Raw genomic sequence first — 101797 nt, forward strand, 5'->3', positions numbered from 1 at the left:
TAGTCCATTTTCTAAATACTGATTCGGGAGGGAGTTGTATTAAAATGTGCGGAAAATGGGTTTATGTATACTTTATGGTTTACAATCCGCAAGTACAATCAGTACTTGAGGCTTCTACCGAAACTTTTATACATAATAAAAGATGATGAAAGAGTAACGTGTATATCCATTAATGATGGTGGTGGATAAGCTTTGAACTGGTGGAAAATCTATGGCTTAAAAAAGGCTATTGTAGCACAGATACAAACATGCCACTGCATTACTTGGAGCTTCGTTTCTGAAAAAGGAGGATAAATATGTGCAGGAATATATTAAGAAATGTACGTTCTTCTAAAGAAGAAAGAGCAGCAGGAAGAAAGCAGGAACAAATGACTGACAGGATACCTATTCAGTGCATAATCCCCCCGCATATGCTGAAGGAGCTTGCACAGAAAGGTAGCCCAAAACAGCGAGATCTGGCCTTAAAAACATTAATGGTATCCGAGAGAATACGTGGACGGCGCGAGGCATTTGCAGAAGTCTATGTTGCACCGGCAGTGGGTGTTAAGTGTATCAAGGTCTACGATGCAAAACACGGACAGGGACTTCCAGGAGATGAAGTGCAGGAACCCGGGAACAGTAATGACCAGGCAGTAAAAGAGGCTTATGATGGTGCGAATGCTACCTACGACATGTACCTTGATGTGTTTGAGCGCAACTCTATTGATGATAGGGGTATGTGCATACTCTCCTCGGTTCATTTTGGTGAGAATTACGACAACGCTTTCTGGGATGGACGGCAGATGGTCTATGGCGATGGTGATGGAGAACTCTTTAATCGATTCACCATATCAATGGATATTATAGGACATGAATTGACGCACGGCGTTACAGAGTACGAAGCAGGACTTGTTTATTATAATCAACCAGGTGCGCTGAATGAGCATATGTCTGATGTCTTTGGTTCTCTTGTGAAGCAGCGCATACTCAACCAGACTGCAGATGAGGCAGACTGGCTGATCGGTGAAGGGATTTTCACATCAAAAGTGAACGGCAAAGCCCTCAGATCGATGAAAGAGCCAGGAACTGCCTATAATGATCCTGTGCTGGGCAAGGATCCGCAGCCAGGGCATATGAAAGATTACGTGCGCTTGTCTCCCTGGGAAGATAATGGAGGAGTGCATATAAACTCAGGCATCCCGAACCGTGCATTCTGCATTACAGCAATGGAAATCGGTGGGTATGCATGGGAGAAGGCTGGTAGAATCTGGTATATCGCATTAAGAGACAGGCTCAGATATAACTCCAGTTTCCAGGATGCTGCGAATAAGACATACCAGATAGCCGGAGCAATGTTCGGTGAAGGAAGCAAGGAGCATGAAGCTGTGAAAAAAGGATGGGCAGATGTAGGAATCACAATTAAGAAGAAATAACAATATGATTATGATGCATGGAGTACATAGATAATCAATATGTTGATTCAGTTTGTTCGTACAGGTGGCTTTGCAGGGCTGCGTACGGCGGTCACACTGGATACGGATACGCTTCCTCCTGAAGAGGCGCGTAAGCTGCTTGAGATGGTAGATGCATCTGGTTTTTTCAACCTGCCAGAGAAGTTCCCGGTGCCAACACGAGGTGCTGATTACTTTGTGTACAGACTGACAGTTGAAAAAGAAGGAAGAAAGCATACTGTTGAGGTGAGCGATCCAGTCGCTCCTGCAGCACTGCGACCACTGCTTCAGTCTCTGGTTGCGTATGCAAGGAAGTAAGAGACCATATATATAGAAGATCGGGCGCTTTTAAACCAGCCCTCAATATCCCATCACGACTTCAGACCAGCTTCCTCATCATCGCGCCTGATATCTCAAGCGCCCTTCTTGCAATCTCAACAGCATCCTTCTCCAGAAGCCTGATCATAGGCTCCTTCCCGATATCGCCTGTATCATAGATCACATCAGGAACCCTGCCAGCTTTTGTAATGGCTTCAGCCACACCCCACTCCATAGTTGAGACACCCTCTGGCTCAAACTCTCTTGAGAACGATTCCGCTCTTAGCCCGAGCTCCTTGCAGGCAGAAAGCGCCTCCTCTGAATAACGTATATTCATCGCAGCCTTCATCGAGCTATCAGCCTTCATCGCGGTCAGCACTATCCTTGCCACATGGCTGCTTGCTCCTAACAGGACGCATCCCACTGCACGGGGTGAGCCTTTCAGCCTGATAATCCTGCCTGAAACAGCAGCCACGTCCGAAATCGAAGATGCATTCGGTATTCCCATAGCTATATTGCATCCCACCTCCGGGATGAGCTCTGAGAATCCCTTATTATTCTCAATTAGCTCAACTGCTTCCTCCACACTCTTGATGGCGCGGTATCTCTCGGCCTCTGCCAGCGTGTGTCCGAGCTGGTTCACGGGCGCAGCTCCTCCACCTATCTGTACGCTTGTAAGTATCGCCTGTTCCACAAACCTCTTGGCGCTTCTGGCAGCCTCTATAAGAGGCGCTCCTTTTGCAAGCTCTGCCGTGAGCGCGGCTGAGTGCGTGCATCCTGAGCCGTGTGTGCCTCCTTTTACCAGTTCTCCCAGGATGTACGTGAACTCCCCGTTCGCATAGAGCACATCTGTTCCTTCAAGATGCCCTCCTGTCACTATAACTGCGCCTGCCCCAAGGTCGTGGATCTTCTCAGCAGCTCTCTTGACATCGTTTATATCCTTTATCTTAAAACCAGATAATCGCTCAGCCTCTGGTATATTTGGTGTCACCACCGCTGCAAGGGGCAGGAGTTCATCAATCAAAACCCCGACCGCCTCATCCATAAGAAGTGCTCCGCCAGCCTCTGCTGCCATAACAGGGTCTATAACAAGAGGAAGCCTGTACTCACGTATCAGCCCTGCTGTTGCCCTGACAATATCAGGTGATGAGAGCATACCTGTCTTGGCATAATCTATCCTGATATCGCTGATCACTGCATTGAACTGCTCCTCAATGAATCCGGCTGGAATATCAAAGGAATTCAGGACACCCTTTGTATTCTGCGCTGTAACCGATGTTACTACGCATGTGCCGTGAACCCCGAGCGCTGCAAATGTCTTTATGTCCGCGGCTATACCAGCTCCCCCGCCCGAGTCCACACCTGCTATGGTCAGTACTGTCGGCATCATATAAAGAATGGTCTGCATACGTTATAATAGTTACAGTTAAAGTGAAGAAAGTCTTCCTGTAGCATCATGAACCCGTTATCTTAGTCGTCAAAAAACAAGATAAGCCCATGAAATAATTTAAAATTACAGAAGTCTTCTATGATAGCTCATATCAAAGCATGGAACAGTGAATATAAAAGCTGGAGGGGAGGGCATTATTCCCTTGGACTGCTGGATCCCTCCTGTAAAAAAGGGCGTTTACTGGACGCTGGATGTGGGGGTGGAAGATACACGCTTCCCCTGCGGATGCGCGGGTTTGATGTAGTTGCCCTTGATGTATCACTCAATGCTCTCAGGATGGCAGGTAAAAGAAGTGCAGATCGTGGACTTGATACTGAGTTTTTAGCAGCCAATATCTATGAGATGCCTTTTCAGGATGCGTCCTTTGATATCATATGGTGCTACGGCGTGCTCCAGCATCTCATGTTAAAAGAAAGGGAACTTGCAATCAGGGAATGCCGCAGGATACTTAAGAAAGAAGGACTGCTGTTCATTGAGGTTCTTGGAGAGGATGATATGAGGTATGGCGGGATCGAGGTTGAGCATAATACCTTCTCCAGAAAAAGCGGTGTCATTTACCACTATTTCAATAAGAACGAATTGAATGAACTATTGAAAGGTTTTTCATTCAATACTGCTGAATCCCGCGCAGAGAAGCGGTTTAATGGGGAATACTATATACGGCATATGATCTCTGCTGTTGCAAAAAAACTCTAATCTAAGAAGACGGCAGCAGCAAATACTGTCGTCCATAATCCCTCTTCATTGCCCTCTGTAGACTGGCTGATATTGGTTGTTGTGATTATGAGTCCGCTTGCCTGGTATATCTGCTTTCTTTCATCCCATGCCTTATTAATATCGAATTCAATACCCAGGGTTGTTGCAAGCATGGTAGCTGCAAGATCTTCTGCGTAATCGCCAGCTTTTTTAGCTACTTCACCAAAAGAATGGTGCTCTGATAAATACCCGTAGATACCGGGATCTTTAGGTACAGCAACCCCGATTGCAGCAGAGACCAGGCGGTTTGGCTCGTTGGTTGAATTTCTTGCAAATACACAGAAGGTTATCTGCCCGGGGCTCAGGAGCTTCAGTCCCTCCTCTTTTGGTATCATTTTACAACTGGGCGGCAGGATACTTGATACAGAGACGAGATTGGACTTCTCTATACCTGCATCTCTTAGCGCAAGCTCAAAGGATGCAAGTCTATCTCTGTGGATACCCACCCCTTTTGTTAAGAATACTCTTCTGGGAACAAACATGAACTGCGGCTGACCCCCTATATGAAACTATAATGTCGTGTACACATTTATTTGTTTTTATGCACTTGTCTGTTCACTATCAATAAGAATAGTGAAAGAATAGCGAAAGATATATTTACATAACGTATATTATTTTGATCATGAGAAATCTGGTCTTTGTAATCTTCACAGTACTTGTACTTATATTCTTAGTCCTTCCTTTTACAGAAGGGAAAAACCAGAAGAACTCACTTGATATCACTTCACTCACGATTAATTTTGATAAGACCGGGGCAATATTCACTGTTAATTACGATCTTAGCAAGCTACCAAGATTGTATATCCTCTTTCTTGGTAGCAGGGGTCTTGAGCCAAAAGTAAAAGCCGTATTCTCAAACTTCGATTATGAGATAATTAAAATGGATCAGGATAAAGCAGTCCTGAGGGTAGAGAACATTACAAGATATGATAAGGGTTATTATTTGCATGATTCACGTATTAAATTTGGAGAGGGTATAAGCGTAATAGATATCTATACGCCTGACTCACCATATCCAAAGAGATACTCAAACCCGTATTTGTTTAACTGGGATAATGTCCCGGGTAACGAAAGCTTTAGACTTAACATATTCTTGAAAGATGATCTCGGTATCGATTGGGCGGTTAATGCACAGATCCTCAAATCAGATGATAACAGAACCATCAGTGTTTTTACTGAGGAGAGATACATCGAGATTGCGCTTGATAAAAATAATGGAAAAGCACTCCTTAGAACTAGTGATAGCGAAACCTACGAGCTGCAGGTTAAAAAGGATAAAGACGGACTTGGTATATACTCACCATATATATACTCTACACCCAATATATACTACCGGTCTTGATGTTTCTTTTTATGGAAAATAGATGGCAGATGAACGATATACGTGCCATCTTCTTTAAGTGCCATGACGATCTCTTCTCTTTCAAGAAGTGATCCAAGATTCAGCTCATACGAGCCCGGAGATAGTATCCTCACAGACTCCACCCTATCGCTCTCTGACTTTGTTTCCTCTTTTATCTTTTTTAATTCTGACTGTTCTGGAGTGTTATTCCCGAGCAGTTCATCAACTTCTTTAATAAACTTAGAAGCAGCGGGTGGAATTGGTTGTGTTGATTGTGTTGATTGTGTTGATTGTGTTGCTATCCCTGCTTTTTCTACTGAATCTGGTGCGGTTCCCCTGTCCCTGACATAGAGGAACTTATTCCAGCCACATTTCGGGCAGCCATTTAATATTATAGCTGCTCCATCCCTGAATATGCTCTCGCATCTGGTACATCTATGTGGCATAATCTATGGTGTTGAGACAAGTGCGCTTATCAGATCCCTGTCCTTTTTTATCGTCTTTAGCTGTGTGGCCGGACCTATAACCGTAAGCCTGGTCTTGAGTGAGTTTTTCCCGAGCAATTTATTAAGAAAATTATCACTCTGTTTTACAGGATAACTCTCAATCTCGATCCCCGAGAAATCATCCTGTGCTATCTCTGTCATGGTAAGCTCTATCAGTTTTGTCTGCTCGCTCGGGGTGAGACCTCTCTCAAGCACAAGGATTCTCCCATTTCTGACACTGTCCAGGATTAATCTCACCTTTTCCATAGAAGTCATACCATCAAGTTTATCTTCAGATATTAAGTCCAATTGAATTCCATTCATTTTGATCACCCGAAGTGTTCTGCAATTTCTTTATATAGCAGATCTATATTCTGTCCCTCAAGAGCGGATATAGGTACAATAGGATGCTGGGGGAAAGCGCTGTGTATCCTCGATGGAGATGAGTTTGGAAGATCGACCTTATTGGCAGCTATCAAAAGCGGAAGCTTTCGCGCCTCCATGTTGCCTATGACCGTCACATTCACCTGTGTATACGGGTCTTCTGTAGCGTCCATTACGAGCAATACCCCATCAAGTTCATCCAGCCATTTTACAGCCTCAATCACCCCTTCGGTCGCCTCTTTAGCACGTCTCTTCGATTCCTCCTCTGAGAGGCCAAAAGCCATAAAATCATGAAAATCGATTTTAGTAGCAAGCCCGGGTGTATCTATTATGTCCAGCACCACCGATGAACCGTTCGACAGGATTGTCACGTCCTCACGCCGCCTTGCCCTGCGGGTCTCATGAGGAATATTTGATACTGAGCCCATGGCATCACCGGTCCAGTCCCTCAGGATTCGATTAGCCAGTGTGGTCTTACCTGCATTGGGAGGACCATATATTCCTATTCTTGCTGTTTTTTTCTTGAATAATATCTTTTTTAACCAGGTAAAATTTATCCCCAGCCGTTTTATTATGCCCATAGTTATGCCTCAATATTTTTAATATTGTTTCTATCTTTTTAAGTTTTCTATTTTGATAGGCTCATTAAACTTTGATGAACCTAAAGATCTCAATTCTTTTTTGACAGGCTCATCAAACTCAGATAGTTTTAGCTGTCTTTTAGCACAACGCTCACCCGGAATTTCAACCGGGTAAACCCCGGTCAAACATCCGACGCACAGATCATCATAGGGGATACCGATCGATCTCACCAGTCCTTCAATGCTCAGGTAACCCAGTGAATCGGCATTGATCACTGCCTCTACCCCTTTTACAGCTTTATGCGCTGCAACAAGTTCCTCCCTTGTGGCCATATCGATACCCAGATAACATGGTGAAATAATAGGCGGGCTTGCAACCCTCATGTGTACTTCCTTTGTTCCTGATTTGCGCATCAGGTCTATTATACGCCTTGACGTGGTTCCGCGCACAATGCTGTCATCCACCAGTACGATACTCTTGCCTTCTATATTGGGTTTTATGGTATTGAGTTTCAGCCGGACTGCAGTCTCTCTCATATCCTGCCCCGGCATGATGAAGGTCCTGCCGATGTACCGGTTTTTCATCAGCCCCTCCATATAGTCTATACCTGATTTCTTTGAGAATCCGATTGCATATGTGATTCCTGAATCCGGTACAGGAGAAACGATATCTGCTTTTACAGGGTGCTCTTCAGAAAGCGTCTGGCCTATGCGCATCCTCACATTGTAGACAAGCTCACCATCTATGATCGAGTCCGGGCGTGCAAAATATATATATTCAAAAACACAGTGGGCATAGTTCTTTGATTTAACTAACTGGCGACTCTCATACGTTCCATTGCTGAAAATAAGCACCTCACCAGGAGCTATATCACGAATAAGCTCTCCATTTAATATATCGATAGCTACGCTTTCAGATGCCACAACAAAACCATTCTCTATCCTGCCAAGGCACATGGGCTTGATGCCCAGGGGATCACGAATGACGATAAGCTTATCATCAACCAGAACAACGAGCGAATAGGAACCGATAAGCCTCCTTATCAATTCCTGGATAGCATCCTCCAGATCGTAGTGCATCAGCTCCTTTACCAGGAGATGCGCTATGACCTCAGTATCTGATTCAGACAGGAATATCCTTCCCTCTCTCTCAAGCTCACATCTTAGTTCTTTTGAATTGACAAGGTTGCCGTTATGTGCAATTGCTATTGTCCCGCTCTTAGAACTGACATGAAGCGGCTGGCAGTTTTCTATTTTAGATCCGCCTGTAGTCGAATAACGGACATGCCCTATACCTGTATGACCTTTTAATCTCTGGATATCCCGCCTGTTAAAAACATCAGGCACCATGCCCATGTCTTTTAAAGTCCAGAGTTGCATACCGTCATGAACGGTTATGCCAGCAGATTCCTGTCCCCGGTGCTGAAGAGCGTAAAGAGCATAATAAAGAGTGAGCGCAGCCTGCGATTCTTCTTTAAAAGAGACTCCAACCACACCACATTCTTCATGCAACAGGGTCACCTTAAGCCTTAAACCTAATTTAATATCCTGACTTCTCTTGCCACTTATAAGATCTCATGCGTGCGGTCCTGCCGAATCCACACGATGCGCACATCTTTGTATGGTTATTTAATGAAACACTGCCACACCTTCTGCATTTAACATGCGTCTTATGCTGGCGTTTGCCCATTGAGGGCGTACCTTTTGACATCTATTATCACCTCTTATTATGGGGAGATAAACACGATATTATCTCCGCGGACTACTACTGTTCCAAGTTTTTTTGTCTCATTCTCTTTTATTTCCTCTGCATTTGCCAGTACGAGATTCATATGCATATCGTATCCCTGTAGCTCGCCTCTGAATTCTCTGGCACCTTTTAACCGTATTAATACCGATTTATTTAACGCATTGTTTAAAATGTCAAGGGGTCTATTTCCCATAAAACGCTCCTTAATAAAGTTTATTAAATCATTGACACAATAATGCACCAAAGTTGTCAGTTGAATATTTAAAACTATTGGTGGACAATGAGAGTAAAATCACGGAATATATTGAGAAAAACCGATGAAAAAGCCCTTATCAATGATATTATAGAAGCTTTCGGGGACGCAAGCACTTTTGCAAACAAGAAACTTGAGTATGTTATGACCGATAAATGGGATCTCATCCTCGTGAATGGCGAGCCTCTGTTGTTTAAATTTAATGGTAAGATATTTCCCACTGTCAGGGGCGCGCTCAAATTGAATCCTGTGCAGAGAAGGGTGATGGTAGATCCAGGGGCTGTAAGGTTCATTATAAACGGTGCAGATGTTATGGGCCGAGGAATAGTAGAGGCTGATCCATCTATAAAGGAAGGTGACCTTGTTATAGTTGTTGAGCAGACACATGGAAAAGCACTGTCCATCGGAAAGGCGCTTGTGCCTGGAAAAGATATGGCGGGAAGGACAGGTAAAGCAGTTAAGTCCATCCACTATGTCGGAGATGAACTCTGGAAATTTGAACAGAAATAGATAAATATAAATACACATTAAGAAGAACATGTGATGAATTTATGGCAGTAAAATTTCTAGATAAGCTCATTGGAAGCGGGAAGAAGGTAAAATCTGAGATCGAGGAGTATCAGGAACTTGATCTTTCTGAATTCGAAGAAGGTTTTAAGGATGAACCTACCAGTATGTTTATACGCGTAGCTGAGCTCACAGGGCTTGAGATACTGCCTGAATTAAAGAAGCAGATCTATGAAGGAAATGTTGTTTTTATTGATGTATCACCGGCAAAACATGACAAACTCCTCTTTGACAGGGCGATTAAAGACCTGAAACAGGTAGTTAACGATGTCCATGGTGATATTGCACTGATAAAAGAAGATCAGGTTATTGTAACACCGCGCAGTATCCGCATAGATAGACAGAAACTAAAGTGAACGCAGAGTACCCTTTGTTAATTACCAGAAATGCCTGCCCACTATGCAGCAGAGAACTTGTGACAAACTGGGTTCCTCACAATATTCCTTTTTTTGGTGATGTGATGCATATTACATCGATATGTGAATGCGGATTTCGATACTCGGATACGTTGATCCTGACCCAGCGCGAGCCTGTACATTATGAGTTAAATGTAAAAAGCCAGGATGACCTTAATGCGCGGGTTGTGAGATCCACGTCAGGAACGATACGGATACCTGAACTCGGTATAGATATAGAACCAGGGTCAGCCTCTGAATCGTTTATATCGAATATAGAAGGTGTGCTTGATAGGGTAAAGGATATACTTGAGATGGTGACACGGTGGGGGGAAAAAGAAAAAACTGAGTGCGCAGAGCAACTTCTATCTTTAATTGAGAAAACAGGGGCTGGAGAGTATGAGATTACTGTTATAATCGAAGACCCGATGGGCAACAGTGCTATTATCGCAAAAAATGCAATCAGAAGGAAGCTCACAGATGAAGAAGCAGAACATCTGAGAACCGGAACTGTAATATTTGAAAAGGAGGCTTTGCCATAGAGGAAGGATCATACGATTTAAAGCCAATCACGGCGACATACGCAATTCTGGGAAGCGGAGGTATAGGCCTTGCCCTGGCAAATGAGCTTGGAACAAGGAATAAGAACATCATCCTCATAGATAATGATTCAGCAAAAATCGAAACATTAAAAGAGCAAAACCTGAATGCTATACTGGGGGATATAGAAGATGCTGACATACTCGGTAAATTTGATTTCAGGCAGCTTAGATCTGTATTCATAATGAGTTCAGATATTGAGGCAAATAAGCATGCGCTAGCCTTTATAAGAAAAACAGCACCTGATGTTCAAATCGTTGCCAGGGCCAACGACTATCAGCAAAAAGAAGAGATGGAAACTACTGGCGCTGATCTTGTTGTCCTTCCTTCAAAACTTCCCCACAGGGCTATAGCTCTGGCCATAGTCCAGTACATCGAGAAGATCACTTCAGTTAAATTAGCCCAGGATTTAAAAAAATTAATAAGTAATGTGGGAGAAGGAAAATTTGCAATTATTGTTCACAATAACCCGGACCCTGATGCAATATCGAGTGCAATGGGCTTAAAAGAGATAGCCAGCAGTGTGGGAGTCAGGGCCGAGATACTCTATAATGGAAAGATAGGGCACCATGAGAATAAGGCTTTTATAAATCTGCTTGATATAGAATTAGATCAATCCAGAGATTTTAATGCTAAGGATTATAAAAAAATAGCCCTTATAGAATGTTCAATGCCAGGGGTGAATAACCTGCTCCCTCCTGATACGCAGGTCAGCATAGTAATAGACCACCACCAGGCAGATATAGGTGAAGTAAAGGCAGAGTATGTTGATATAAGACCCAATATAGGTGCAGCAGCCACTATAATGACAAAATATCTGCAGGATCTTGAGATACCTATCAAGACAGAGCTTGCCACCGCCCTTTTATACGGTATAAAGGTCGATACCAATGATTTCCAGAGGAACACAGACCCTGCAGATCTAACCGCAGCCGCGTACCTCTACCCCCTTGCAAACCATGATATATTAAGCAGGATCAAGACCCCTTCCAGATCAACCGAGGAGATTAATGTTCTCGGTGAGGCCATTAAGAACCGGGATATCAGAGGCAGTTATCTTATATCAAACGTTGGAACTATTCACGACAGGGATACACTTGCCCAGGCTGCTGATTATCTACTCAATCTTGAGGGAATAACCACGACCATTATATTCGGACTTGGTGAAGACCAAATCTATATATCAGGCAGAAGCCGGGATGTGCGAGTCAACATAGGCAAGGTAATGCAGGATGCTTTTGGGTCAGATAAAGCAGGAGGCCATGCTATGCTTGCAGGCGCACAGATCCCGCTTGGGGTGTTCGGAGGTACAAAGGATAAACAGACACTGATGAAACTCACTGAGGAGGTCGTGGTTAAACGACTACTCTCTGCCATAGGGATACAGAAAGAGTCAAGCTGATATAAACACCGAACTCAAAACGAACTGGTACGAACTCATCAGCCCGAGTTCGTATCGAGTTCGTACCAGTTCGTTGTTAATACTGCTAAAATATCCAATTATATTAACCAACGTAAATTGAAACGGTCTCGATTTTTAAAAACTATTATGTATTACAATTACAATTAATATTCCATAATATGCTAGAGGACGAGTACCAACTGGATTATTTTAAAGAGAACGGCTTTGTGCGAAAACAGTGTCCCGGATGCGGCAAGAACTTCTGGACGCGGGATCACGAGCGTGAGCTCTGCGGGGACCCGCCGTGTGTATCATACTCATTTATTGGCAACCCTGTGTTCAAGAAAGAATACGATATACCCTCCATGCGTGAGACGTATCTATCTTTTTTTGAAAGGCACGGGCACACGCGGGTGAAGCGTTACCCTGTTATCGCACGCTGGCGTGATGATATCTACCTAACAATAGCATCGATTGCGGATTTCCAGCCCTTTGTTACATCAGGGCTTGTCCCGCCTCCTGCAAATCCCCTGACCGTTTCCCAGCCGTGTATCCGTCTTGATGACCTCGATGCAGTGGGGCGAAGCGGACGCCATCTTACAAACTTTGAGATGATGGCCCATCATGTCTTCAATTCAAGAGGAAATGAGATCTACTGGAAGGACAGAACAGTGGAGTTATGCGATACCCTCTTATCAGAACTCGGTCTTGACCTGAACGCAGTGACGTATAAAGAATCGCCGTGGGCAGGAGGGGGGAATGCAGGTCCGAGCGTAGAAGTACTTGTCGGCGGGCTTGAGCTTGCCACGCTTGTCTTCATGAACCTGAAACAGACAAAAGGCGGCCCGATAGATATCAAAGGTGAGAGTTATGAGAAGATGGATACCTATATTGTGGATACAGGCTACGGGCTTGAGAGGTTTGTCTGGGCCTCCAAAGGCTCACCTACCATATACGATGCTGTATTTCCAAATATCGTTGCCGGACTTATGGAGCTTGCAGGGCTGGAGCACTCAATAGAGAATCCAGAGTATGCGCGCATATTCTCACAGAATGCAAGATTTGCAGGTGTAATGGATATCAGCGGGCAGGCAAATCTCCTCCAGTTGAGAAGGAAAGTTGCAGAAAGCATCGGCACTACTGTTGAAAAGCTTCAGGAGATTATGGAGCCTGTAGAAACGGTCTATGCTATTACAGATCACTCAAGATGCCTTGCATTCATGCTGGGTGACGGCATCATCCCATCCAATGTAAAGGCAGGTTACCTTGCGCGGCTTGTGCTTCGAAGGACGCTTCGCATGATGAGGGATCTTGGAATAAAAGTGCCGCTCTCCGATATTGTAGAGATGCAGATAAGGAACCTCCCGGAGTATCCTGAGTTCAGGGAGAGGATTGATACGATCAGGGAGATCCTCATGCTTGAGGAAGAGAAGTTCGCTGATACGATACAGCGCGGCTCAAGACTGGTCAGGAAGACAGCCCTTCACTTCAAAGAAAAAAAGCAGAGTATGCCACTTGGAGAATTGATCCTGCTGTACGACACGCACGGTATCCCGCCTGAGATAACACGCGAAGTGGCAAAAGAAGAAGGAGTTGATGTTGAATTACCTGATACCTTCTATTCGCTTGTGGCGAAGAAACACTGCAAGGCAGAGGAAGAGGAGAAACAGGCTCTGCCGCTGGATATTCCGCCCACGAGGAAACTGTACTATGAACATCCTGCTCAATCAGAGTTTGAGGCTACTGTTATTGAGGTCATCGGGAATAAGATAATCCTTGACCAGACATTATTCTATCCTGAGGGAGGAGGGCAGCCTGCTGACCACGGCACGTTATCTCTTGATGATATCGCTGTGAACGTGGTGGATGCCCAGATCACCAATGGCATCATCCTCCATGAGACCGACTCAAGTTTCGGGTTTAAGAAAGGGGATACCGTAAAAGGAAAAATTGATATGGAGCGAAGGCTTGCACATATGCGCCACCACACAGCCACGCATATCGTTAATGAGGCTGCTAAATCCGTCCTCGGAAGACATGTATGGCAGACAGGTGCACAGAAATCCACAGACAGGGCAAGGCTTGACCTTACCCATTATAAACGTATCTCTGATTCTGAGTTCAGAGAAATAGAACTGCTTGCAAATAGAGTAGTAATGCAGGATCTGCCTGTGATCATTAAATGGATGGACAGGGTTGAGGCGGAGAAGCGATACGGTTTTGTGCTGTACCAGGGCGGCGTCCCTCCAGGAAAGGAGATACGCATCCTGAAGGTCGGGAACGATGTGGAGGCATGCGGCGGGTTGCATGTCCCAAATACAGGAATAATCGGCCCTATCAAGCTCATCAAGACTGAGAGGATACAGGATGGCGTAGAACGCATCGAGTTCTCAGCAGGAGAGGCCGCTGTAAAACATATACAGGAGAGGGATGAGTTGCTGAACAGATCAGCAGAAACACTTCGGGTCACGCCTGAGCAGTTGCCAGATACAGTCAACCGCTTCTTCGAGGAATGGAAGGACCTGAAGAAAGAGAGCGAGCGCCTCAAGGCTGAATTGGCAGAAGTGCGGGTAAAGGCCATAATGAGCGAGGCAGTGGGAATAAACGGCTTAAGAGTGATCTCAAAGAAGATCCCGCAGGCAGATGTGGATGAGCTGATAAAGGCAGCCACAGAGTTCAGTAAGGATGATGATATGGTGGCAATCCTGGCAAGCGATCTTGGCGGTGTTAAGCTTGTTGTCTCAGCAGGCGGGCACGCCCAGAAGTTAGGTATCAATTCAGGTGCAATAGTGCGCGAGATATCAAAACTTGTCGGCGGTGGAGGGGGAGGCAGGCCAGGTATAGCGCAGGGAGGAGGGACTGATGCAGGGAAGATTGATGAGGCGCTGAGGAGGGGAGTGGAACTGGTGAGGGAGAGGGTGGAATAAGTATCCTATGAGAATAATGGTTGCCGAATACGCAGTAGGCGAAGGCATTCACGAGTTCACGCCAGAGGGCAGGGCTATGCTCCGTACTCTTGTCAGGAGTTTTGCTTCATGCGGTCATGAGGTGTTCTATCCAACAGCAGGTACGCAGCTTGATGAAGGAGCCGGCATAAGGGCAGAGGATTTTGAGGAATCAATCACAAGAATATCAAAACAATGTGATGCAGGACTCATAATTGCCCCGGATGAGATTCTGGGCGATCTTACTGAATTAGTGGAGGAGAACACGGTAAACCTCGGATGTCCTGCTGACTCGGTACGTCTGTGTGCTGATAAGCTTAAATGTACCAGCATACTCTCACAGGAGAAAATCCCTGTGCCTGAAACAATCGAAAGCGGGGAATATAAGGGGGACTACGTGATAAAACCCAGGTCTGGATGCGCATCTGATGGAATTCATAGAAGCGTTTCTGGCAGATTAAAAGAAGGCTTCATAGCTACGCAGTTTATTGAAGGTGAACACTTAAGCGTAAGTATAATAACAGGACGAACACAGCTTCCCCTCACGGTTAACAGACAATTGATTGATATCAACAACACAATTTCATATAAAGGCGGGACAGTGCCGTACTACTGCGCCAGGAATAGTGAGATTGTTGAGATAGCAAAAAAGGCGTTAGAACTCCTTGGATGCAGGGGATATGCAGGTGTGGATATAGTGCTTGGCGATAGGCCATACGTGGTTGATGTTAACCCGAGACCGACCACATCTATAATCGGGATAAGCAGGGTGATCGGGACTGAAATAGCTGACTTGATCTTAAAATCAAGATTCGGGGAGCTTCCTCACAAAGTTGATGTAAATGGCAGTTTCACTTTTAAAAAAGACGAATTATTCAGGCTTTAATGATGCTCTCAAATAAAATGCTCCGACTACTGTGTTAAGCACATAGGATACGAGCCTGTAGAGCCATGTTGCAACCACTGCAACCTCAATTGGTACTCCGCTGAATATAAAAAGATATGCCATAGTCCCATCCACTACACCCAGTCCGCCTGGAAGGAAAAGAGGAAGCCACCCGCTTATCATTGAGATCGTATAGGTGATGACCATTATACTGATATGGATATCTGTCTCTCCTAAGGAGAGAAACACTGCATATATTGCCAGGATATCAAAAACCCAGCCAAGAAAAGAGAATAATGTGGCTTTAATAATACCGCTTCTATTATTGTGTATGTTCCTCAGACCCCCGTGAAAAGAATTAATCGACTCCTCGACAGCATCGGCATAGGCTCTGTGATCAAAACCTTTTTTCACAAATCCGATGAAGGGAGCAAAGAATCGGATCAATGAATGAACAAATGAAGAGAGCTTGTCTTTCCTGATATAGAAATAGATGACCAGACCGAAAGTGCTAAAAGCAAGTCCAATAGAGAACATCAAAGCTATTACCTGCCACGTTCCAAAACTTACTCCTGGTCTGGAGAACAGTAGTCCTACACCCAGACCGCCAATAACCAGAAAAGGGAACATATTCAGCATCCTCTGAGAGACAACCCCGGCAAAGCATTCTGCCTTGCTGGTGCATGTATCTCTTCCGAGTAGCATCGCCTTTACAGGTTCACCGCCTGTCCCGAATGTCGGAGTGATGTTGTTGATGAAGGTCCCTGCCATATAGAATTTAAATAATTTGTAAATACTGATATCCGCAGAGATCAGGAATTTCCAGGTTATTGTGAAAGCTATGATGTTTAGAAAATTGAACAAAATCACCAGAAGAAAAAGTGGCTTGCTGACATTACTTATTCGAGAAATAAACGTCTCAAGCCCTACTTCGTTCGTGAAAGCTGCCAGGATTACCCCGCCTATAATTACCACAAACCAGATGTTCTTTGTTCTGAATCGTTCCATGAGATCTTCTCGATACTTGTACTAACAGTAAATAAAATTGCTGGTGCATTAAAGTCAAATAATTTAAATATATAAAAGTAATAGCGTCTTGTGCCAATTTAATTCTAAAGGCAGAGGGTACATATATGGATGAAGATGCGATGTTTAAGGCGTTATTAAAGAATAAACCTCAACAGCAAAAAAAACAGGCTCTTGTAAAAGAGGATATTAAAGAAACTGTTCCTGCTACTAATCCTGTAGATATTCACAAAAACGGTGAGAAAATGCAGGATATACATGCAGTACAGGCCGCAGGTACTTACGAGAATAAGGAATTGATAATGCAGGCTGAACTTATAGAAGGATCAATAAAAAACCTGATTATAAGTGTTGACAGGGTGCATAATCTGTTAAGAACATTAATCGCTCCAGTGCTGGTATTGATTCTTATTGTCGGGATAGCAGTTCTAATTCTACTGGGCAGCCAGATTATGTTTTAGTTAAGTAGTAAAGTGGGCAGATTGTGGTAGGATAGGAAGGAGATGAAATCTGTTAAAAAAGATTTTTTATCTGCCCACTACTTGTTCGTATATAAACGAACAAACTATTTATAGGTTACGGACGTATATATCAAACAATTATTATATTCTGGTTAAAAACCACAGGGTCTGCTATGAATGATGTTCATAGATGAAAATGAAAAAAGCGTAGATAACGGACTTTTTCAGAAAAGTATAGAAAGGTTAATGAAATTAAAAGAAGTAAGGTATATTACTGGACTTTCGCTGGAGGAGATTAAAAACGCTTAGTAAAATTTATTAAGAATATGAGGAAATAGGAATGGATAGAATAGAGGGATTGTATTAAAACTGAGCAATAAAGAAGGAGAATAAAAATATGAAAAATGTTGAAATGTCGGTAGATGGAAATATCTTAACAATCAGGGTGGATTTAACTAAAGAATTCGGCCCTTCATCATCAGGGAAAACGATTATTATCGCCTCGTCTGAAGGTAATCAATCCGTTCCTGGGAAGGAAGCGGTCAAGGTCGGGCTGAATGTGTATAAGAAGAAATGACCTGTATTTGAAGTAATAATGAACAATGTACAGAGCAATTTAAAAGGGAACGTTCTTTTAAAATGGGACTGAATGAAGCAGACACAAGAGCGAAATTAATTGATCCAGCATTGCATAAAATTGGCTGGACTGATGACCTGATTAGAAGAGAGACTACCGCAGGCACTATTGAAATAATTAATGGAAAAACAAAGCGAAAGAAAGGTAGAACGGACTATCTTTTGTGCCTTCCTGTAAAAGAAAGGGATAATCCGCTATCTATAGGTGTATTGGAAGCTAAGAAAGAAGGAGAGCATGCAACTCTCGGATTAGGACAGGCTAAAGAATATGCAAAGAGTCTTAACGTTCCGTTTGTGTTCTCAACGAATGGTTATCTTTTTGTTGCATATGACTCTTTTAGCGAGAAAGTCACGGAAGAGCTTCCTATAGAAAGCTTCCCTGAACCAGAATTATTAAAAAAGTTATATGAAGAGAGTAGAGGTTTTTCACTTGCAGATGATAATGCTAAACCACTATTTGTTCCGTACAGGGGAGGGCAATCTGAAAGAAGATATTACCAGGATGCAGCGATAAGGGCTGTGCTTGAGAAAATTGCAGGAAAGAAAGAAGGCTGGAACAGAGTTTTGCTCTCTCTGGCGACGGGTTCGGGAAAGACACGAATAGCTGTCCAGCTTTTGCATAAACTGGCTGAGGCGGGACATTTGAGACGGGCCTTATTTGTTTGCGATCGAAACGAACTCAGGAAGCAGGGGTTCGGGCAAATGTTCTCTGTTTTCGGCGATAATGCGGCGTTTGTTGAGAATAAGGACCCTAAAAAGAATGCCAGGATTATTGTGTCAACATACCAGGCGCTGGGTATTGATGAAGATGGAGACCAATCGTTCTTTTTGCAAAATTATCCTGAGAATTATTTCAGTCATATCATTATTGATGAATGCCACAGGAGCGCATGGGATAAGTGGAGTGTCGTCCTCACAAATAATCCCAATGCGGTTCAGATTGGATTGACTGCGACGCCAAGGAAGATAACTGGCGAGAAATCTCCTGAAAAAGATAAGGATGAGAAAATCAGCAGGAACAATATCATGTATTTCGGAGAGCCTGTGTATGAATATCCGTATGCTAAGGGATGGGAGGACGGTTATCTGGCGGCATGAAACAAGAGTTAATCGTCAAACAAAAGAACAAATTGCCTGAAGGATGGCACGTTTATAAAATGGAAAACGTTTGCGATTTAAAAACCGGAGGGACGCCCTCTAAAAGCCATCCAGAGTATTTTGGAGGGAATATCAAATGGATTGTATCAGGCGATGTTAACAAGGAATTCATTTATGATGTTGATGGACGCATTACTGAATTAGGTCTCAAAAATTCGAATGCAAGAATACTAACTAAAGATTCAGTATTGATTGCATTGAATGGTCAAGGCAAAACAAGAGGTACAGTTGCAGTTTTAAAAACGGAAGCTGCCTGTAATCAATCAATTGTTGCATTTATACCAAAAAAAAGAGACCAATTGGATTATACATTTTTATTTTATTATTTAAAGAGTGGATATCAAAAATTAAGAAATCTCACTGGGGATAATGAACGAAGTGGTTTAAGCATGAGGATTTTAAGACCACTTCCAGTTGTAGTTCCCCCAATAGATACGCAAAAGAAAATAGTTGATAAAATCGAGAAGCAAATGGCTCAAATCGAGATGATTAAAAAAGAAGCGGAAAGGCAAAAAGTAGTCATAGAAAGCATCTTTCAAAGTTTTTTAAAAAACATTTTTGAAAAAAAAGAGATTTCTGCTAAGTGGAAAAGATTTAAACTCGGTGATAATAACATCTCAGAAATCATAATGGGGCAATCTCCCTCCAGTTCGTCATATAATAAACTACAAAAAGGATTACCGTTTTATCAAGGGAAGAAAGATTTTGGTTTAATCTCTCCTGCGCCCACAGTCTGGTGTTCTAAACCTAAAAAGATAGCTAAAAAAGGAGATATTTTGATTTCGATTCGAGCTCCAGTCGGCCCTACAAACATTGCTGATGCTGATTGTTGTATTGGTAGAGGTTTAGCATCAATTAGACCTAAAACTAATAGAGAGTTTATATTATTTCAATTAAAATATAATGTTCAAAAATTACAAGAGAAATCAAATGGTAGTACTTTTGAAGCGATAAATAAAAATGAATTATTTGATTTTGAGGTTATTCTGCCCGATAGATTAGAACAAGAAAAGGTAATAGCCATTTTAAATCAAAAAGAAAAAGAAATTGAAAATATGAAATATCAAATAAATAATCAACTCAACGCCATCAATCAGCTCCCCAACTCAATCCTCAATGAAGTCTTCGGGCAATATCAAATCATTAGCTGATGATATTATGAAAGAAATGACAGCGCAACTTGAAAAAGAAATAAAAATCCTATTGACCTCAATTGAACACGGATACAATACAGTAAATCTGCGTTCATCTGCGTTCATCTGCGGTTCGTTTTTAATATATATCCAAGAATCTAATTACTGCCTCCGTTTAATGAAAAAAAGGCCTCATCTGAATATTACTTTCGCCCTGCTATCCCAACCATTTTTTAACACGATAATATAGAGATATCAATATGGATTCAAATGACGCGCTTGTTGTTTTCGAGGGAGCCAAAATAAGACGAACATGGCATGATGAACAGTGGTATTTTTCAGTGGTTGATGTTGTACAGGTTTTAACAGATAGTCCAAAACCAAGGCAGTATTGGGGCAAAATTAAAGACAGGGAATTTCAACAACTTGAGTTGTCCCCAATTTGGGTACAACTGAAATTGCCTTCAGCCGATGGTAAGAGTTACAAAACGGACTGTGCCAACACAGAATCCATGTTCAGAATAATCCAGTCAATCCCATCCCCAAAAGCCGAACCCTTCAAAAGATGGCTTGCAAAAGTCGGCTATGAACGGGTGCAGGAGATAGAAGACCCGGAACTTGCGCAAAAAAGGATGAAAGAGATCTATAAATTGAAAGGTTACTCTGATGAGTGGATAGAGAAAAGAGCAAGGGGAATTGCGATAAGAAACGAACTGACTGACGAGTGGGATAAAAGAGGTGCAAAGTCCAAACAGGATTATTCTATTCTGACCTCCGATATATCCAGAGCTACTTTCGGATTGACGCCCACCGAATACAAGCGATTGAAAGGATTGAAAAATGAAAATTTAAGAGATCATATGGATGATATTGAATTGATACTGACCATGCTTGGCGAAGCTACAACTACAAGATTTACCCGCGCTAGGGATTCCCGGAAATTCCCGGACTTTCGAAAAGATGCAAAAGACGGGGGAGATGTGGCTGGAGCGACACGAAAAGATATTGAAGGGAAACTTGGGAAAAGTGTAGTTTCAGGAGATAATTATCTTAAAGCGCCGGAGAGAACTAAAAGAATAGAAAATAAAAAAAAGCCAATTGAAAAAAGATAACATGAAAATCGAAACATATAGAGGAATTGTCCGTATCCAGCGTAAATCTGGCAGGTCTGCAAAATTCCATGATGCAAAAAATATGCCATTAGTGAGATTTGAATCTCATAAAAATCCCTTTTTAATGTTAGAACAGTATTGCAATAGTCCCGAATGCAATTGCCGCGAAGTGGGTCTTGAATTTTCGGAAATAGACGAAAGCGGCGCTCCGCTGGCGAACCGGATACAGTTCTATTTCCATTTAAATCTTGAAACATGGAAGGAAAATAGAAAAGTAAAAAGGTCGGAAATTTGCCAGCGCCTTGTTGATGAATTCATCAATAATCTCACCGATGAAATAAAAAACAAATTCAAGGGAGATTATGAACATATAAAGAAAAAAGCATCAAGAGCGGCAAAATTTGACATGCCTTTACATGAAATAAAAAAGGGAATACTGATACCTTATTCTGAAGTTTTCGGCGATTACGGCAGTGTGCTGTCAGGAGGCAGTGGATATAGCTTTGACTTTGAATATCAAAAAGAAAAATATTATGTAGATGACATGTATTGTCTTGACCCTGCATGTAAATGCAATACCGCTCACCTTGTATTTCTAAAATATGATAAAGAAACCGATGTTACCTCAGATTTATTCACTGCAAAATTTGATTTCGAAAAAGGGCTCGAAGTTGAAGAAAATCCCTCCATTAAAAAAGTAGATGCAATTAAAATATTCAATAAATGGATGGAAAGTGACAATGAAGTACCTGATATATTGAAAAGCAGATACAGAGAACTCAAAGACATCAGCAAAGGTCTGGTTGAAAAACATGGTGGACACAAAAAACTACCTGAAGATTCACTTCTACTCGTCAGTAACGAAAAAATTGGTCGCAACTCGCCATGTCCCTGTGGTAGCGGGAAAAAATTCAAAAAATGTTGCGGTATGCCATGAATGAGAGATAGGTTAAATCATGCCAAAAAACAATAACGGTAGAACAGTAACAGACCAGTCCAGCATGAACGCCTACATAAAATCGGTCTGCGACATCATGCGCCGCGACCGGACAAAAGGCGCCCTGGAGTACATCCCAGAACTTACCTGGATGATGTTCCTTCGAATACTTGACGAAAAAGAGCAAGAAGAGGAACTAAAGTGCCAGGCGGTCGGAAAGTCATTCACTCCCTCGCTCAAAGAACCATACAGATGGCGAGATTGGGGCAATCCTCATGGTAAAAAGAGAGTGGAACTTCAAAACGGCAAAATGGGAGACTTCCTGGATTTTGTAATAATGTTCTCTGACAGGATTGAAATTTCAAGTCCTGGTTCCTTCATTGGTGGAGTTACTCCACACAATATTTTAACTCATCCACCAGTAAGACGCAACCCGCTCTTAGCGGAAATACTCCAGTATATTGGTGCGGTAAATCGTGGAGGGCTGGGAGTTGACAGGATGTATCGAAGACTGCTTTCTTATGGGAAATTGCCCCCTGAGTATCCAGAATTAGCAGGTGCGGTTCAGGTTATTATCAGAAATGGCGCTTTTGATGAAGCAATCGCGAAATTTGTAGGAAGAAAAGCCAGAGAAGGTCATGGTTGGAGGCTTGAAGAATTAATAGTGTTGCATCATTTAAGAAGGAATGACAAAATCTCAACAAGCGAAGCCTCTGAAATACTACAGCGGACCCAAAGAGAGACCTCTGAATTATTAAGTTCAATGGAAGGTATCTTCATTGAACGTATAGGTACGGGAAGAGGAACATATTATCAGCTTACTAATGAGATACTCTCTTCTATTGGAGAAAAAGAGAAATACACACGGATTAAAGGGCTTTCAGAGGAACAAAAGCTTCAGCTACTAAAAAATTACCTTGAAAATAATGGAAAAATTACAAATGAAGAAGCAAGGAATATCTGTGGTGTTAATAGAAATCAATCCTTAAGGTTAATTCGAAAACTCGTCCATAAAGGATTCCTTAGGAAGATAGGAAAAGGTCGTGGTGCATATTATGAGAAATGCTAACTTCGCATTTAAATGCGCGCGCGCAATTTAATGAGCATAATTCCAATTAATAGATATCACTGGTGTATCATGGCAATGAGTCTTCGCGCCCACCTGAGCTTTTTCTTCTTTATGTCTCCCACGTTCTCGTCCTCGAAATAAAAACCAGCAAGTCTTATACTTCTTGCGCCGGATGCACGGGCAAGGAAAACGCACCTGTCGCCGTCGCTGAAGCCTCCGAAATTGTGAACATTGGATAGCGGCGCAGACTGGGTTGTACCAATAACATTACTGAGCGTTTTCACTATGCCAAGCTTATCCATGTTATGTCCGTGGGCATGCACGACCATTATCGCGCCTCTCCTGTTTGCCTCGATCTCATCAGGTATATAGCCATCAAGGTCTGTGACGATTACATCGGGGATGATGCCTCTCCTTAGTAGTACGCTTGTTGCGCCGTCGGCAGCGATAATCACATACCTGTTTGTATCGATCTTATCAAGGTCATCAGAGAGCACGGGCGCGTTTCCGCAGACAAGGACATCTTTTCCATGAAGCTTCTCTTTCAGGATCGATGGATCAGCGGCTTTTCCAGAGAGCAGGTTTGATAATAATCGTGCGGCTTCCTCGTCTTTTGTGCGACTCCAGCCGAAATCGCGAAGTATTTCCTCGTATATGGGTTCCCATTGTTTAAAATTCATCAATGTATCATATATCTTCAGGCACGCTCTTAAATACAGCAGTAGATCGTCACCATTGCCGGGTCTTTGGGATTGTAGCCGGGTCTTGTACTCTCAAAGTGCTCATCAGTGAGTGTCAGGTCCGATATTTCAGATACCCGAAAGAGCTTCCATCCAGAAGGACTGCCGGATTCACTGTAGCCGCCGGTCTGGTATGCCCTCAGTAACTCACTGCCAGCAGTACTGGCTCCATAGCAAAACGGTTCTATCATGCGAAAACCGCCTCTGTAATATAAGCGGATGACCTGCTTTGAGCGTATTGCAGAGCAAATAATTGGGTTCATGTCCTCCACCTCCAGTTGATAACAATATTTATTAGTCGCTGAGACAGATTAATATTTGGGGAGGTGAACAACAATGACCAAGGAGTTTGACTGCAGGTCAGCGGGTGTAGACTGTCCCTTCATGATCAGAGATGAGAATGAAGATGAAATGGCCTCACTGGTCCAGCAGCATGCCAGAACCACACATCAAAAGAGTATGTCAAAGGAAGATATACTTAGAAATACAAGGGAGATGTAGGCCAGTATAGCCTACTCCAATTTTTTAGGACTTAGTTCTCTCTCTAAAAGATGATGGGATAATCGTAATTAGGAGGTGATCGAAGTGAGCGTGGAGGAAAACCTGCAACTGATGAAAACACTGGATGATGCATGGAATACCCAGGACTGGGATACGTTCAGCAAACGTCATGCTGAGAATGTCGCCGTGTACTGGCCAGGTCAGACGGAGCCCACGAGAGGACGAGCCGCGCATCAAAAGGAAGCTGTGGAATTTTTCAAGACATTTCCTGACAACCATGTCGAGAACAATCCGTATAAGATTTATTTCGGTCAGGGCGACTACACCTGCTCAGTGGCTGAATTTACAGGCACCATGAAGGGGCCAATGAAGGGTCCTGATGGCAAAACAATTCCGCCCACGAACAAAAATTTTCGACTTGAGTTTTGCACAGTCGCCCACTGGAAGAATGGGGAGATTGTCGAAGAGAGGCTCTTCTACGACCTGGTGGGAATGATGAGGCAGCTTGGCCTGATGTGAGGAAAGCCGTAGGAGTTATTGAAATTCAAGGATCTCTATTATTTGCGTGACTGTTAGATCTATCAGATTAACTATAAATAAAGCCCGTAAAAAAATTTATAAAGAATAATGCTTCATACGAATAATTTTTAAAATCAGAAACCAATGGGTATGAAATTATAAAGAACCAGGCTAAAGAATTGAAAGGGTTTTGATGATAGAGCACCTGAGGGATATCCCGCGAATTGGAGAAAAAACCGCACAGCGCTTCATTGAGCACTTCGGCTCAGAAAAGAAGGCAATCGAATCTATAATCAATGGAGATATTGCCGGTATAAGTGAAATAGAAGGAATGACAGAGAAATCGGCAATATCCCTTGTACTTGAGGCATCGACATTAAATGAAGGCGTGGGTGTAAGGGATTTTCTAAAGACCGATGTGGCATACGGGATATACGAGCACATCAGAGCCCTGATATCAGATTTTGCGCATACTGATTATGCAAAGAGCAAGATTCACCTGTATTTTCCTTATCCATCATGTAAAAAAGACAGGATAATCAAATCACAAAAAGAGATTGGCAGCATTATCGAGCTAACAGACAAGCTGGATGATAACGAACTTTCTGGTTTTTTATCAAGGATAAAACCAGTAAAAGTAAATTTTACGATTCCTGTGATCAGGGACAGGGTTATTATCGCTGCTACCCAGGAAGAGTTTGAAGCAGCTAAAAATTTTCCGGTCTCTGTTCAGCTTGTTGCAAACCAGAGGGAGGTCGTGGATATAGCCCGTGGTTATTCTCATGCCATTATCAGTACAGGTTTTGCCGGGATCGACCTTCCAGAAGATATTGATGCTGATTTCATGGACATAAGAAGAGCACAGGCATGGGAGGTGGTTCCTGAGAAGGAGTTAGGCTTCTTTGCCAGGAACCTTGAATCCATCAGCTCTGCTATCTCAGTTCTTCGAATTATCAGGAGATATAACACGGATTTCTGCATTAAAATAACACATGAAGAGGTTGAGCGCCTGGCACTGGGACTGGCAAAGGTATCAGGGGATTCGGACATAAAAAGCGGAGTGGACAGTGATATAGACAGGCTCAGATCGATCTATGATCACTCAAGCAATGTGATTGCAGATGTTGAAAAACAGGCGAATGTTGAATTTGGCTCTCTCATTGAGAAAAGCTCGATCACTGTAAAGGGTTTTGATCTATTGACGGCAATGGATGGGAGCATCAACCGCCTTCTGGAAAAGGAAATAAAAGAAAAATATAACACGGTTACAGGCAATGCAATCAGAGCAATATCTTCCAGGCTTGAATTGAACCCAAAGGAAGCGCAGTATATTAACAATTTCTTTGGCGATGATGTATCGTATCCTGTCAGGGTAAATTCCAGGGGTGTGGATGATTTTAAAAACCACCTGCTGCGGAGCATCACCTCCCGTAAACTTGTTATTTTAAGAGATAATGCGCGCGAACTTTCTAAATTAAAGGAAAGCGCGTCGGTCATGGTTCGTGAGGTTCTTGATTTTGATGTAGGCTACACTATCGGATGTTTTGCGCGTGCATTCAATCTCAATATGCCCATCATACAGAGTAAAAACGGCATCGGATTTACAGGAGGCACTAACCTTTTTCTTAACAATCCTGTCCCGATAGACTACGCGGTTGGGGCTTCACGCTTTAATGCAGGGGCGGAGAGCAAAGGTGCCCGCATTATCCTGTTAAGCGGTGTGAATTCAGGTGGAAAGACATCAGCAATCGATCTGCTGGCCCAGATCATCATACTCGCCCATATGGGCTTTCCTGTACCTGCAAAGCAGTGTGAGTTAGGTCTGGTCGAGGAATTTTTCTATTTTGGCAAATCCAGGGGCACAATGGATGCCGGTGCTTTTGAGAGCACGATTAAGGATTTCTCTGCTGTGGCAGGTAAGAAGAGCAAGATCGTACTTGCCGATGAACTTGAATCAATCACAGAGCCTGGAGCGTCTGCAAGGATCATCTCCGGCATCCTTGAGGAGCTTGATGAAAACAATGGACTGGGTGTGTTCGTGAGCCACCTATCAGAAGCGATACTCAAGAGTACGGCCTGCAGGGTACGCGTCGACGGGATTGAGGCAAAGGGACTGGATGAGCACCTGAACCTGATCGTTGACCGTAATCCCCGCTATAATTACCTGGCACGCAGCACACCTGAGCTGATTGTTGAGCGGCTGGCGCGGAAGGACAGGGAGAATGAGTTCTATAAGAGGCTTCTGGGGAAGTTCAGGTAGTACAAACTCAAATAGTCTTCTGCATAACATCTGATAATGGTATATAAACCACAGAGTCGGCTATGAACGCTGTTCATAAATGAACATGAAAAAGCTGTGAATTGGAACCATAAGTTGAAAGAGGAGGATGCTCGATGATTTGATAATTCTATTTTCTCCGGGATTCAGCATTGCGATTCAGGCGCAGGATTTTTATTAAAAAAGATAATGAGGATGTATAGAAACCTTTGTTGCTTTAGAAAAATTATAACATAATAGCATCATCGAAATTTTTAAAATGATGATCTCCTGTCAATACCTTTATCTTTCTGCTCCTAGCGGATGCAAGTATTATTGCATCTGCAAGACCAAAATCAGTGGTCTTAACTTTACTTTCAGCATGTATTTTCGCAGCATCAACTGCAATATTTTCATCAAGCAAGACCACAGCACATCTTTTCAATATGAAATCCTTTCTTTCTTCCGCTTTTCCATCGGTTCTAAGAGATTTGGAATATATTTCTGCGATTACAATCGGAGATGTATATAATTGTAAGTCATCGTCGACGAATCTCCTGACTTTTTCACCCTTAAGAGTTCCCATAAAATATTCCATCCATGCGAACGAATCCAGAAACATTATAATCTATCCTCATGGTCTCTGAGGTCGGATAAATCAGTCTCAGACATTGTCCCAAAAAGGCTTTTTTTCTCTTTGAAAAGCATTTTTATTAAAATTTCATTTATTCTTTCTGATATATTTTTTGCTCCAGCTTCTTTTTTAAGGGTCTGGTAAACGTCTTCTCTTAATTTTATTGTAGTTCGGACGTATTCTGTCATCATTAACACCTAGATATATGATATCATCTACATCAACATAATACTTGTGGTGGGCATCTATAATGCGCGCCTAATTTTCAAGTTTGAAGAAGTTTTTCCGAGTCTATCATCTTTCTCAAGCATGATGTTAACCGCATGGGAGTCACTACCCCGGATTGCTTCGCAAAATCCGGGGCATCCTGGCTCGGGTGCATAAGGCCTCTTATCGTTTTTTGTTTTTTAGGCTTTTATTGGCAAAAATGGGCACAAAAATAGTGAGGGTAAAAATTTTCAGTATTTACAATCCCTAATAACGTGTTGGATATAATATTCCATATTCCTGGTTTTGATTATGAATTCATATAACGGTTGCGTGTATGTGACGTTTTCACCGTAGCGTACTCGCTGAGGTGAAAATGAGGCGTAGCCCAAGCCGGTATTCCGGCGCAGCATATACACGCTGTTATGTTCAGTGTCCGGCTTTTCTTCCAAGTCAAAATACATCTGTGTATTTTGACTTTCTTCACTTATTCTAAAAATGTGAATGGGATATAGATTCAAGGCAATTTCGACAATCCGAGTTCCACAAGAAATTTATTATGGGCATCTTTTGCCTTCGTTATTTTTTCCTCAATTCCAACCAGATCTTTGTTGACTTGATTAATATCAATTAATTTCTCTGCCTCCGCTGTACTCACATACCGCGAAATGTTCAGATTGTATTCGTTTTTTTCTATTTCTTGCATTGAGACATATCGTGAGTACCGCTTTTCTTCTTTTCGATACTGATATGTATCTATGATTTTATCAATGTGCTCATCTGAAAGAAAATTCTGCCGTTTGCCTTTTTCAAAGTATTCGCTGGCGTTGATAAATAAAACATCATCAAACTTTTTACATTTTTTCAGGACAAGAATGCAAACCGGAATACCTGTAGAAAAGAAAAGATTTGCCGGTAAACCTATAACTGTATCGATATTGCCATCTTTCAATAATTTTGTTCGTATTCGTTCTTCGACTCCGCCACGGAAAAGAACGCCATGGGGCAGGATAATTGCCATGGTGCCTTCATCGCTTAAAAAATGAAAGCCGTGCAACAAAAAGGCAAAGTCGGCAGCAGACTTAGGCGCGAGACCGTAGCTTTTAAAACGGAAATCTTCTCCCAAAGCATCATTTGGTTCCCAGCGATAACTAAAGGGAGGATTGGCAACAACGGCATCACACTCAAGTTTTTTAGCCGGATTCATTTCATTGAGAATATCCCAGTCATTGAGCAGTGAATCCCCATGGTGTATTTGAAACTCGGAATCTTTCAATCCATGGAGCAGCATGTTCATTCGTGCAAGGTTGTAAGTAGTAATATTTTTTTCCTGACCGTAAATCTGCCCGATACTGTTGGGTCCAAGCTGTTTCCTTACATTTAAAAGTAGTGAACCTGAACCACAGGCGAAATCGAGAAGGTTTTTCAGCTTTTTCTTTTTACCAGAACTTGGATTTTGACTATCCAGGGTGACAATTTTCGACAAAATGGTTGAAATCTGCTGTGGTGTGTAAAACTCTCCGGCTTTTTTACCTGAACCAGCAGCAAACTGTCCAATCAGATATTCATAGGCATAGCCTAAAATATCACTCTCGGTAGAAAACTTAGAAAGCCCTTCGGCAATTTTGCTTACAATCGTACAAAGTTTTGTGTTACGGGCAGAGTAATTTTTCCCGAGTTTTTCAGAGTCCAGATTGATTTCCGAAAATAGACCCTGAAAAGTACTTTCAAAAGAGTCATTTTCAACATGTTTAAATCCGGCTTGCAAGGTTTTTAAGAGGTCATCGCTTTGGGTTCTTGCCAGCTCGTATATACTACTCCAGAGATATTCAGGTTTGATAATATAATGAACTTTACGTCTCATCTGTTTTTCAAATACCATCGTATCTTCTTTGTTTGCTTCATACCAGACAGAAAGGGGTGTCCTTCTGTCGTCTTCGTTCAGCTTCGGGTAATCCTTTCCAAGCTCTTTTTCAGCTGCAACTTCATAGTTGTCTGAAAGGTAGCGTAGAAAAAGAAAAGAGAGCATATAATCCCGGAAGTCATCGGCGTTCATAGCACCGCGTAGTTGGTCGGCGATATTCCAGAGAGTAACGCCCAGTTGTTTTTGCATTGCATCATTCATTGTTTAAGTCCTCTTTTGGGGAAATAATTCAGGATTAAATCGGTAATTTGCCATGAAATCATTCAGTATTTTTTTGAAATACTCCTTGTTGTCATCAAGCATCTCTTTTGGTTCAAACAAAGAGTAATTTCCATGGCTTAAAAGATTTACCAGCCTTGTATGTATGGTTCCGTCCAGATCATCGCTATCTTGCTTAATACATGAGGAAAAATTGTTAAAACCGTGAAATGTAGCGGTTTTTTCAAGGACATTTCTCAGAATATTAAAATGATAAGTATATAACTTCCCTGATTCGGCTACTTCGCTTAGTTCTTTTAAAAGAGCCACGTGGTGAAAGAATGGGGTATCACCAGTATTGCGGATTGAATACTCACTGCTTTTATTTGTGCTCAGAAAATATTTTTCTGCATTTTTTAGTTCATTGTACATGACATTAAAGAAAAGCGCATGGTGCGTTGAGATGACCGTTTTTATATCACTTTGTTTCTTGAGTAGTTGGGCAAGGTGGCTGGCGACAGCAATAGCGTTATTGTCGTCCAGAGATGAGATAGGGTCATCAATGTAGATGTATTTGACCCAAGTATAAGCCTCCTGCTTATCAATTGCAAGCTGGGCAACAGCGAGGAAAAAACACCAGACAAAGATATTCTCTTCTCCACGAGATATTTTTATATGCTCTATTTTTTTCGTTACATCATCTTTTCTTATATCTCGGGAAAAGCTGACACTCCAGGCGTCATAGTCAATAGAAAAATCGAAATCGGCATATCTGCTTAAAAATGGACGAATGCGGCTTTCCATTTCCAGTTCTCGCAGTCCCTTGAAAAAGCTGGAATCTCTATTCAGTTGCAAAACTCTTTGTGTATCATTTTCTAAATCATTATCCCAGGTAAACAGGTCTTCGGTAAAGGCATTGTAGTACAGTGTATCTGAGGTAGTTTCTTCGGCACTCAAAGAATTTCCGCCTTCATCTGTCAAATTTGCCGTTCTTTTGCCTAAATCCTTGAATGCACTTGAAAGCCGGGTTTTACCGGTTCCATTATAGGCAAAAACAAGAATGTACTTCTTGTTTGCAAGCGTATCTCTTAAATGCGTTGCCAGTGATTTTAAACTTTCAAAGCTGGTCAAATCCGTACTCATACGCTCACCTCATCGGTAGACGGAAAAAGCCCCTGCATCAGCCCTTTTTTATGAGTTTTGTAGGCTTCCAGCTTTTGGATTTCGGCGGTGATGAGCTCATCGAGAGAAGAGAGACAATCAGCGATTTTTTGTTGTTCTTCTGGTTTAGGTACCACCATTGGTAAATTTTTTAAATCATCAATGCCGATCCGTTTTCTAGTAGAACCTGTTGCTGTCTTTTCTACTAACGCTCGAAATTGAATGGAGTTAATTAGCGTATATATGAAATATTTGCTATAGGCTTTTTCGTCAACGACTAACCGTATTCCATCTGAACACATTACGTATCGCGCATGTTTATACGGTATCAAGCAAGCCCTACCTACGGGATCACCCATTTTGGATAATATAATTTCACCGGGGTAAATGTTATTGGCCAGGAGTTCATCCGCCTTCTCTTCTGATGTGAATATCTTATAATCATCAAAAAATTCAGCATCACCGATATTTTGTAGTTGAATTATTCTAATACCATCTGCGACGTAGTCGGAAGATTTTAGGTTTGATCCAAATGGCCCACCAATAAAACTCCATTTAGTTTTTTTATCGGCCACATCAATGAGCTTCTTCACCTCCCACTCTCCCGCATCCCGAAACTCTGGAAAGCGCAGCCCGGGCACGGTTTCCCCTTCGGCGGGGAAGAGCTGCTGCATCAGCCATTTCTTATGGTCTTTGTAAGCTTCCAGCTTTTGGGTTTCGGCGGTGATGAGTTCATCGAGGGAAGAGAGGCAATCGGCGATTTTTTGTTGTTCGTGGAGGCTAGGTAGTGGTATAGGAATAATATCCAGCTTGGCTCTATTGAGCTTTGGTTGAGCCATACCTGTCAGGTAATCTTCCAAATTTATTGCATTTAAATAATTTTCAACAATAACCTGCGTGAAAGCATATTCAAATTTTAGTACATGGACGTGATTGTTTACCCAGGCTTTACCAGCAATAGAAAAAGCAATAGGATAGGTTCGCACAACTAGGTTTGCACCATCTTCGGATATACAAAGCAATTCCTCGTCAAAAATAAAGTCTTTTACATAATCTATTACTCCAGAAGCACCATAGTAAGGTATATCACCTTTAATTCTGTCTTTCTCGGTTATAGGCACTCTTTTGGAATCCAAGTTTTTGCCTGCTTCACCCAATGGTTTCACCTCCCACTCCCCCGTATCCCTAAACTCAGAAAACCTCAGCTTGGGCACCAATGATTTTTCATTCTTCTTATTCATACGCACCCAACCCCGCAATCTCACGGCTGCCGGCAAGTTTTTTCAAGAGTGGAGTCAAATCTTCCATAAGTTCCAGTTCCTTCTTTGTCCGCTCTTTCCAACTCAAATCCAGAGGTGCCATCAAATCACTGAGCTTCTCCCCATCAAAGATCATGCGGTCCATGACTTCATCCACAAAAGCCTGTAATGATTCAGGCTCCAGTCCGTGCTTCCCGGCTGCCTCTGCCATTTCTTTAGCGGCTTTTTCTGCCTTGAATTGCCGGTAGCCCTCTTTTATCTCTTTTTCGTTCAACCCTTCGCCGGCTTTCAGTGTGTTGATATAAGCGATAATATCTTCCCGATCCTCCATTAAATTGGTGTTGGAGGCGAGCAGGTTGATCAGCTGTTCCCTGCTCATCTTCTGTTTTTTTGGCCCGCTTTGTGTGTACTTCGATATAAGTTTTATGATGTAGTCATAGTCAATGAGAGCAGAAGAAAACAGGACAAACTCAAAATCCAGCTGGTCAATATCCGGGTTTGCGCCGATACTTTCCTTGCCCTGCCGGGACTTTAAACGTTGGGCTGTTTCGATATATGCGCCACGGAAAGCGCGCAGGATATCTTCGGGTATCCTTTCTTCAATTTTAGTGCTGTCTTCTTCACTCAGGTCGGTATACTGGTCAAGCTGGGTTTTAAGCCGCTGCACTTCTTTAAACTTATTGATAAACTCGCCCCGTGCCTGATCGCCTTTCAGGTTGTTCACCTCTTCAGGTGTACAGAGCAGCCCCTGAGATTCCATGAATTTTTCCAGTTCGCTTACTGCCGTATCAAACTTTTTAACAACCACGGGCGCCGGTTCAACCAGCCATATTTCTTTTGCCCTTTTGCTATCCTGACCGGAAAAGAGAGCAATGGCATCGTCAACTTCTCTGGTCTGCTGTCTAAAATCGAGTATGTTGCCGTAAGGTTTTGTGTCATTCAAAATCCGGTTTGTTCTGGAAAAAGCCTGTATCAAACTATGATGCTTCAAGTTTTTATCCACATACAGGGTGTTCAGATATTTTGAGTCAAAACCAGTTAGCAGCATATCTACAACGATGACCACATCGATTTTATTTTCATGCGGATAGTCGGCATTGGAATACTTTTGATCTTTGATTCTATTCTGGACATCCTGATAATACAAATCAAACTGGTTTATGTGGTGGTTTGTGCCGTACTGCTGGTTATAGTCAGCAATAATTGCTTTCAGAGCTTCCTTCTTTTTATCGGGTTCCTGTTCATTGTCTAACTTTTCCTGAGGAAGGTCTTCCTGAATCTGCTGGACATCTTTATTTCCTTCAGCCGGGGGAGAGAATACGCAGGTCACATTTAATGGTTTGTATTCTTCATCATTATTCCGACGCTCTGCCTGTATAGCTTTAAAGAGTTCATAATACTCGATAGCGTCATTTATTGAAGCAGTTGCCAGAATAGCGTTGAATCGCCGTGAGTTTGTAGCATCATTGTGCTTATCCAGTATCGCATCTACAACAGCTTTTTTACTGGTGGCATCGGCAGTTTTTACTGGTTTTTTACCATCCAGCTTGAAATAATCAATATGAAAACGCAGAACATTGCGGTCATCAATCGCGTGGGTAATGGTGTAGGCGTGCAGTTGTTTTTCAAAAATATCTTTTGTTGTCTTGTAAGAAGACAGAGTACCGTCAATTTGCTTATAGATCGCATTTTCTTCAAAAATGGGTGTTCCGGTAAATCCAAAAAGCTGCGCTTTTGGAAAAAACTCTTTGATATATTTATGGTTATCACCAAACTGTGAGCGGTGACATTCATCAAAAATGATGACAATCCTTTTATCACGAAGAGGCTCTAATCGTTCTTTATAGGTCAGTTTGCCTTTTTGCTTGCTGTTTTTGTTTCTTTTACTGTTTTCATCAAGGGCAAGCCCCAATTTCTGGATGGTGCTCACAATAACTTTATCGCTATAATCTTCTGATAACAGCCGTTGAACCAGAGTTTCCGTATTGGTATTTTCTTCAACGCATCCCTCCTGAAACTTGTTGAACTCCTCCCGGGTTTGCTTGTCCAGGTCTTTTCGGTCAACAACAAATAAACACTTTTCAATGTCGGGATTGTCTTTTAAAAGTGTCGAAGTTTTAAAAGAAGTAAGGGTTTTTCCGCTGCCCGTGGTGTGCCAGATATAACCATTACCGCGGTTTTGATGGATACAGTCCATAATTGCTTTAACCGCATAGATTTGATATGGACGCATGATCATTAATTTTTGCTCGCTAACCACAAGTACCATATACTTGCTGATCATTTGCCCCAGAGTGCATTTTGCGAGAAATTTTTCGGCGAACTCATGTAAATGGGTGATTTTCTTGTTTGCTTCATCGGCTAACTGATAAATAGGAAGAAATCTTTCATCCGCATTAAAGCTGAAATGGTCTTTATGATTGTTAGAGAAGTAGTAGGTATTGCTTTCGTTGCTGACAATAAAAAGCTGCATAAAACAAAGCAGTGAGTTAGTAAAGCCGTTGCCCGGATCGTTTTTATATTCAACAATCTGCTCCATCGCCCGCTTTGGTGTTACTTGCAGGGTTTTAAGTTCAATTTGAACAACCGGCACGCCATTAATGAGTATGATGACATCGTAACGATGATGACTATTATCAGTATTTATTCGTAGTTGGTTAATGACTTCAAATTCGTTTTTGCACCAGTCCTTGATATTGACCAGGGTGTATTGCAGTGGCGTATCATCATCCCGGCGAAAGGTATTTATTTCCCGTAAGGTTTTTGCTGCCGTGAATACATCGGCAGTAATAATTTCATCCCTAAGCCGTGCAAATTCTGAATCATTCAGATTTACTTTATTGAGTCTTTGAAAGTGCTCTCTGAAATTCGCTTCAAGCGAGGCTTTCTCCCGAATATCATCCCGGTAAGTGTATTTGAGGTCTTTAAGCTTATTGATTAAAGATTCTTCTATTTGCTTTTCAAATGTCATTCACATTCACCGTTCAATCCTTCATTCATGTCTTCTTATTCCTCGGGCACGGATGGCCGAGATTTATATTTATAGCCGGGCATTGAACATAATAATGTATATCCGAACTTACTTCGCATATACATCCCTCTGGTCAACTCCATAATCGTCAATCATTTTCATCTCCTACTTTTAACTGTTAGCTATCCAGCGGACTTTTTATCTTCACAATATCCCTGTTACTTACATACGTATATATTTCTGTTGTCTTTGAACTCTTGTGCCCCAACACCTCCTGGATATACAGCAGGTCAATACCGCATTCAAGTGGATGTGTAGCGAAGCTATGCCTGAGAGCCTGTTTTAAAATTCGATACACATATCGATTTTACAAAACCAGTTTAAGTGATTTTAAGCCTAATAATCTAACAGTAGCGACATATTTGATATCCATGTCACAAAAAATATTCAAACAAGCTCTGAGAGAAAGCACAGTGACGTCTTAACAGTTTAACATCTTCTTTCCCTGAAGGTGCTTTTCGCTTCCTCTTCATTTTATAGTCCACTGCAATTATCTTTTTATCTTTATTCTTCTCTATAACCTTCATTATCCCTGTACTCTTCTTTGCCTGGATTACAAAATGCACGCCCAATCGCTTGAGCATTCTAACAATTGGAACTTCATAGAATCCACGATCAAGGTAAATCCTTCTAATCTTCACTTTTTGCATAGCGTATTTGATAAGCTCCTCCACTACATTGCAAATCTCTGAGTAATCACTGATTGGAAGTGCTTTCAGTGTAAACCTGATCCCTCTCTCAACAATGTTTATTGTTGCAAATTTGTATGCGTAGGAGGTGCCGTTTTTTGCTTGTGTGCCAAGAACCATCTCATCATCTGTATTGCCGTAGTACATCCAGTCATGTGTATCAATTGAGACGTCCACCTTATTCACAAACCATCTTTGTTTCTCTACCATTCGATACATCTCTTCAGAAATTTTACTATCTTGCCTGAGAATTTCATCAATTTCAAGCTTTTCTAAGTGATATCTGATTGTTCTCGGAGCAGGTACATCCTTTTTTCTCGATTTTAGGATTTGCGTACTGTTCTCTATAAAATCATCAGTTATGGCTGCATGAGCAATGCAGTCTAAAAGATTATCTTGTCTGCCTGTAGTGACATTATGTCTCTGCTTGAATTCAAACATCGGATAGAACTTCTTCTTGAGGGTTTGATATAACCTCGTCTCAGTGAACGATAACATATAGAAATGACAAGTATAGTGTGATGATAAATTTTACCTTGCCAACTACTGTTAAGGACGAGGCCTGTATATAGCGTTTTTTGCATGGTGCACATCCTGTGTCTCAATATATCTCTCGACCACCTCCCAACCCTGCCCGACACTACCATGGAAACAGCTCGGCGCCCAGAGATGGTCTCCGCACCATTCTTTGAGATGCGGGAACTCCTCTCTCAAGATTCTGCTCGATCTTCCTTTTAATTTCTTCGCGATGAAGCTTAAAGAATACTTTCATACGAAGTATTCACATCTTTAAACATACCTTAAAACCATTAAAGCTACAAGCCAGTTCACAGAGGACACAGAGTAAAAACCGCAACTCTCTGTGCTCTCCGTGTCCTCTGTTGTTGATTTTGACTGATATACCATAGTCAAAAGACCATTCCTTTACTCTACTGACAGGGCCTGCGGTCAATGGTCATCCATGTAGTCCGGATGCTGCCTCAGGACTGGCATCCTGTTCACGATCCAGCGGTAGACGAGTATCTCAATCGTAACAACAGCCACAACTACCACAGCCTCTTTCCAGAAGAAAAGCTCCCTGTGCGGGAGCTGCCAGTTGAATGCTATGAGCGATATATTGAAGCGGTTCATAATGATGCCCACCATGGTCAGCGCCGCAGTGTACTGGATAAGGCGCACGTTCTTCTTCTGCACTCCGTGATAGAAGAGGAAAGGCACAGTGGCCAGGAGCGTGATCTCAACCAGGAACCAGTAGCCAAAAGGCGTATTCAGGTACATCCATGCGCCCTCGTGCGTTACGCTGATCAGCCGCAGTCCCAGGTATGTGAAAAGCACAAGCGAGGCTGCCTTCCCGAGTCCCAGGGTGATGTCGTTTATGCTTGAGAGGTAGTTTGAATCAGCCCTGTTCTTTAAGAAGACCTGCGTGAGCCTGCTTACCACGATCACCAGAGCAATTGCACCTCCGATGGACGAGATAAAGGCAAGCCACGGCAGATACGACGTGTACCAGAGTGGATGAAGCTTCCCGGGCGCAAGAAGGAACATCGCACTCAGGGCGGACTGGTGAAGCGTGGAGAGCATAACACCGAATATGGTAAGCCCGAGGGTCATGCTCACAGCCAGTTTTCGAAGGTTTTTCAGGCCAAGCCACTCAAGCGTGGACGGGGAAAATTCAAAGAACTGGACAGAGAGGTATAAAGCTACGTGCCATGCCACAAGGAACATGACAGAGGCTGTGCCGAATGAGACGAACATGGGGTAGTATATCCTCCACGGGCGCCCAAGATCGATCATAAGAAAGACCACTGCGAACAGATAGCCCAGGAAACCCAGCAGGATGGCATTCTTGACTACAGGCTGGTATCTTTTAAGCCCGAAGATGTACACAGCAGTCCCGATCACGAAACCAGATGCTGAGAAGGGCACACCACTGAAGAGCCCCCAGCTCAGGAAAAGTCCCCATGGCTGCTCGTTCGAGGCCTCGGTCACGGCTTCAAGACCGAAGATGAAGCGCAGTAATATAAAGTAAAGTCCGCCGAGGACTATAAGCCCTGCGACCATATTTAAAGGCGTGATAAGCGTCTTTACATATTCCTTCATGGTAAGCCCAAGGAAGAGCTTATCACTGAGCCAGGTACTGACTATCTCAGCACCTGTCAGTTCCCGATCTGTATGCATCTTTTTTTCCATGTATCCGCTCATTGTTTATCATCCTCCTTATCTGATATCTCATCATGTGCCGTATGCTGCTTGCGCTTTGATGCAAGGTAGAAGCCTCCCAACAGGGCAGGCCAGGAAACAAGGGTGAGGTTGACCATCGACAGGAAATCCTTGGTCAGTTTCGGATACGAGGTTATCCCGACATCCATCTGGAAATCAAGCTCTGAGAAAGGAACACCTGAGATATACAGCCAGCCTGTACCCCCTGCCTCCTGCTCACCATAGATATGGTCGATATATTTATCAGGCTCACCCCAGATACGAAGCTTTGCCTGTTTGATCAGATCGCTCCTCCTGCCGAACGTGATAGCCTCGACAGGACATGCCTCCGTGCATGCAGGTATGACCCCCTCTGAGATCCTGTGATAGCACATAAAGCATTTCTGAACATTGGGACTGAAGGCACTGGAATACTCATAGGCAGGAACATAGAAAGGACATGCTATAATGCAGTACCTGCAGCCGATGCACACCTTCTCGTTCCAGGTAACAGGTCCTTCCTTGCTCTTCTTAAGTGCAGCCACCGGACAGGCAGAGACGCATGCAGGCTCATCACAGTGCATGCACTGTACTTTTCTGTAGACTGTTTTCCCGTTTACCTCGTAGCGGTTGACCGCAGTATAGGACTGTACATCAGCAACGTATGGTTTTCTTTTTTCCTCAAAAACTGATGTATCCTCAAAGGATGTTTTTGGAGCGGGCAGGTTATTTGCCTTATTGCAGGCAGCTTCACAGCGCCGGCAGCCGATGCATCTTGTCATATCTGAGAGCATACCAAAGCGATCTGGATTGCCCTCAAAATCAAGAGAGGCAAGTGCCCTTCCCCCAAGAACGCTCCAGGCAATGACCGATCCTCCGATCTTAAGAAAATTTCTTCTGGTTACCATGGTCATCCTCCTCCTGGCTTATGGCAGCCCTGGCATGTATTGCTATCCCGCCCCGCATGATCTGCAGGTACCTTTGCCGCTCCTGCAATCTCTTTTGTATGGCATTTGAGGCAGTTATCGTGGTAAACTATTTTTGTCTCCTGCCCGCCCGGGATGCCGTCCTTGTGACAATTACTGCAGTTCTCCCATGTCAGTTGATGTGGACGTGCTGAGGCCTGTATATTGGTTGAGGCGTCTTTTGTGTGGCAGAAGGTGCAGCTCTCCGGGCCGTCAAAAACATCACTGTGGCAGGACATGCACTGCTGATGATATGCAGCCTTGAGACCCGGCTTGCTCGAATTCTGCGGATCAAAGGGACGCTCATGGCAGTCGCTGCAGGCACGGATTTCATCTTTGCTGTTGTGATGGCATTCCTGGCAACTGAGCTTGCCGCTCATCTCCTGGTGGAATTTTGTTGCCGATCCGTAGTTGATCTCAAGATACTCAGAGTTATTTACATTCAGCCATCCATCCTGGCCGTATGTGGCAGCAGGGCTGCCATTACTGTAATTACTGTAATTACTGTAATTGTTATAATTGCTGTAATGTTCGGGTAATACCGACCCCGGAACAGCAGAGGTATCTGTAGCTTCTGGGTTAAAGTATGTGGCGAGCACGATAGCAGCACCACCGAAGATCAGCGACATCGGAATGACCACAGAGACAACTCTCCTCATTGCCTCCTTCTCTTTGGTGTGCACCAGCAGCCATAGAGCAATGAATCCGAAACAGAATGCAACAATTATAAGGTATTCTACCCCTTTAATGAAAGTAATATTCTCTAATAATGTTCTCATCTTATCCTCCCATATATTTTATCTAGTTAATTCAATTTTTATACTCCTCTCATTCTGGTCTTCTACTCTTATGGTACCCGTATAACCACCTCACAAAAATTATCCCCGTGTGATAATAATTTCTTGACCTCTAATTCAGCTTTGTTCCCGAATGCATAACCCATCGCCCCTTTAAATGTCTCCCGGATCGTATGGCAAACATAGGTATCAAACGTGCTCCCTTCTGCAACGATATTGCATTTCCTGACTGTATATATCAGATTTCTTCCATCCAGTCTCCATTCACTTTCCCTGTGAAGTCTTGAATCGATTATCTCCAGTGCTTTCTGAAAGTCCTGCAGCTCCCAGTTCTTGATATTGTTTTCTCTCTCATACTCCTGCATCAGGGACTTGCCGATCCTTCTTCCCAGCAGTGTCAGGGATAAGGGTATATCCGGGATGTTCTTAAGCCCTTTAAGAAAAGCCATGAACATTATTAGATCCTGATCCACCCGGCTGTTGCTTATCTTCAGATTGCTCACTATTTCGTTGATCTTTATACCCACATCAGGCCTGTGCGTCAGCACGATCATATTCGCTGTTGATTTTGCGTCATATAAATGGCCATTAGCCTCAAGAAGCGTGACAAGGCTCTTTTTTAATTTTTCTACTACATCCTTATTTCTATAGTTATGGAATAATATCATGCTCTCCCTGTCGATCTCCACCCTGTCAGCGACCCTTGAGGTCTCATAGACCTCTTTTATCAGAGAGAGCATCTCCTTCAGCGGTATATCCTGGATTGGTTTTTTTGCAAGCGTCTCTATCGTTATTTCTCCAAGGGGTATCTTATTGGCGAGCAGATCCTCAAAGTAGTTCCTGTGAACCGTGACCATGCTGTAATTACTTAACAGGTGTCCGTTGATCACAGCTCTCCAGAAATCAGGACGGCTCTTTATGGCTTTTATTACATCATCCATACCTCCAAAAAAGGTAATCAGGCTTCTGTGCGCCTCATTTCTAGTTGACCTGGATAGTTCAACCTTCATACAATCGCTGAAATTATTAACAGACCGTATCTCAAGCGATGCATGCTCTGGTGAATTCTTGACCAGATACTGGGACAGTATGCAGGCAACGAATTTTATTTTTTGAGCGTTTCCTTTGATCTCTACCAGTACATCAGAGGGAAGCGTATCATTATCAGACTTTAGTGCAAATTCAATATCCCACTCAAGTTCGCTGAACCTGCGCCTCAGATATTCCTCAAGCCTTCTCATTGAACCTATCAGCGCAGGATCGATCAGTTCATCCAGTACACTGTCAGGAACAAGTATTCCATCGACCTCGGTCAGTACCCATTTGAATAAGGAACTGTCTATTGCCGATGAGTTCATGCGAGAACTGCAGCTTCCTGCCCTGTCGATTATCTCCCTGATTGCAGCGCTAAAATTACCTTTATGTTTCTCAACATACGGTTCCATCTTATCGATGCAGTCATTATCAAGGGAAATATGTCTTGTAACGATCATATGTCCTGACTCCCTACCTCCTCCTTTCCTCGTTCCTGAGTTCTTTATACAGGATCTCCTTCTCTTTCCTGAGCAGAGCTTCACGGCGTGCAAGCGCCATCATAGCTTCGCCCGGCTTTATAGAGACCATGATCCTGTTCCTTCTGTTCTTTATATATTCCCGCAGTCCACAGGCCAGGTACACAATGGCTGCCGCTGGAATAAGTAACAGCCACACTGTCAAAAAAGCCAGAAAGGTACTGGCTGGCAGATAGTAGGCTGTTCCCATCACAGCTCCACCCGCAACTATAGCATATTTAAGCCAAGATCTCATCTTTGATCACCAATTAGCCCTATCTAATGCCAACGCTAAAAGAATATTTGACAGTGATTTGGCATGAAAAGACAATGGATGGCATATTATAGCAAAAAAAGGTATATTATGCCAGTGAATGGCATATAATCATAAGGCTCTCACACTTCAGGGAGCCTCACTGAGCGAGGTGAAAGACTATCCAGTATAATAATCTACGCGCCTGCGTGGTATTCGCCTATGGACTTGATGGTGATATTGCCTTTCTTCATTGCCACAATCGCATCAGCAGCAGCAAGTGCAGCCTGTATTGTTGTAATATACGGTATACTGAAATCAACAGCAGCCCGCCTTATCTGAAACCCATCCTTTACAGTCTGCTTACTTCTGGGAGTATTTATGATCAGATCCACCTCCTTCCTGTGGATCAGGTCAACGATATTGGGATTGCCTTCACTTACCTTGTTAACGACATCCATCTTTATCCCGTTCTTTTCCAGGAAACCGGCAGTACCGCGCGTACCTATCAGGCGCAGTCCTGCATCCTGCATTTTCTTTGCCACCCCGACAATAAGCGGTTTATCATCATCGCGTATCGACATGAACACAGTCCCGGAGAGCGGCAGGATATTATCTGCTGCCCACTCGGCTTTAAAAAAAGCTCTCCCGAAATCGTAATCTATTCCCATAACCTCGCCGGTGCTTTTCATCTCAGGCCCGAGGACTGGATCTGCGCCTGGCAGTTTATCGAACGGCAGCAGTACCTCCTTAACAGAGACATGGCTTGTGACGGGATCACCCGCATAACCAAGCTCCTTCAATGTGTGCCCGGCCATAACCTTTGCTGCGATCTTTGCAAGCGGAAGCCCTACAGCTTTGCTTACAAACGGTATTGTACGGCTTGATCTGGGGTTGGCCTCAAGCACGTAAACCACTCCGTTCTTTGTGGCCATCTGAATATTGATTATACCAACCACATGAAGGGAAATGGCTATCTTCTGTACATAATCGCGCACCGTGGCAAGTATTTCTGGTTTTAAAGACTGCGGGGGTATTACGCAAGCTGAATCACCTGAATGAATGCCTGCCTCTTCAATATGTTCCATTATGGCACCGATCAGGACATCCGATCCGTCGCATATGGCATCGACATCGATCTCAACCGCATTATCAAGGAAATCATCGATAAGCACAGGATGCTCATTCGATACCCTGACAGCCTCCCTCAAGTACCGCTCAAGGTCGCGCTCGTCATAGACGATTTCCATAGCCCGTCCTCCAAGCACGTATGAAGGGCGGACAAGCACAGGGTACCCTATTCTTTTTGCCTCACTGAACGCTTCACTGTAATTGGTCGCACATCCTGCCTCTGGCTGTGGAATACCCAGTTTTTTCATCATGCTGTTAAAGCGTCCCCTGTCCTCGGCAATATCCATGTCATCAGGAGTTGTCCCCAGGATAACGGTATTCAGATCCACCCGTCGATCAAGTTCTTTTCTAAGCGGAATAGCGAGGTTAACAGAGGTCTGTCCCCCGAACTGCACCATCACCCCGAAATGACGTTCCCTGTCGATCACGTTCATGACATCCTCAAGTGTCAGAGGCTCAAAGAAGAGCTTATCAGAGGTATCGTAATCGGTCGATACGGTCTCTGGGTTATTGTTTATTATATGCGTTTCTATACCTTCCTCCCGCAGAGCTGTGACCGCATGAACTGTGCAATAATCAAACTCTATGCCCTGCCCGATGCGGATCGGTCCTGAACCTATGATAAGTACTTTCTTCTTATCGCTGGGAGCGGCCTCGCAGTGATCCTCGTATGTTGAGTAATAATAAGGCGTGGCAGCCGCAAACTCAGCAGCGCAGGTATCTACCATCTTATAGGTAGGAATTATCCCGTGCTGTCTTCGCATATCGTTAATCTCTTCACGTGTTCTTCCACACAGGAACGCTATCCTCTCATCGCTTAATCCCATGTGTTTTGCCTCAAGCAGGTTATCCACACAGAGGTCTTCTTTTATTGAGTCCTCGGTATCTATGATGTTCTGTATCTTCTGGCAAAAGAAAGGATCAATATCCGTGATCCTGGAGATTTCATCAATGGACATGCCTTTTCGCAGTGCATGGTATATCACAAATAAGCGCTCATGTGTGGGATGGCGCATGATCTGCATGATCTCATCATCGCTCCACTCCTTGTACCCGAAATACATATCTGCTTCAAGTGAGCGGACAGCTTTCTGCAGTGCCTCCTCGATAGTGCGCCCGATAGCCATCACTTCGCCTGTACTCTTCATTGCAGTGGTAAGATGCTTATCAGCAGTTACGAATTTATCAAAAGGCCAGCGTGGGATCTTTACAACCGTGTAATCGATCGTGGGTTCAAAAGAGGCAGGGGTTTTCTTGGTGATATCATTCGTGATCTCATCAAGCGTCATACCGATCGCGATCTTTGCACTGACGCGCGCTATAGGATAACCTGTGGCCTTTGAGGCAAGGGCGGATGAGCGCGATACCCTTGGGTTCACCTCGACGATCCTGACCTCATCACCCCGCACCGCGAACTGGATGTTGCATCCCCCCTCTATCCCGAGTGCCCTTATTATCTTTATAGAAGCGCTTCGCAGTCTCTGGTGATCTGCATCTGACAGCGTCTGTGAAGGTGTTACAACAATGGACTCACCTGTGTGTATGCCCATTGGATCGATGTTCTCCATATTGCATATAACGATGCAGGTATCGTTCCTGTCACGCATGACCTCGTACTCGAATTCCTTCCATCCGATTATGCTCTCCTCTATCAGTACCTGATGGATCCTTGAGCGCTCAAGCCCGCGCTGTGTGATCTCAAGGAGTTCTTCCCGTGTACGGGCAATCCCCCCGCCTGCACCGCCCAGGGTATATGCAGGACGGATGATGAGCGGAAGTCCAAGCTCTTCAATCAGTGCCTCGGCCTCCTCAAGCGTATTCACAGCCTTTGAGCGCGGGACTTTCTCACCGATGCTCAGCATCTTTTTCTTGAATAAGTCCCTGTCCTCTGAGTCTTTGATCGCCGCAAGCGGTGTGCCCAGAAGCTCTACCCCGAACTTTTCCAGTATCCCCATCTCTGCCAGTTCTGCTGTTATATTAAGGCCTGTCTGGCCTCCGAGGCCTGCAATGACGCCGTCAGGCCGCTCCCGCTCTATGATCTTAGCCACAATCTCAGGCTCAAGAGGCTCTATATAGATAGCATCAGCCATGTCGGTGTCTGTCATTATGGTTGCAGGATTGCTGTTGACTAATACCACCTTTATACCCTCTTCCCGCAGGGAACGGCATGCCTGACTGCCTGAAAAATCAAACTCTGCTGCCTGCCCTATCATGATCGGGCCTGAGCCTATCAGCAGGATTTTCTTGATGTCTGGTCTTTTTGGCATATTTCAAGCCTAAATGTCATGACCTGTTATTAATTCTATCCATCAGAAGCAAAGCATCGGAACTCCAGAAGGTGACGGCTGAAGTTTCCAAGTTTTTATATCTCCATAAAACACCAACAATGTTCCTATCCTGTATATCCACACATTCCAACCCGTGGAGAATTAACCACCGGCAAGAGCATATCTTCGCCGCACTCATGTTTACGACAACACTTATCACAAAGCCATCCCTGGCCCTCATAGATACATTGTGTGCAAACTTGGGTGGCGATTTTCCCACATACATTACAAAGTATCTGTGGAGGTTCATTTCTTGCAAGAATTCGAATAGGTTTGCGATCGAGTGCCCCCTCAACCTCAGACACCACTTTCAATATGAGCTCCGTAGTAGTGCCAAAATCGTACTCGTGATAGAATTTCAGTTTCGGAGCGAGCACTTTGCCCAAAGTGATATTCATCTCCTTCTCCCCACCCGGCTTAAAACCTATACCTACCCACATTGAATCTATACCAGCGCCAGCTGTGTATCTTGTTTTCTGGATTGTAAACGCGCTCATGTGTCCGCAGCATTCTAGCCATGTATCTCTAAGAAAAGAGTCGAGGTCTTCAAGTGTTGCATCCGCGTTAGCCTCGAGATGCATCCAGTACTCAGGGTGATGAGCTCCTTCTACTACGATATGGAATGTATTTTTTTTCCGTGCGCTGTTGCTGCCCGATGATTTCTTTGTCCTCATGCACGACTCCAAGTGTTTCCTCATCGCAGCCTTATTATAGGTGCCGCCGCAAAGACTGCATTTTCCATTCAATAGCTCTTCATTTATCTTATGTTTTCCCATTTCAATCCATCCTTGATTGAATAAACTTGATTGTCTCCATTATTTCATTTATTTCCTTTACCGCTTTAATTTCAACTATAACCTTATTTTCAACTATTACATCAGCTATATAATCTCCTACTATATTGGTTATGATATTTTACTTGAATTGGAAATTGTTTGTATTCTTTCATCTTTGAGCGTATATCCGAACTCGATTCATATACACTTCCTTTTGCTTGAATGCCAATTCCTGCCACATCAGAAAGTATCGTGTATCTGTCCTTTTTCCCCTTTGCGCCACGGATAAGGATTAATTTTCTTTCACTTATTCCCAAAAGGTTATTAACCCCAAGGATAATGCGTGATTCTGTTGATAGACAATAAAATAAAACCTCCAAGACTAGTTGCGTGGGAGCTTACAAACGCATGCAATCTTGCATGTATCCACTGCAGGGCATCTGCAATTAAAGATCCGGCCCCTGATGAATTATCCACAGCACAGGCAATGCATTTTGTGGATGAACTGTTAGAGTACAGACCGATTATAATCCTCACAGGAGGCGAGCCCCTTCTCAGACCTGATGTGTACGATATCGCAAGATACGCCTCAGGGCAGGGTATAAGGGTTGTACTTGCAACCAACGGGACGCTTCTGACACCTGATATTGTCCGAAGGTTAAAAGATGCAGGCATACAGAGAACCAGCATAAGTATCGACGGCGCAACTGTTAAGACCCATGATACCTTCAGGGGAGAGCCAGGTGCGTTTGATGCTGCGCTGCGCGGGATCGATATTCTCAAGAAAGAGGGGATGAGCTTCCAGATCAATACCACGATTACAAAAAGAAACCTTGATGAAATCCCCGGGATATATGACCTTGCCCTTGATTTAGGAGCCTCTGCGCTTCATATATTCCTGCTTGTCCCGACAGGCAGGGGAGAGGATATCGAACACGAAGAGATACCTCCTGATGAGTATGAACGCGTGCTTAACTGGTTCTATGATAAGAGCAAGGATCCAGGGATTCAATTAAAAGCAACATGCGCACCGCATTACTTCAGGATCATGCGCCAGCGTGCAAAGGCCGAGGGGATCAGGATAACAAAAGAGACGCACGGACTTGAGGCCATGACAAAAGGATGCCTTGGAGGCTCAGGATTCTGTTTTGTTTCAAGCAGGGGAGATGTTTATCCCTGCGGGTACCTGCCTGCACTTGCGGGCAATATAAGGCAGCATCCGTTCAAGATGATATGGGAAGAATCGGCGGTGTTCAATGACCTGCGTGATCCTGCAAAGCTCAAAGGCAAGTGCGGTATCTGTGAGTACCGCATGGTATGCGGGGGATGCAGGGCGCGCGCCTATGCGGCGACAGGGGACTATCTGGATGAAGAGCCATACTGTGTCTATGTGCCGGTGAGAACATGATATTTCTGGATGATATTGATAAGAAGATATTAAATGCGATCCAGCTTGATTTTCCGCTCATGCACAGGCCGTTTGAGCATCTGGGTGAGGTGCTTGGCATAGAGGAAGATGAGATGATCAGGCGCATCAAAAGACTGTGCAAGGATGGGGCTATCAGGCGCATCGGTCCTATAATCAGCACCAAGAAAACAGGAGGCACAAGTACGCTTGTGGCGATGAAGGTGACGGATGAGCGGGTGGATGAGGTTGCAGATATCATAAATCAATATGATGAGGTATCACATAACTATCTTCGCCCTGCGAATTATAATATCTGGTTCACGCTATCTGCTGAGAGTGAAGAGCGGCTGCATGATATACTGAGGGAAATCACGGAGAAAACAGGGTTTGAAGTTATCAATCTTCCCACGAAAAGACTGTTTAAGATCGGTGTGAAGTTCAATATTAAATAGAAAAAAAATTAAAAAATTTCAAATTTATTTGAACTCAAGGTCTAATAGTGGAATGGCAATAGCCATTCCATTTGACCGTTTTATTTAACATCCTGTGGTTACGATGCTGTTCGTTCCTATTATATCCTGCCCATCATATGTCTTTCCGGTTATGGTCACCTGTGTATCGCCGCATTGGATTCCAGTATCTTCAGTCCTGAAGTTAAGCACGAGTTTATCAGCTTTATTGTCGCTTTTAACTACCTCGGCTCCGTCAGGTCCAAATCTTATACTTGAAATGTCTATACTGCTGACATCAAAGCCTGCAGGAGTGTTGTTAAAGATGGTTACTTTAGTTGTCCCTTTTCTCTTTGGGTTGATGCGATCCGGCTTAATTTCAATGCTCACTGGAATAGCAGATTGAATCAACGTGAAGCTTGATTCTCCCTGAGATATAATTCCCTGATCTGTGCTGGCCTTCGCAGTCACAGTATATGTTCCAGGTGTAGCACCAGTTGTATCCATTGTTACTTTGTACTTTAGCTCAGTATGAGTACCTGGGCCTCCGTACCCATAACCATAGCCGTATCCATAGCCGTATCCATAACCACCGGTCCAATTACGTCGATCTATTAATGATATATTGTAGTTACCTTTTACTATATAGTCTCCGACTGAATTGAAATCACTTACATTGAATACAAGTGTTCCACCTGGTGATCCTGGGATCACAGGAAGATCTTCAACAGAGATGCTAGCAATGGAAATTGTCTCATCGTCACCGATTGTAATATTGACGTAAAAAGATCCGGTCTCTCCAACAGGACGGTTATTTAAGTCGTCTGTATTTATTGCTACCTGAACCGCTTGAGCAGATCCTGAAATAATCAACATCGCTACAATGGAAAGCGTAGTCAATATACTAACAGACTTATTTCGTGTTCTTTGACTTTTCAATTTTAATCCTCCTAAAGAAGACGTTAACGGATTTATTTTGTGTTCTTCTACTTTTCAATTTTCTAACAGATTTATTTTGTGTTCTTCAACTTTTCAATTCTCATCCTCCTAAAGAAGATAATTTAATCATAATGATCATAATTATTTAAACCTGGCGACAATTTGTGTAAGTTTCGGATAGTTTCTGACAGTTTTTACAGTTTATAATGATAATAATTATGATAACTGTCGACAGGAATATATCCTCATTATACTATTTTTGTCTGGAAAGGTGCACAAATGATGGTAAGTATCTACCCCAACAGATCGCTCAGCCATCAGTTCCACTACAGGGTGGAGCACCGAACTATGGATGATATAAGGAGGTTTTATGAATTATAGCCGCAACCGAACACAATTCCTGCATAAGCCATTAACCCTACCACAAAAAAGCGAGACACTGGTTATGGTAAAGGGCGAGGCTAAGGTTAACGAGATAGATTTGAGAAAAAAACCAGTCAAACTGGCAATTACTATCCCCGCCTATAATGAGGAGAGCAGCATTGCCCAGGTAATACGCGAGATACCCAGAGAGATCGAAGGTATAGATGAGGTTGAAGTAATAGTCATCAACGATGGATCAAAAGACAGGACATCTGATGTAGCTAAAGAGGCAGGTGCGGATAAGATCATCCAGTTCCCTTCGAACAAAGGGCTTGCAATAGCCTTTAAGGAGGGAATGAATGCTGCCATAGACAGTGGCGCTGATATTATTGTGAATATAGATGCAGACGGACAGTACAACACCCTCGAAATACCAAAGCTGATCAAACCCATACAGGATGGAAAGGCTGAGTTCGTGCTTGGCTCAAGATTCGCAGGTACTATCGAGCACATGGTTCCGCAGAAGTGGTACGGAAATAAACTTGCGACTTTTGTCGTGGGCCTGGTATCAGGAATAAAGGTCTCTGATGCCCAGACCGGGTTCAGGGCTATCTCAAGAGAGGCAGCTCTCAAGCTTGTGATCCATTCAGGTTATACCTATACCCAGGAGACGATCGTTCAGGCAGCCCACAAAAGGATAGGTATAGTTGAGGTTCCTGTTGAGTTCAGGAAGAGAGATGGTGATGGGAACTCCAGGCTTATATCAAGCGTGATAACATATGCAAAGCGCTCAGTAATAACCCTTGTAAGGACTTATACCTCCTACAATCCTCTCAAGACATTCACTTATCTGGGCGGCGGAGTTTTTCTTCTTGGGGGTATCCTTGCCCTCAGAGTTTTGATTCATTTCATCAGTACCGGGATGGTCACTCCTTATCTTCCGACTGCATTACTTTCGTCGGTGCTTGCTATAATCGGATTTCAAATAATTGTGATAGGGTTGATCGCGGATATAGAGCACCAGAACAGGCATGTTATGGAGGAGGCTCTGTACAGGATGAGGAATATGGGATGAAGGTAACGATAATCGGCACACTTCCGCCGATAAAAGGTATTTCTCCTTACTGTACTGAACTTTTAATGGCTTTATCAAAACGTGTTGAAGTTGAGTTCATAGGATTCAAATCCATCTATCCAGATTTTTTGTATCCCGGGGGAACTACTTTTCGGGATGAAAAATATGAAATGCCAGAGATAGGGAATACAAGCATAAGGAACATATTGGCATGGTATAATCCGCTCTCATGGCTATGGGCCGGACTTACAGTTAGAGGAGATATCGTGCATGCGCAATGGTGGGCACATCCTTTGGCTCCAGTCTTTTTTGTGACATTGTTCATAGCCAAACTGGGCGGAAAAAAAATTATTATTACAGTACATAATGTGCAGCCTCACGAGAAAAACAGAATTAATACTTTTCTAAATAATATAGTACTTAGACTTGGAGATTCGTTTATAGCTCACGGTGGAAAAAATAGAGAGAGTTTATCACAAATCTACAATATCAATCAAGATGAAATTGCAGTTATACATCATGGAATTTTAACGCCTGTAACGGTAAGAGGTATAACAAAGGAGGATGCTAGAAAGTTTCTAAATATATCTTCAATTAAAAAAGTACTACTTTTTTTTGGGAATTTAAGAGATTACAAAGGGCTTGATATCTTACTAAAAGCAGTGATGCAAATTGTTAAAGAAAGTGAGAATGTGATTTTATTAATTGCTGGGCAATCATGGGAGGACTGGTCAAAGTATCAAAAAATAATTGATGAAAATAAATTAGAGCAGTATATTATCAAAAAACTCGATTTTATTCCTCCTTCTGAAGTGGAATATTATTTTTCAGCATCGGATCTGGTAATTTTACCTTATAAATATTTTGATTCACAAAGTGGTGTAGGTGCACTCGCATTGCCATTTAAGAAACCGATGGTAGTTACCAATGTTGGAGGTTTATCTGATTTTGTTAAGGATAAGAGGGCAATAGCAGAGCCAAATGATCCACAAGATTTAGCTGAAGTGGTTATTGAAGTATTTAGAGATGAAACTTTGCTTTTAAAGCTGGCAAAGGATTCAGAAGAGCTTTTAGAGGAGCTAAATTGGGATAAGATTGGCGAAGAGACGATTAAGATGTATGATAAATTCTGTTTGAGAAGATAGATTTATGGATATAAAAGGTATGGAAGGAAGGGACAAAATAGTTCTTGCAATAGCGATATTTTTTTTCATAGTCTACTTGTTATCTCACCCCAGATATTTGGATGATTATCCTGTTTTTATATCACCTGGTGAAAATTCTGATTATTTTTTCTCAAAATTATATCAGAACACAGGCGATTTGAGAATAGAAGTTCCGTTATATAACCTTCTTCCACAGAATATAACAGTTGCATTTACCCCCAGAGACTCCGCTCAATTTCAGGGTTATATAGTACCCAAACGTTTCTTAGGTGTTGTATTGACATTTGGAGTAATGTCCGTAATTCATGAGAATAGTATTCTCCTATTCATGCCCATATTCGGAGTATTTACAGCCATTGTATTATATTTAATTGCAAGAGATATCTTTTCTAAACAGGTTGCATTAATTGTCTATATTTTAACGTTACTTTTTCCCCCTTTTTGGATACTTAGCACTTCACCTATAAAGGGGGATCTACCTTTTTTATTTAGTCTTCTTTTGGGCATATTCTATATAGCAAAGTTCTTATTGGATAACCAGAAGAAGAATCTTTTTTTAAGTTGCCTATTCTTTTTTATAAGTATTTATTTTAGATTAACTGCTACTCTACTATTTATTCCAATATTTCTTTTTCTTTTATATCGATTGCATAAAGATGTCTCTTATAAAAATGTTTCCCGAAATTTTTATATTAAATTTTTAATAATAGGTTCTCTAATCATCATGCCTATTCTATTACTTAATAATGAATTATACGGAGACTTTTTAAAAGCAGGGTATTTTATTTCTCAAGATATTACTGAATCAACAATTATCCCTGAACGTAATATATCAATTTTAAAATTATATAATATATATGCTACTAATTACCTATCTGCTTTTCCTATTCTACTCCTAGCTTTAGGAATTGCAGGATTGACTAATTATGACACTAAGAGGAAACGATTTATAACTTTTTATACAATATATGCCTTTATAGTACTATTCTTATACTCTGGTAGTACCACGTTATGGGGAACTCAGGGTTTCTATATAAATAGTTCATTTTTACGATATATGCTTCCAGCGTTTCTATTATTAAACATATCCTTAGCTTTTTTAATTTCGAAATTAAATCGCAACATGAGGCTAATTATTATTATGGTTTTGATTGTATCGTACATAAATATAGTATTTCTATCTCCAGCGGGAATAATTGATACGTATGGCAATTTACAGAACAATAAGGAATATAGGGATTTTATTTTAAATAATATTCAGCCAAGATCTTTTGTTGTTACTCAATATCATGATAAGATATTGTATCCTCATACATACATTATAAGTAGCCCATATCTCTCAGAGAATATTTTACCAGCTGATTTAGGCCTCCTCGGGCTCGCTTCATACATTCCTGAACAAGACATATATAATTTCAAACTGCTTAAAGTTGCAGAAACTGGAGCCAACGTGTATATAGCTGGCAATGAACCGTATCTAAAAAAAATCTCGTTAGAATCATTAAAGGAATATCTGGAAATAAATAATTATACATTAGAGACTATAAAAAAAGATTCATTTGTATTGTATAAAATCACTAAACTAAACTGATTAATTTGCATGTTATGAAATAGATGGAGTTGAATTAGGAAATGAGTAGATGTTTGATATTTGGAGTTGATGGCGCCTCATTAGATTTGATACAGTTATGGGTCAAGGAGGGCAAACTACCATCATTTGAAGAAGTAATAAACAACGGAATAATTGGAAATCTAGAAACAACAATCCCGCCTCTAACTCCCTGCGCATGGTCTTCTTTTATGACAGGGAAAAATCCAGGAGAGCATGGTATTTACGATTTTTTTCATTTAGATGCGAACCATGATATGAAATTAAATACTTCTAAAACCAGGAGATCCCAGGATCTATGGGAATATTTAAGTCAAAATGGTTTTAAAAATTTCGTTTTTAATGTTCCATTCACTTATCCTGCTAAAAAGATAAATGGGATCATGGTTACTGATTTTACAACACCATCGATAGAAGTAAATTTTACATATCCTCTCAGCTTAAAGGATGAAATTTTAAGAGAATACCCAGATTTCAGGTTTTCAGAGAATTGTAAATACTCAGAGCGCAAGGAAGATATACGAAAATTTGCCAGGGAGATTATGGATTTGGCTGATATGCAGTTCAAAATTTCTACGGACCTGATAAAAAAAGATAACTTCGATTTCTCTATGATCGTCTTTATGACTACAGATCATGCACAGCACTGGTACTGGAAATATATGGATAAAAACCATCCGGAATATACAGAGGACAATGAGTTCGAGGAGATGATTTTAAGGGCTTATCAGAAAATTGATCACTTTTTAGGTAAATTTATGAAAATGTTCCCGGAGCATAATATAATTATTATGTCAGATCATGGTGGAGGACCTTATTATAAAGATGTTTCATTAAATAAATGGTTGATGGATGAAGGCTACCTTTTCCTAAAGACGAGACGGTCCCTTATCAAGATGACAACAGATAAAATAGGAATCAATAAAATAATCTCATTTGGATTAAATATTGGTCTTTGGGGGCTTATTAATAAAATTCCTGAACTCAAAGATTATGTACGAAATGGACTTATTCCGACATTTCAGGACGTCGATTGGTCGAAAACTCTTGCCTACTCTTATGGATATTATGGTCCAATATACCTTAATAGCAATCGAATTAACAGCAAGGAGGATAAAAAAAAATTGAAAGATGAAATTGTTAAAAAATTGATGGATTTGAGAGATCCCTATACAGATCAACCAATTATGAAAAATATTTGGGGAAAAGATGAATTATACAAAGGCGATAACATAGAAACATTACCTGATATTATTATAGATATGGGAGGCCCTTATGGCTCTTCAAGTAACTTTTTGTTCAGTTCCAATAGCATTTTCTCTGAGCCTAAAACATTCAAAAGCGGAGATCATACAGTTTATGGAGTATTCATGGCTTATGGCCCGGATATTAAAGAAGGGGTAGAGATAAATGGAGCAAAGATATATGATATCGCTCCTACCATCCTCCACATGTTTGGTATTCCAGTACCCGCAGATATGGATGGCAGGGTTTTAAATGAGATTTTTAAAAACGAGAGCCAGGCTGGAAAAGGAACACTAGAGTCTGAAGCGAGTGATAGCAAGAGAAAAATTATCAAGGCTAAGATAAAAATATTAAAAGATAAGAGAAAAATATAAATTAATATTATCAGGTGATTCTAATGGCATCTATGGGACAGGGAGCTGTCTATTTAATGATCTCAAATATTATTTTTCTGGGCAGTGGCTATGCTATCCATGTTGGTCTAGGTCGGTTGCTCGGACCTGAAGATTATGGTATATTTGGGGTAACTATAGCCATAATTACTTTTGTTGGTCTACTATTGAGAAGCGGGATTACTCAGGCAGCTTCTAAGTTTATTGCTGAAGATACAGAGAAGAGCAAAATAATAGCTCAGAAAACTGCAAAACTACAGTTTGTTTTTGGGATAACTGTTTTTTTAATATATTTTTTTTCATCAGAATTGATCGCGGATATGTTCGGAGATAAGGAATTGATACCTTACATAAAACTATCTTCCTTTGCAATTTTAACCTATGCTGTTTTTGCCCTGTATTTAAATATTGTAAATGGTTTAAAACATTATGGCGACCAGGCCAGAATGCTGTCAATCTATTCGCTGGCAAAATTGGGGGGCGTATTTTTACTTGTAGCTCTGGGTTTTGGCATATACGGTGCCGTTATAGGCTTCATCCTTGCACCTGTTGCCGGGGCTATTGCGGGTATTAAATATTTAAAAATCGATTTTATCAAGAATATTGGAGATTTTGATATTAAAAAACTGATCTATTTCGCAGCGCCACTAACAGTATTCGCAGTTAGTTATAATTTGATCGGGTCTATAGATCTATTTCTAGTAAAAAGTATTTTATCAGAGAATATTTACACAGGCTACTATACTGCATCCGGGACTATTGCAAGGGTACCTGCATTCTTATTCCTGGGGCTTAGCATGGCTCTTTTTCCTGCGGTTTCTAAAGCAGTTATTAAAAAAGACCAGACACTCACAACCAGCTACATTCAGGATTCCCTCAGGTATATGCTAATGCTAATAATACCCGTCTCATTTCTTATAAATGCGACCGCAGATGATTTAGTTTCTTTCCTGTACTCAGCAAAATATGCCCCGGCGGCAGAGCCTTTAAAAATTCTGATTTTTGGGTGGGCTTTATTGGCGCTGTTCCAGCTTCTTGCAACTATACTGAGTGCAGGAGGCTATCCCAGGCTTCCTGCTTATATCGTTTGTCTATCTTTACTTATTTCCTTCCTGTTCAATTCGATTTTAATTCCAGTGTACGGATTACCTGGAGCAGCACTGGCAACGACAGTAACTGGATTGTTCGCGGTCTCACTTGCGGCGTTATATGTCCATAAGATCTACAGGGCATCAGTTGGTTTATCTTCGATACTGAAAATTTTCGGCGCATCAGTGGTGGTAAACTTCTTAGCAGGTAATATAAAGATTCATCACTATTTTCTTCCAATCGAATATATAATACTCTTTGGGATTTATATTTTATTTCTATTTTTTTTACGAGAGATCAATAACAAGGATTTTCAAACATTTAAAAACTTAATAAAAAAAGAGGTAACTGTATAGATTCGAGTACAATATGAAAAATATAAAAAGGTTTAGAAAATAATATGAGGGATTTTAAATGAAATATAAATGGATTATATTTATTCCGGCTGTTATTTTTATTTATTTGTTATATGCAAGCCTGCTGCCTTTCGGCGGTGCGGCGATCTATAACATAGATGTTGGGGCTGATGATCTTCAGGGAATGGCAAAGCTCCAGGGTCCAGTGGAGAGAATCTCTGAACCTGAAGAAATAGATGGCATCACATTTCGAAATCTGCAGGCGGGACGGGTGTATTTTAATTTAAAGAGCCCCAATCTGAAGGACAGGGGAGAAGTTACAGTAAAGGTAATCTTCAGGGATAATTTTCCAGAAGGACAGAAACTCATGGTAGGAGCAAAAAACAATGATAGCCCAAGTTATGCATGGAAAGAACTCTATGTGCCATTTTATGAGGTTCTGAAGGAGTACCCATCTATAAAAATCGATAATAAACAGGTAATTACGATAAATGCCCCTGCCGAGCTATCAGGTCTGGATGATATGCCGGAAGGATCAGTCATCTCAGCGAATACAGATATCAACCTGAACCCCTATGTGGAGACCATAGAGAATACAGGCAGTAAGAACCTGAGCATCAATGTTACCCTGAGGGGAAGTCATACATTCTATACTTATGTAGATGATGGTGCATTGAATCTTAACCTCTCAAAGCAGGACCTGAACTGGAATAACGGTACGGATGAGCTTAAAATAGAGGTATATTCCGATAAAGATAAGCTCATTGGAGATGGAGCTATTCCTGATGACGGAGAACAAAACAAGACTAATATTCTGGGCCCAGTACAAAAAGCAGCCTTTTCCTTTTCAGATCTGGATAAAGGGGTCTACAGGATTGAGCTGATAAGTGGGATAGATCTGCTCATCAGGGAAATAGAGATAGACAAGGGCAGGTTAGTGGTAGAAGGGAGGCTATTTGTTGTCGGGAGCAATCCTGCTTATTTTAAGAGTGAAAGCGCCGTGCCTGTAGAGGTCTATTTTAAAAATCCGAGAAACAGCACTGTGAGCTTTCAAACCTATCATGCCCCAGGATTGCAGAACATAACAATGAAAAACGGCACCGCAAAAACCGTAGATATCAATAGGACCAGTGAGTTATTTAGCTTATCCCTGGAACAAGATGAGACGATGAGCGCGTTTATCTCTGAAAAGGGTAATGTCATAATCGACTCGATCAATTATTTCTCCTTCACTGAGGATTCATACTTCACCCCGAAGAAGTTTAGGGTTGTAAGTCTGAAGCCTGATCCAGGATGGGTCAAAGATAATGTTGACTATGTCATCCTTGAGTACGATTTTCCTGAAGGCAATGATTGGAAAACGGGCAGAGCGGGATGGAACATGAATGACTTATACATCAAGGATAATACACTGAGCTTCAGCTTCAATGTTCCACATCTGGGAAGGGAAGAATTTCGTAATTACACTATACCTGTTGATAGGATAGAGATTGAGGTAAAAACACCCCCGATATGGGAGAGGATCAGATGAACATCGAAAGACTGGAAAAGAATAAAATGGTGATGCAATTCCTGGAATTGAACCATGAAATTTTCTCCATCTTGCTTGCGACCTTTCTCCTTCTACTTCTGGCTGAGATCATCTGGACCGGGAGCATCTCGGCTTATATGAATACTAACTATCTTCTAATAATCGTAACAGTATCGGGTGCAATTTCGGTCATCACCAGAAAGGAGGAAGAAAAAGCAGAAAAGATTGAGTTGACAAAAAAAGACTACCTGTATATCGGGACACTTGGTATAGCAGGTACATTGATAATCTGGTACAAGATTAAAGATATCGGGAATTTAGCTTACTTGATCTCCATCGTGTCTGGTGTACTTATTATAATGCTCTCATTGTTGCTTTTTGAGGAGGATGAAAAAGATGGTTGATATTGTTGAGATAATAAGGATAATCTTCGGCTCTGTATTTGTGATGTTCCTGCCGGGTTTTGCATGGAGTTTTGTGTTCTTTGCAAAAGAAGAGATCGACTGGATAGAGCGGATCGCTCTATCTTTCGGCTTAAGCATTGCACTTGTGCCTCTGGCAGTATTCTGGCTCAACTACCTTCTGGGGGTGAAGATCGGTATTTTAAATGTATCCATCGTGGTTCTTGCCCTGACCGGCGCAGCCGCTGGAACATACAGGCTGAAAGGGAAATATACCCTCGATGACCTGCTGGCACTGCTCAAGGGACGGCTGCAGAATGAGTAGAGAAGTAATAAGGGCTTCTTTATACCAGCTTTTAATAATATACGCAATACTTGTTTTTCTCGCTGGTCTGGGTACCATCTCAAAATACACCCTGCATTTTGAAATCTTCGCTCTTGTACTGGCTGTTTTTGGTGCTCTGTCCATCAGAAAGGAGAATAAGGACAATAATGAGATAAAGTTTCCGCCTGTATTGATAATCCTCCCTTTTATCATCATCCTTGTCTCCAGGATCATTCCTTATCTGAACAACAGCATTCCACTGGGCTATGATCCCGGTATTTACAAATATGTAATGGAGACCTACCTGGAAAGTCTGCCAGATCTTCCAAAAGAAAATACAGACCTGTGGATGAGAAGCTGGTCTCCTCCCGGTCTATTTGTGATCACAGACCTGCTTTATTTGATCGGCTTTGATACTCATTCAATTTTAACCTGGGTCTTTATTTTTTTTGAATTGCTGCTGGGTCTGGGGATTTACGTTACAGCAAGCAGGTTTTTTGGAAAGGGAACTGGAATTTTGTCGCTTTTTATATACTCGATCTCGATAACCCAGTACAAGGTATTCTGGTACATGTATTACAAGAACGTTGTTGCTCTTTTCATCATGCTAATCGCCCTGTATTTTTTAAGATCCCGCAAATACCTTCCCTTCATCCTTACAGCTTCATTTGTGGGCGCTGTGCACAGGCCAACCTTTATGATATTCGGTTTAATATATCTCGGCTATATCATTTCCTGTAGAAAAGAATATATTAAAAACGTTTTAGCCGGCGCGATTATTTTAGCACTTACGCTGACCTTTTACACTCAGAACATAAGGGAAGCGATATTTGATAAAATCGAGCCAATAATTACTGCGAATATTGGTGCCGGGACCTTTATTTCACTCTCCACCTATCAGTTATTGTCGTTATCTTATCTTCCATTTGCTCTGCTTGGATTTCTTATCCTTGCACGGAGAAAAGATTTCAACCTCTTTTTCCTCTGGTTTTTGATAACTGGAGTGATAGTGTACTTCAAGCTGATATTTTTCAATAGATTTATTATTCACCTGGATGTGGCAATGATCATCCTTGCCTCCTTCGGGTTTTATGAGCTCATAAAATTTAATAAAAGGATCGGTACTGCTACACTGCTTATTTTGTTCTTATCTTCTCTGCTCGTAATGAATCAGAATATTAGTGACACAAAGCCGCTTATCAGTGAGAAAGAGCTGGATATAATAAAACAATTTAACAATATAGAGAGCGATGCCTATGTTATGTCCACATCAAGCTACTATTCACCATGGGTCCTGGGCTACAGTGGGAGAAAAACTATTGCGCCCGGGTTGTTTGATCATAATAGGTGGAATCTTGAAGAATGGAGGAAATTCTGGGAAACAGACGATAAAGAGAGAGCTGTAGAGATGCTTGATGTTTATGAAAGACCATTGTACATTTATTTAGGGGAAATGAGCAGAATAAATGAGAGAAAGTTTGAAAACGGGTGTTTTGATAAAATACTCCAGGAGAATAAAATAAAGATATACAAGGCTATATGTAATAATACAGATATGCGACAGGATTATAATTACGTCAATCAAGAGTAAACTCAAACCTTTTTCCGTTTACGTTCAGCACTAATTTTTTCGGGCTTGCACCTTCTTTAAGACGCTCAAAGAAGACTGCCCCTTCTCTCATTGACTGGGGATATAGATCAGTCTGTGCTATTCCTGCACTTCTTGATATTTTTATGTTCTCATATTGCATACCATTGTTATCTATTAGTATAGTACCTGATCCCAGTTTGAACTGTTTCTCTTCATTCTCTGTATTTTTAACAGACAACCAGATACTTGTAAATGTAATCCCTGAAGTTACACTCATTACAGTAATCTCAAGCCCACTATTAGATAAAGGTACACCGATCTCTCCGATCGTATCCTCCTCTGCTTTAACCTGGGTTGTGTTAATAGTGAAATAGACCGTCCGTGTAGAAGCATTGCCAGCAGTATTATTAGCGAATATAGTCAGTTTATGGGTTCCATCCTGAATGGGTCTGTAAACCTGGATGTAGTCGTACTCAGCATTTGAATTCACTGCACTTAAACGGGAATTTCCCTTTAGATATGGTTCGCTGTCTATATGCTCAATATACTGTGCATCATCTATGAATGTCTGGATTTTACTGCCGTTTAATACGATCTTCCATGTATGCCATCTGTCAGGGTCTATACCTGAAAGCTTTGTACTGGATAAGGTGGTAGAACTCTTGTTGTCCACTTTATTCAACTGGAAGTTGTTGTAAGCATCAGGGGTTTGTACGCGATAATATTTGCCCTGTCCATCCCATCGCAGGTCTATAGATATGGATTTCCCTGATGTAATCTTCGCCTTTGTCTCTATTATATAATTGTCCCACTCTGGCTTACCTAAAGATGAGGTCCCCCCTGTCGTGATGTAATTTCCCCCTTCCACGCGCCATTTACCGCTTTCTTTCCATCTGCCCTCTGTTGTTTTACTGAAATCATCGATGAATAGTGGATTAAGCCTGACAAAATCTATCTTTGCAGTAGTTCCATCATTGGGGATCGTAACTTTAGGCCCCCCATCAATTGAGATAGAAACACTATCCAGGTTGCTACCTGTGACAATAAAATCCAGAGGAGGCGTACTGGTGCTGTAGGTGATGTTTTTCGGAGAGTTGATCTTTATACCGGGCGCCGGGATTGAGACCGGAGTTTCTGCTGGCGTTGGATCAGGCATTTTATTCTGCTGTTCGCCTGGCGAGGAGCTATTACCCTGCACTCCGCTCCAGTAGGAAAATACTATGAGAGTAAGGAAGATTAATATAATAAATGCTGCGCTGATAAGCTCTCTCCGATGATGCATTTTTCCACCTCTCTCACGCCAGCTCCGAAGTGACGAGCGCTTCTCAATTATTTTGTCTCTATCTTCATTTTTCACAACTTCACAACCTTAGTTTGTCTCCTTTTTAATCTATTATTCTTATTTTGAAAACATATAAATATATTTACCACTAATGAAAGAAAAATGAGAAAATATTTCGGTAAATTTAAAACAGTAGCAGAGAAGTATCGGCAGGTGCTTATAGTAGCCGCCGGGATTGTGTTTAATCCCATTGGGTACATAAAGAATAGAAAAAAGGAAAAGGGCCAACAATTGATTGTGAGTAAAAGACCGCAGATAGAGGATGAGAGACAGCGCTTTATAGCAATATCCAGCGGTAAAGGTGGAGTGGGCAAGACCACAATAGCAGCTAACCTCGGAGCAGCACTCGCAGAACTGGGCAATAAAGTTACCCTCATCGATATGGATTTAGTCATGCCGAATCTTGAGATAATCACAGGTTTGAGAAATCCACATACTGGTTTGATAGACATGATTGAGGGAAGACTTGAGTTTGAGCACGTAGTTTATACAGGACCAATGGGCACTAAGGTGATCCCACCGGGAATAATGCTGGATGGATACAGCGAAAAGAACGTAGAAAAGATAAAGAGACTCCTGAAAGATTTTCCTCTTAAAAGCGATTACATTATCCTTGACATGCCCCCTGGAAGAGAAGCAGTTGAGGTGCTCACAGATAAGATAGAAGCTCTGATCGTGGTGAACCCGAATAAAGCCGCTGTGCTTGATGCGCTCAACATGAAGGTACTGCTTGAGAAAAAAGGGGTGAAGATACTGGGAACTGTGATCAATAGAGCAAATAGAGAAGATGAAGAATGGATAGACGAGACAGAAAGAGTGCTTGAGACATCTGTAGTAGCTGTTATACCTGAGAGCAGGATAGTGAAAGAATCCCTGGATAACGAGGAATGTTTTGTGGCTACAGCTGCACAGAGCGACCCCTCAAAGGAGATAATGGATCTGGCAATAGAGTTAGCAGGAGCAAAGAAAATTTAATCATGGGTTCAAGGATAACATGTCATGTGTTCTCTCACCGAAAACCAGAGACAGTGGCGAACATGTCTCTGGTTAAGATCAGTCCAATCAGTCCAGATACCCAAGTGCCCTTAATCGCTCCTTTACCTTCTGTTCATCTTCTTCAGATAACACTTCTTCAGGCTCTTCTCCATCCTCTTCCTTAAGAACTTCCTCTAATACAAATATTATATACTCATCCGCTGATTTAAACTCAGTTTCATCAATGCGTTCCTCTATTTTCCTGATTATCTCTTTTGGAATTTTTATTTCTCCAAATTCTTTGCTCATTAATTCACCTCTGGAATTTCTTTGATCATATCTGCAAAATCAGTTATCTTCGGGTTGCCCAGATCCTTAAGATCAGTACTCCAGAACCCGTAATTCGAATGATCCCCGAAGATACCGACTCGCTCCATACCGTGATCCGATAGTACAATTAAAGTATGGTTGATAGTGCCCGCAATCTCATCTAAATCCCTGTAGATCAGTTTCATCATTGATCCGTTGCCGAAATTCAGGTGCCCGATGACATCGGCCACACTGAAATATCCGAGCACAAAATCATAATCTCCCTGCAGGGCGGTACTGAATTCCTGCTTTATTCTTCTGTGATGAAGAAATGCAAGGTTATTATACTCTGTCCTTATGTTCTTTTTTTCTTCTTCGCTCTGTGCATCAAAATAATACTTAAGCATTCTCCGTTCCTGTTCATGCTGCTCTTTGATGTAGCTAAATCCGGGCAGGTCAATTATTTTTGGGTTTTTAAAAGATCTAAAGAACGTATCCTCCATATCCAGCTCAGTGTTCCACATCTCTTTATCGCCCCTGGCTACTATCTCTTTCTCCATGTTCTTCCCTGTCATGAAAGAGCTCCAGAGCACCATTGTCTTCGGCTCTGAAAATTCTTTGATATTGGTTTTTCCGTAGAATCTCTGCTTTAGATTTTTGCAGTTGAATTCTTCCACCAGTGTATATTCCAGGGCATCGATAGCAAGAACAACGATCATTGTTCCGGCTCCGTGATAATTCCGCCAGCACAGGTATCTTCTCTTCCAAGCACGAACCTGCCCAGTTCTTCAATTTTATTAAAATTCTCCACCACAACTGGTTTATCAGTTCTGATAACTATATTTGCCACTTCTCTATTTTTGATCTCAGTTGCATCTTCTGCAATCAGCTCAAGGGTAGAGGAGTTGATAACCCGGTTGATCTTCTCGACCTCACAGGATACTTCCTGAGTTGAACACCTGAACATCAGCCTTTCGCCTATCTTAAATGGAGTTCTGTCCATCCAGAAAACGTTAGCCATTATCCTGTCTGTAACCGCAGGCATATCTCCATTATGTATAACAACATTACCCCTGTCGATGAATAGTTTATCCTCTGTAGTAATACCTATACTCTTTCCTGCTTCAGCTTCCGTAACATTCTTTAAATATTCCTCTATGCTCTTTACTCGCGTCTCCTCTCCAGAGGGGAGTATCTTAATTTTGTCCCCTTTTTTTATTACTCCGCTCTCAACCCTTCCAACTATGATGCGTTTATCAAAATTATAAATGTCCTGGACAACAAAACGCAGAGGTTTATAATTTGCGCTTTCTTTAGTTTTGAATATATCCAGTGCCTCAAGTAAGGTAGGGCCATCATACCAGTTCATTTTTGATATCTTGTTTGCTATGAAATCTCCTTTTTTGGCTGAAATGGGTATCACATACGAGGGTTTTATACTAATGTCCAATAAAAATTTCAGGATATCTTTTTTCACGCTCTCAAATCTTTTCTGGTCATAATTGATTAAATCCATCTTGTTAACAACCACAATTACCTGGGATAATCCCAGCATTCCAAGAATATATGCATGCCTCTTTGTCTGCTCCCTAACACCTTCTTCCACGTCAACAATGAGCACGGCAGCTTCTGCCTGTGATGCTCCACTTATCATGTTTTTTACAAACTCTACATGGCCCGGGGCATCAATTATTACATAGTTTCTTTTTTCAGTGTTGAAAAAAGTTTGAGCCGTGTCTATAGTGATCCCCTGATCACGCTCTTCCTCCAGATGATCCATGACGTAGCCAAACTCTATCTCCCTGCCCAGACTCTCGCATATTTGTTTGATCTCCTCTATTTTTCCTTCCGGCAGTGAGCCCGTATCATATAACAGTCTTCCGATCAAAGTGCTCTTGCCATGGTCGACATGTCCAACAATTACAAATTTTAGGTTTTCGTTATTCATCTCTAAATCCTCCCTATTGCACCAGTATCATTGCTATAAGAATTGTTTCTACAGGCATTTCCATTTCAATCGTCTACATATAGCCCAGTGCTCTCAATTTCTGCATCATGTATGCCCTTTCTTTATCCTGTGCACGCCCGCTGCGTTCAGATACCTTGGTGGTTTTGAGTTCCTCCACCATCTTATCTACAGTATCAGCATTCGAATCTACAGGAGCGCAGCAGGGCTCACAGCCTATGCTGCGATATCTCTTTCCATCCCTTGCAAAATAAAGACTGACTATGGGGATATTCTCCCTGTGTATGTACATCCAGATATCCAGTTCTGTCCAGTGCAGCAGGGGATGCACCCGGATATGCTGCTCTCCCTGTTGTTTATTCTTGAACTGGTCCCATAACTCGGGGGGCTGGTCTTTATAGTCCCACTGGAATTGTTTGTTCCTGGGTGAGAATACACGTTCTTTTGCACGTATGCCGTGTTCATCCCTGCGAATACCTAACAGCAATGCCTTATATCTATATTTATCGATCGTCTGTTTCAGGGCATCTGTTTTCAGTTGACCGCAGCATGACAGTTTATCCTGTTGATCAGGTCCCATGCCTGAGCTCAGTGATTGATCGTTTTTACCTACAACAAGTTTTATGCCCCATTTTTTTGCCCATTCATCCCTGAATTCATATATCTCATTGAATTTGTAGCTAGTGTCTATGTGCAGTGCAGGGAATGGGACTTTACCGTAGAATGCTTTTCTTACAAGCCACATCAGCGTTGTAGAGTCCTTCCCTATGCTCCAGAGGATGGCTATGTCTTTGAATTGTTTGTACGCCTCTCGTATAATGTATATACTTTGATTTTCTAATTTATCTAAATGGTCCATTTTTATTCTCCTTATAAATAGCCGAGTCTTTTGAGCCTCTCTCTGATGATTTGAACTTCCTGCTCCGTGAGTTTGTCATCTTCTTTGATCTTGCCAGTAGATGCAAGTGTTCGCATCACAAAAACAATGAATTCGGTGGTACTTGAAAAACCTGTTCCTTCAATCATTTGTTGCAGTTTTTCATACAATTCCCTGGGTATTTTGATAGTGACTTTGTCCGGCATAATACTACAATTGTACTACGATTGGAGTGTATATAAATTTATCTATTTATATGAAACCATCTAATAATTAGACTGTAGTATTTTACCAGTAGTCTTAGAAAAGTGGTGAAGTCAGAAAGGGGAAAAACCAACAATAACCGGGTACGATTACCGCGTATATACCGGCTCAGGTGAGACTAAAAAGAAAAATTAAAAATTGAGGGACCTTATGCGGTCCACTCAACATCTACATTTGCGCGTATCCAGTAGCCTTTGCCGGGTACTATATTCTTCAAGCTGTTCACAGAGGAGGGTACGGCCGGGTCAGGATCATACAGCTCCCACGATGCGGTGGCTGCATTGTATCCCCAGACTATGGTTATGTTGCTTGCTACAGACGACATCACCGAGGCTGCCGAGGTCACTGCCGGTGTACCGTTAAGAGCAACCAGGTTCCAGCCTGCCTTGAGCTGTACTGTTGATGCAACTTCCTTCTGGCCCAGCGTGGTGATTGCTTCGCCTGCAAGTCTTTCTGCATCGTCCAGTAGTTCATTAACTTTTGTTGGATTATGCGCACCCCAGCTTTCGTCTGAATACACCAGCCTGAGATTCCAGTATGCCTGAGCGATCTTATCACGGCTCAGGTTCTTCTCACCAGTATAGGCATTAACTGTCGTCAGTGCACTTTGAACCGTTGTGTTGGTGGCATTCCACTTATCATGGGTTTTGGCCTGAACATTCTCGATTGTTTTGCTGATATTGCCAAGTGCGGTTCCGGTTACATGGCAGCTTGAGCACTCTGTGTTACTCTGCAGTAAAGTAGCGTTCACTTTGAAGGAATGGCCTTTATTCGAGTCGTTTGTTGCCATGTGGCAATCAATGCACGAAAAATTCATCAATATGCTTGACTGCTTCCACGAGCTAACGAACACATCCTTTGCCGGGAAACCATGCGGCGATATTGGGGTAGTAGCAGTGGCACTTGCCCACCCGGGTTCTGATCTGCCCTCTCTTTTGTTCGTGTGACAATTGCCGCATAGCTCTGTTGTGTCTGCCACGTAGTCGTAGCCAGCATAGTAGTAGGGTGCACCAGATCTCATCCCTGTGTACGCAGCGGCATTGTAGGAGGCATAGGGTACCCCATAAGTCTTGAGCCAGTTGCCCATATTGTGGATGTCGTGGCAAGCCGCACAGGTAACGCCCTTGAATTCATCAACCGGTACCTGAGCACTTTTATCTGCAGGGTCAAAGTTGGACGGCGAATGACATTCGCTGCAAGAGCTGGGTCTTGCCTTAGTATTAAAATTCCCAATTTCTTTGTCATTGTGTAAGCTTGACGCCCAGCCATCGTAGATGGGCACAAGACTCTTTGCGCCTGAATGACACTGTCCACCTCTTCCGCAGGTTAACTCAGGGAAGTTTTTCACAGGACCCTTCTCGAATTCCATGCCGTCATCAGGAACAAAGGTATGGCTGCGGATATCCCATTCATTAGAGCTCTTGCTGCTGTAAGGCATGTGGCAGTCCACGCACCCTGCAGGCCGTCTGCCAAAGCCAGGATATTTCAATTCGGCATGCGAGTTGCCTGAACCAGTTCTGCGGATAAATCCTGAGCCATATTTTTCATCGTATATGTTGTTATTACCATGCCTTGTGTGACACGTCAGGCAGAGGGTCTCTGTGACAGTCCGGTTGGCTGGTGCGTCGAGAGAATCCCATGTCAGAACGCCTTTCTCAGCGCTCGCTGTAGTATTGACGAACTTTACCATGTTAAATGGCGCTACACCTGAGCTGAGAGTATTGACCTTGGTAATGTTAAGCATATCAGAGAATAGATTTACGTTGTATGCACCTGGTGCGTCATAAGCTGCATACCTGTCATCGCTCACATCATGAGGATCGTGGCATACTGCACATGAGATGCCATTTGCTTCTTCAAGAGGTACGGTTATACTATTCAGCTTTTTCGTTATATACTCAAATGGCGAGTGGCAGTACTGGCAGGTATCCCTTCCATAAGGGTTTGACTGTGGCGTATTATTATGCGGGCTGTTTACAAAGTCATTGTACTGCTCGTGATGCTTGCGTTCAGGATTTATGTCTGTGATGTCATACGGTGTTCCTGCTGCGGTTGTTCCCGAGCGACTGTGACATTTACCGCACACTTCAGCCGAATCGTCACGGGTAACCTGGTGTCCATTGCCTGCAGCACCGTGGCAAGCCTCGCAGCCAACACCTGTCTCGGTCCAGTTGCCGATTATTCCTGGCTTTCCCGCTATGCTGCCGTATAGATCATACCCAGTGGTATGGCATTCTCCGCAGTCATATGGTTTATCTTTTCCAGCTTCATAATTATCCCATGTATTTTTAAGCACATTGTACTGGTTGCTCCCATTTACTGTACCAGCTTTATCCTTGGTTATTATGTAACCTGTTGAATTAACATACCTTATTTTCCACTTGCCGCCAATGACGTAGGATATGTCATCCCAGGTGTAATCAAGGCTGCTGCCATAGCTATCATTGGGTAACGGATATCCCGCATCTTGAGCCTTTGATGCAGGGACAAGTTTCACCCTGTGTGTTCCATTATACCATGTATCGTATTTTTCCTTGTGGCAGTTCTCGCATGTTGTGGATGTCAGGTAAGTCGGTGTGCCTTCGAGCAGATTGAAGTTGGCTTCAATAGCATTGGTATGACAGTTCGCACATGCCGGCGGTGCAAGCCTTGTTGAAGCAAGTGTGGTATCATTGTATCTATGGCTTGCATTGTAACTCTGACCCATGGAAGTTAACGAAAAATCCGATGGCAGGGTAATCCGCGTATGGCATTCTGTGCAGCTTGCCACGGATTCGGGCAATTCAATGCCATCGAAAAGATGTGTTGTGTTGAAGTTTATCCCTGCTGGCTTCAAACCAAGATTTGATTTATGGCAGTAAGAACAATCGGGTAGTGGCGACACTGCATAAAATGCAGGTGTAGCCTGAGTACTTCCTGCCAGCATCAGCAGTACTATTATTATTCCAAATCCTATCATAATTCCTTTTTTCATTTTTATCCTCCTATCTTTATCATGATCTAATTACGACTAAATGCTCAGGGGCATAATGCCCATGTCCTGTTTACTTCCCTCCCTTATTTTTCCGCATTACCAGGAAGTACACTGAAGCCGCAAAAATCACAATCATGGTTATCCATGCAGGAATCGCCGGTGCTTTAACAGGCGGGGTTGTTGCAGCGGTCGATGTTGTTGTTGGAGTTGCTATGGGTGCCCCTGTTACTGTTGTTCCTGGTGTAGCTGTAGTCGCTGCATCTTCTTTCACTCCACTTATTGCAAAGGAAGAGAATGTTTCTGTCCTTGCTTCATAGTATGTATGGTTTGCATCTTTTGATTTCTCAGTAGTCTCAAGCTGTATCCATCTACTGCCATCCCACCTGAATAGCTTCACATCTTTATTTGCAAGACCTTTAGATGTAATCCAGGAATTCTCAACCTTAAATCTGACGAAGCCCTCTTTAATTTTCTTTGTGTTTGTCCATATATTAAAATAATAATATATTACACCAGGTGCCGGCTCGTTTACAAGGCTGGAGATTCCTTTAAGACGTTCGACCCTTATTGACACGTCGTTTTCATTCTCTTTGCCAGTAACAACTATTTCATATATGCCTTTCTCCATCAGGGTAAAATTATATGTTACTGGCTTATCTGCTATGAGGCTGTTATCTCTTGTCTCTGTCTTCTCTATGTTTGTGAAGTTTTCACCAGAGGTTACTCCTCCACCGCCACTTCCTGAAGAGCCACCTCCTGAAGAGCTGCCTCCTGAAGATGCGGCTGGTACAGACAGATCAAGCCTGTTATTTGTTCCTTTTTCATCTATTTTCCTTGAGGTCGCTGTTCTGCCGTTCGTCCTTATGGTTATGGTCTCACCTTCAACAACGCCTTCATCCTGTGTTGTATCAGGATTGTCCCAGGGCACTGTCACCTGATAAAGGCCGTCCTGATTACTCGTTGCGCTTGCTATTCCCGTACCTGCGGCATCATGCACTGTTATCGAGATACCTGATTTCAGGACTCCATTCTCAGTTACATAGCCCCAGTAGGATGTCGGAAGAGGCGGTTGCTCTTGTGCTGCGCTAGCTGTCCCTGCAGCAATCCCTAAGAGCAACAGTACCAGCAAAACATACTTTATAACCTCTGGTAAACTATCGCTATCCAATTCTTTTTTCATAATTCTTCTATCTCCTATCCGATTCTATATCAGATCTTATCCTAATCATGAGTATCATTGAAGTAAAATCATATAAACATTTCGAAACTTGAAGATAATTTCAATTAGTTTAGGAGAGTGAAGTTTGACAGGGTTAGTGCCATGAGACCAAAAGGTACGTAAAAACTAAAGCACACATAAAATATTAGCGATCTCACAATCCTGAAAGAGGTAAATACTCCTTCACCAGATGCCGCACAGCCTCAGATAGCGTGCCAAACTTTCCTGTAAAAAAATGATCTGCCCCCTCAATTCTTGTAAACTTCTTTGGTTCAGGGAGCGATGCATAGAGTCTTTCTATCTTTTCGATTGGTATGAGCGTATCAAGTGTTCCATGTATGAATAGCCTGGGCTTCTGGCAATCCATGAGAAAGCTCATATCCGCAAAATCAGCAGGCATCCCTATTCCAATCAGCATCCCAACACGCAGATCCTCGCATCCAGCCCTCATGCCGGCCCATGCTCCGAAGGAGTGCCCTGCTATGATGATCCTTTTATACTTCTCTGCCATGTAGTTTATGGCTGCCCTTACATCATCCAGCTCGCCAATGCCTTTGTCGTATCTTCCACTGCTTCTGCCTACCCCCCGGAAGTTGAAGCGCAGGGTGGGTATGCCAAGATCAAGAAAAGCCTGGGAGGCTGTGAACACGACCTTGCTGTGCATCGAGCCGCCATAGAGAGGATGGGGATGGCAGATAACCGCTGCAGCAGTGTGTTCTGGTTCCTGGACCGGAAGCTCAAGAAGTGCCTCAAGCTCTCCTGCAGTAGAAGATAGTAGAACCTCTGTGGTCCTGTGAGATAGCTCTGCCATTTTAATTATTTCAGATCTATTCTCTTCTCACAGTATGGGCTTCCTCCGGACATTGATCTTGTGATGCTATATCTTAATCCCGGATTTACACCCTCGCACAGTCCCTGCATAAAGCTATTCCCGAAGCTCTCGCACAGCTTTAGAGGATCTACTCCTGCCGTTTTCCATTCATGAAAGAAAGGACAGCCTTTAGTACGCACGATAAAGCTGTTATTCGTATTCTCTATTATGCTATGCACGACTGACAATTCCTGAAGAAGATTGATATAAATTGCCCCGGCAGCACTTGCGTCCTTTCCCTTAAGTCCCTGTGCTTTAATCTGCGCTGCAGCATACTTTATCCCCAATTCATACTGCGCCTTTGATATAGCTTCCAGTGCTTCTTCTCCTTCCTTTTCCCAGGTATCTGCCGCATAAGCCGCATATCTCACTGCAGGTCTCTCGCCTGATCTTATTTTTGGTTTCCCGATCTCGATCATCTGTATCTCCTCTATGAATCATGATTTTTCATGCTAATAGGTAGTTATCAATTCATGAGTTAATTACTTAAATCTAACTGTTTTTGCGCTGGCGCTAACAGAGCCCATCCAATAATTAGACAGGATTAACAGGATTGACAGGATTCAAATTAAAATCTATCCTGCCAATCCGGTAGTGCCTTAAATTTCGCAACCTATATAAAAAATCGCCACGGAGGCACGGAGACACAGAGAAATATTTCAAAAAGCTCTCTGTGCCTCCGCGTCTGGTATGAAAAAGTTCAACTATATCGCATCTAAGATTCCGATGTGGTTGAGCTAATATAAACACCGAACTGGTACGAACTCAAACGAACTCATCAGCCCGAGTTCGTTTAAGTTCGTTTTGAGTTCGTTGTTAATCGTCTTTTTCATTGTTATCTATGAACCAAGTTCATAGCCGACTCTGTGGCTCATTTACATACCCTGTAGTATTAGATGTTGGAATCATTGGATGAGTTCGCGCTGACAGAAACAGTTAAACATGATTAATACTGTATAAATCTTACAATATTTTTTAAACACCCAGGATTCTTCCAATCCTATCGCCAGCTTTATATACCATGATAATGATAGAATCTGACTGATTCATAATAATAATTATGAATTGGTCTGAAGGTGGATCAAAATGAATGAGGCTGGAAAAAACGAGGTGCATGGCTATCCGCAAGTCTATGTTTGCACTTTCTGCAGACAGGAATTTGCATCAATAGGTTCGGTGTTTAGTCATATGAGCGAAATGCATGACTCTATTCTAAAAGCACATAAATAGATTCCTGAAAACTGAAACTAAAATTTAAATCTTTAAATTTTTTTATTTATGCATATACCGGCGTAATTTTGTTAAAAAGCTGTTTATAAACGATATTAACCCAAAATAAGCCATAATAGGTCTTAGAAACTCAGGATAAACTCTATAAACTATAGCTACATTTATATTAATAATGTCCCTGTAGGCCTATTGGGTGGGCATCTGAAGTGCCGTCCCCCTGCTTCCACCTATGACGGCACTTCGGATTCTTTGGTACTATATAATTCAGCATTATCTATCTGGATTCTTGCCATTTCCACTGCACATCTTGTATAATTCTTCCGGTTTATCCTTCCTTCGGTCAACCAGCCTATGATGCCCTCCTCATATCCGATATCGGGCTTATCCGAGATAGGCACAAATGCCTGTGAGATCGTTATTCCCTCATCCACTACCCTCTTAGTGCACTCAGGAGGATACTCAAAGGCAGGCCCAAGACCCATGTATGTTCTTTTGCCGTCATATATGGCGCAGCAGCAAAAGTTCATGTACCCGCTATGTGTTTTCGGGACAGGGGCTATACCATCCTCAATACCTACCGAGTATTTGCAGTCCTCAAATACTGCTTTCGCCCTGAATACCGCACCCTCGATAATCTCATCAAGGCCCAAAGGCTGCTCTCTGACACCTGAGATGCAGGCAATGCCAATAACCTGATAGGATGGAAAGACCTCCTGCACGGCATTTATCTTATTTCTATTTAAAGAGGCAACATAGATAGAATCAGGACTCATAGTGCAGGTTGATTGTTCTTTTTCTTGAAGAATCTACTGAAATACTTCCATCCTGTCTTGCAAAGATGCACCCTCCCCTGTGGGTCCTCTCTTACCCAGTCCATCAGGTAGAAGAACTGAGCTTTATACTCATCCACAGTCTCATGAACAATCAGAGGTGGATTAGGAACACCCAGCCTGCAGAGGTATTCTATAAAGAGCTTCTCTCCTCTGTGCTGAGCAAGTCCGCCGATCTTGGTTACAGTGAACCTGTATCCCTCATCTTTTAGCCACTCTACAGTTTTATCATGGATACAGCCTGAGCATATCTCTATATCCTCATATTTTTTGATTTTTAATCTTGTGAATCCCTGCTCTACTATGTCCTTTGCTGAAGTAAGATAGGTCTTCTTTTTAAAAGTATCTGTGCTGAAATGCTCGATTGGAATTACATCGTAATGCAACTCTCCTGTCTCTTCACGCAGTACTATGATCCCTACTCCTCCAACAGGTGTGCCCCATCCTTGATCGTCTATCTTTACAGTCATTGTTTTATTTTGATTGTGCGTCTTTATATTTAAGTTTTTGTATTTAATTCATTCTACCTTATTTCAGGGCTCTCTCAAGAAGATCACCTATGAAAACCCCTATGATGAACTCTATAGTTATAATCACGATGGCTATTATAAATCTTACTGCGCCAAGTCCTGCCAGCAATCCTCCAGCCATCCCTCCTATCAGCCCTGCAATCAATCCCCCTAGTATAAACCCTATTATCGTAATGACGAGCCCGATAATTAATCCTATAATCAGTCCTTTTTTCAGTATATTCAGGTAATTTTCAGTTCCCTTCCTGGAAAAGCCATATATTATTCCTATCAAAATGATAATTATATTAAGAAAATTTACCATATCTCAGCCACCTTATATTCAAGAGTACTTTAGAATTGTTGATTTAAATATATATAATCTTTGGATTTATGAAGATTACTTTCAGCCTGCTCTCAAAAGGTTTAAAACGTTATAATGCTTAGAAGAATGCGATAACTGTGCATCAAATATGGTAAATGATAAAATATGCACTGGAGAGAATAGAAATGGCTGAAAGAAAAGGATTAGAGGATTTACCGGGCGTTGGTCCCGCGACGGCAGAGAAGCTAAAAGAAGCAGGTTATGGTTCGATTGAGGCCATAGCAGTATCATCATCGTCTGAACTTGCCGGTGTTGCAGATATCGGCGAATCCACTGCTCAAAAGATCATTAATGCGGCACGTCAGGCTGCGGATGTAGGGGGCTTTGAGACAGGGGATTTAGTGCTTGAGCGCAGGAAACTTGTTGGCAAGATCAGCTTTGGATCCAGGGCTCTGGATGACCTGATGGATGGCGGCATTGAGACCCAGGCAATATCCGAGTTCTATGGAGAGTTCGGCTCAGGAAAGACGCAGGTAGGGCATCAGATGGCAGTAAATGTGCAACTGCCAAAGGAAGAGGGTGGCCTTGGAGGTTCAGTGGTGATCATAGATACAGAAAATACCTTCAGACCTGAGAGGATCACCCAGATGGTTATGGGGCTTGCCTCAATGAAAGGGGTTGAGTATGACCCCGGAGAATTCTTGAAAAACATTCATGTGGCAAAAGCTTACAATTCAAATCACCAGATACTGCTGGTAGATACGGCTTCTGAACTTGCGAACAAATTAAAAGATACAGATAAACCTGTGCGACTCTTGATAGTAGATTCACTTACAGCGCATTTCAGGGCAGAGTATGTAGGACGGGGCACGCTGGCGGACAGGCAGCAGAAACTCAACAAGCATATGCATGACCTGATGAAGTTCTCAAACCTGTATAATGCAGCTATCCTTGTAACCAATCAGGTGATGTCAAAGCCTGATGCCTTCTTCGGAGACCCGACAAAACCCATCGGCGGCCATATCGTGGGACATACTGCCACGTTCAGGTTGTACCTGCGCAAATCCAAGGGTGAGAAGAGGATCGCAAGACTTGTGGATTCCCCTAACCTGCCAGAGGGAGAGGCTATATTCTCAGTTACCATGGAAGGAATTAAGGATTGAAGGCTCTTGTAGTTGATGTTGACGGAACTATTACGCTTGGGGACAGGAGCCTTGATTGCAGGGCAGTCAGGGCGCTTCGGTCCCTCAGTGTACCTGTTGTGATCGCCACAGGAAACGTCCTCTGTTCTGCAAGGACTATCTCAAAACTTGTAGGGACAGGCGGCATCGTGATAGCAGAGAATGGAGGGGTCGTGGAATGCAATAAAGTCGAGCATAACACTGCTTACATGAAAGAATGTGAGGACGCCTTCAATTTCCTGAATGAGCATTCTGGTTTTGATCTTGAGAAACTTGATCCTGAGAACAGAAGAACTGAGATCTGTCTGCGCCGGAATTTTGATGTGGAAAAAGCAATGCAGCTTCTGCGAGAACATCCTGGAGTTGAGATCGTTGATACCGGCTTTGCAGTCCATATCAAAAGTAAAATGATTAACAAAGGCACGGGACTTAAACGAATAGCAGAACTGATGGGGCTTGATGCGCAGGATTTTGTTGCCATAGGGGATTCGCACAATGATGTAGAGATGCTGGAAGTATCGGGTTTTGGTGTGGCTGTTGGAAATGCGCACCATGAATTAAAGGGGATTGCGGATATGGTTACAAAGGGTGAGCACGGCGCAGGGGTGGCGGAAGCTATAAAATATATCAAAGAAAAAATGATGCTAAGATAAATATGGAAACAATTAAAAAAGAAGAAGTATTATTTTATATTACAAAAGAGACTATACAGTATGAGGCAATGCAGAAAATTGGTAGATATTTAACAGATGAAGAATTAGACGTTGCAAAAAAAGGACTTGAATGGGGTCTGATGACTGATATAGATACGGTTTATAATGCTATACTTTTTGAAATGATAAAAGAGAATAAAAATTATGATAAAGATTAATACCAAATTATTATTAGGTGATTGCAAAGAAATTTTAAAAACGCTTGATAGTAATTCAATTGACTTGATCATTACTTCACCACCTTACGCTGATCGTAGAAAACATACCTATGGTGGCATTAAACCAGAAAAATATGTGGAGTGGTTTTTGCCGATTAGTGAAGAACTTTTGAGGGTTCTGAGAGCTGATGGTACTTTTATTCTAAATATTAAAGAAAAAGCTGAGAATGGCGAGAGACACACCTACGTTTTGGAGCTGATCTTAGCTTTACGAAAGCAAGGTTGGCTTTGGACTGAAGAATTTATCTGGCACAAAAAAAATTGTTATCCTGGTAAATGGCCTAATCGTTTTCGTGATGCTTGGGAAAGACTTTTGCAATTTAATAAAACTAAAAAATTCAAAATGTATCAAGAAGAAGTTATGGTGCCTATTGGCGATTGGGCAAAAGATAGATTAAAACATTTAAATGAAGTAGATAAAATTAGAGATAATGCAAAAAATGGTAGTGGTTTTGGTAAAAATGTTTCAAATTGGTTAAATAGAGAGAAAGCTTATCCTACCAATGTTTTACATTTAGCAACAGAATGTAACAATAAAAATCATAGTGCAGTTTTTCCAGAAGATTTGCCCAAATGGTTCATTAAATTATTCACAAAAGAAGGTGATACCGTTTTAGATCCATTCATGGGTTCAGGAACAACTATTGTAGTCGCACAAAGAATGAAACGGAATTCTATTGGAATAGATATTTTGCCAGAATATATTGAGATCGTTAAAAATAAAACAAGTCCTGTTCAATATTATTTAGTTGAAGAAAAAGGAATCTATGAAACAAATAAATATAAAGGATGTACAAAAATATGTTGAGGACAACATAGGGACTTTTCACGTAAAAAGGTTACAAAATCTTGAAAAACTTAAATTAAGACAGATATTACAAAGAAAAAACCCCTATCTTTTTAAAGCTAAAAATATTTTAACTGCTCAGGATTTAGTAAAGAATCTCCTCGATGCCCACCTATCTTCACAAGAAGAAACAATCTTTGGAGATTTTTTAGAGGGTTTAGCAATATTCATTTGTGGTAAAGTATTTGATGGTAAAAAATCGGCTGCTGAAGGCGTCGATTTAGAATTTGAGAGAGATAATATTAAATATATTGTATCAATTAAATCTGGACCCAATTGGGGGAATAACAGCCAAATTAATAAAATGAAAGATAATTTCAAAAAAGCTAAGCGGATTTTAGGAACAAATATTTCTCAAACAAATATAGTTGCAGTAAATGGATGTTGTTATGGTCGAGATAACCAATTTGATAAAGGAGATTATATTAAATATTGTGGTCAAAAATTTTGGGAATTTATTTCAGGGAATTCAGATTTATATGCTCAAATCATAGAACCACTTGGGCACAAAGCTAAAGAAAAGAATGAGGAATTTTTAAAAGCCTATTCTAAATTGATTAATCAATTTACATTTGAATTTGGAAGAGAATTTTGCATGGACGGAGAAATAAATTGGGATGCTTTAGTGAAATTCAACTCGTCGATAGAAGGTACAACAAGAAACAATCGATAATATATCTAAATAGATATATAAATGCCACATGGCATTTTCTCATACACGAAACTGATAGTTCAAACCTATCATAAGTTATCTCCCTCGCCAAATACCCCTTGCCGCCTCGCGCGCCGAATTTGCCCTCTCTGACATGAATCTGTATCTCAGTTTAAAACACGATGAAAATTCTGGATAGGCTCCTGGGTTTCGAAACTTATATATCGGGAGAGAATTATTAGGATAAAGTCCTTTTTGGGCTGGTAGCTTAGTCAGGCAGAGCGTCGGACTCTTAATCCGACGGCCGTGGGTTCGAATCCCTCCCAGCCCGCTTTTATTGATATCGATTTTTCAAATTACTATTCAAAGAAAACAAATATGAGTATCGATACTCTTGAGAGACTGTTAAGACTAAAAGACCTCACCGATAGAACAATAGAAACCTATCTCAGTTGCTATAACACCTTTGCTAAGTTCGCAGGAAAAAGAGAGATAACAAAGCACCTTATAGAAGATTACCTGCTTCAGGCCAGAAACAGGCACAATAACTTAGCAATGTTAAAGGTGTTATACCCTGATCTTATCAGGGATATCAAATTTCCAAAAGTAAAAGTTACCTCCGTAGTACCATGTAAAGTAAAGAAAAAAAATAAATGGCATGATGCACATAATATATTTGCAGGTGGGATGCGGTGATGACTTACGGATTTATCTTGCGTTTCCGAACTCAGAACAAATTGAGTTCTGTTTACGAACAGCTACAGAAGAAAAAATTAAATCTTCTCAAGCTGAGAAAATTTTTCAATCCAGCTAACGTTCAGTATCCTTTTATTCTCGTTATTGAATGCAGAGAGCAAGATATGGCAGGACTCTTGGAAAATTATTTCTTATGTTTTTATTCGGGTGATGTTGATATTTATCTCTTACATGGGAGTGAATCTGAAATCGATAAAATGAAGCCAATTTAGTGCTTGCAATGGAATTCAACTAAATCAGGACATTTTGAGCTTTTCCTGATACTTTCCATCTCCATTGCCATCTATAACATTCTCTAAGGCTTTAACATACTCTCGTACATACGGGAGCGTCAAATTAATATAGTATGTGTAATCTATCAAATGCTACAGGACAGGACGCAAGGGTGTTGAAACGATGAGATGGGATGAGGGGAACTATTGCCTGTTTTAAGAGGAAAAATGGTGAAAGATAAGGTCAAGGTTAACGAGCAACTCATAAAAGAACTGCGTCAGAGGACTTCAAAGTTAAAGACGAAAAAGAAGTGTACAAATTAGAAAAAAGAGATGATTAAGATGGAAGGAGTTCTAAGAGAGTCGGGAATCGATATTATAGGCAGTGTACCGTGGGGTACTCACTTTTGTCAATTTTATAAGACAAAGGAAGATTTAATTGATACTCTTGTGCCTTATTTCAAAGCAGGGTTAAAGAATAATGAGTTCTGCATGTGGGTTACATCAGATCCTCTCAGTGAAGAAGAAGCCAAAGAAGCGATGAGAGAAGCGATGCCCAATTTTGATGAATATGTAAGAAAAGGACAGATAGAAATTATTCCATATACCGACTGGTACCTCAAAGAAGGTACTTTCAACCATGAAAGAGTTCTCAACGGCTGGCTTGAAAAGCTGAATCAAGCCATGGAGAGAGGCTATACTGGTTTGAGGTTAACAGGTAATACCTTTTGGCTGGAAGATTATCTTTGGAAGGATTTTACTGATTATGAGTTAGAAGTGAACAATGTCATTGGCAAGTATAAGATGCTGGCTATTTGCACATATTCCCTTGATAAATGTGGAGCAAACGAGGTCATGGATGTAGTGAACACGCATCAATTTGCTCTCATCAAGCGAGAAGGTGCATGGAGAATTATAGAAAGTTCCGAACTTAAGGAAGCAAAACAGGCATTACGGGTTGAAATCGAAGAGCGAAAGCGGGCGGAGGAGGCGCTGCGGGAAAGCGAGCAGCGCTACGCCACCACCCTTGCCAGCATCGGCGATGCGGTCATTGCCACAGATGTTGAAGGGCGGATTACTTTCATGAACGCCGTGGCGGAAGAGCTAACCGGCTGGACTCTCTCTGAGGCTTTGACAAAACCTGTGACTGAGGTGTTCAATATCATTAACGAGTACACCCGCGCTGAAGTTGAAGGCCCTGTCACCAGGGTGCTCCAGGAAGGGGGAATTATCGGTCTTGCCAACCACACGATCCTGGTCAGAAAGGACGGAACTGAAGCCCCGATCGACGACAGCGGTGCACCGATAAGAGATGGGGGTGGCAAGACTATTGGCGTGGTGCTAGTCTTCCGTGACATAATTGAGCGCAAGCATGCTGAGGAGGCGTTGCGCATAGCATACGATGAGTTAGAAATACGTGTTCAGGAGCGAACATCAGAACTGGAAGAAGCCAACGTAGAATTGGAGATTGAAATTGCAGAGCGTAAGCGGGCTGAAGAGGCATTGCTGGAGAGCGAAACAAAGTATAGGGAACTTGCTGAAAGTATCGGCGAAGTTTTTTATGCGTTGGACAGGAATTTAAGATATACCTATTGGAATAATGCATCTTTTGCTCTAACAGGAATTTCAGCAAAAGATGCTATCGGGAAATCCTTATTCGAGCTTTTCCCTGAACTAAAAGGGTCAAGAGCAGAGAAGCTGTACACGGAGGTATTAAAAACACAACAACCCCAGAGTTTCGTGCATAAATATCGGGTTGGGGACAAAAACCTCTTTTTTGAAATTAATGCCTATCCCTCTAAATTTGGTCTTTCCGTTATCGCTAAAGATATCACCGAGCGCAAGCGGGCTGAGAAGCAAATATATGATCAAGCGTCGCTTCTCGACAAAGCACAAGATGCCATTGGGGTCCGTGATCTAGAACACCGTCTCATCTACTGGAATAAAGGCGCACAGCGTCTGTATGGCTGGACAGCAGATGAAGTCATAGGTAAGAATGCCGATGGACTCGTATATAAAAAAGAATCACCTTTACTTATTCAAGCCAAAAAGAGTGTAATTGAGAGAGGAGAGTGGACAGGCGAACTACATCAAATAACGAAAGATAAAAAAGAAATCATTGTCGAAAGCCGCTGGTCTTTGATTCGTAACGGTGAAGGAAAACCGAAGTCAATACTTATAATTAACACTGACATCACCGAGAAGAAAAAACTTGAGGCACAGTTATTACGTGCCCAGAGGATGGAAAGCATAGGCACGCTCGCAGGCGGTATAGCGCATGACCTCAACAATCTGATGACGCCAATGATGCTATCCCTGCAAATGTTAAAGCAAAAATTCACGGACGAGCAGAGCCAGAAATTGCTTTCTATCCTTGAGCGGAACTCCCAGCGTGGAGCTAATTTAATAAAGCAGGTTCTGTCGTTTGCACGAGGTATTGAAGGAGAACGCAACCCTCTCCAGGTAGGACAGATAATATCTGACATTGAGAAGATAGCAAAAGAGACATTTCCCAGGAACATTGAAATCAGAACCGATATAAAGAAAGACCTCTTTACCATCTCAGGAGATGCCACACAATTACATCAGGTTATAATGAACCTGTGCGTGAATTCCAGAGATGCTATGCCGGATGGCGGTATATTGAGCATCACAGCTTCGAATTTTTTGATTGATGAAGATTTTGCACGGATGCTTCCTGATGCTAATGTAGGTCAGTACGTTGTTATTTGGGTATCGGATACTGGAACAGGTATTTCTCCTGAAATACTGGATAGAATCTTTGAACCGTTTTTTACCACAAAAGAACATGGCAAAGGCACAGGGCTCGGTCTCTCAACATCTCATGCGATTGTTAAAAGCTACGGTGGATTTATAAATGTTTATAGTGAAGTTGGAGAAGGGACAACATTTAAGGTATATTTGCCTGCGATTAAAACCGAACTGCAAGAAGTGCAAGAGCAGAAGCTTGAATTGCCAATAGGACAACAAGAATTGATTCTTGTTGTTGATGACGAAGCCACAATTCGAGAGGTTACCTGTTCAACATTGGAAGCCTGTGGATACAGAGTGATTACAGCTAATGATGGTGCAGATGCAGTAGCTCTTTACTCACAAAACATAGAAGAGACCAGGGTTGTTCTTATGGATATGGCAATGCCTAATATGGATGGGCTGGCGAGCATTCGAATACTGCGTAAAATCAACCCTAAAGTAAAGATTATAGCTGCAAGTGGGCTCGCAGAGAAGGAGAAGCTTGCTAAAGTTGTAGATATTAATGCAAACGCTTTTTTACCAAAGCCTTACACTGCTGAGAAGTTGCTCAAGACCATACATGAGGTTCTGAGCACTAATGTAAATATTTATGCAACACAGCATCAAAATCCTGAAGTTTAAATATGTCCCGTTGATCTTACTTGTTCCCTACTTCGAACCATTCCTTAAAACTGTTCTTCTTTAGCTCGTCTATAGTGGCTATTTTAACCACCAAATCTTTATTAGGCTTCTTCTTTCGATGGCAAAACACTTGAGTGAGCATGACAACGCAAAGGGAGCAAACGGGCTGAACGTGGCTATAATAATGGATAGCTGCAGGGCCTATATTACTCAATTAGCAAGAAGAGGATAAAACCACTCCCACCCCCTCTGTAACCACTTCCCAACCTGCCGATCTGTCAGGTACTGTACAACCTATGTGTACGATACATATGTACAATCTACATAAATAAATATTTATCCATGTAAATAATAATCGTAAGCATCATCATTATGATGGAGTTTTGAGTACACAATCAATTGGGTGGAGTTTGAAATGCTTAGTCAAACAATTGGGATAAAAAGTTTAGCTGAAAAATTCTTCATCCGAAACGATTTTTGTTAACAGGTTCCCGCTTGTAAGGTTAACAAACATAACGGTTGTCTCATTTCTTACAACTCCAGAACTATTTATTGAAATTTTTCCAACTTTAAGCTCTCTCCCATTCAGACTGATACCAGCGGGCGTGAGATGTAAAGTATCACCTCTCACAAATTTGTCATTACTCTGGTTTAGCTTCTCATAAATTGCACTTGCATCACCTTGCTCGATGATTATTGTAATATTACTCAAAGTTATATCGCCGCCGCCTGTATGGCTCAGTTTAACCAGATCTTTTTCTACTTCCGCAGTTATACCTGGCTGAAACATCGCCAGAGTAGAGCTTTGCATTGCATCAGACCTTTGGATAACATCCTCACTTATAAAACCTAAAACAACAACCGTCAGCCACATTATTGCTATTAAAGATATATAAAAATCTAATCTCTTCATAATATGAAGGTGTAGATTACCTGCTTAAAATAAATGTACCTATTTATCCCTTCGAAATGTTTAAGTGATACAAAGACGACTTTATTTTTAGAGCTGGGAGATATATGTTTTACATAAAGGAGCAAAGAAATATAATCGGGATGCTCTTTCCTGACGCAGATAAGTACAATCAGATGCTTGAATCTATTGGGAATTTTGCTGAGAAAGAAATCCTGCCAGATGCAAAAAAGGTAGATCATGAAGGGATATTCCCTGATTTTAAAGAGTTGGTAAAGCATGGGGTTATGGCTATTCCTTTTCCAGAGGAGTACAACGGCTCAGGACTTCCTTATCCTGTATATATTGCTGCTCTGGAGATGCTGGCTAAAGCCTGTGCAAATACTGCCCTGCAGGTATCTGTTCAGGGAATGGTCTGCGAAGGCATAAGGCTGTTTGGGAATGAGCGGCAGAGAAAGGAGTTCCTTAAAGAGAGAGGTTTAGTTGGGGGTAGAGGTCTTGCAGCCTATGCGCTCACAGAGCCCTGCTGCGGCTCTGATGCGAGATCAATAAAGACAAATGCCAGGCTCTCAGGAGATACCTATATTCTAAACGGCTATAAGATATTAATAACAAATCCAGGAGAGGCTGATATCATCCTGGTGTTTGCCAACACTGATAAAGGTCTCTCCTCGTTCATTGTGGAGAGGGGAACACCAGGATTTGAGATAACCAGGAACATGCCTAAACTCGGGCTCAGAGGGCTTGGGTTATCAGGGATACGTATCAAGGACTGCAGGATTGCAAGAGAGAATCTTCTTGGAGAGGATGGAGAAGGGTTTGAATATGCAAAGCAGATGCTGAATATCGGAAGGATGACGCTTGCAGCGTTAGCTGTCGGGATAGCGCAGGCAGCATATGAGAAATCCCTCATGTACAGCAAAGAGAGAAAGGCATTCGGGAATAACATCTCAAGCTTTCAGCTTATACAGGAGAAGCTGGCTAATATGGCAACAGAGATAAATGCTGCAAGACTGCTTACCTATTACACAGCCCATCTAAAAGATAAAGGAAAAGACATAGCATCCGAAGCCGCCCAGGCTAAACTCTTCGCTTCAGAGATGGCTCTGAGAGTATGCGACGATGCCATACAGATCTACGGAGGATACGGGTACATCGATGAGCGCGACATTCACAGGCACTGGCGCGATGCAAGGTTTCTCACTATCGGTGAAGGGACATCTGAGATATTAAGGGGTCTGATAGCCCATATCTCATTAAGGCAGACTTGAAATGCCCTTCCCTGTTGCTTATCTTACTATAGAGACTGCAACAATTCTATATCTCCACCGATATTCCATTTAAACAGATACGAGCCTGTCTCATCGATATAAACAAAGGTATCATGAGTGTAATCCTTTTCCTTCACCCATGAGCCTGAGTTCACGAAAAGCATCTCGTGCTCCTTGCCTTTTGAATTGAATTTATGCTGGTGTATCTCAGGTACGTGTGTGTGCCCAAAGACGAAGTTTACATCCTCTCCAGTCATATCTTTATCAAAATCGTAATATTTCTCTTTAATTATTGTCTCTACATCCATGTACTTTGGCTTATCAGTAAATAATACCTTGATATTTGCCCATACTTTATCCTGTAAGTATGTGAAAAGCCTCGGGATTGATAACAGAAATGTAACAACAGAAAATGCTAAAACCATATCATTTCTCCATACGATGTATATGCCACTTAAGATAGCAAATAACGCCACTATGGACCACCCGTTTGGCTGGAAAATCCTTGAGAATGCATTTGATATTTTAGCAATACGTGTTGGGATGCTTGCTAAACGTCCAACCGAAATAAATAACTTGTCGAATTGCTGTCCATGAAGGAAAAAGTATTTTCTCTTTCCAACCTGCAAGAATCCTTTTTCTTTATCATGCGGATCTTCAGGATAATGTCGATCTATTATTGTAAAATCTGATTTAGTCATGAAGCTGTTCTTTTTAATGACCGAGCTACCATTTGATTTGATTTCTTCCAGATACTCCGAGATATCTTCATCATGATTGCCCAGCACGAATATCTTCTCGCATCCCAGGCTGACGAGTTTTCCGAACGGTTCAATAGCTCGCTGGGCTGTATATTTCATATTATTATCCTCCGGGCTCCATAGTTCCAGGATATCTCCAAGCAATATGAGTTTTTCAGGAGGACTTAATTGGATCTCATTTCCGTTTGATTTAATGTTCCTGACGCCATCTTTTTCTAGTGCTGCTATCCAGTCTATGAATTTTGAGAAATGTTCATGGTTGGATGATTCATCGCCAAGATGAACATCAGATACTACCATAATACTCATTATTACCACCAGGAACAGTCTATATAACTTTTAATATATATACTTTCGCAATGAAAAGACTTTCAGTGAGGGAATCGCTACTATAGAGAGATAGACCAAATATAGCTAAAGATTTAAAAATTTAAAAACTAATCCGTTTTAGTGAGCTTCAATATAGCTTCAGCGATATCCCCTTTTGTTTCCTTGAGTGCGTTTCTGGCATCATTCTCACTTGAGCTTGTCTGCTCCATCACAAGCTTGATATCATCTTCAGGGATCTTTATCTCGCGTGCCACTTCCTGGGGTGTTCCGACAATCTGATAGGTCTTCATTCCCCTCGCATCCATTATTGTAACTTCGGCATCCTTGAATATTATATCCTTCTCAGGCGTACGGATGATCACTTCTTCTACATTCTCTATCTCATTGATATCAATCCCCATCTGCTTCATCATCGAAGCCATCTTGCGGGGATTCATACCCCGGCCAAGACCAGGAAACATCTAGATCACCCGCAACTGCTGCATCCTGAGCCGCACCGTAGATTAGGATTGTTTATTATGAAACCCTTTCCGTAGTCATTATCAATATAATCAATTCTCAGTTCGTCGATATCATCCTGGAGATCTCTGTCAAAGAATAGCTTTATTCCATTACTCTCCAGTACAGTATCTTCGGTCTTTGGGGATTTCTCAAGAGAAAGACCATACTGTATTCCGCTGCAGCTCATCCCGGCTGCGAATACACGTAACCCGTGGTCGCTCTTCTTCTCTCTTTCAAGTAATTGTTTCAACTCTGCTGCCGCAGTATCTGTAATCTCTATCATTTGTATTTCCTCAAGTTCTCTGTCTTATAGGTATATGGTAGCTAAAATGCCATAATATGATAAATACATACCGCCATGAGAACAAGGAGTAAGGTTTATCCCGATCCAGAAGGATTTAATAACGTTTAAATTAATTATAATTGAGAAAAGTATATATATTAGTAAAGAAAGTTTTAAATAAGGTGATACGATGGAGGCACTTAAACTTAGAATAAAAAGGCGCCTTGAGGTATACCTGGAGCTTGATATCGATGGTGTCAGGAAATTTATAATAAACGTATTGCTGAAACTAAAGAAAGTAACTGTAGACCAGCTTTATCGTGAACTCAATATGAGATTCAAGATCTCATATAGTGCAGTAGCTTCAATGCTGGGTTACATCCACTCAAAACTCGGGATTCTCCATGCCTGCAAGGAATCATATAAAACACCTACGGTATATTCATTAAAAGAAGAGTACATAGAAATAATTAAAAACGCATTGAATAAAAACGCTGCTATCAACACATCATAACATAAATCTCATTATTTAATCCAACAATATGCTTGGTTATTTTTTTTATCAAGCTGTTTTTTTCTCAGGCTCAGAACCATAGCTTCTTCTATCAAGCAGTAGCACCCTCGGCCGCACCTGCGGTTAATTGTTCAAGTTCTAAAATTCTCTGCCTCAGGGCCATTATTATAGGTTCGTTATCCTGATATGCTAAATCCTCAGCGCATACAGGACAGATAAACTCAAGCTCAGCCGCCTCTTCAAAAAGAAAACGCTCGCACTGGTTCTTGCATGTGTAAAATACCTTACCTTCCTCAAACTCAAGCCTGGCCTTAAGATTTCTTAAAATTTTTTTGGCCTCAATCTCAAGCTGGCGTGGCAGGTTGCTCATGTCAAGCCTCCACAGATATGTAAGCCAGCCGCTGTCAGTATCCCTTACCCTTCGATATGAAGCAAGCCTGTTCTCATATAATATGAACAGCGTCCTCCTGACAATATTCAATAAAACGCCCGTCACCTCTGCTATCTTCTCATCTGTGACCTCTCCTTCTGGCATCTTCTGCACAACTTTGAAACCTTCTTCACCAACAAGATTTATGAAATAACCTCTGACAACAGGATCATTTAAATCAACCAAAAATCATCACCACTATATTCTTGCATTTATATGACTTTAAACTTCCGTCATAATCTTAATATCATGTGCGTATCGTTTCACCTTTTCTAAAACTCCCTCGCGTATTTTGCCTGTTTCAAGCACTGTAGCTATGGGTTCATCAGGCTGGACAACCCATCCAGGTTGAGGGATATCTGCAGCATGTTTATTATCCATATACTTAATAAGCCTATCTGAGAGTTTTTGATATATAATTGTTTTCTTATTTGCATACATAATGGCTTTTGCTGCAAAGCATACTGGCTCCCTTGATTCTGGAAGCTGGCCTTCAAATGATCTGACATGGGCATCAAAAATATTCATTCCAGTAGAAAGCTCAACTGTATCAATACTTCCCTGGAAGCGCGGATTTACCTCAATAGCCACAACATCTTTTTCAGTCAAAAGGAAATCTACACCATTTGAACCTGATAGCCTGAATTCAAGTGCGATCTGTTTTGCATACTCTATCATCTCTTTATTGAATCCTGTGCTAAACGGTGTGATATTTCCGCAGTAAGCAAATGGCAATCTGGTAAGCCAGGGATTGCCTATCAATTGTTCGTTTAACGCAACGATTGCCACATCATCCCCCGTACCTATTAAAGAAGCACTGCAGGGTATACCATTCACGAATTCCTGGGCTATGAACTCGCCTGCATCGCTCCTTGCCTTAAACGAAGTTAACTCATCCTCATTTCTGACAATAGTGTTTTGTATGCCACCTGAGCCAGATCTTGGTTTTACCATCAGGGGGAATTTAAGCCCTGATGCCTTATCCAGTGGTTCGGTATCAGGATGTGGTATGCCCATTGATTTGAATCTCTTTGAAATGCTTAGTTTATCACTCACCTCTTCTATTATCTTCAGCCTGTTATTCAGTATATTTTTAAACTTGAGTCTCTCAAAACCCGGTCCCAGGATTATTGCATCGAATTCCCCAAAGGAATTAACAAGCTCAGGTATTCTATTCACATTATCCAAAAATTGAGCCTTATCTGCGCACCTGCGCATATCTACATCGCCAAATTGATCAAGGGCGTATACAGTGTACCCTGCTCTTTTGGCTGAGCACACAATCCCGCGTGTACTCTTGCCGATCACCAGGATCTTCATCTACTCTTTACCTCTTTCCCTGCCCTGCTCGGAGTGATCTTAAGCTCACCGCCCATGAAGTGTGTTTTTAAAGGATCTTTACCTGATGCTTTCTGCAGCCGATCAAGCACTATTGCAAGGGCGGCGACCTCTGAATGCGGCTGGTTCCCGACTGCAACATTCCAATCTGCCAGATCGTATATCTCAGGCGGGACTTTCTCGGCACCGACAACGATTAAAAGATCATGAGACAGGATTTCATGTGTCACATCAGGAAGGTTAATGCCGTACATAGTGAGATGCATCACTTTACCGCCTGTCTCTTTCCATTTCTTGACCTCGTTTTTCCAGTTCGTAATCCTTCTGACATAAAATGATCCTCCCCATCTTGCTGTTGCCTCATTCAGGCTTTTCTCAATTCCGGTATCATCAGAATCAAGAAGCATACCCTCTGCACCCAGAGCACGCGCAGTAAGACCTACATGGGTTGTTATTCTCTGATCTCTCTGGATGCGGTGGCCGAGTCTCAACACTACTATTCTCATAATTTATATATAAATTGTCTCTCCATTTACCGGAGCAGTTGAATCCACTCCTATTTCTTCCTTTATCCAGTTTGCAAAGCCCGCAGTATTATCCCCATGCACAGGTAGAACTGTTTCTGTACCATTATCACAGAATTTCTTTACAAGTTCTTTTAATTGTGTGTCGCCGCAGTGTGCGGAGAAATCATACAGTTCAATCCCGCAATTAAGGCGGATTATATCACCTCTATCCTCTATATATCCGCTCTCAAGCGCTCTTCTTCCGTTTGTCCCTTCGACCTGATAACCGGTGAGATGGATTTTTGACCTCGGGTCATTGTAGATCCTGCTGATATAATATAGTACAGGTCCGCCGTTTAGCATACCTGCGCTGGTCACAATTACCACCGGTTCCTGGATTATCTCCCTCCGCTCTTCTGGTTTTACAATATTTGAACCTGTGAATGCCTTTTCGAGTCTTTTAATGTCCCGTACAGAATCAGGTGACCTTTTTATCAGGTTGAAGACATCAACTCCCATGCCATCGACATAGGCATCAATCCCATGTTTTTTCAGAATCAGCATTATTTCCTGTGTCCTGCCTATGCTGAAGGCCGAGATCACAGCTTTTCCTCCGTTATCAATGGTTTCCTTAACAGATTCGATAAACCGCTCCTCAAGTATCTTCCTGGGTGTGTGGTTCCGGTCAAAATATGTACTCTCTATCAGCAGGATATCACTCTCTGGATGCTTTGCGTCTGCACCACTCTGAAGCTCTGTCTGTAGGGTATTTATATCTCCTGTGTAGAGCATGCTCTGTTCATCCTTCTCAAGATACACAGAGGAAGAGCCGGGAATATGCCCTGCATTATAAAGGCATGCCTGATAGCCATTTGTTTCAAATTCCTGCCTGTAATCCACTTTTTGGACCCGCCTTTCAAACTCCTGGATCTCCTCATTATAATATGGAACGATATGCCCTTTGCTCTCAGATATTCTGAGGGTATCCCTTGCCAGGAGTGCACAGAGCCTTGCAGTCATGGTCGTAGAATATATATCAGGTTCAAGATCCATGAGATTGGGCGCAAGTCCGCAGTGGTCAAGGTGCCCGTGAGAGAGTATCATGCTTCTTGGACGTAATCCGTTCAACGGATATACAGGTGGATCTGCTGGCTTAATGCCGTAATCGATTAGCAGTTCTTCATTTATAAGTATTGCAGATCTACCGACTTCCCCTGCTCCGCCTAAAAATCGTATGTTAATGTTATCGCCTCAGGTTATTTTATTATTTATAGTTAAGAACATTTTGACTATAATCACCAATTGTTACGATACAATATAAAATCATATTACAGATTTATCAGAATATGCTGATAATTCAGAAAAGCTTAAATATTCTGATGAACGTTACTGAATTAGTGAATTAGATGAAACTGACCGAAAAAGATGGAAATATGTCATGCTGCACACCGACAGATTTCGGGATAGGCTGCTGTAAAGTCGAATCTATAATAAGCGTGGATGAGCGGGGACAGATGGTGCTTCCCAAGGAGATAAGAGACAGGGCAGATATCCGCGCGGGAGATAAGCTGGCTGTTATAAGCTGGGAGAAGGACGGTAAAGTATGCTGTATCTCTTTAATTAAGACTGAGAGTTTTGCAGAGATGATAAAGGACATACTTGGCCCTATGATGAAAGAGATTATACAAGAATAAGAGGAGGTATATATATGGAACAAGAAACTGTAAAGAGAGTAGTAAGGGAAGGCTATGCTAAAATAGCCAGAAAGGAAAGTTCATGCTGTGCCCCTGCAACTGCCTGTTACGGAAGTACCGGGTCAGCAGCGGGTATCAGCAAGAGAATAGGGTACAGGGATGATGAGCTTAGCTCTGTGCCCGAAGGCGCAAATCTCGGCCTTGGGTGCGGGAATCCTGTTGCTGTGGCATCGCTAAAGAGAGGGGAAACTGTACTTGATCTTGGTTCAGGTGCTGGTTTTGACTGTTTCCTTGCTGCAAACAGGGTTGGCATGGAAGGGAAAGTCATCGGCGTGGATATGACACCTGAGATGATTGAGAGGGCAAGAGAGAATGCAAGAAAAGGCAATTACGGAAATGTAGAGTTCAGGCTTGGGGAGATCGAGAATATACCTGCTGCGGATAGTTCTGTTGATGTGATCATCTCAAACTGTGTTATTAACCTTGCACCCGATAAAGGACGGGTTTTTAAAGAGGCATTCAGGGTACTTAAGCCAGGTGGAAGACTTATGATTTCAGATATGGTTCTGCTAAAAGAGCTTCCTGAGGGCATAAAAAATTCCGTTGAGGCTTATATCGGCTGCCTCTCAGGTGCCATAATGAAGGATGAGTACCTGGAAGCAATAAAAAGTGCAGGCTTTGGGGATGTCAAAATAATTGACGAAGTACATTATCCTGTCGAATTGATGGCTAACGATCCGACTGCAAAGGCTATTATTGACAATTTTAATGTTCCGATTGAGACAATAAATGAGATCAGTGAGTCGGTTATCAGCATAAAGGTTCAGGGAATAAAATAGAAAAAGAACATGGAGGGGAAAGCTTAGAAATTATTATTCACTTTTTCACTGGTATCGTGAAGTAGAATTTTGAACCCTTACCTACCTCGGATTCAGCCCATATCCTGCCGCCGTGCCGCTCTACAATCCTCCTGCAAATGGCAAGACCTATGCCTGTACCAGGGTATTTGTTTGCAGCGTGCTCGCGCTGGAATAGCTGGAAAAGACTTCCGAAGAACTCAGGAGCTATACCTATTCCGTTATCTTGTACAGAGAAAAACCATTCATTTCCCTTTCTCCGGGCAGAAACATGAACACGGGGCGGCTCCTCCCTCCTGAATTTGATACCGTTACTTATTAGATTTTGAAGCAACTGAGCCACTTGTGAATCATCAGCCATAACAGTGGGCAGAGGGTCATGCGTAACTTGAGCTTTATTTTCCTCAATTGTTATCATCAGATTAGCAACTGCCTGGTCAAAGATATCTTCAAAGTTTGTGGGCTCAAACGGCTTGCCGCGCGTTCCAACCCTCGAGTACGCCAGCAGATCCTCGATCATCCTCTGCATCCGTGCGGCTCCATCCACAATATAAGCAATGAACTCATCAGCACTCCTATCAAGCCTGCCTTTGTATCGCCTCTCCAGAAGTTTGGTGAAGCCAGATATCATGCGCAGCGGCTCCTGAAGGTCATGGGAGGCTACGTATGCGAATTGCTCAAGTTCGGCATTCGAGCGGGCAAGCTCCGCCGTCCATCGCTCGCGCTCCTCCTCTGCTCGCTTGCGCTCTGTGATATCTTCTCCTGAACTGAGGATACTAGTGATATTGCCTGCTTCATCCCTCAATACAGTATTATGCCATGCAATCATTCTTTCCTTACCACTCCTGGTCAGAACAGGGTTTTCAAAAAATTCAACAGGTTCAATTTCCCCTGCCATCAACTTTGTAAAAACTACCTCTACCTCATACCTGACTCTCTCTGGAAGAAAAGTTTCAAACCAGTTTTTACCAATAATCTCGTGCTCATTATACCTTAAGATCTCGCAGCACTTTCTATTTACAAGTACGACTTTTTGATCTGCACCTATAATTACGACCATAACCCCTGCAACATCCAGATACTTCTGCGCCTTATCCCTCTCTCTTCGCAGCGCCTCATTGGTTCTTGAAAGTTCAGAGGTGCGTTCCTGAACCCGCATCTCCAGATCATCGTATGCTCTGCGCAGCGCCTCCTCTGCCCGCTTGCGCTCTGTGATATCCCGCGCAATTGTTGAGGCACCTATAATCCTGCCAGTTGAATCCTTGATCGGGGAAATGGTTAGAGATATATCGATTTTTTTGCCGTCTTTTCTCATACGCACGGTTTCATAGTGCTCAATGCGCTGCCCCTGCCTTATTCTTTTAAGAATCTGGGAGATATCATCTGGATAGCCTGGTGGAACGAGGATAGAGATAGAGTGACCTGTGACCTCATTGGCTGAATAGCCATATATCTTCTGTGCGCCCATGTTCCAGCTCAAAATGGTGCCATCCAGTGTCTTACCGATAATCGCATCATCTGAGGATTCTATAATTGATGCCAGAAAAGCAAGTTTTTCTTCATTAAATTGTTCTGATTTTACATTAATATCTTCCATTACTCTAATCCAGTACTCCATCTCAATACTTATTTATGTTCTATAGAGCTCGATTTTAACGGGTACTTAATGAACGCCATTGCATATATATATGAAGTATATGTAGAAGGATGTGGATTGTGATGTTTGAAGGAATTAAGAATATAGTAATTCTATCGTTTATTCCTCATTTCCCTGCCCTGAGCCTCTTAACTTCCTCTCCTCCGGGTATTCTCAGTACAAAACTTCCATGGCAGGGCTTAACATACGGCATGATAATATCATCGTTCTCCACTGCAATCGGGATAGGCGGGATTCCTATTAAATAATTACCGAAAATCATGTAGCCAGCAGGCACATAAAAGATTTCCTTAAAATTTTTCTTTATATAATCCGCGCATTCCTTAAAAGAACTGCTGGGGAGCAGTATCTCGTAATTCATCTCATCAATGCAGCCCATGACCTCACCTCGTCTATCTTTGCCCGAATAGGCGCGGGATTATGCACAGCCTTTGCAGCTATTATTATTGAATCTCCGCCTGCCTCTATAAGCGGTTCGATCTCCTTTCCGAAGATAACGGCGACCGTTCTTGCAGTTGAGAGAGCCTTTACTGTGGCAAGGTATGCAATGCCGCTATCGCTGTGTATGAAGGCAAAGCATATATCAAAATCCATTCTCTTCTGGGCCAGCTCTCCTATGCACCTGTCAATATCCATTACCTTCTTAATGTAGTGTCTTTCAGGATCAGAGTTCAAAAGCAGGCTGATAGCTGCTCTATTTCCTGCTGCTGTCACATCAAAATCCTCCCTGTTCAATCTGCTGGCAAGGTATAGCGCAGCCGCTGTCTGGACTGGCAGCTCAGGACATCCCATCAGTAGAAGTGCTCTCAGGTCTTATCCCACCTTTTGATCTTTTATGGTATTCGATACGCTTGCCCAGGACACATCCTCCTCCCCTTATTCCTCCTATAGGATTTCCAGGAACGCCCATCGAGTTCATGCAACGTGCCATTACAGCCGCTCCCCTGGCAAGCCCATCATCCACAAACACGACATAACTTCCTGGTTCCTTGTATATCCCGAGTTTCTCTATTGCCCTCAGTATCAGATACGGCTTACAGCCAGTGATAGCCGCCCTGCCTGTAAGCCCGATGGATGTCTTCTCAGAGATAAGTCTGTTATCGATGCCCAGCTTTACAAGACGCCCTACCATAAGGGCAGAGACAAGGTCAAGAGTGGCAAATAATATCTTAAGACCGTGTTTTGAGTAGATCTCAGCACCGATATCGGTCAACTTCGGCATAAGGCTTCCATTCACGCCCACATCGCATCCTATAAGGGTAACGCCGATATTCTTTGCAGCAGCGGGACTAACAGGTACGCTTCCGTATCTGTCCCTGTCCTCCGGCACGATCTCAATAGATATAAGTGAATTAATAGCCTGCGCGTAGTTCTTAATGGCGTTGCTTTTTAAGAGCCATACCATGGGCTCCTTGCTGTTGTTAAATAGATCAAGTGCTGCTCCGAACCTTTTATCAACAAGCCCTGTGCCTTTTATTATAGCATCAGGGATCGCACCTGCATAGCCGCACAGGTTGCCGATCGTCTTTGCATACGGTATTTCATCATTGGTGATCCGCCCTTTAAGGGTTGTCCCGAAGTCCATTGAAAAAACAGGGTTCCTGAAATCCACACCTGCCCATTTTGCCCCTTCTTTGATCCCGGCTGTTGAGAGCTCACCTTCCATCTCGTTCGCCACTATCTCAACGCCGGTAGAGCCAAGAGGAGGAAGCACACCGCCCACCGCACCTGAAAACATGATCTTTCCCAGAAGACTGTGAGATCGGAACTTCGCAGGCAGGTGATCAATCGACATAGCAGGCACCATCTTTTTTGGCGGGATGCCGGCAAGAAGGCAGCCGTCTGCCAGGGCTTTTATAAACTCTCCGACCTCATGCGGGGATGAGAAGCCTGCAACAACACCTGTAGACCTGACCGCAAAATCAAGATCTGTCCTGATATCGAGATTAACCTCCTCATGCGCTTCAACAAGAGTATCGCGAACAAGTTCTGCAATGGATTCCCTCGTGAGCGATACACCGCTTAAGGTGGTGCCAAAGATCCTCTCATTGGACCTTGGTTTCCTGATATCCCGGGTCATTTTCACCTTCTTGTTAACAAGCCATGTATGGCCGTCCTTCATATTCGTTGCAGTCAGGATGCATTTGGTTGTGGTATTCCCTACTTCTATGGATGCAACAAGGAAGAACGGAGCTATATCAGCAAGCCTGTAGAGATCTGCCTTCAGTTTGACAGGGGAAATGACAAGACTCTCAGATACCCTTGGTTTTGGGCCAAGTGAGTATCCCAGGATCAACTTTAGCGGGTTTACCAGGCTATGATTTCCGTTAACCATGTCAACAGACCTCTGCAAAAGATAATATCTTTTTAATATTTGCTCTTTCTGGGTGTAGCCCGCACCCTCCTACACCGTCCGCATTCCATTTCTGGAAAGCATTCGGTTCGCTTTTACGAATAATATTGTACGCGCCTTGAACATCTGCATTTATCAGGATTCCTTTAGCTGACCTGAATAAACCACGTTTGATTCGTTTTCCTATGTACCGGTCATGATGCTCTATGGATTCATTATCAAGGAATGAGCATTTGCTTGTATGTGATTCTTCCTGCATCTTAATTGTTATGCCTGCTTCTTCGGCTTTGTACTGAAGCATCTGGATTAATTTGTAGTAGGGAATCGAAACGAAATTCTGGTTGTTACGTTCGCCCAAATCACATTTTTGTTTCCAGTTGTCGTTATGACCTATTACTAATGTTCCTATGTTGTGAAGCTTGCAGTAGTTAATGACGTATCTGCTGATTTTATGCATCTGGTCATTGATTTTTAGGTTGCGTTTGAAATTAAGCCTGTCCATTCTGCTTCCGTGTTTTATTCCTTGTAAGTCGTAGATGCTCTGTAGTTCTGCTCTGCTTTTATTATAGAATTGATTTATTGATTTGATTCCAGTACCATCGTCCTTAATAACAATTGGTTGTTCACCAATGTTATTTCCTATGGTTACGATGTTAACTGTTCCAAGATCTATTCCCGCAATTCTATTTTCATTGTGTCTTCTTGCGTACCATCTCTTATTTATTTCACCTTCTTCGTTAAGTGTTTTATATACGATCTCACAAGTATAGCCAGTTCCTTTTGGGATAATACGAACTTCCCTTAAGTTCATATTATTCGGAAGTCTGGTTTTAATTGGATTTAGACTCAAATTTTTAGGGAATGTGAGATTTCCATCTTTAATTGATGCCTGTTGATTTGTAAAAATTAAAATTGTCTCGCCGTCTTTTGGTTTATATTTAGGTAATTTGACTTTGCCTAAAAACTTATCAGGATTTTTTGTCCTTTCTTTTATTCCTTCAAAAGTTCCTTTCCAGGATTTATCAATCAACCTTAATGTCTGTTGTGCTGATTGAGCATTGAGAGCTTTATAATTTTCTGAAGACTTTAGCTTTTTATCGAGCTCTCCATAACGAATCCATCTTCCATTAGCAAAGAATTCTTGACGAATAGTGTAATTTGCTTCATTCCATAAGTTCTTGGAGTAGTGGCACAGTTCAGAAAGTGTTTCGTTTGGATTAAGTTCTATATGTTCTGTTCTAATTACGTTCATCTATGCCAACCTCTAATTTCTTGTTCTGACGCTTGATGTACAGTTTCATAGAGTAGCAATGCAACAATGAAATTATCTCTTCAAATATCTCTTCCGAGTCGAGCTTTTTGTTACCGACTTCTGAAACTACTACTATTTCTGTGCCGTATCGTCTAAAAAGATGTGTGAATAGCTCAAATCCAACACGACTTAATCGATCTTTGTAAGCTATTATCACCTTTTCGATTTGTTGCCAAATGATATTATTCTTATATATGGTTATCGTTTTAATGAACTATATGCTTCTCCGGGTTTCGATGCCAATACCAACACCCTAAAAGCTTAAAAACCTAACTACCATAGAACATAATTAAAAATAGTATTTTGAACTATATACTATAAGTCGATGTCAGGATAGCATCATTTTTTATCCAGTTTCCACTGTATGCGGCGCAGTACACCCCGAAGGGTCTGGACCTCACGCCCGGTCAATTCAGCCCTGCCCAGTATTCTCTGCAGCATAAGCCTAGTCTTGTCCTTTTTATGCTCTTTATATTCGATATCTGATAGCACTTCATTCAGGTGCTCGTACAACAGCTCGATATCGAAACGGTCTGCCATGCAGGTATCACCGCTCCCAACATCGCTCAGTTCGTATAAAACAACAGCGGCTGCATGGGACAGATTCATGCTCGGATACTCCTGGTCTGTGGGTATGGTCACTATGATATCACAAAGCTCAAGTTCATCGTTCCTGAGCCCGTCATCCTCCCTTCCGAAGAGCAGTGATACAACCCCGCTTTTTCCTGAGAGCTTATCCCTGAGCTTGCGCGGGGACAGGGCAGGCATTCTTATGTGCCTGTTATCAGTCCTTCCTGGAAGTCCTGTCATGCCTACAACTATATTTGAACCCTCTATGGCTTCTTTAAGTGAACTTACTATCCTGGCGCTCTCTATTAGATCATAGGCATGCATGGCCATTAAACGCGCAGGCATATCAAGCTCGCATGGATTCAGGAGTATCAACTCATTAAAGCCGAAGTTCTTCATTACACGGGCTACTGAGCCAACGTTGCCGCTGTAGATCGGTTCAACAAGTATAACGCGAAAGCTAAGTTCCATTGTGACTCTTTTCATGTGCAGAGGACACATTAATTTTTGCTAGAATTATAAGACAAGAATTAAGTTCACAGGAACTGTATTAAGAGCATGGCCGTCTCAATAGCACTTGCAGGAAAACCAAACTCAGGAAAATCAACATTTTTTAAAGCCACCACTTTAGCGAATGTTGAGATTGCGAATTATCCATTCACCACTATCGATGCAAATCATGGCGTGGCGTATATAAGAACGACCTGTCCATGCGTGGGACTGAACCTCAAGTGCGGAAACTGCAGGGATGGCGTGCGGTTTGTGCCCATAGGAATGATAGATGTGGCAGGGCTTGTCCCTGAGGCACATAAGGGGCGCGGGCTTGGAAATGCCTTCCTTGATAACCTGAGGCAGGCAAAGGCGATAATACATGTAATAGATGCATCCGGCGGAACAGATATCGAGGGAAATCCCGTGTCTGTGGGTTCGCATGACCCGCTTGAGGATATAAAATTCCTGGAGCACGAAATAACGATGTGGATCTTCGGAATCCTGAAACGCAACTGGGATAGGCTATCACGCAAAATCCAGGCAGAGGGGCTCAAGCTTGAGGAGACAATCGCAGGGCAGCTTGAGGGCGCAGGGATTAGAGAATCCCATGTGAGAACAGCGCTTGCAAAATTGAAATTACCCCGCGATAAGCCTCACGTATGGACTGATGAACAGATCACTGAGCTTTCGGACATGCTCAGGGCTGAGAGCAAACCCCTCATTATTGCAGCAAATAAGATAGATATGGCTCCACAGCAGAATATCGAGCGCCTTGTAAAAGCCGGCGCAATCCCTGTCAGCGCCGCAGCCGAAGTTGCACTGCGCCTTGCTGATAAAAGCGGGGCGGTAAAATATATACCTGGAGATAATGATTTTATTGAATCACCAGACCTCTCAGATGCCCAGAGAGAAGCGCTTTTGAAGATACGTACCCTTATTAAGAAAAATAACGGAACAGGTATCCAGAGATGTGTCGATGAGACAGTATTCAGGCTTCTTGATCGTATAATCGTCTATCCTGTAGAGGATGAGAACAGGTTCACGGATAAGAGCGGAAGGATACTTCCAGATGCCTTCCTGTTAAAGAGAGGAAGCACCCCGAAGGACCTGGCTTTCATGGTCCATACCGATATAGGCAAGGGATTTCTCTATGCTGTGGATGCACGCACCAGGATGAGGCTTGGCGATAAATACGAATTGAAGAATGGGGATATCATAAAGATCGTGGCTGTGAAATAGACCAGAAGAACAGGGCTTACAGCCCTGCTCTCTGAACGATTACGTCGGCTACCTGTTTTGCGCTTCTAAAGGGGAAGTCGCTTGCTTTAAGCAGTTTTCCGGCCTCACCTGCTGTCATCTCAACATTGCCTGCCTTGCATGTTGTATTTGCTCCATCAGGAAAGGCTGCCAGGAGTTCTTCTGGCGTCCCTATCGGGAACTTTGCATCTGCAAGTGCCCCCGTGATCTGCGCATGTATCTCATCGCGGACAGTCATTCATATCACCTCATAACTCTATTGTTAAGTTATTAGTATATACTTATTCGTTATTAAAATGTACTTAGTACATTAATGTATACAAGAGTAACTTTCAGGGTCGTAATAGAGACTTGACTTTTAATCTAATCCTTCTCAACAAGCTCGGCTTTTATCACCCTCATAACCCCGTGGTCTCCCATCCAGATGTTCCCTGTCTCAAGCAGGTTGATCCTTTTTCTATAATACGGCGCATCAAGCACAAGCGTCTCGTACTCGCCTCCCTCTCCCATAATATGAACCCTGTACCTGCGATTAAGAGATTTTAGATCTTCCAGCATCGTCTCATCAAAGCGCCGCCCAAGCCATGATTCATCCATTCCTGCAGCCGCAACCTTGACTATCCTGATATCCATGCATTTAATCATCTCACCGAGCAGCCCGATAGGCTCCATGTGCCAGAGCGGTGCATACATCTTAAGGCCAAGCTCACTGCAGATGCGCCGCACGCGCGATGCCTGGTATTCGGATTCGATAGCCCCGACCGCAACGCCATCCACTTTCAAAGAGCGAAGTGCATCCTTCAGGTCATCGAGTTCCTTCTCTTTCTCACCTGAAGATGTCCTTGAGGTAAGAGGGATGCCGCATGCCTGTGATATCAAATCGGTAAGGTGGATATTTGCAGAGTGGAACATATAGGAGTCCTCACTCTCAGGTTTTATTGTAACAAGATCTGTTACAGTATGACCTTCCTGTAAGGCCCTGTATATTGCAAATGATGAGTCCTTGCCGCCTGAGATCAACGCAGCCAGTTTCATTTTTTTACCTTTTGCTTTATTTTCTCCCTTGTCTCTTTTGTCTCTTTTGGGCCTTCAAACTCCTCAACCTCAATAACATTGAGCGGAGTATTTTTTAATACCTTGCCTATTGTGGATTTTGCGATCCTTGCCGCATGCTCCTCGCTCTGGGCATCGTAGACCTTCATCTCAAGCAGGATGCCCACAAGTGCTGTACCTGCTGCCATGAATACGCTGTCAAAAGCTTCACCGCATGCAGGGCAGCTTGTAGCACCCACCTCGATATCTACGAAGTTCAAATCAGGATTTAGCAGTTTTCCTATCTCTGAGATTGCTATATTCATAGCATCATCAACGCTTTCAACATCCTTCACAAGCCAGGCGGCTTCTAATGTAACTCTATAATTTCCCATTTGATTATTCCTCTTTTAAATAGTAACCGCATTTAAAAGTACATGTTTATTTTTACTAAAGAATAGTTCTAAAGACTTCATATTTGACTATATAGGTTACAAAGATACTTAAGCATATAGAAAGTGCCCAGAGGCATATTAAAAGAACTTTAGACGAATTATATATAGTTTTAAGGTAATATTGCCCTGAATGGTGGTATAGCATGATTCCTAAATTTGCGTAATATACGAACGCCGATAAACCCAAATGGTTGTTATCTGCGTTTATCTGCGGTTTATTATATTTTATAAAGCATTTATGATTACATAAGAATCTGATTATGGGTGGAAGAATATTGTTGATCTAATTTAACAAAGAAAAAAAAGACATAAATTTTTATATCGTAAATAAATTTTCATCACTCGCTTTAAATACGCCGAGTTTTACGCCCGCATCCAGCCATGCATGACCATAACTGAAGCAGGCAAGTGCGTTTACCATATCCCCCTGCTCAATGAAATATACGCCATCATCATAATAAGAGCTTGCCATACTGGAAAAATCATCCGCAACTCTTATCAGATGGGATTTTTCCTGTGGTGCGATCTCAAATGCCGAGAGTGCTTTACGTAACAGGCTCTCATATCTCTTTACTTTCTCTTCAAGAACAGCAGGTTGTTTCATTAAATCATATTATCGTGGCACAGATATGTAAAGATTACTGTAATATTAATCACAGAGAGTTTTTAAAAGGAGGTAGAGGATTACAAGATTTTATGGATAGGAAATCTTGAAAATAATTATTCCTCTACGGACAGTCACCATATTTTAATATATATTAACAGTTTTCCAGAAAGATACCCAAATTATACCCAAATTATATTCTCCAAAAGTTTTTAATAACGCCTGGATGTACTCAGTACATGGATTATCGAAAGGGCTCAATAGGTCGTGTATTTGTTGTAAGGGTTGATCACGGTGAAGACCTGCTTGCTGAATTATCAGGACTGGCTCTCAAAGAGGATATAAGATCTGCATTTTTTATAATACTCGGAGCAATGGGGAGAGCAGAATTAGTCACAGGACCGCAAGAGAAAGTAGTGCCCCCTGCTGTTGTGTGGTCTGCATTCGATGATGTGCGTGAGATCCTTGGAGCAGGCAATATCTTCCGGGAAAAAGGTGCGCCCAGGATACATCTTCATGCGGCTGCGGGCAGCAGTAAAGAGATTACGATGGGCTGCATCAGGAAAACGGCGCAGGCATTCATGGTGCTTGAGATATTCATAATGGAGATAGATATTCAGGCTGAAAGGGTATTCAGCGAGAAGATAGGATTCTCACCGGTAACATTTTAATAAAGCAAGCCCCGGGAGGGATTTGAACCCTCGACCTAGAGATTACAAATCTCTCGCTCTGCCAGGCTGAGCCACCGAGGCCTGAGGAAAATACTTCTCTATTTAAGGTTTGATTTAGATTTAAAAGCTTCGGTAATTACAGTACTTCCGATCGGTCGTAGTTCCGAATAGTATCCTGAATCATATTTGTGCTAAGCGAT

The 101797-nt window shown here is 42.2% G+C and carries 106 protein-coding genes, 2 tRNA genes and 1 pseudogene; 46 read left to right on the top strand and 63 right to left on the bottom strand.

The annotated features are described in order from the left end of the window. Nucleotides 1–296 precede the first annotated feature (296 nt). Both ANME2D_RS12325 and ANME2D_RS12330 read left to right on the top strand, forming a co-directional pair. Nucleotides 297–1412, top strand: a complete 1116-nt coding sequence (locus ANME2D_RS12325; RefSeq protein ID WP_198527426.1) for a M4 family metallopeptidase — start codon at nt 297–299, stop codon at nt 1410–1412. 39 nt (nt 1413–1451) lie between these two features. Next, nucleotides 1452–1748: a protealysin inhibitor emfourin gene (locus tag ANME2D_RS12330; protein WP_048092255.1), complete on the top strand. Its 297-nt coding sequence runs from the start codon at nt 1452–1454 to the stop codon at nt 1746–1748. Nucleotides 1749–1809: 61 nt separating this feature from the next. On the opposite strand, the gene thiD is transcribed toward ANME2D_RS12330, so the two are convergent. After that, nucleotides 1810–3156, bottom strand: coding sequence for a bifunctional hydroxymethylpyrimidine kinase/phosphomethylpyrimidine kinase (gene thiD, locus ANME2D_RS12335; protein WP_048092263.1), 1347 nt, complete (start codon nt 3154–3156; stop codon nt 1810–1812). Nucleotides 3157–3276: 120 nt separating this feature from the next. On the opposite strand from thiD, the gene ANME2D_RS12340 reads away from it, so the two are divergent. Continuing rightward, nucleotides 3277–3894: a class I SAM-dependent methyltransferase gene (locus ANME2D_RS12340; protein ID WP_048092265.1), complete on the top strand. Its 618-nt coding sequence runs from the start codon at nt 3277–3279 to the stop codon at nt 3892–3894. Here the strand turns inward: ANME2D_RS12340 and ANME2D_RS12345 are convergent. Further along, on the bottom strand, nt 3891–4436 hold the full coding sequence (locus ANME2D_RS12345) for a pyruvoyl-dependent arginine decarboxylase (protein WP_048092267.1): 546 nt from the start codon (nt 4434–4436) through the stop codon (nt 3891–3893). The genes ANME2D_RS12340 and ANME2D_RS12345 overlap by 4 nt on opposite strands. A 140-nt stretch (nt 4437–4576) precedes the next feature. Between ANME2D_RS12345 and ANME2D_RS17045 the strand changes: the two genes are divergently transcribed. Continuing rightward, the gene (locus ANME2D_RS17045) at nt 4577–5296 is read left to right on the top strand and encodes a hypothetical protein (protein WP_052368912.1); all 720 of its coding nucleotides are present in this window, start codon (nt 4577–4579) and stop codon (nt 5294–5296) included. Here the strand turns inward: ANME2D_RS17045 and ANME2D_RS12355 are convergent. The 6 genes from ANME2D_RS12355 to ANME2D_RS12375 are packed head-to-tail and all read right to left on the bottom strand — an operon-like array spanning nt 5284 to nt 8689. Beyond that, nucleotides 5284–5742, bottom strand: coding sequence for a Zn-ribbon domain-containing protein (locus tag ANME2D_RS12355; protein ID WP_048092268.1), 459 nt, complete (start codon nt 5740–5742; stop codon nt 5284–5286). The genes ANME2D_RS17045 and ANME2D_RS12355 overlap by 13 nt on opposite strands. A gap of 3 nt (nt 5743–5745) precedes the next feature. Continuing rightward, the gene (locus ANME2D_RS12360) at nt 5746–6105 is read right to left on the bottom strand and encodes a DUF2073 domain-containing protein (protein ID WP_048092270.1); all 360 of its coding nucleotides are present in this window, start codon (nt 6103–6105) and stop codon (nt 5746–5748) included. A 5-nt stretch (nt 6106–6110) separates the two neighbouring features. After that, nucleotides 6111–6746 carry an Era-like GTP-binding protein gene (locus ANME2D_RS12365; RefSeq protein ID WP_048092272.1) on the bottom strand — a complete coding sequence of 212 codons (636 nt, stop codon included), beginning with the start codon at nt 6744–6746 and terminating at the stop codon, nt 6111–6113. A gap of 30 nt (nt 6747–6776) precedes the next feature. Continuing rightward, nucleotides 6777–8258, bottom strand: coding sequence for an amidophosphoribosyltransferase (gene purF, locus ANME2D_RS12370; protein WP_081810269.1), 1482 nt, complete (start codon nt 8256–8258; stop codon nt 6777–6779). 28 nt (nt 8259–8286) lie between these two features. Beyond that, complete coding sequence (locus tag ANME2D_RS17470; RefSeq protein ID WP_081810270.1) at nt 8287–8457, bottom strand: 50S ribosomal protein L37e; 171 nt, start codon at nt 8455–8457, stop codon at nt 8287–8289. A 16-nt stretch (nt 8458–8473) separates the two neighbouring features. Continuing rightward, nucleotides 8474–8689, bottom strand: a complete 216-nt coding sequence (locus ANME2D_RS12375) for an LSm family protein (protein ID WP_048092274.1) — start codon at nt 8687–8689, stop codon at nt 8474–8476. An 87-nt stretch (nt 8690–8776) separates the two neighbouring features. Here ANME2D_RS12375 and ANME2D_RS12380 point away from each other — a divergent pair, with 87 nt between their 5' ends. The 6 genes from ANME2D_RS12380 (at nt 8777) to ANME2D_RS12405 (ending at nt 15544) form a co-directional block, all read left to right on the top strand. Next, nucleotides 8777–9259: an RNA-binding protein gene (locus ANME2D_RS12380; RefSeq protein ID WP_048092276.1), complete on the top strand. Its 483-nt coding sequence runs from the start codon at nt 8777–8779 to the stop codon at nt 9257–9259. A 41-nt stretch (nt 9260–9300) separates the two neighbouring features. Further along, nucleotides 9301–9672, top strand: coding sequence for a cell division protein SepF (locus tag ANME2D_RS12385; protein WP_048092278.1), 372 nt, complete (start codon nt 9301–9303; stop codon nt 9670–9672). A 14-nt stretch (nt 9673–9686) separates the two neighbouring features. Beyond that, nucleotides 9687–10253: a ZPR1 zinc finger domain-containing protein gene (locus ANME2D_RS12390; protein WP_241763370.1), complete on the top strand. Its 567-nt coding sequence runs from the start codon at nt 9687–9689 to the stop codon at nt 10251–10253. A gap of 47 nt (nt 10254–10300) precedes the next feature. Beyond that, the gene (locus tag ANME2D_RS12395) at nt 10301–11713 is read left to right on the top strand and encodes a DHH family phosphoesterase (protein ID WP_394295710.1); all 1413 of its coding nucleotides are present in this window, start codon (nt 10301–10303) and stop codon (nt 11711–11713) included. A 179-nt stretch (nt 11714–11892) separates the two neighbouring features. Next, nucleotides 11893–14640, top strand: coding sequence for an alanine--tRNA ligase (gene alaS, locus ANME2D_RS12400; RefSeq protein WP_048092284.1), 2748 nt, complete (start codon nt 11893–11895; stop codon nt 14638–14640). A 7-nt stretch (nt 14641–14647) separates the two neighbouring features. Continuing rightward, nucleotides 14648–15544, top strand: a complete 897-nt coding sequence (locus tag ANME2D_RS12405; protein ID WP_048092286.1) for an ATP-grasp domain-containing protein — start codon at nt 14648–14650, stop codon at nt 15542–15544. On the opposite strand, the gene ANME2D_RS12410 is transcribed toward ANME2D_RS12405, so the two are convergent. Further along, nucleotides 15530–16552: a flippase-like domain-containing protein gene (locus tag ANME2D_RS12410; RefSeq protein WP_048092288.1), complete on the bottom strand. Its 1023-nt coding sequence runs from the start codon at nt 16550–16552 to the stop codon at nt 15530–15532. The genes ANME2D_RS12405 and ANME2D_RS12410 overlap by 15 nt on opposite strands. A gap of 125 nt (nt 16553–16677) precedes the next feature. On the opposite strand from ANME2D_RS12410, the gene ANME2D_RS12415 reads away from it, so the two are divergent. The 7 genes from ANME2D_RS12415 to ANME2D_RS12445 all read left to right on the top strand — a co-directional run bounded on the left by ANME2D_RS12415 (nt 16678) and on the right by ANME2D_RS12445 (nt 23076). Beyond that, nucleotides 16678–17031, top strand: a complete 354-nt coding sequence (locus ANME2D_RS12415) for a hypothetical protein (protein WP_048092290.1) — start codon at nt 16678–16680, stop codon at nt 17029–17031. Between the two features lie 397 nt (nt 17032–17428). Beyond that, entirely contained in the window at nt 17429–17608 is a 180-nt protein-coding gene (locus tag ANME2D_RS12420; protein WP_048092292.1) for a hypothetical protein, read from the top strand. 62 nt (nt 17609–17670) lie between these two features. Further along, nucleotides 17671–18765, top strand: coding sequence for a DEAD/DEAH box helicase family protein (locus ANME2D_RS12425; protein ID WP_048093584.1), 1095 nt, complete (start codon nt 17671–17673; stop codon nt 18763–18765). Continuing rightward, nucleotides 18762–19976: a restriction endonuclease subunit S gene (locus ANME2D_RS12430; RefSeq protein WP_048092294.1), complete on the top strand. Its 1215-nt coding sequence runs from the start codon at nt 18762–18764 to the stop codon at nt 19974–19976. The genes ANME2D_RS12425 and ANME2D_RS12430 overlap by 4 nt, the downstream gene beginning before the upstream one ends. A gap of 242 nt (nt 19977–20218) precedes the next feature. Further along, nucleotides 20219–21070 carry a BRO-N domain-containing protein gene (locus tag ANME2D_RS12435; protein ID WP_048092296.1) on the top strand — a complete coding sequence of 284 codons (852 nt, stop codon included), beginning with the start codon at nt 20219–20221 and terminating at the stop codon, nt 21068–21070. A gap of 1 nt (nt 21071) precedes the next feature. After that, a complete protein-coding gene (locus ANME2D_RS12440; protein ID WP_081810332.1) occupies nt 21072–22007 on the top strand; it encodes an SEC-C metal-binding domain-containing protein in 936 nt (311 codons plus the stop codon). 19 nt (nt 22008–22026) lie between these two features. Beyond that, entirely contained in the window at nt 22027–23076 is a 1050-nt protein-coding gene (locus ANME2D_RS12445; protein ID WP_048092301.1) for an ATP-binding protein, read from the top strand. A 56-nt stretch (nt 23077–23132) separates the two neighbouring features. Here the strand turns inward: ANME2D_RS12445 and ANME2D_RS12450 are convergent, their stop codons facing one another. Both ANME2D_RS12450 and ANME2D_RS12455 read right to left on the bottom strand, forming a co-directional pair. Continuing rightward, complete coding sequence (locus ANME2D_RS12450) at nt 23133–23756, bottom strand: 6-hydroxymethylpterin diphosphokinase MptE-like protein (RefSeq protein ID WP_048092304.1); 624 nt, start codon at nt 23754–23756, stop codon at nt 23133–23135. A 29-nt stretch (nt 23757–23785) separates the two neighbouring features. After that, the gene (locus ANME2D_RS12455; protein ID WP_048092306.1) at nt 23786–24079 is read right to left on the bottom strand and encodes a WYL domain-containing protein; all 294 of its coding nucleotides are present in this window, start codon (nt 24077–24079) and stop codon (nt 23786–23788) included. 73 nt (nt 24080–24152) lie between these two features. Here ANME2D_RS12455 and ANME2D_RS12460 point away from each other — a divergent pair, with 73 nt between their 5' ends. The 3 genes from ANME2D_RS12460 to ANME2D_RS12470 all read left to right on the top strand — a co-directional run bounded on the left by ANME2D_RS12460 (nt 24153) and on the right by ANME2D_RS12470 (nt 27096). Beyond that, nucleotides 24153–24317 carry a DUF1059 domain-containing protein gene (locus ANME2D_RS12460; protein WP_048092308.1) on the top strand — a complete coding sequence of 55 codons (165 nt, stop codon included), beginning with the start codon at nt 24153–24155 and terminating at the stop codon, nt 24315–24317. A gap of 84 nt (nt 24318–24401) precedes the next feature. After that, a complete protein-coding gene (locus ANME2D_RS12465) occupies nt 24402–24836 on the top strand; it encodes an ester cyclase (RefSeq protein ID WP_198527427.1) in 435 nt (144 codons plus the stop codon). Between the two features lie 193 nt (nt 24837–25029). Next, the gene (locus ANME2D_RS12470; protein ID WP_048092310.1) at nt 25030–27096 is read left to right on the top strand and encodes a helix-hairpin-helix domain-containing protein; all 2067 of its coding nucleotides are present in this window, start codon (nt 25030–25032) and stop codon (nt 27094–27096) included. Nucleotides 27097–27340: 244 nt separating this feature from the next. Here ANME2D_RS12470 and ANME2D_RS17050 read toward each other — a convergent pair whose 3' ends face one another. From ANME2D_RS17050 to ANME2D_RS18475, 18 genes are all read right to left on the bottom strand, one after another. Then, nucleotides 27341–27715, bottom strand: a complete 375-nt coding sequence (locus tag ANME2D_RS17050; RefSeq protein ID WP_052368914.1) for a PIN domain-containing protein — start codon at nt 27713–27715, stop codon at nt 27341–27343. After that, nucleotides 27715–27918 carry a hypothetical protein gene (locus ANME2D_RS12480; RefSeq protein WP_048092313.1) on the bottom strand — a complete coding sequence of 68 codons (204 nt, stop codon included), beginning with the start codon at nt 27916–27918 and terminating at the stop codon, nt 27715–27717. Before ANME2D_RS12480 ends, ANME2D_RS17050 begins: the two co-directional genes overlap by 1 nt. A gap of 533 nt (nt 27919–28451) precedes the next feature. Then, on the bottom strand, nt 28452–30059 hold the full coding sequence (locus ANME2D_RS12485) for a type I restriction-modification system subunit M (RefSeq protein ID WP_048092315.1): 1608 nt from the start codon (nt 30057–30059) through the stop codon (nt 28452–28454). A 3-nt stretch (nt 30060–30062) separates the two neighbouring features. Continuing rightward, nucleotides 30063–31199 carry an AAA family ATPase gene (locus tag ANME2D_RS12490; RefSeq protein ID WP_048092318.1) on the bottom strand — a complete coding sequence of 379 codons (1137 nt, stop codon included), beginning with the start codon at nt 31197–31199 and terminating at the stop codon, nt 30063–30065. Further along, on the bottom strand, nt 31196–32458 hold the full coding sequence (locus ANME2D_RS17475) for a restriction endonuclease subunit S (RefSeq protein ID WP_081810272.1): 1263 nt from the start codon (nt 32456–32458) through the stop codon (nt 31196–31198). Before ANME2D_RS17475 ends, ANME2D_RS12490 begins: the two co-directional genes overlap by 4 nt. Continuing rightward, nucleotides 32451–35447: a type I restriction endonuclease subunit R gene (locus tag ANME2D_RS12505; RefSeq protein ID WP_048092319.1), complete on the bottom strand. Its 2997-nt coding sequence runs from the start codon at nt 35445–35447 to the stop codon at nt 32451–32453. Before ANME2D_RS12505 ends, ANME2D_RS17475 begins: the two co-directional genes overlap by 8 nt. Nucleotides 35448–35625: 178 nt before the next feature. Beyond that, the gene (locus ANME2D_RS19080) at nt 35626–35805 is read right to left on the bottom strand and encodes a tyrosine-type recombinase/integrase (protein ID WP_081810273.1); all 180 of its coding nucleotides are present in this window, start codon (nt 35803–35805) and stop codon (nt 35626–35628) included. Nucleotides 35806–35881: 76 nt separating this feature from the next. Further along, nucleotides 35882–36694, bottom strand: a complete 813-nt coding sequence (locus tag ANME2D_RS12510) for a transposase (RefSeq protein WP_157834117.1) — start codon at nt 36692–36694, stop codon at nt 35882–35884. 51 nt (nt 36695–36745) lie between these two features. After that, nucleotides 36746–36910, bottom strand: coding sequence for a transposase (locus ANME2D_RS19085; protein ID WP_394295709.1), 165 nt, complete (start codon nt 36908–36910; stop codon nt 36746–36748). Nucleotides 36911–37144: 234 nt separating this feature from the next. Then, nucleotides 37145–38398: an NrfD/PsrC family molybdoenzyme membrane anchor subunit gene (gene nrfD, locus ANME2D_RS12515; RefSeq protein ID WP_081810275.1), complete on the bottom strand. Its 1254-nt coding sequence runs from the start codon at nt 38396–38398 to the stop codon at nt 37145–37147. Further along, nucleotides 38395–39303, bottom strand: a complete 909-nt coding sequence (locus ANME2D_RS12520; protein ID WP_048092324.1) for a 4Fe-4S dicluster domain-containing protein — start codon at nt 39301–39303, stop codon at nt 38395–38397. Before ANME2D_RS12520 ends, nrfD begins: the two co-directional genes overlap by 4 nt. Nucleotides 39304–39305: 2 nt before the next feature. Then, nucleotides 39306–40139, bottom strand: coding sequence for a cytochrome c3 family protein (locus ANME2D_RS12525; RefSeq protein ID WP_048092326.1), 834 nt, complete (start codon nt 40137–40139; stop codon nt 39306–39308). Between the two features lie 68 nt (nt 40140–40207). Further along, nucleotides 40208–41650: a hypothetical protein gene (locus ANME2D_RS12530; protein ID WP_048092328.1), complete on the bottom strand. Its 1443-nt coding sequence runs from the start codon at nt 41648–41650 to the stop codon at nt 40208–40210. A 13-nt stretch (nt 41651–41663) separates the two neighbouring features. Next, nucleotides 41664–41963 carry a hypothetical protein gene (locus tag ANME2D_RS12535; RefSeq protein WP_048092330.1) on the bottom strand — a complete coding sequence of 100 codons (300 nt, stop codon included), beginning with the start codon at nt 41961–41963 and terminating at the stop codon, nt 41664–41666. Nucleotides 41964–42157: 194 nt separating this feature from the next. Further along, on the bottom strand, nt 42158–45358 hold the full coding sequence (gene carB / locus ANME2D_RS12540; RefSeq protein WP_048092333.1) for a carbamoyl-phosphate synthase large subunit: 3201 nt from the start codon (nt 45356–45358) through the stop codon (nt 42158–42160). Nucleotides 45359–45483: 125 nt separating this feature from the next. Then, nucleotides 45484–46194: an IS1096 element passenger TnpR family protein gene (locus ANME2D_RS12545; protein WP_048092335.1), complete on the bottom strand. Its 711-nt coding sequence runs from the start codon at nt 46192–46194 to the stop codon at nt 45484–45486. A gap of 1 nt (nt 46195) precedes the next feature. Beyond that, entirely contained in the window at nt 46196–46330 is a 135-nt protein-coding gene (locus ANME2D_RS19090; protein ID WP_081810333.1) for a GxxExxY protein, read from the bottom strand. Next, entirely contained in the window at nt 46296–46511 is a 216-nt protein-coding gene (locus tag ANME2D_RS18475) for a hypothetical protein (RefSeq protein ID WP_198527428.1), read from the bottom strand. The genes ANME2D_RS19090 and ANME2D_RS18475 overlap by 35 nt, the downstream gene beginning before the upstream one ends. Nucleotides 46512–46543: 32 nt before the next feature. Between ANME2D_RS18475 and ahbD the strand changes: the two genes are divergently transcribed. After that, on the top strand, nt 46544–47602 hold the full coding sequence (ahbD, locus tag ANME2D_RS12550; RefSeq protein WP_394295711.1) for a heme b synthase: 1059 nt from the start codon (nt 46544–46546) through the stop codon (nt 47600–47602). Continuing rightward, on the top strand, nt 47599–48054 hold the full coding sequence (gene ahbA / locus ANME2D_RS12555; RefSeq protein WP_048092336.1) for a siroheme decarboxylase subunit alpha: 456 nt from the start codon (nt 47599–47601) through the stop codon (nt 48052–48054). Before ahbD ends, ahbA begins: the two co-directional genes overlap by 4 nt. Nucleotides 48055–48138: 84 nt before the next feature. Here ahbA and ANME2D_RS12560 read toward each other — a convergent pair whose 3' ends face one another. After that, on the bottom strand, nt 48139–48990 hold the full coding sequence (locus ANME2D_RS12560) for a hypothetical protein (RefSeq protein WP_206741776.1): 852 nt from the start codon (nt 48988–48990) through the stop codon (nt 48139–48141). A gap of 370 nt (nt 48991–49360) precedes the next feature. On the opposite strand from ANME2D_RS12560, the gene ANME2D_RS12565 reads away from it, so the two are divergent. The 9 genes from ANME2D_RS12565 to ANME2D_RS12605 are packed head-to-tail and all read left to right on the top strand — an operon-like array spanning nt 49361 to nt 60133. Beyond that, nucleotides 49361–50428 (top strand): glycosyltransferase family 2 protein, encoded by a 1068-nt coding sequence (locus ANME2D_RS12565; protein WP_241763371.1) that lies wholly within the window; start codon nt 49361–49363, stop codon nt 50426–50428. Then, nucleotides 50425–51573 carry a glycosyltransferase gene (locus ANME2D_RS12570; protein ID WP_048092340.1) on the top strand — a complete coding sequence of 383 codons (1149 nt, stop codon included), beginning with the start codon at nt 50425–50427 and terminating at the stop codon, nt 51571–51573. Before ANME2D_RS12565 ends, ANME2D_RS12570 begins: the two co-directional genes overlap by 4 nt. A gap of 4 nt (nt 51574–51577) precedes the next feature. Beyond that, entirely contained in the window at nt 51578–53185 is a 1608-nt protein-coding gene (locus ANME2D_RS12575; RefSeq protein WP_048092342.1) for an ArnT family glycosyltransferase, read from the top strand. 41 nt (nt 53186–53226) lie between these two features. Next, nucleotides 53227–54822 (top strand): alkaline phosphatase family protein, encoded by a 1596-nt coding sequence (locus ANME2D_RS12580; protein WP_081810276.1) that lies wholly within the window; start codon nt 53227–53229, stop codon nt 54820–54822. Nucleotides 54823–54845: 23 nt separating this feature from the next. Further along, complete coding sequence (locus ANME2D_RS12585; RefSeq protein WP_048092350.1) at nt 54846–56285, top strand: flippase; 1440 nt, start codon at nt 54846–54848, stop codon at nt 56283–56285. 58 nt (nt 56286–56343) lie between these two features. Continuing rightward, the gene (locus ANME2D_RS12590; RefSeq protein WP_048092352.1) at nt 56344–57816 is read left to right on the top strand and encodes a hypothetical protein; all 1473 of its coding nucleotides are present in this window, start codon (nt 56344–56346) and stop codon (nt 57814–57816) included. Further along, a complete protein-coding gene (locus tag ANME2D_RS12595) occupies nt 57813–58220 on the top strand; it encodes a hypothetical protein (protein WP_157834119.1) in 408 nt (135 codons plus the stop codon). Before ANME2D_RS12590 ends, ANME2D_RS12595 begins: the two co-directional genes overlap by 4 nt. Further along, nucleotides 58213–58542, top strand: a complete 330-nt coding sequence (locus tag ANME2D_RS17055; protein WP_052368915.1) for a DUF1616 domain-containing protein — start codon at nt 58213–58215, stop codon at nt 58540–58542. Before ANME2D_RS12595 ends, ANME2D_RS17055 begins: the two co-directional genes overlap by 8 nt. Then, nucleotides 58535–60133, top strand: a complete 1599-nt coding sequence (locus ANME2D_RS12605; RefSeq protein WP_048092361.1) for a hypothetical protein — start codon at nt 58535–58537, stop codon at nt 60131–60133. Before ANME2D_RS17055 ends, ANME2D_RS12605 begins: the two co-directional genes overlap by 8 nt. On the opposite strand, the gene ANME2D_RS12610 is transcribed toward ANME2D_RS12605, so the two are convergent. After that, nucleotides 60120–61490, bottom strand: coding sequence for a family 16 glycoside hydrolase (locus ANME2D_RS12610; protein ID WP_157834120.1), 1371 nt, complete (start codon nt 61488–61490; stop codon nt 60120–60122). The genes ANME2D_RS12605 and ANME2D_RS12610 overlap by 14 nt on opposite strands. Before the next feature lie 87 nt (nt 61491–61577). On the opposite strand from ANME2D_RS12610, the gene ANME2D_RS12615 reads away from it, so the two are divergent. Continuing rightward, a complete protein-coding gene (locus ANME2D_RS12615) occupies nt 61578–62450 on the top strand; it encodes a P-loop NTPase (protein ID WP_052368916.1) in 873 nt (290 codons plus the stop codon). An 87-nt stretch (nt 62451–62537) separates the two neighbouring features. Here ANME2D_RS12615 and ANME2D_RS12620 read toward each other — a convergent pair whose 3' ends face one another. From ANME2D_RS12620 to ANME2D_RS12675, 12 genes are all read right to left on the bottom strand, one after another. Next, a complete protein-coding gene (locus tag ANME2D_RS12620; RefSeq protein ID WP_048092365.1) occupies nt 62538–62759 on the bottom strand; it encodes a hypothetical protein in 222 nt (73 codons plus the stop codon). Further along, nucleotides 62759–63478: an alkaline phosphatase family protein gene (locus ANME2D_RS12625; RefSeq protein WP_048092367.1), complete on the bottom strand. Its 720-nt coding sequence runs from the start codon at nt 63476–63478 to the stop codon at nt 62759–62761. Before ANME2D_RS12625 ends, ANME2D_RS12620 begins: the two co-directional genes overlap by 1 nt. Beyond that, on the bottom strand, nt 63475–64707 hold the full coding sequence (locus ANME2D_RS12630) for a sulfate adenylyltransferase subunit 1 (protein WP_052368917.1): 1233 nt from the start codon (nt 64705–64707) through the stop codon (nt 63475–63477). The genes ANME2D_RS12625 and ANME2D_RS12630 overlap by 4 nt, the downstream gene beginning before the upstream one ends. 73 nt (nt 64708–64780) lie before the next feature. Further along, nucleotides 64781–65584 (bottom strand): sulfate adenylyltransferase subunit CysD, encoded by an 804-nt coding sequence (gene cysD / locus ANME2D_RS12635; RefSeq protein WP_048092369.1) that lies wholly within the window; start codon nt 65582–65584, stop codon nt 64781–64783. An 11-nt stretch (nt 65585–65595) separates the two neighbouring features. After that, nucleotides 65596–65808 carry a ribbon-helix-helix protein, CopG family gene (locus ANME2D_RS12640; RefSeq protein ID WP_048092371.1) on the bottom strand — a complete coding sequence of 71 codons (213 nt, stop codon included), beginning with the start codon at nt 65806–65808 and terminating at the stop codon, nt 65596–65598. 206 nt (nt 65809–66014) lie between these two features. Next, nucleotides 66015–68840 carry an ammonia-forming cytochrome c nitrite reductase subunit c552 gene (locus tag ANME2D_RS12645; protein WP_048092373.1) on the bottom strand — a complete coding sequence of 942 codons (2826 nt, stop codon included), beginning with the start codon at nt 68838–68840 and terminating at the stop codon, nt 66015–66017. Between the two features lie 70 nt (nt 68841–68910). Next, nucleotides 68911–70020, bottom strand: a complete 1110-nt coding sequence (locus ANME2D_RS12650) for a PGF-pre-PGF domain-containing protein (RefSeq protein ID WP_048092375.1) — start codon at nt 70018–70020, stop codon at nt 68911–68913. 193 nt (nt 70021–70213) lie between these two features. After that, the gene (locus ANME2D_RS12655; protein ID WP_048092377.1) at nt 70214–70870 is read right to left on the bottom strand and encodes an alpha/beta hydrolase; all 657 of its coding nucleotides are present in this window, start codon (nt 70868–70870) and stop codon (nt 70214–70216) included. A gap of 5 nt (nt 70871–70875) precedes the next feature. Next, entirely contained in the window at nt 70876–71349 is a 474-nt protein-coding gene (locus ANME2D_RS12660; protein WP_048092379.1) for an L-2-amino-thiazoline-4-carboxylic acid hydrolase, read from the bottom strand. A 1038-nt stretch (nt 71350–72387) separates the two neighbouring features. Further along, the gene (locus ANME2D_RS12665; RefSeq protein WP_048092381.1) at nt 72388–72933 is read right to left on the bottom strand and encodes a DUF84 family protein; all 546 of its coding nucleotides are present in this window, start codon (nt 72931–72933) and stop codon (nt 72388–72390) included. Then, nucleotides 72930–73460, bottom strand: a complete 531-nt coding sequence (locus ANME2D_RS12670) for a hypothetical protein (protein ID WP_052368918.1) — start codon at nt 73458–73460, stop codon at nt 72930–72932. The genes ANME2D_RS12665 and ANME2D_RS12670 overlap by 4 nt, the downstream gene beginning before the upstream one ends. 58 nt (nt 73461–73518) lie before the next feature. Continuing rightward, a complete protein-coding gene (locus tag ANME2D_RS12675) occupies nt 73519–73824 on the bottom strand; it encodes a hypothetical protein (RefSeq protein WP_048092383.1) in 306 nt (101 codons plus the stop codon). Between the two features lie 185 nt (nt 73825–74009). Between ANME2D_RS12675 and radA the strand changes: the two genes are divergently transcribed. From radA to ANME2D_RS17060, 8 genes are all read left to right on the top strand, one after another. Next, nucleotides 74010–74987, top strand: a complete 978-nt coding sequence (gene radA / locus ANME2D_RS12680) for a DNA repair and recombination protein RadA (protein WP_048093611.1) — start codon at nt 74010–74012, stop codon at nt 74985–74987. Beyond that, nucleotides 74984–75658, top strand: coding sequence for a phosphoglycolate phosphatase (locus tag ANME2D_RS12685; RefSeq protein WP_048092385.1), 675 nt, complete (start codon nt 74984–74986; stop codon nt 75656–75658). The genes radA and ANME2D_RS12685 overlap by 4 nt, the downstream gene beginning before the upstream one ends. A gap of 2 nt (nt 75659–75660) precedes the next feature. Then, nucleotides 75661–75876 (top strand): hypothetical protein, encoded by a 216-nt coding sequence (locus ANME2D_RS12690; protein ID WP_198527429.1) that lies wholly within the window; start codon nt 75661–75663, stop codon nt 75874–75876. Next, nucleotides 75863–76744 (top strand): DNA-methyltransferase, encoded by an 882-nt coding sequence (locus ANME2D_RS12695; protein WP_198527430.1) that lies wholly within the window; start codon nt 75863–75865, stop codon nt 76742–76744. Before ANME2D_RS12690 ends, ANME2D_RS12695 begins: the two co-directional genes overlap by 14 nt. Further along, on the top strand, nt 76686–77456 hold the full coding sequence (locus ANME2D_RS12700; RefSeq protein WP_198527431.1) for a PmeII family type II restriction endonuclease: 771 nt from the start codon (nt 76686–76688) through the stop codon (nt 77454–77456). Before ANME2D_RS12695 ends, ANME2D_RS12700 begins: the two co-directional genes overlap by 59 nt. Before the next feature lie 236 nt (nt 77457–77692). Next, nucleotides 77693–77766, top strand: a tRNA-Lys gene (locus ANME2D_RS12705). 47 nt (nt 77767–77813) lie between these two features. Next, nucleotides 77814–78131, top strand: coding sequence for a hypothetical protein (locus ANME2D_RS17495; RefSeq protein WP_157834121.1), 318 nt, complete (start codon nt 77814–77816; stop codon nt 78129–78131). 605 nt (nt 78132–78736) lie between these two features. Next, entirely contained in the window at nt 78737–81799 is a 3063-nt protein-coding gene (locus tag ANME2D_RS17060) for a PAS domain S-box protein (protein WP_081810279.1), read from the top strand. A 445-nt stretch (nt 81800–82244) separates the two neighbouring features. Here ANME2D_RS17060 and ANME2D_RS12730 read toward each other — a convergent pair whose 3' ends face one another. Next, nucleotides 82245–82712, bottom strand: a complete 468-nt coding sequence (locus ANME2D_RS12730; RefSeq protein ID WP_048092395.1) for a hypothetical protein — start codon at nt 82710–82712, stop codon at nt 82245–82247. Nucleotides 82713–82816: 104 nt separating this feature from the next. Here ANME2D_RS12730 and ANME2D_RS12735 point away from each other — a divergent pair, with 104 nt between their 5' ends. Then, nucleotides 82817–83980, top strand: coding sequence for an acyl-CoA dehydrogenase family protein (locus tag ANME2D_RS12735; protein WP_052368920.1), 1164 nt, complete (start codon nt 82817–82819; stop codon nt 83978–83980). A gap of 26 nt (nt 83981–84006) precedes the next feature. On the opposite strand, the gene ANME2D_RS12740 is transcribed toward ANME2D_RS12735, so the two are convergent. The 3 genes from ANME2D_RS12740 to ANME2D_RS12750 form a co-directional block, all read right to left on the bottom strand. Further along, nucleotides 84007–85050 carry a metallophosphoesterase gene (locus ANME2D_RS12740; RefSeq protein WP_048092397.1) on the bottom strand — a complete coding sequence of 348 codons (1044 nt, stop codon included), beginning with the start codon at nt 85048–85050 and terminating at the stop codon, nt 84007–84009. A gap of 128 nt (nt 85051–85178) precedes the next feature. Continuing rightward, the gene (locus tag ANME2D_RS12745) at nt 85179–85532 is read right to left on the bottom strand and encodes a nascent polypeptide-associated complex protein (protein WP_048092398.1); all 354 of its coding nucleotides are present in this window, start codon (nt 85530–85532) and stop codon (nt 85179–85181) included. A 5-nt stretch (nt 85533–85537) separates the two neighbouring features. Continuing rightward, a complete protein-coding gene (locus ANME2D_RS12750; protein WP_048092405.1) occupies nt 85538–85855 on the bottom strand; it encodes a HesB/IscA family protein in 318 nt (105 codons plus the stop codon). A gap of 190 nt (nt 85856–86045) precedes the next feature. Between ANME2D_RS12750 and ANME2D_RS12755 the strand changes: the two genes are divergently transcribed. After that, nucleotides 86046–86369 carry a DUF2551 domain-containing protein gene (locus ANME2D_RS12755; RefSeq protein ID WP_048092408.1) on the top strand — a complete coding sequence of 108 codons (324 nt, stop codon included), beginning with the start codon at nt 86046–86048 and terminating at the stop codon, nt 86367–86369. Nucleotides 86370–86460: 91 nt separating this feature from the next. Here ANME2D_RS12755 and ANME2D_RS12760 read toward each other — a convergent pair whose 3' ends face one another. The 4 genes from ANME2D_RS12760 to ANME2D_RS12775 are packed head-to-tail and all read right to left on the bottom strand — an operon-like array spanning nt 86461 to nt 89885. Next, nucleotides 86461–86985, bottom strand: a complete 525-nt coding sequence (locus tag ANME2D_RS12760; RefSeq protein WP_048092411.1) for a transcription factor — start codon at nt 86983–86985, stop codon at nt 86461–86463. Between the two features lie 36 nt (nt 86986–87021). Continuing rightward, the gene (locus ANME2D_RS12765) at nt 87022–88119 is read right to left on the bottom strand and encodes an ATP-grasp domain-containing protein (RefSeq protein WP_048092418.1); all 1098 of its coding nucleotides are present in this window, start codon (nt 88117–88119) and stop codon (nt 87022–87024) included. Further along, the gene (locus tag ANME2D_RS12770) at nt 88116–88646 is read right to left on the bottom strand and encodes a tRNA (cytidine(56)-2'-O)-methyltransferase (protein ID WP_048092421.1); all 531 of its coding nucleotides are present in this window, start codon (nt 88644–88646) and stop codon (nt 88116–88118) included. The genes ANME2D_RS12765 and ANME2D_RS12770 overlap by 4 nt, the downstream gene beginning before the upstream one ends. Then, complete coding sequence (locus ANME2D_RS12775) at nt 88647–89885, bottom strand: MBL fold metallo-hydrolase (RefSeq protein WP_048092423.1); 1239 nt, start codon at nt 89883–89885, stop codon at nt 88647–88649. A gap of 164 nt (nt 89886–90049) precedes the next feature. On the opposite strand from ANME2D_RS12775, the gene hgcC reads away from it, so the two are divergent. Both hgcC and ANME2D_RS12785 read left to right on the top strand, forming a co-directional pair. Beyond that, nucleotides 90050–90337 carry an HgcAB-associated protein HgcC gene (hgcC, locus tag ANME2D_RS12780; RefSeq protein WP_241763372.1) on the top strand — a complete coding sequence of 96 codons (288 nt, stop codon included), beginning with the start codon at nt 90050–90052 and terminating at the stop codon, nt 90335–90337. 14 nt (nt 90338–90351) lie between these two features. After that, on the top strand, nt 90352–91176 hold the full coding sequence (locus tag ANME2D_RS12785) for an arsenite methyltransferase (protein WP_048092425.1): 825 nt from the start codon (nt 90352–90354) through the stop codon (nt 91174–91176). Nucleotides 91177–91213: 37 nt separating this feature from the next. Here ANME2D_RS12785 and ANME2D_RS12790 read toward each other — a convergent pair whose 3' ends face one another. The 7 genes and pseudogenes from ANME2D_RS12790 to ANME2D_RS12815 form a co-directional block, all read right to left on the bottom strand. Beyond that, nucleotides 91214–92812, bottom strand: a complete 1599-nt coding sequence (locus tag ANME2D_RS12790) for a PAS domain S-box protein (protein WP_081810280.1) — start codon at nt 92810–92812, stop codon at nt 91214–91216. 145 nt (nt 92813–92957) lie between these two features. Then, nucleotides 92958–93230: a DUF1894 domain-containing protein gene (locus tag ANME2D_RS12795; protein WP_048092431.1), complete on the bottom strand. Its 273-nt coding sequence runs from the start codon at nt 93228–93230 to the stop codon at nt 92958–92960. Next, entirely contained in the window at nt 93209–93643 is a 435-nt protein-coding gene (locus ANME2D_RS12800; RefSeq protein WP_048092433.1) for a DUF1890 domain-containing protein, read from the bottom strand. The genes ANME2D_RS12795 and ANME2D_RS12800 overlap by 22 nt, the downstream gene beginning before the upstream one ends. Continuing rightward, the gene (locus ANME2D_RS12805; protein WP_081810281.1) at nt 93630–95186 is read right to left on the bottom strand and encodes a methanogenesis marker 14 protein; all 1557 of its coding nucleotides are present in this window, start codon (nt 95184–95186) and stop codon (nt 93630–93632) included. Before ANME2D_RS12805 ends, ANME2D_RS12800 begins: the two co-directional genes overlap by 14 nt. A 1-nt stretch (nt 95187) precedes the next feature. Next, complete coding sequence (locus tag ANME2D_RS12810) at nt 95188–96456, bottom strand: RNA-guided endonuclease InsQ/TnpB family protein (RefSeq protein ID WP_048092435.1); 1269 nt, start codon at nt 96454–96456, stop codon at nt 95188–95190. Then, nucleotides 96443–96688: pseudogene (locus ANME2D_RS17500) on the bottom strand (IS607 family transposase); the annotation flags it as partial. The gene ANME2D_RS12810 and the pseudogene ANME2D_RS17500, both read right to left, overlap by 14 nt. Before the next feature lie 167 nt (nt 96689–96855). Beyond that, on the bottom strand, nt 96856–97572 hold the full coding sequence (locus ANME2D_RS12815; protein ID WP_241763373.1) for an RNA methyltransferase: 717 nt from the start codon (nt 97570–97572) through the stop codon (nt 96856–96858). A 72-nt stretch (nt 97573–97644) separates the two neighbouring features. Between ANME2D_RS12815 and ANME2D_RS12820 the strand changes: the two genes are divergently transcribed. Further along, nucleotides 97645–98817 carry a redox-regulated ATPase YchF gene (locus tag ANME2D_RS12820; protein WP_048092441.1) on the top strand — a complete coding sequence of 391 codons (1173 nt, stop codon included), beginning with the start codon at nt 97645–97647 and terminating at the stop codon, nt 98815–98817. A gap of 16 nt (nt 98818–98833) precedes the next feature. Here ANME2D_RS12820 and ANME2D_RS12825 read toward each other — a convergent pair whose 3' ends face one another. From ANME2D_RS12825 to ANME2D_RS12840, 4 genes are all read right to left on the bottom strand, one after another. Then, a complete protein-coding gene (locus tag ANME2D_RS12825; protein WP_048092444.1) occupies nt 98834–99073 on the bottom strand; it encodes an MTH865 family protein in 240 nt (79 codons plus the stop codon). Nucleotides 99074–99198: 125 nt separating this feature from the next. After that, entirely contained in the window at nt 99199–99870 is a 672-nt protein-coding gene (locus ANME2D_RS12830; RefSeq protein ID WP_048092446.1) for a diphthine--ammonia ligase, read from the bottom strand. Then, complete coding sequence (locus ANME2D_RS12835) at nt 99867–100262, bottom strand: DUF555 domain-containing protein (RefSeq protein WP_048092455.1); 396 nt, start codon at nt 100260–100262, stop codon at nt 99867–99869. Before ANME2D_RS12835 ends, ANME2D_RS12830 begins: the two co-directional genes overlap by 4 nt. A 376-nt stretch (nt 100263–100638) precedes the next feature. Further along, a complete protein-coding gene (locus tag ANME2D_RS12840; protein WP_048092458.1) occupies nt 100639–100926 on the bottom strand; it encodes a DUF357 domain-containing protein in 288 nt (95 codons plus the stop codon). A 239-nt stretch (nt 100927–101165) separates the two neighbouring features. On the opposite strand from ANME2D_RS12840, the gene ANME2D_RS12845 reads away from it, so the two are divergent. Beyond that, on the top strand, nt 101166–101597 hold the full coding sequence (locus ANME2D_RS12845) for a PPC domain-containing DNA-binding protein (RefSeq protein ID WP_048092461.1): 432 nt from the start codon (nt 101166–101168) through the stop codon (nt 101595–101597). A gap of 7 nt (nt 101598–101604) precedes the next feature. Here the strand turns inward: ANME2D_RS12845 and ANME2D_RS12850 are convergent. Beyond that, nucleotides 101605–101678: transfer RNA gene (locus ANME2D_RS12850), tRNA-Thr, on the bottom strand. Between the last annotated feature and the right edge of the window lie 119 nt (nt 101679–101797).

Origin of the sequence: Candidatus Methanoperedens nitratireducens, from assembly GCF_000685155.1 — an archaeon.
GTDB lineage: Archaea > Halobacteriota > Methanosarcinia > Methanosarcinales > Methanoperedenaceae > Methanoperedens > Methanoperedens nitratireducens.

Bases quoted from the DNA above. Each gene is read 5' to 3' on its own strand.
- ANME2D_RS12445 (WP_048092301.1), top strand. From the start codon at position 22,027: ATGCCAAAAAACAATAACGGTAGAACAGTAACAGACCAGTCCAGCATG.
- ANME2D_RS12420 (WP_048092292.1), top strand. From the start codon at position 17,429: ATGAAAAATGTTGAAATGTCGGTAGATGGAAATATCTTAACAATCAGG.
- ANME2D_RS12690 (WP_198527429.1), top strand. From the start codon at position 75,661: ATGGAAACAATTAAAAAAGAAGAAGTATTATTTTATATTACAAAAGAG.
- ANME2D_RS12750 (WP_048092405.1), bottom strand. From the start codon at position 85,855: ATGATAGAGATTACAGATACTGCGGCAGCAGAGTTGAAACAATTACTT.
- ANME2D_RS12825 (WP_048092444.1), bottom strand. From the start codon at position 99,073: ATGACTGTCCGCGATGAGATACATGCGCAGATCACGGGGGCACTTGCA.
- ANME2D_RS12435 (WP_048092296.1), top strand. From the start codon at position 20,219: ATGGATTCAAATGACGCGCTTGTTGTTTTCGAGGGAGCCAAAATAAGA.
- ANME2D_RS17050 (WP_052368914.1), bottom strand. From the start codon at position 27,715: ATGTTTCTGGATTCGTTCGCATGGATGGAATATTTTATGGGAACTCTT.
- ANME2D_RS12845 (WP_048092461.1), top strand. From the start codon at position 101,166: ATGGATTATCGAAAGGGCTCAATAGGTCGTGTATTTGTTGTAAGGGTT.
- carB (WP_048092333.1), bottom strand. From the start codon at position 45,358: ATGCCAAAAAGACCAGACATCAAGAAAATCCTGCTGATAGGCTCAGGC.
- ANME2D_RS12815 (WP_241763373.1), bottom strand. From the start codon at position 97,572: ATGAAAAGAGTCACAATGGAACTTAGCTTTCGCGTTATACTTGTTGAA.
- ANME2D_RS12325 (WP_198527426.1), top strand. From the start codon at position 297: ATGTGCAGGAATATATTAAGAAATGTACGTTCTTCTAAAGAAGAAAGA.
- ANME2D_RS12620 (WP_048092365.1), bottom strand. From the start codon at position 62,759: ATGAGCAAAGAATTTGGAGAAATAAAAATTCCAAAAGAGATAATCAGG.
- ANME2D_RS12530 (WP_048092328.1), bottom strand. From the start codon at position 41,650: ATGATCGTTACAAGACATATTTCCCTTGATAATGACTGCATCGATAAG.
- ANME2D_RS12835 (WP_048092455.1), bottom strand. From the start codon at position 100,262: ATGGGAAATTATAGAGTTACATTAGAAGCCGCCTGGCTTGTGAAGGAT.
- ANME2D_RS12450 (WP_048092304.1), bottom strand. From the start codon at position 23,756: ATGAATTTTAAACAATGGGAACCCATATACGAGGAAATACTTCGCGAT.
- ANME2D_RS12485 (WP_048092315.1), bottom strand. From the start codon at position 30,059: ATGAATGATGCAATGCAAAAACAACTGGGCGTTACTCTCTGGAATATC.
- ahbA (WP_048092336.1), top strand. From the start codon at position 47,599: ATGATATTTCTGGATGATATTGATAAGAAGATATTAAATGCGATCCAG.
- ANME2D_RS12695 (WP_198527430.1), top strand. From the start codon at position 75,863: ATGATAAAGATTAATACCAAATTATTATTAGGTGATTGCAAAGAAATT.
- ANME2D_RS12625 (WP_048092367.1), bottom strand. From the start codon at position 63,478: ATGATCGTTGTTCTTGCTATCGATGCCCTGGAATATACACTGGTGGAA.
- ANME2D_RS12490 (WP_048092318.1), bottom strand. From the start codon at position 31,199: ATGAGTACGGATTTGACCAGCTTTGAAAGTTTAAAATCACTGGCAACG.
- ANME2D_RS12670 (WP_052368918.1), bottom strand. From the start codon at position 73,460: ATGACTGTAAAGATAGACGATCAAGGATGGGGCACACCTGTTGGAGGA.
- ANME2D_RS12460 (WP_048092308.1), top strand. From the start codon at position 24,153: ATGACCAAGGAGTTTGACTGCAGGTCAGCGGGTGTAGACTGTCCCTTC.
- ANME2D_RS12430 (WP_048092294.1), top strand. From the start codon at position 18,762: ATGAAACAAGAGTTAATCGTCAAACAAAAGAACAAATTGCCTGAAGGA.
- ANME2D_RS12655 (WP_048092377.1), bottom strand. From the start codon at position 70,870: ATGGCAGAGCTATCTCACAGGACCACAGAGGTTCTACTATCTTCTACT.
- ANME2D_RS12340 (WP_048092265.1), top strand. From the start codon at position 3,277: ATGATAGCTCATATCAAAGCATGGAACAGTGAATATAAAAGCTGGAGG.
- alaS (WP_048092284.1), top strand. From the start codon at position 11,893: ATGCTAGAGGACGAGTACCAACTGGATTATTTTAAAGAGAACGGCTTT.
- cysD (WP_048092369.1), bottom strand. From the start codon at position 65,584: ATGGACCATTTAGATAAATTAGAAAATCAAAGTATATACATTATACGA.
- ANME2D_RS12585 (WP_048092350.1), top strand. From the start codon at position 54,846: ATGGCATCTATGGGACAGGGAGCTGTCTATTTAATGATCTCAAATATT.
- ANME2D_RS12470 (WP_048092310.1), top strand. From the start codon at position 25,030: ATGATAGAGCACCTGAGGGATATCCCGCGAATTGGAGAAAAAACCGCA.
- ANME2D_RS12535 (WP_048092330.1), bottom strand. From the start codon at position 41,963: ATGAGATCTTGGCTTAAATATGCTATAGTTGCGGGTGGAGCTGTGATG.
- ANME2D_RS12800 (WP_048092433.1), bottom strand. From the start codon at position 93,643: ATGGGATGTCCTGAGCTGCCAGTCCAGACAGCGGCTGCGCTATACCTT.
- ANME2D_RS17055 (WP_052368915.1), top strand. From the start codon at position 58,213: ATGGTTGATATTGTTGAGATAATAAGGATAATCTTCGGCTCTGTATTT.
- ANME2D_RS12660 (WP_048092379.1), bottom strand. From the start codon at position 71,349: ATGATCGAGATCGGGAAACCAAAAATAAGATCAGGCGAGAGACCTGCA.
- ANME2D_RS17475 (WP_081810272.1), bottom strand. From the start codon at position 32,458: ATGAATAAGAAGAATGAAAAATCATTGGTGCCCAAGCTGAGGTTTTCT.
- ANME2D_RS12665 (WP_048092381.1), bottom strand. From the start codon at position 72,933: ATGAGTCCTGATTCTATCTATGTTGCCTCTTTAAATAGAAATAAGATA.
- thiD (WP_048092263.1), bottom strand. From the start codon at position 3,156: ATGCAGACCATTCTTTATATGATGCCGACAGTACTGACCATAGCAGGT.
- ANME2D_RS12735 (WP_052368920.1), top strand. From the start codon at position 82,817: ATGTTTTACATAAAGGAGCAAAGAAATATAATCGGGATGCTCTTTCCT.
- ANME2D_RS12785 (WP_048092425.1), top strand. From the start codon at position 90,352: ATGGAACAAGAAACTGTAAAGAGAGTAGTAAGGGAAGGCTATGCTAAA.
- ANME2D_RS12405 (WP_048092286.1), top strand. From the start codon at position 14,648: ATGAGAATAATGGTTGCCGAATACGCAGTAGGCGAAGGCATTCACGAG.
- ANME2D_RS12580 (WP_081810276.1), top strand. From the start codon at position 53,227: ATGAGTAGATGTTTGATATTTGGAGTTGATGGCGCCTCATTAGATTTG.
- ANME2D_RS12440 (WP_081810332.1), top strand. From the start codon at position 21,072: ATGAAAATCGAAACATATAGAGGAATTGTCCGTATCCAGCGTAAATCT.
- ANME2D_RS12355 (WP_048092268.1), bottom strand. From the start codon at position 5,742: ATGCCACATAGATGTACCAGATGCGAGAGCATATTCAGGGATGGAGCA.
- ANME2D_RS12795 (WP_048092431.1), bottom strand. From the start codon at position 93,230: ATGGGCTGCATTGATGAGATGAATTACGAGATACTGCTCCCCAGCAGT.
- ANME2D_RS12375 (WP_048092274.1), bottom strand. From the start codon at position 8,689: ATGGGAAATAGACCCCTTGACATTTTAAACAATGCGTTAAATAAATCG.
- ANME2D_RS12630 (WP_052368917.1), bottom strand. From the start codon at position 64,707: ATGAATAACGAAAACCTAAAATTTGTAATTGTTGGACATGTCGACCAT.
- ANME2D_RS12385 (WP_048092278.1), top strand. From the start codon at position 9,301: ATGGCAGTAAAATTTCTAGATAAGCTCATTGGAAGCGGGAAGAAGGTA.
- ANME2D_RS12525 (WP_048092326.1), bottom strand. From the start codon at position 40,139: ATGAGAACATTATTAGAGAATATTACTTTCATTAAAGGGGTAGAATAC.
- ANME2D_RS12545 (WP_048092335.1), bottom strand. From the start codon at position 46,194: ATGGGAAAACATAAGATAAATGAAGAGCTATTGAATGGAAAATGCAGT.
- ANME2D_RS12740 (WP_048092397.1), bottom strand. From the start codon at position 85,050: ATGAGTATTATGGTAGTATCTGATGTTCATCTTGGCGATGAATCATCC.
- ANME2D_RS12595 (WP_157834119.1), top strand. From the start codon at position 57,813: ATGAACATCGAAAGACTGGAAAAGAATAAAATGGTGATGCAATTCCTG.
- ANME2D_RS12745 (WP_048092398.1), bottom strand. From the start codon at position 85,532: ATGTTTCCTGGTCTTGGCCGGGGTATGAATCCCCGCAAGATGGCTTCG.
- nrfD (WP_081810275.1), bottom strand. From the start codon at position 38,398: ATGAGCGGATACATGGAAAAAAAGATGCATACAGATCGGGAACTGACA.
- ANME2D_RS12790 (WP_081810280.1), bottom strand. From the start codon at position 92,812: ATGGAGTACTGGATTAGAGTAATGGAAGATATTAATGTAAAATCAGAA.
- ANME2D_RS12365 (WP_048092272.1), bottom strand. From the start codon at position 6,746: ATGGGCATAATAAAACGGCTGGGGATAAATTTTACCTGGTTAAAAAAG.
- ANME2D_RS12575 (WP_048092342.1), top strand. From the start codon at position 51,578: ATGGATATAAAAGGTATGGAAGGAAGGGACAAAATAGTTCTTGCAATA.
- ANME2D_RS12455 (WP_048092306.1), bottom strand. From the start codon at position 24,079: ATGAACCCAATTATTTGCTCTGCAATACGCTCAAAGCAGGTCATCCGC.
- ANME2D_RS12820 (WP_048092441.1), top strand. From the start codon at position 97,645: ATGGCCGTCTCAATAGCACTTGCAGGAAAACCAAACTCAGGAAAATCA.
- ANME2D_RS12590 (WP_048092352.1), top strand. From the start codon at position 56,344: ATGAAATATAAATGGATTATATTTATTCCGGCTGTTATTTTTATTTAT.
- ANME2D_RS12520 (WP_048092324.1), bottom strand. From the start codon at position 39,303: ATGGTAACCAGAAGAAATTTTCTTAAGATCGGAGGATCGGTCATTGCC.
- ANME2D_RS17060 (WP_081810279.1), top strand. From the start codon at position 78,737: ATGATTAAGATGGAAGGAGTTCTAAGAGAGTCGGGAATCGATATTATA.
- ANME2D_RS12565 (WP_241763371.1), top strand. From the start codon at position 49,361: ATGAATTATAGCCGCAACCGAACACAATTCCTGCATAAGCCATTAACC.
- ANME2D_RS12415 (WP_048092290.1), top strand. From the start codon at position 16,678: ATGGATGAAGATGCGATGTTTAAGGCGTTATTAAAGAATAAACCTCAA.
- ANME2D_RS12330 (WP_048092255.1), top strand. From the start codon at position 1,452: ATGTTGATTCAGTTTGTTCGTACAGGTGGCTTTGCAGGGCTGCGTACG.
- ANME2D_RS12380 (WP_048092276.1), top strand. From the start codon at position 8,777: ATGAGAGTAAAATCACGGAATATATTGAGAAAAACCGATGAAAAAGCC.
- ANME2D_RS12505 (WP_048092319.1), bottom strand. From the start codon at position 35,447: ATGACATTTGAAAAGCAAATAGAAGAATCTTTAATCAATAAGCTTAAA.
- hgcC (WP_241763372.1), top strand. From the start codon at position 90,050: ATGAAACTGACCGAAAAAGATGGAAATATGTCATGCTGCACACCGACA.
- ANME2D_RS12840 (WP_048092458.1), bottom strand. From the start codon at position 100,926: ATGAAACAACCTGCTGTTCTTGAAGAGAAAGTAAAGAGATATGAGAGC.
- ANME2D_RS17495 (WP_157834121.1), top strand. From the start codon at position 77,814: ATGAGTATCGATACTCTTGAGAGACTGTTAAGACTAAAAGACCTCACC.
- radA (WP_048093611.1), top strand. From the start codon at position 74,010: ATGGCTGAAAGAAAAGGATTAGAGGATTTACCGGGCGTTGGTCCCGCG.
- ANME2D_RS12425 (WP_048093584.1), top strand. From the start codon at position 17,671: ATGGGACTGAATGAAGCAGACACAAGAGCGAAATTAATTGATCCAGCA.
- ANME2D_RS12805 (WP_081810281.1), bottom strand. From the start codon at position 95,186: ATGGTTAACGGAAATCATAGCCTGGTAAACCCGCTAAAGTTGATCCTG.
- ANME2D_RS12810 (WP_048092435.1), bottom strand. From the start codon at position 96,456: ATGAACGTAATTAGAACAGAACATATAGAACTTAATCCAAACGAAACA.
- ANME2D_RS12755 (WP_048092408.1), top strand. From the start codon at position 86,046: ATGGAGGCACTTAAACTTAGAATAAAAAGGCGCCTTGAGGTATACCTG.
- ANME2D_RS12650 (WP_048092375.1), bottom strand. From the start codon at position 70,020: ATGAAAAAAGAATTGGATAGCGATAGTTTACCAGAGGTTATAAAGTAT.
- ANME2D_RS12830 (WP_048092446.1), bottom strand. From the start codon at position 99,870: ATGAAACTGGCTGCGTTGATCTCAGGCGGCAAGGACTCATCATTTGCA.
- ANME2D_RS12675 (WP_048092383.1), bottom strand. From the start codon at position 73,824: ATGGTAAATTTTCTTAATATAATTATCATTTTGATAGGAATAATATAT.
- ANME2D_RS12765 (WP_048092418.1), bottom strand. From the start codon at position 88,119: ATGAAGATCCTGGTGATCGGCAAGAGTACACGCGGGATTGTGTGCTCA.
- ANME2D_RS12615 (WP_052368916.1), top strand. From the start codon at position 61,578: ATGAGAAAATATTTCGGTAAATTTAAAACAGTAGCAGAGAAGTATCGG.
- ANME2D_RS12605 (WP_048092361.1), top strand. From the start codon at position 58,535: ATGAGTAGAGAAGTAATAAGGGCTTCTTTATACCAGCTTTTAATAATA.
- ANME2D_RS12570 (WP_048092340.1), top strand. From the start codon at position 50,425: ATGAAGGTAACGATAATCGGCACACTTCCGCCGATAAAAGGTATTTCT.
- ANME2D_RS17045 (WP_052368912.1), top strand. From the start codon at position 4,577: ATGAGAAATCTGGTCTTTGTAATCTTCACAGTACTTGTACTTATATTC.
- ANME2D_RS12645 (WP_048092373.1), bottom strand. From the start codon at position 68,840: ATGAAAAAAGGAATTATGATAGGATTTGGAATAATAATAGTACTGCTG.
- ANME2D_RS12510 (WP_157834117.1), bottom strand. From the start codon at position 36,694: ATGTTATCGTTCACTGAGACGAGGTTATATCAAACCCTCAAGAAGAAG.
- ANME2D_RS12360 (WP_048092270.1), bottom strand. From the start codon at position 6,105: ATGAATGGAATTCAATTGGACTTAATATCTGAAGATAAACTTGATGGT.
- ANME2D_RS17470 (WP_081810270.1), bottom strand. From the start codon at position 8,457: ATGTCAAAAGGTACGCCCTCAATGGGCAAACGCCAGCATAAGACGCAT.
- ANME2D_RS12640 (WP_048092371.1), bottom strand. From the start codon at position 65,808: ATGCCGGACAAAGTCACTATCAAAATACCCAGGGAATTGTATGAAAAA.
- ANME2D_RS12345 (WP_048092267.1), bottom strand. From the start codon at position 4,436: ATGTTTGTTCCCAGAAGAGTATTCTTAACAAAAGGGGTGGGTATCCAC.
- ANME2D_RS12410 (WP_048092288.1), bottom strand. From the start codon at position 16,552: ATGGAACGATTCAGAACAAAGAACATCTGGTTTGTGGTAATTATAGGC.
- ANME2D_RS12480 (WP_048092313.1), bottom strand. From the start codon at position 27,918: ATGATGACAGAATACGTCCGAACTACAATAAAATTAAGAGAAGACGTT.
- ANME2D_RS12730 (WP_048092395.1), bottom strand. From the start codon at position 82,712: ATGAAGAGATTAGATTTTTATATATCTTTAATAGCAATAATGTGGCTG.